A 114,879-nucleotide genomic window follows, 5' to 3' on the forward strand; every position below is an offset into this window, starting at 1 on the left:
TCAGGGATTAAAAGCAGAACAGCCGGGCTAAAAGAGAAACAGGCCCGGCTGTAAGTATTGCGGAATTACTTGGAGTCCAGCGTGCGAGGCTGGAGGTTTAAACCACTCAGCTTGTTTCTGTATTCGCGAGTTACCTCCCTTGCGTCCGCCGTGTCGGTTACCGCGGTAGGGGTAATCATCACCACCAGTTCAGTTCTATTTACACTGGTTCCACGACTGCCAAACGCCCAACCGACCACTGGCATATGACGCAGGTACGGCACGCCCTCGCTTCCCCTCGTCTTGTTCTCCTTAATCAGCCCTCCGAGCACCAGCGTCTCTCCACTTTGAACAGCCACGCTGGTGTCGATACGACGCTGAATAATTGTTGGCGAATCAATATCGGAACTGGTGGTCTCTTCGGCCACATCATTCACCTCCTGGGTAATATCGAGCACCACCATGCCTCCGGCGTTTACACGCGGCGTGACCTCAAGTAACACCCCGGTATCGCGGTACTGGATCGTACTGGTGGTGTTGAGGTCGTCGCTGGAAGTGTTGGTCGTTGATGAGGTTCGGATCGGTACCTGGTCGCCCACGCGAATCTCCGCCGTATGATTGTCGAGCACCATAAGAGAGGGGGAAGATACGACATTCAGGCGCGAGTCGGTGGCCAGAAGCCTTAGCAGTGCGCGGGTTTGGCCCGCCTTAAATACCTCAAATGTGGCACTGGAAACGGCATCGGCGGCGCTCTGAAGCGGGCTACTGCCTATTGTGCCTATCCCCTTGGTCGAATTGCCAAGGTGACTTTTGAAGAACCAGTTAAGCCCGTATTGCAGCTCGTCCTGTAACGAAACCTCGACAATGGTGGCTTCAACCAGGACCTGCAGCGGCAGCACATCCAGCTTCTGGATCGCCCTGTACACCTTGTCGTAGTCCGTCGGCGACGCCATGATCAGCAGAGCGTTGTTTTCGACATCCGCAATAATATCAACGTCCCCGACGTCCAGATTAGCCGGACCTGAGCGACTGGCTTCCGTCCGGGTCACTGGCCCCTGATCGGCTACATCACCCGTTTGATCCTGCGGTGCGGCAGCGGAAGGAGCGCTCGCTTCCGTTTCCTGGCGATTACGGCGCTGGTTCTCAAACAGTCCGGCCAGCATCTCGGCCAGGCTTTCAGCACGGCCGTTCTGCACATAGTAGACATACATTCCCAGTCCCTGCGCACCCTCGGTTCGATCAAGGCGCCGGATCCAGGCTCTGGCATCGGTCAGGTACTTTTTCTGCGGCGTAATCACCAGCAAGGCATTCAAGCGCTCAATTGGCAGAAATCGTACCACCCCCGCTAAAGGCCCCTCAGCCGCATCACCGAAGATCACTTCCAATTCGCTGATCAGCAGTTCCGGATCCACTGACTGTAAACGGAAAAGCCCGACGGACATGCCCTGAAGCTGATCGACATCGAAAACTTTGATGGTTTCTTTAAGGTTGATCAGCTCTGCCTGACTGCCCGCCAATGTGATCAGGTTACGCCGCTCGTCTGCCTCCATCAGCCCCTGTTGTGGCTTCATCGGTTCGAGAATTTTCGCCATTTCCTGAGCGCCTATGTAACGCAGAGGAACCACCAGCATCTGATAACCTCGATCAGCGCTTAGATTGGCCTTCAAACTGACAGTACCGCCATTGATACTGTCGATCGGTACGACTTCGTAAAAATCCCCCTGATCCACCAACGCGGCGCTGTTCACCTGTAACAATTTTTCCAGCGTCGGTATTAGTGCGTCCCTTGAGATCGGCCGGGTGGTTTGCATATTAGCGGTTCCACGCACCCGGTCATCAAGGATGTAATTGACCTGCAGGATATCGCCAAGAATTGTCTTCACAATCTCGCCGATCTCGGCACCCTGAAAGTTGAAGGTGATATCCCCCTCAACCAACGCCGGTAGCTCGGGCTTTTCCAGATCTAGAAAAACACCGTTACCGCTATAAACCTCGACCTCATCCGTCACTGGCTGGATAGTCGCTATCTCTTCACCGGCAAAGCTGTTTTCGTCACTGCCCTGGCGCAGACGTCGCTGGCGTGCCAGCGTTTCGCCGATAGGTTCAACCGCCTGGGAGGATTCCTCCATTGGCCGCAGGCTGTCCAAAGCATTCGGGTTGGGGGCAATCTGCGATGAGCAGGCCACCATTGCCCATATACACATCGCAAGCCAGGGGATTCTTATTTGCTTATTCATTTTGCTGATCCCTCGTTGTCTGAATTCGCAGTTGCAGTCGATCTATGGCCTCCCTGGCTCGCTCCTCCAACGGCTGTGCATCACCGTTATCGAACCCCTCACCTGCTGCACTGGCCGGATTATCCAGCGCACGGGTATCACGTGGTTCTCTCAGGTTTAATCTCACCTCTTCCTCACCGGATTTCATCACCACCGTATCCGGTGTGATCGCATCTAACTGCCAGGTGGAGTCCAGAGGCATTCCGGTACTCAGTATCCGATGTTTGTCACCCTTGCGTTCCTGCAGCATGGCGTGATCCTCACCGCCTACCATGATGATGCCTGTGAGTCGCCAGTTGTCCCTGAGCTCGCGGGCCGAGACAGCTTCCCCCTCATCAACCATCCGCTCGGGCCGGCGGGTTTCCGAGAAGAGGGGCCTTTCCAACGTCTCGTCAAAACTTGCCCTTGGTGGCAGTTCCGGCAATTGCAGGTTTTCGCTGGTCTCATCGGCGAGCGTCATCGAGTTCCACGCCAGAATGAAAGCAGCGAGAAAGAAAGGGCATTGCTGCATAGGTTTGCAGTTCATTGAGCACGCTCCTGACCGGTATAACCGATCAAGTCAAAACGGATATCCAGCGCGGGTAACTGCCTTTGTGCATTCGTTCTCTGAGTGGAAGGCTGCCGCCTTGGGTTAGCCAGAATGCGCAGATTATCGACAAACAGCACCGGCCGGCCGGACTCCAGCGTATAGAGCAGGCCCACTAGATCAACCAATTCGCCGCGCAGGTGTACCTGAATTGCAACCGGTTCCAGAGGCGATTCCTCATCCCGATCGATGATCTGTGTGCTGATAACCTGGCCACCGTTAGCGCTGACCTGGCGGTGCAAAAGCTGCTGCAAACCAGCTGCCGAGAGTGCGGGGGTCGTCTCGTTAAGATACCAATCGGTTGCAGGTCTTGCGGCCTTCAAATGAGCCAGCCGCTCGCGGCTGCTTTCCAGTCCGCTAACCGCCCTCTCATAGACGGCCAGCCGATTTTCCAGCGCATCAATCTGACTTCCGTAGTCCCTCCAGCTTGTCCACAAAGGGACGAGCAGGACCCGGATAAGGATCAGCAATACAAGGATCAGTAATCCAATCGCCAGAGCCCGACTTTGCCTGGCACTTAAACCGCTCATGATCCCCCCTCCCCAACCACTAGTGCAGTCAGGCTAAAGCGCTCCTTTTCCGAGCGCGGGTTGATCGTCACCGGTGAGGTAAAACTTACCTGGGTAAACACCGGAGCCTGTTCAAGCAAGCCAATTAACTGGGAGGTATTACCAGACTCACCTTGGATGCGTAGCTCATTACCCTGAAGTTCGAAGCGGCTGATCCAGGTATCGTCAGGGATCAAGCGTGTTAACTCGTCCAGAATTACCAAGCTGGCAGGCAGTACTGATTTACGCTCAAAGATATACTGACTGCCTGCTTCCAGGGCCTCCAGCTCCGTGCGCACGTTCATTGCCTGCTCAGCCGACGCCTGTCTTGGACCAATCTCCTGCTGCAAGCTGACCAATCGCTGCTCCCGCTGATAGAAAAGCAGTGCCAGCAGCACCGATACAACCAGAACAGTCAACACGGGCCGGCTTGTCAGTACCCTGCGCCCCGGAGATTCAACCGCAGCGGCTTCCGGTAACAGATTTAACGTGCGCCAGTTCTGATGATCGTTAGCCGCCGATACCGCCAGCATCGCCACCGGTTCCAGGCCGCATTCTGAAAGTACCGAGACAATCTGGGAACGAACGGCATCAGGCAGGACGAAAAGCTCCACCTCGATACGTTGCGTCTCGCGGTTTTTTGCCAACACTCTGTAACCGTAACTGGCCTGTCCCTGGCTGAAGGGAGTATGTCTGTCCAGCTCGAATCCCAGTACCGCCTGCAGCCTTTCAGACGCTGCGATTGGCAGAGAGATCCGCTTGATGAGAAGTAGCTGATCGTCCAGCGTCACCCAAATATTGCCCTTACCCGCATGCAGAGTTCGCCAGGTCGCCAGCATTGGGTCAGTAGTCGCTTTCACCCAAGGTATTTCGTGCCCGTCGGGCAACTTAAACGCGCCTGCTGAAACATGCAGTAATTTGGGCGCGCGCTCACTCCTCGCTCGCCAACGCGGGGGGACAAGTTCTAATAACTCGCCGCTCCACCACTCCCAGAAACGCGACAAACGAACAAACAACGCCTGTTTCCAATGGCCAACCTGTTTGATGGAGTCACTGTTCATAGCGATTCTCCCGGTTAAGCAATTGAGCAATTTCAAGTTCAAGCAGGGTATCAACAGGTTCCATTTTCGGACTCTGACCACCCCGCGTAATTAGCACCACACGTTTGAGATCCGTTGTCGGTGAAATGACTGCCCGGGTTATCGAGGTATAAAAACGTCCAGTCTGGGCAACACTGACATAAGGGTCCGCATTAAACGGTAGCTCTGGCAGATCGAGCTCGTTGTCCCAGGCCAGGCGCCGATTATCGATATACGCACGGACGACGCTTTCGCTGGCGTTGGGCAGTGTCATCAATACCTCAAAAGACGCCACCTGCGGGTTAATCGTCTGACTTCGCGTCATCACTGTCAGGTTAGGGCTCACCTGCTGGTAGATCGAAAGATCCATGCCCAGTACCTGAAGCAACTCAACCACGCGGTTAAAGGGCGCGTTGGCCGGACCGCGCTCCCGGCCGGCTGCGAGATAGTCGGCTTCCTCGGCACCGTTCAAGCGCACCAGATCATCGGCATCGCGCCAGTCTTCTATAGCGGCAACCAGAGCCGCCCGTTGACCGTTGTCAACAATCGCCGGTTCGAGCAACGCGTCAAGCAGCTCCGATGGAGCCGCATTAAGATCAAGCTTTCCGCTTTCGTCATACAGTGCAACGCTGAGAGCCGCCTTCCCCAGCAACAACTGGTGTTCCGACCCATCCGCCAGCCAACCCCGCCCCTGTTGCAGATTCCAAACAACCCAGTTCAACCCTCCATCGGCAGCCTGCGCCGCTTGTACCCCCTGCTCCGTATTCTGCGTTTGACGCGCAAACCCACGGCCCGACAGCGAAAGATTCGTCGCAATCAGGCTTAACAACAGCAACACCCAAAGCACGGTCACCAGCACAACGCCCTGATCTGCGACGAGCTGCTGAGGGCTGAGCTGACTAGTCTGTACGTAGGCCATGACTGAACTCCTGCAACAGGACACTCATACCATTCCAACCCGCCAACTCCGCACTACCGGTTCCTTGGCTGGGGTCAGCTCCGGATTGCTTCAGACTCACCTCGATCATCGTCGGTAGTTGCGCCTCCTCCAGCCAAATGCCACGCTCCTCTTCAAGTTGACGGCTATCGTAAGAAACGTACGAAAACTCCAATTCAGCCTCACCGGTAATGCCCAAGAGATACTCCCTGGGGGGGCTTAGCTCATTCCCCTCTGCATCAATGCGCAGCGACGCATCAAAGAGTTCAGCCCAATCAATCCCTTGTCGCTCCTGAAAACCTGAGGTTTCAAGCATCAGCGCACGTGGTCTATCCGCTGTAGCTTCACTGACCCGCAGCCGATACCAGAGCAGGCTGGAGTCGCCGCTGCCCAAGTTGGATGGCGCAACAAAAATCAGCTGATCCCGCTCGCCCCTGAATGCAACCTGGACCTGTCCATTTCGATCCCGTACACGTGCATCTCGCGCCTGTGAGATCAAACGACGCAAAAACTGCTGCAGCTGATATTGCTCCGCTATCTGTTGCTGCCGGGTATCCGCCACCTCCCAACTGCGTGCACCTATTCGCAGACTGGTAAAAAGCAGCAACATCACCAACGCGGTGAGCACCAGCGCCATAAGCAACTCGATCAGCGTAAACCCTCTTTCAGTGATACCACTCATAACGTCCTTACCAGTCGAAGCGTATTCAGGGTCAGACTTTGTTTCTGCCCCCAATAAACGCTTAACTCAATCTCATATGGCTGTATCGATATATCTCCTCGCACCTGACTTTGCTCCGGGAACTCGTAGCGGCTTACCCTCAGTTGCCACTCAAAACGCTCGTCATCAAAACGGCCGTTTTCCAACCCCAAACGCAGATGGGGGCTGGCAAGCACCCTATCCAGCTGCGACTGAGCCAGCATCAACGCCTGCTGGCGCGTGGCTGCACGCTGTGTCGTGTCCAGCGCCTGAGAGTTCAGCCTCAGCATCACACCCAGCAGGGCAGCCATAATCACAAAGGCGACAAGTACTTCCAGCAGCGTAAATCCCCCTTGCCTGTCCGTTTTAGCTGCTGTGAACACTAACCCTCCCCGTGAGAGCGTCGATCTCAATCCGGTAAGCGCCCCCACTTTCACCAATGATGTGTAACCAACCGCCGCTACTGCTCCCGTCGGGAAAAAACAGCAACAGGTTTCGGTCCCCAGCAACGCCTGTGTTAAACAGCGGTGAGTTCTTTCTATCAAGCGAAACGTTGACACCATCAGGCCACCTGATAGACGTTTTGTTCGAGGTCCGATAGGTCTGTAGCTCACCATCCACCGCCACTGCACCCACCCTGCTTTGACTGACAGCCTCGCTTCGAATCTCTCTAAGTAGAGCCGCGCTCTGCCGCGCAAAAGCCTTCAGTTCGCTGCCTGGCAGCACTTTGGCAATATTGGGCGTAACCAGAGTCAGCATCAGAGATGCGATAACCAGCACGACCAGCAGCTCCAACAGAGTCATACCGGTCGCGTAAGCTCTATTGCCAGTTCGATACATCGCTGTTCTCATCGTCGCCACCTTCCCGGCCATCTGCACCCAGGGTGTAGAGGTCATAGACGCCGTGCTCTCCCGGTGAGCGATAGAGATAGTCGTTACCCCAGGGATCCTGGCGCACTACCTTCTTGGTCAGGTAAGGGCCATTCCAGTTGCTCACACCAGAGGGCTCGCTGATAAGCGACTCCAACCCCTGCTGGGTAGTCGGGTAATTTCCAACCTCCAACCGATACAGATCCAGCGCTGCGCCCAATTCCTGAATCTGAAGCGCCGCGGTCTGGGTCTTGGAACTGCCCACGTGACGCAGCACCTGCGGGCCAACAAGACTGGCGAGCAGGCCGAGAATCACGAGCACCACCAATAGCTCAAGCAGGGTGAAGCCGGCGACGGTCCGTTTGGCACGCTGTGTTCTGTTCATTATTCCTTTCTCCTTATTCCGGCCTCAGAGCGGCAGTTCATTGATCGACATGATCGCCACCAGAATCGACATGATGATCCCGGCGATCAGCATGCCCAGGCCCACAATCAGCAGCGGCTCAAGGATGGTGAGCATGCGCTGGATATTCAGCCCCACTTCTCGGTCGTAAAGCTCAGCAACCTTCATCAGCATCTCGTCCAGTTGCCCGGTCTCCTCACCCACCTGGATCATCTGGATCGCCAAGGGCGGAAACTCACCGGTGGCGTGCAGCGGCTCGCCGAGTCGGCGACCTTCTCGGACACCATCACTCACCTGGGCCACAACGGAGGCGATATGCTGGTTCACCAGGGTGCCGCGGGCGATCTGCAAGGCATTCACCATCGGCACGCCACCGCGAAGCAGCGTGCCAAGGCTGCGGCTGAAACGCGCCGTTTCGATGCGCTGAATCAGCCCGCCCGCCAGCGGCAGACGCAGCAGCAGCCGATCCCAACGCACACGCACTTCGGCCTGCTTCAGGCGCTGACGGAAAATCAGGCCCGCCACTACTAATGCGATCAGCAGCCAGGGGCCAAAGATGCGCACAAAATCGGCCACCGCCATCACCACGCGGGTGGCCAACGGCAGGGCTTCGCCCATATCGGAGAAGAGCTGTTCAAACTGGGGAATAACGTAGGTGAGGATCACTACCAGCGAGAGGATGGCGACAAACAGAAGAATCATCGGATAGAGCAGCGCCGAGAGCACTTTTTCCCGCAGCGCCCGGTTACGTTCCAGGTAGAACGCCATATCCTGCAGCCCTTCGGCCAGATTACCGGCAGTTTCGGCGGCGTGAATCATGCTGACGTAGAACGGCGAAAACAGGCCGCCCTGTTCTTTTAATGCCCGTGAAAGAGGGCGGCCGCGCTGTACCTCATCCTCGACATGCTTGAGCAGTTGCTGCTGCTCCTTGTCTTCGCTGACGCGGGACATGATCTGCAGGGCGCGATCCAGCGAGAGACCTGCGCGCATCAGCTCCGCCAGGTCCTGGGTGAACTGCTGCACCCGCTGACGCTTGTTCTGGCCGCCCATTTCCAGCTTGAGGAAAGCCGCCAGATCGGAACTGGCGCCCGCGGGCTCCACCAGCAGCGGAATCAGGCCCTTTGCCTGAAGCTGGCGTACCACTCCCTGACTGTCTCGCGCTTCTAATTCCCCTTTTAGTTCCTCCCCTCCCTGGGTCACTGCACGGTAGAGAAACTGGGGCATGAGGCATCACTCCTGAGTCACCCGAATGACTTCTTCGAGGTTAGTGAGGCCCTGCAGCGCCTTGGCACAACCATCTTCATACATGGTGCGCATGCCACTGGCGCGGGCGGCGGCATGGATACGGCCGGAGTCGGCGTGATCCAGCGCCAGGCGGCGGATTTCGTCGTTCATCAGCAGGAGTTCATGGATTACCAGACGGCCAAAGAAACCGCTGCCCTGGCAGGCATCACAGCCGTGAGCCCGCCACAATTGCAGCGGCTTACCCTCTGCAAAGCGCTCCAGACCGGTTTCCCGTACCAGCTCCGGTAAAGGTGTATAGGGTTCGCGGCAATGAGGACAGAGCACACGCACCAGCCGCTGAGCCAGTACCGCATTCAGTGTTGAGGTCAGCAGATAATCCTCTACCCCCATCTCCAGCATACGGGTGATGCTGGATGCGGCATCGTTGGTATGCAGGGTAGAAAGCACCAGGTGCCCGGTCAGCGCCGACTGAATACTGATGCGTGCCGTTTCCAGGTCTCGCATCTCACCCACCATGATCACATCCGGGTCCTGCCGCACGATGGAACGCAGTGCATTGGCAAAGCTGAGGCCGATGGAGGATTTCACCTGGATCTGGTTGATCCCCGCCAGCTGATATTCCACCGGATCTTCCACGGTGATCAGTTTACGTTGCGGGGTGTTAAGTTGATGAAGCGCGGTGTACAGGGTCGTGGTTTTACCGCTACCGGTCGGCCCTGTAACCAGAATCATGCCGTTGGGGATCGCCAGCAGTTCATCGAGCTGGGCACGGCAGGCATCGGTAAAACCCAGCGACTGGAAATCGAACGAGATGCTTTCCCGGTTCAAAAGCCTGAGCACCACGCTCTCGCCATGCATGGTGGGGACGGTGGAAACACGGATGTCGAGGTCCTTGCCCTGAACCCTTAGCTCGATACGACCATCCTGCGGCAGGCGGCGCTCGGCGATATTCAGCCGCGCCATGATCTTCAAACGTGAAATCACCGCCGGCGAGAGCTGCACCGGGGGCGCTTCACCCTCCTGCAGTACGCCATCAACGCGATAACGCACCTTAAGCTGATTCTCGAACGGCTCGATATGGATATCGGAGGCGCGCGCCTCGACCGCGCGCTGGATAATCAGGTTAACGAGACGGATCACCGGGGCGCCGCTGGCCATATCCAGCAGCTCTTCGACGCTCTCTTCCTGCTCTTCGCCCGGGCTTACATCGGCGAGGATATCGCCCATCTGGCTTTGGCCTTCGCCGTAGTAGCGATCAAGCACGGAGAGAATATCTGAGGCTGCGGCCACTTTTACCGCTACCGGCATGCCCCAGGCCATCTGCACAGCCTGGCGGGCATAGCCGTCTGCCGGGTAGGCCATGGCCAGTTGCAGTTGGCCCTCATGCTCGGCCAGGGGGAGTAAACAGTATTCACGCAGAAAGCGAACAGAGACGCGGTCATCCAGATCCAGCGGGGATTGCAGCTCTTCAAGCGTCAGAAGCGAAGTTTCAAAAAGCTCTGCCAGGGCAGCGGCCAGGTTTTTTTCCGACACCAGTCCGAGCCGCACCAGTAATTGCGATAGCTGACCTGACGCGCCCGCGCCGGTTTGCATCTGGTGTACCCGTCCCAAGTCAGCTTCGCTAAGGAGGCCTCGATTAATTAATAGTCTGGCGAGTTCCTCCTCCTGCGGATCCGGCTGGGCGGGAAAAATATCATTCATCGCCACCCTTCTTGCCCGTGATTACGGGCTCCGTCTCCAATCGTCCTGCGGTTGTCAGGCTGACGTTACACCCTGTTGCACTAGTGTTTCTGTCGGCTGACATTCATAAGCAGGTAACCACAACTATAGCCACGAACCCTGCCCCTGAACGGCGCTCTGGTTGAAATTTTGTGCGTATAGATCCCTGTGACATGCGTGAAAATACAGACCGATTTCCGTGACAGAGTCGGCGTTATCTGCGTGGAGAATAGATCGATCAGGGCAGGAGGCACTCCAGCTAACCAACAAGTCGGTCCGCTGGAATGCCCGTGGAAGTGTCGCTCAGGACGCCTCTTTGATGCGCGAAACCGCCCGCTCGGCGGCATCATAAAACGGAGAGAGGATCATCGTCGCACCGGCCTGTTTAAGCGACTCGCGATCCTTGAGACGCTGAGTCGAGATCACGATCCCGCCGCTATACTGCTGATCCTTCAGGCCTTCGATCAGGCAAAGACGCGGATCCTGATGGGTGACGCCGATATCATGCTGCGGCATCGCCGACACCACCCATTTCACGCCGGTCAGCGGCAGGTGGCCTACAAAAGCGGGATCACAGGCGTCACCATAGATGGCATCGTTGCCCTCCTCCTTCCAGAGCCTCACCTCGTCCGGATTAAAGTCCACCGCCAGAATGGTGTAACCCTCCTGCTTCAGATAGTGGGCGATCGCCTTACCGTAGCGGCCAAGGCCAAACAGAATCACATCATGGCCATCGCTGGCTTTTGTCTCCAGTTCCAGCTCCTGCTCGCGAAACGGTTCCTTGCGCTCGAAGATACCCAGCAGTGGTTCAAGCTTTCCGTACAGTCCATGAGAGTACGTAATCATGTAAACCGACAGCGAGATGGTGATCAGACCCACCAGGGTTACAAGCCCCAGTGACTCCGGCGATACGTGCCCGATCGACAGCCCCATGGCCATGAAGATCAGCGAGAACTCGCTGATCTGCGCCACCGTCAGTCCCGCCATAAAGCTGGTGCGTTTGCGATAGCCCATAAATCCCATGATCACCATTACAATCAGCGGATTACCGATCAGTACGAACAGTGACATGATGATTGCCGGCGCAATCTGCGCCCCAAGCAGACCCAGGTCCAGCTCGGAACCGAGCGCGATAAAGAAGAACAGCAGCAGGAAATCACGCAGCGACGAAAGCCTGGCCACAATCGCCTCCCGGAACGGCGTCGAAGCCAGCGAGATACCCGCCAGCAGACCACCCAGTTCCTTGCTGAAGCCCAGTTGACTGCCGATCGCCGCGAGCAGCGCGGCCCAACCGATGGCAAAGGTGATCAGCAGTTCCTGCGAATGGGCAATGCGCCCCACCAGTGGATTCGCCAGGTAACGGATAAACAGCAGCACCGCACCCAGCATCAGCAGTCCGTAAACGACGACCGTGCCCACATGCACAAGCACCGAGCCATCATCGCCACCCTGAGAGCCTACTCCCAGCGCGGACAGCACCATCATGGCGAACACTACGACCAGGTCCTGAACGATCAGGAAGCCGATCGCGATGCGTCCGTGCAGGGAATCCACCTCGCGCTTATCCGAGAGCAGTTTGATAACGATGATGGTGCTTGAGAAGGTCAGCGCGACCGCAACGTAGAGCGAAGTAACGGCATCAAGTCCCAGCGCCAGCCCCAGCATAAAGCCGATCACCGAGGTAAAGGTCACCTGCCCCAACCCCGTGGCGAGCGCCACCGGGCCCAGGGTGCGGATCAGTTTCAGATCCAGCTTGAGGCCCACCAGGAACAGCAGCACCGCGATTCCCAGATCCGCCAGCAGCTGAATACTGTCGTGGGAGCGCACGATGCCGAGCGCAGAGGGCCCGGTGAGTACACCCACGGCAATAAAACTTACGATCATGGGCTGGCGCAACAGTAGCCCAACAAAACCCACGGCCGCCGCCAGCGCGATCAAAGCCGTGAGTTCATAAAACGGCGAACTATGTACCCAAGTGGTTATCAGCTCTAACATCCCTGCTCCATTTCCCTATCTCCCTATCTCCCGGCGACGAACAGCCCCGTTTGTGGCGTCTCGGTCACTCATACTTTACCGGTGAGGCGAAGCCCTGGGGCTTCAGTGCCATCAGTGAGCAGCTCAGTTTCTGGACGATATTTTCGGCGGTATTGCCGATGAGGAAGCCGGGAATACCGGTGCGGGCCACGGTGCCCATGACAAGCAGGTCGATCTGGTTGTGATTGACGAAATCGGGCAGAAGATCACCGGCTTTTCCACGCAGATGGTGAATTTTATGCGCGCCTTTGATACCGGATTGCTCGATCAGGTTGCTCAGTTTGTCACGGTGTTCATTCTTGGCATGAATCACCGTTTGCGTCAGCTCCGCATCCGGCACGTTGAACCAGACATTGTGGCGTAGATAGTCCTCAAGCATGTAATCCCAGCAGGAGACGATGTGCAGCTCTGCGCTGAAACTCTCCATCAATGAATGGGACAGCTGCAACATCCGTCGGGAAAGCTGCTCGGCGGCTACCTCTTCGCTCTGAGGGTCGATCGCCACCGCGACCCGGACCGGACCTTCCTGTTTCCGGATCGGTCGACATAACCAGACCGGCACCGGGCATTTGCCCAGCAAGTCCATATCGATCGCCTTGAAACCGCCCTGCGTATCCCGGGACTCCGCCTCCTTGATCACCAGATCGTGAGCATCCCGCATCACGTGCTGAATGATCTGTATCGACGGCAGGTTGTCACTGAGAATCTCGAAGGTGATCGAGAGTTGATTCGGGTCCAGGGAGAAATGGTCTTCGGTCTTGCGGATCGAGTCATTAACCTGCTCCAGCAGGGACTCTTCATATTTACGTTTATATTCGGGAAAGTCGTTGGGGAACTCGGGGCAGACAACAAGAATCTTCAGCGATGCGTGGTTTCTCTGGGAGAGGCTGAGCGCCTGTTTCAGCGCGTCGGACTCATCGGCGGTACCATGAGCGATATATAAAAGGCTTTGAAATTCACGCATCCCACACTCTCCCTGTTGTTATCTGAGCGAACTTTCATGAGTAATCGTTCATAAAACATCATCATGAGCGAAGCTGCGCCCAAAGGTAGATAAGTTACAAACCTGACTCCAGCATGCTTTTTTAACTTCGCGGGTGTACTGACCCAGGTCACTCGGACCGCCGAATTCAGCAACTGCCAGGCATTCGTTTGGACCCTGTGACCTGCGGATGATTCAACCCAAACTGTCAGAAGTGTTGGCTTTTCGGTGGGCGTTCCGGATGGTCGGGGCGCTGATACTCCTGTAGCTGCCAGCCCTTTTCGTCGCGACTGAAACGGCCCTGCTCTACCGGATGGAAGCCACCCTGTTTCTTATCCAGGTCCCAGCGCTGTACCTGTACCAGGTGATCCTCCGGCAGGTCGATCAGGTTAAAGGAGTTGGGCGCACCCAGGCGTGTACGTGAAGACATGCAGGTGCCTGCAAGCAGCATCAGCATACGGGGAAAGATGCGGGGATAACGATGTTCCGAGGTACGCATCAGTGTGTCGTGGATATGTCCGCCCAGCACCAGATCGATTCCATACTCGCTCAACACCTCGACCGCGCGGCGATGACCCCGAGTCAGGTTGTAGCGGTCCTGCATACGGCGGCAATCCAGCGGATGATGCAGCACGGCGATCCTCAGGCGCGCCGGAGTGCGGATATATTCCGCCAGCTGTTCACGCAGGAAGCGCGAGTCGATCTCGCCGTTGATATGGCGCCAGCGCGGCGCCGAGTTCAGCGCGATCACCTGGACGCCGTCCTTCTCGACGGTAAACGGTGGCAGGCGGCCAAAGGTCTTCTCAAACAGGCCATAGGGATCGAACAACCGGCGGGCAAGGTTAAACAAAGATATATCGTGGTTGCCCGGTACCGCCACCAGCGGCACATTTGGCATCCGCTCGACAAACTCGCCCGCCAGCTCGAACTCACGCTCCTTGGAGCGCTGGGTAATATCGCCCGACAGAATGATCAGATCAGGCGCCAGCTCGTGTACCTGCTGCTCCATCTGCTGGCGCACCGCGTCGGGAATGGTACCGAAGTGAGGGTCGGAAAGATGGAGAATACGCATCAATTACCTTCCTTTGTATGGCTAACGTCGGTCTCGGGAACCACGACGTTCAATACGCCGCGATCTATCTTGAAGTCCAGCGGGCCGCGCATGCGGATGCGCTCGCCATCCAGCACCACCGACACCTTGCGTCGATCCGGCCCGATCACCAGGCGGTCGGCACAGAAACGCTCCAGGCTCTGCTCGTCCCGCAGACGCTTGACCAGCCCCCTCAGGGTCAGCCGGTAGAGCGCCCAGTGGCTCACTTCGCGCATCACTACCACGCCCATCTGCCGTCGTGCGGCACACTTCTCCACATCCAGGTCGACACCGCGCAACTGCAGTGCGTTGATACCAACAAAGACCATGGGGCTTTTAACGCGCCAGCTCTGCTCCTCATCGGCGATATCCAGGTCCATGGTGCGAAAACCTCGCACCAGCGTAAACAGCGTAGACAGAATCGCAACAATGCGGTGACGTCCAAACCGGCGCGTATGTTGCTCCCGCGCACGAATCAGCCGGGCATAAAGACCAAAACTGGCGTTGATGATAAAGGTCTTGCCGTTCACCTGGCCCAGGCTTACCGCACGCAGGTCGCCCGCCACCGCCAGCTTGATCGCCTCCTCCTCGGTTTCGGGGATATCCAGGTTACGGGCAAAAAAATTGAAGGTGCCGGTGGGTATTACCGCGAGTGGAATATTGCTTTCCCGCAGCGCCTCGGCAACGGCGCGAATGGTGCCATCGCCCCCCATCGCCACAACCCGGCCGCCATCGGCTTTTGCATCGGCCACGGCGCTGCTGATCTTATCCGCCAGCTCCGCCGGGCGTTGCGCCAGGTAGCGACGGAAGCGGATATTTCTCTCAGCGCAGAGCCGCTCCAGCTCCCGCGCTGCCCTTTTTGCGCCGCCCTGTCCTGATCCTGCATTGGCAACCAGATGAATGCTGGTTACCTCCATGTCTTGCGGATGTTCCATCTGCATTCGAGAGCTTCCTCGCCACAACGTGCCAAAAGGCTGTTTTTTAAGGATTAGCCGATATGAGAGACTGATACAACTCTTGTACAACTGAAAGGCACTATACGGACATGAGCAAAGCGCACAACCTCACCGAAGATCTGTACCAGAAGCTGGTAAACCAGGAGGACGCCCGCGCCTGCAAGGCGATCGACGAGTCGGCCTGCCGCGAGGTGCCGGGGAATTTTATGCTGACGCTGCTGAGCCAGTTTCTTACCCAGCTTGGCGATGCCCTGTCCAACCCGAAGATCATTCTGCCCTGGGTGATGCAGAGCGTGGCGGCACCGCTGTATCTGTTTGGCCTGCTGGTGCCGATTCGCGAATCCGGCTCAATGATCCCGCAACTGGTGATCGCCAGCTACGTGCGCCGCATGCCGATGCGCAAGGGAGTCTGGGTGCTGGGCAGCGTGCTGCAGGCGCTGTCGATCTTTGGTATCGGGCTCTGCGCCTGGCTGCTTGAAGGTGCGCTGGCGGGCTGGTGTATCATCGCGCTGCTGACCCTGTTCAGCCTGTCACGGGGGCTCTGCTCGGTGGCTTCCAAGGATGTGATCGGCAAGACGATTCCCAAGCGCCAGCGCGGCCAGTTGTCGGGCTGGTCCTCCGCTGCAGCGGGGCTGATTACCCTGGGCTTTGGTGCGGCACTGCTGTTGAGCGACGGCGCCGAGCTGGAGCCGTTTCACTACGGCCTGCTGATGGCCGGCGCTGGCTGTCTCTGGCTGATCGCGGCGCTGGTTTATGCCCGGGTGAAGGAGTTTCCGGGCGAGACCAGCGGCGGTAAAAACGGCTTCGCCGAGGCGATGAAACGGCTCGATCTGCTGCGTACCGACAAGCCTTTCCGCCGTTTCGTGATCACCCGCGCATTGATGCTCTGCTCGGCTCTGACAGCGCCCTATTTCGTGGTTCTGGCTCAGGAAAACCTGGGTTCTCCAGCCTATCTTCTAGGCCTGTTCATCCTCGCCAGCGGCGCCGCCAGCCTGATCTCCGGCCCTTTTTGGGGTCAGTTTGCCGATGTATCCAGCCGCCGCGTATTGATCGTCTCGGCGCTGATGACCTCGGCGCTGGGAATAGTGACGTTTGCCATCGCAACCTTTCAGCCCGGCTGGCTGAGTCTATTCTGGCTGATGCCGCTGGCCTATTTTCTGCTGACCATCGCCCATCAGGGGGTGCGTATCGGCCGCAAGACCTACGTGGTGGACCTGGCCGAAGGCAATAAACGCACCGATTATGTCTCGGTCAGCAATACCGTCATCGGCTTCATTCTTCTGGCCATGGGCCTCACCGGCGCTCTGGGCGCTGTGATGGATGTGAGCGGTATTATCCTGATGCTCTCATGCCTCTGCCTGGCCGGCGCAGGGCTTGCGATCACGCTGCCGGAAACCGACGTCTAAAGGGTACGTTCAATGCCGAAGCGCGCCAGCTGCATTTCGTTCAGGCGGCTGAGTGTGCGGCGGAAGGCAAACTCCAGGTAGCCGATGGGATAAAGCTTCTCCATCGGCACCTCGGCTTCGATATAAAGCGGCACCCCCCGGTCGTAACACTCGTCGACCAGCGCGATAAAGCGGCGCACGCCGTTATCCATCTTCGAGCGATAGGGTAACTGGCGATCGCCGGTATCGACCTTTTCGACGGCATCTTCGGTGCCGCGGGCGATACTTGGCAGGTTATCGTCACTGACCAGGCACGGCACCTCGCTCACCAGGATCTGGCGGAAGCTGTCACAGAGCTCGATATAATCATTGGCCCAGAGATTGGCCTCACACAACTGATCGTAGGTTGCCCAGAGCACTCTTGAGCTGTGCCGCACAGCGTCCACGTTACGATTGCCCGCCCGCACACTGCCACTGCTGCCCTGACAACCGGCCAGTTCATGGAAGCAGGACTCCATGCGTGATCCCTGCTCCGCATCCAGCACCCAGTAACGCTCCGCCTTCGCACCGGGATGGAGGCGATGGTCCTGGCTGCCCAGCACATCGACCACCTCCATCTCTTTCTTGATCGCCTCGATGGCCGGGAACAGGCGGTCACGGTGATGGCCGCCTTCATAGAGCCTGTCCGGCGCGCTGTTCGAGGTCAGCACCAGCGTAACCCGGTTAGCGAACAGTAGCTGGAACAGGCGACCGAGAATCATCGCATCGCCGATATCGTTGATGAACAGCTCGTCCAGGCAGAGCACTCTCACCTGCTCGGCCAGCTCGTCAGCTACCTGTTTCAGTGCATCCTTATGGCCTGTGAGCTCAAACAGGCGGCGATGGATCGAGCGCATAAAATGGTGAAAATGCTGACGCCGCGCCGGCACATCCAGCCCCTGGTGAAAGCTGTCCATCAGCCAGGTTTTGCCCCGCCCTACCGGACCATAAAGGTAGACACCAGGAACCGGCTTGCGGCCGCGCTTATGCAGTGCCTCGAAACAGCGCTCCAGATACTCCACTGCCTGACGTTGGGCGGGATCATCGGTGAAGCCGTTTTCCAGGGCCTGAAGATAAAGTTCACGGGGCGAGTGGGACAAAAAAACTACTCCATCGGTTCGTCACTGGCCGCAGCCCTGAACGAAACACAGCCTGAAATAAGAAGAAAAACGGTGGGCGACGATCATCGCCACTTCAGCGGCTGAGTTCAAGTGCACTCAAATATCACAGCCTCATTGTGCGCGATGGCTCGAATCCCGCGGACAAATGTTCAGATCACACCATGATGCTGGCACAAGCACATTACAAAGTATCAATATTGATTTATGAAAACACATTGTTTGTTTTTAAAAAATCAGCCAAATCAAAAATCCTATCCCTGCCAGGGTAAATTGAATGGCTGCGGGAGTAGCGCTCCCAGCAAGATTTCTGATTGGAAGTCACCATCATTAAAGAGGTTTAGGCGCACCAAAAAAGTGCGGCAATTATCGGAAATATCACAACCAAATCACTCTAACTGCGGCCATTTACCTATTTCAAAAACCGCTCATATTTCGCTTACAACCGGTCATATCTCTCGCCTATAATCCGCCCCGTTCCCGGTCCCAACCAATCACTCTAACGACAGGTACTAAAGAACGATGAACAGCCCCGCCATTCGTTTTAACGGCCAGGTTGAATACGCCCTGGACGGTGACTTCGCTAAACTCGGTGCACACCTGGATATCGACGCCCCCGAGCAGATCGCTGAGGAAAGACTATCGCTGCAACTCTGGGCCTGTGACGAATACTTCGATACAACCGCCCCCCAGAACACACGCATCGCGTCACTGCCGCTGCAGCCGCTGCTCTTCTCCGGCTTTTACAGCGACCAGGCACAGGCACTGCCGCCGGCCGGTAACCGCGATTACCTGATCGCCATGGCACTGGTGGGCGAAAACGCTGAAGGTGGCGAAAGGGTTCATGACGTGGCGCTGTTCAATAACCGCCAGCTGTTCACTCAGCCCCGCATCTACGGACGTGTCGATTCCCAGGTACTGGAAGGCTGCATTGAGCTGCGCATCGAATCAATCGCGAACCCCCGCGATGAGCAGAATCTGTCCGGCTCCCTGAGCCTCGAAGTCTGGGCCCTTAACCAGCCCTACACGGGCGGTGCCTTTACCGGTTTCCAGCTTGGCGGCTGCGAATTGGGAGCGCTAAATGGCGGCGCGCAATGGCGCGATAACCTGTTCACCCTGAACATGGAACAGCCGCCGGCTGGCGAATGGTCGCTAGTGCTGATGCTGCGCGAATGGACCTCCGCCGGTTACCTGACCCGCGACTACCGCCAGCTTTGCGAACTGGTCCAGCAGCCAACAGCAGCTGCGCCCTTGGCTGTAGAACAGCAGCTCGCACCAATTGAGATGGACGCACCAAGCAAGGATGTTGAGCCGCAAACCCTGCAGGCAGAACCAGCAGCCCAACCCGCGCCGGCCAAGAAAGCCGGCAAGGCGGAAGCCGCTGGCAAAAAGGCCAGCGCGCCTGTCGCCAAAAAAGCGGTAAAGGCAGCGGTTGAGACCAAACGGGTTGAAGCTAAAGAGAAAGCTGCAACCAAGGCAAAAGCTGAAGTGCAAGCCAAGGCGGCGGTTAAACCAGCAGCTAAATCAGCAGTTAAAACAGCCCCCAAAGCCGAAGCGAAAGCTGAACTTAAAGCTGACGTTAAAGAGAGCAAGGCGCAGGTTTCCATCAACAAGGCTGGTGCAGAGGCTCTGGCAGCAGTGAGAGGACTGTCGCCGCGACTGGCAAAAGAGATTATCGCCGAGCGCCCCTATGCCAGCCTCGACCAGCTCACCAAGGTGCGCGGCCTGGGCGCAAAAACCGTCGCCAAGCTGAAGAAGTTTCTCTGTCTATAACACCCACGGAATTACAAACACTTACACGCGGGCCGGCGATCATACCGGTCCGCGTTTTTCATCCCCTCTCTAGCCTGCCTGATCCGCGCCAGCATGGGGATTCGGCTTTTCCAGCCAGTGCACCGTCTGCCTTGTCACCAGCATCGTCAGCAGCACACCGGCGGCAAACAGGTAGAGACCGTAGTGCACCTGGATACTGACGATCACGCCCAGTTTGACGGTGACAATCAGCATTGCCACCACCATCACATCGAGCATCGCCCAGCGGCCATATTCATGCATCAGCTTCAGATAGCGCTTCGCGGTGCTACTGCCCCGACTATGTAGCGTCAGCAACCGGATCAACACCAGCAGCTTGGTTAGCGGCAGCACAACGCTGAAACCAAGGATCAGCACGAACAGCAGGTACTGCCCCTGCAGCCAAAGCTGGGCGATACCGCCGAGTATCGACAGGCGATCATCGAACAGCCACAACCGTGTCAGCGTCAGCAGCGGCGTTGTCATCCCGGCCAGCAAAAGAACGCCTGCCAGCAGCGCCAGCCAACGCAGATAAACGGGAGATTTCAGCATCAGATCCAGCGCCTTGTACGTTCCATATAACGGCTGTATTCGGCCCCAAACAGGGACCTAAGCGCACGCTCTTCCGGGTGAATCTGAAATCGGTTCATATAAAGCACAAAGCCAACCAGCCAGAGCGGCGACAGCCAGCTTGGCTCATGCAGGCCATACGCGGCCAGTAACAGCAGGATCCCCAGATACATGGGATTACGTGAATAGCGGAACAGCCCGGAATCGACCAGCACCCGAGTCTTCTCCGGCGTATGTGGGTGGAAAGTCGTGCCACGCCGGTAAAACTGGTACAGCGCACCAAACCCCAGCAGCAGCGCTGTAAACACCAAACCGTACTTGAGCCAGGCCAGCTCAGTGTTCAGCGGCGACCCGATGCCAAGCCAACGGCTTAGCCAGATCAACAGCGCACAGACTGCAGCGACCAGCGGTGGCGGACATTTAAGTTCCAGGCGCGACATACTTGATTACCCTTAAAAGACTAGGGGCACCTTAGCGAAAATCGGTCCAAAGCTGAAGCAGGCGCCATAACGCCTGAAGGCTTATGCTTAAGTCACTGATTATAGGAACAAGCTTATGCCGTTGTTACGCCTGCTTTCTCTTGTGATCCTGACCGGCCTGTTTGGCTGCAGCTCAGAACCCGATCCTGCCAACCAGGATGGAAAAGAGCTCTACAGCTACTACTGCGCCGGCTGTCACAACGAGTCAGGCGACGGCTCTTTCCTCCAGGGAATTCCTGCCAATAATCGCACCGAGTTCGCCGAATCTGAGCTGGTGGATGTCATTAGAACCGGTCACCCGGATCTACCGGACATGCCCCACTTTTCACAGCTGAGCCGGATGCAGGCGAGCGCCATCGCCCAGTATCTGCACCGCCAGCTAAAGAAGTGACTCAGGCGGAGACAAACAGCGCAAACTGCCGGATGATGCCCACCAGACTCACCACAATCAGCACCGTTCCCAACACACGGAAAAACAGCGGCGTCTCGTTACTGACGATATAACGATGGAAGCGCTCGCCGATCAGGTGGCCGATATAGGCACAGGGCAGCAGCCAAAGCTGATGGATCAGCTGCAGATCCACCCCGGCAATCAGGAAGGAGACCATCTTGATCGCCACCAGGATAAACCAGAGCACAAACAGCGTATCGCGCAACTGATGCTTCGCCACATGAGAGGCGTAAACCGCCACAATCAGCGGCGCACCGATCAACGAGGTACCGCTGACATAGCCACCCAGGGCAAGAAAGATGTTGTCCATCCACGGGCGCTTACTGCGAAACGGTCGGTTAAGCACATAGCCAACCGCGTAAACGATCACGATCAGAAAGATAATGCTGCTCATGATCTCGGCAGGCAGCGTCAACAGCCCGAACACCCCCACCAGCTTGGGGATGATCATCACCTTCATCGACTTGCCAAGATAGCCCCAGTCGATATTGCTGCCGCTCGCACCCTTGGCTTGCTTGTCACGCCAGCCCTGAAAAGCGATCAGCGAAGAGAAGATCAGCAGATGAATGGAGATGATCGGCAGGAAAACCAGCGGCTTGTTCAGCACCAGCAGCAGAAACGGCAGCGCCAGCACGGCGCCGCCGAAACCGAGCCCGGAGCGAACAAAGCCGCTCCAGACAAAAACCAGTCCAATCAGTGCATACTGCCAGGGAAGAAGATCCGCCATCCTTGCTCTCACGCTAAGACAAAGGCATGGAGCATACTCCCTCCCCGGTGCCGGTTAAAACCGGCAAAGTGTCAGGAATTGGCGGACAGAACCCGTTTAGAGGAGTCCCGTTCACGCATCCGCTCAAGGTAGGCGTTCAGAGAGTCGGCACCCGCGAGAAGCTGATCCGCTACCGGCAGTGCAGCGACATAATCCAGAATCGGCAACAGCATGGCGTCAGCCAGAGTGTAATGCGCCCCTGCAATAAACGACTGCTCGCCCAGCATCGTCGTCAACCGCGCTATGGAGGCCTTGGCCGCCGGCAATGCCGCATCCACCGCCGTCATGTCGACCTGGCCGTTCTCGCCTTTCGGGAAGTAAAACTCCAGCACCAGGTCGCGAATCAGCGCATCGTAGTGATAGAGCGCAATCTCTGAGCTCGCCTGATCCACCAGCGCGCGTTCCCAGGCGTCACCCGGCAGCAGCTCCAAACCGTCGTAGACACTATCCAGGTAGCGGCAGATGGCGCCGGTCTCAAACAGCGGACTGCCGTTGACCAGCAGCACCGGCACCTTGCCGTAGGGATGCCACGCGAAGTGCTGCTCGCTTTTGAAGGCGATCTCCTGGCCGCTCTCCTCCATGCCCTGGGTATAGGCGATCCCCTTCTCCTCGCAGCAGAGCATCACCGTGCGCACAAAGGTGCTGAACTGGGGGCCGAAAATATGCAGCTTATCCATTTGAATCCTCTCCCATCGCTATTAATTAACAGTTGGACTCTATCTTTGCAGGCGGCACAATATGTTCAAGAACATATTTTAGTTGAGAAGCGAGGACCTGATCATGGCCTGGGGCGAAGATCACAAGCAGCGCAGCCGGGAAAAGATACTCACCACCGCCGCAGGCCTCTTTGCGCGTGAAGGATTCGATAAGGTCAGTATCGATCAGGTGATGCAGGCTGCTGGGATGACAAGGGGCGCGTTTTACGCTCATTTCAGTTCCAAGGCCGACCTCTACGCCGAGGCTATCCTCTACGCCGCCAACACGGCCGCAGAGAACTACCTGCCGGCGCAGAGGAATACCGCAGAGCAGCGCGAAGCCTTCATTGCCGCCTACCTCAGCGAGGAGCATTGCAAGGGTGCCGACATGCCCTGCCCGCTGGCGTTCCTGGTCAGCGATATGGCCAACCAGGACCAGGGCGTGCGCTCCACCTGGTCCAAGGTATTTGAAGGACTGGTGCAACGTCTGGCGAGCAGCGAGACACAAACACCACAGGAGCAGCAGGCGGCTCTGCAGCGTGTCGTGATGATGATTGGCGGGGTAGCTGTAGCCAGAGCGCTGAACGACAGCGACCTGGCGTCAGAGGTGCTGCAAGCCTGCCGCGCGGGCGCTTTAGCTGCACCCGCCGGCGAGGCCAGGGATTAGATTTTGAAGCGACCGAGCTGCTCGTCGATCTGACCGGCGCAGCTGGAGACTTCATGCCCCAGCATCTTCACTTTTTCAGCGGTCTCGGCCAGCTCAGAGGCAGCATCGCCGATCAACGTGATATTGCGATTGATCTCTTCGTTCACCATGCTCTGCTCTTCGGCGGCGGTAGCCACCTGGGTCGCGTCATCGGAGATAGACTCAATACGCCCGGAGGCGCCTTCGAGCCGGGTGTAGCTCTCCTGGCTCTCCGCCACGGTCAGGGTGACCCGTTCGAGGCAGGTCTGCATCTGCGTCACACTGGTGTCCACCCCCGCCTTCAACTTGCGGATCAGCTCATCGATCTCAGCGGTGGCGTTCTGCGTACGGGCTGCGAGATCACGAACCTCATCGGCCACCACCGCAAAACCACGTCCCTGCTCACCGGCACGGGCCGCTTCAATCGCCGCATTCAGCGCCAATAGATTGGTCTGCTCGGCAACACCACGAATGGTTTCGACAATGCCGAAAATCGTATTGCTTTGATCGGCCACACGCCCTACGGATGCGGAGGCTTCCTGAATAGCATCTGAGACTTCGCCGATCTCCTTCACGGTGGCAGCAAGCTTCTCACGCACACTGGTCACTTCACTGTTGGCGGCATTGGAGTCTTCGGCGGTGCGCGCGGCACGCTGCGCTACATCGGTTGCGGTTGCCGACATCTCATTGGCCGCCGTGGCGACACTTTCCAGTTCGCGACGCTGCTCGCTGGTGGAAACCTCTGTATGGCCGGCAGTGGTACTAAGCGCGGCGGCGCTGGATTTTAGCTGCTCGGAATGAGTTACCAGATCGGCGATCAACAGCCGAATCTTCTGGGTGAAATCGTTGAAGCCTTCCACCACGTCATTGAGTTCGGCGTGGCTGGTGCGCTCCAGCTGATGCGTCAGGTCACCCTCTGCACCGGCCAGCGCCTTCATTCGCAGGCCCAGGTCCTTCAACGGTCGGGTGATACCAATCGCAAACAGCTGCAATCCGAGCATCACCAGCACCAGAACACCTGCGGAGATGCTGATCAGCGTGACCAGGGTGTCACTGCGGGACTTGTCGATGGTACCTATCAGGTTCTGCAGATCAGCGAAGATCACCTCACGCGGCACCGAGATCAGCAGCTCCCAGTCCGCATCGGCGACCTGAATGGGAAAGCTGACCTGCATGGAATCGGCGCCCAGTTGGTTCGAGGCTGCATACTGAGGGGATACGTCGCTGAGCTTTTTGCCCAGCGAGCCACTGTACTCGTTTGCCGCGATCAACCGACCTAGCTCGCTGAGCAGCACGACATTGGCCTGACCACCATAGAGGGTGGCGGCCAGCGCTTCGATATCCTTCTGCAGCACCGGCAGGTTGATATCGGCACCGACGATACCGACAAAACGGCCATGGGCCACCACCGGTGAGGTCAGCGAGGTCATCATGATGGAATTGCCGGGGCTGATCTCATAAAGATAGGGTTCGATCAGGCAATCGCGCTTGTTCTCCATACCGCAGAGATACCATTCCGACTCGCGGGTGCCGTTTTCATCGCGCTCTTCGCTGTATTTGCTGGACGTATCCTCGGTGGGATAAAAGGTCAGTCCTTTGTCTTCACGCACCCAGTAAACATCCAGGGTACCGGTGTTGGAGCTATGGGTAAGATCGCCCATATACTCGGCGTCCCGGCCATCGTAGGCATTGGGTTCAAACTGGGCGTAGGAGGAGCTGATTGCGGGATTCGCCGCCAGTGCTCCCTCGACCAAGCGCTTGACGCTGTCCCGGCTCAGAGGCTCGGCTTCCGCCGTTAACGACATTTCACGCGCCAGCGTACGTGGCGTCAGGTAGGCGCTTTGCAACAGTGCCGTAATCTGGTCACTGGCCTTGGAGCCGGCCAACTGTAACGATTGCTGCGCCGCCTTTTCCTCTTTCGCAGAGGCGGTATCGATGGTGATATCACTGAGAACCTGCAACTGGTTAAGCGCCACCGCCACCAGCACACCCAGCGCAACCACCAGGGCCAGCATCGAGAAAAGGCTGAGTTTGAATCGCAAGGACAGGTTTTTCATCGAATCGAGATCTCCGGAACAAACGGGCCTGCAGTATCACCTGGGCAAGTAAGAATCGCCTGGGCAAGTGAAAGCCGCATACGCAAATAGCGGAATTATAGACCTTTCTAATGTAGATAATTTTGATTTTGTTTAAATCTGAAGACAGATTGGCATCAACCTATCATCAACGGCAGAGTCACCGCCAAACCACTCGGGTACTGAGCCCCGCCGATCTAGCCTGGCCGCTACAGCGATTACTGTTTATAAAAACCTTAGCTATCGGCTAGGATTCCTCAATACAGACTTTCATAAACCCAGCCAATCAGTACAGGCCAACCTATAAGCCAGAGTTTATGCCCCTGCAACGAGCACGCTTTGAGTGGATCACCCTTCTGGCCAGCCTGACCCTGCTTGGGGTCTATATCGTCTGGAGCATCATCGAAAGACACACCTCGACGATCAGGCAGGAAGAACAGCGCCTCACCGCCCAGGCCGAAATCGTTAACAGTTATCTGTCGGAGCATCTCGATTCTATCTATCGCGTGCTCGAACTGGTGCGGCGCAACCTGCCCGAATGGCAGGGAAGCGATGCCGCCATGGACCAGGCGAACACCGAATTTCAGCACCATATAGAAACATTGAACGGGATCCGCACCCTGGCGGTGCTCGACAAACAGGGTGATGTGATCGCCTCAAGCAGAGCCTCCCTGCTACAGAAAAACTTCAGCCAGCGTGAGTATTATCAGACGGCCCTGACCAACCCGGCAGCCGAAACTCTCCATATCAGCAGGCCATTTCTGGCGGTAACCGATCACTGGGTGATGACATTCAGTCTCCGTATCGAAAACCAGAACGGCGACTTTGACGGCGTAGTACTCGCCTCCATCGACCCCGAGCGCTTCCGTACCACGCTTAACGCGGTCAACTATGCACCGGACATGTGGTCGGCGCTGGCACATGGCAGCGGTATTCAGTTGCTGATGGAGCCGTTCAGGGAGGGCCAGCAAGGCATGAATCTGGCGCAGCCCGGGTCGTTCTTTTCCCGCCACCTCGAAAGCGGACTTGAAACGAACCTGTTAAGGGGTACCGTCTATGCCACCGGCGAAGAGCGGGTGATGGCACTGAGGACGATACGGCCGCCAAACCTGCACCTGGATGAACCGATCATCCTCGCGGTGGGTCGCGACCTTGACGAGGTATTTGCTGACTGGCGTGACTTTGGGTTTTCCCGGGCTCTGATCTTTACTCTGCTCTGCTTTTCATCCTGCTTCCTGATGTTCAGGCTACAAAGCGCACAACGGGCCCGGTTCAAAAGCGAGATCGCCGCTTCCGCCCTGATCAAGGAGAAAAACGCCCAGTTGGAGCAGTTGAACGCCGAACTCACGCAACAGGCGCTGAGCGATGCGCTCACCGGAATCGCCAACCGACGCAGCTTTGACGAAGTGTTCCTCAACGAGTGGCAGCGCTGCCAGCGCGAGGGCAACGAGCTTACGCTCATGCTGATCGATATCGACTACTTCAAGCCGTTCAACGACCACTACGGCCATCTTCAAGGTGACGAATGTATCCGCCGGGTCGCAACCCAACTGAAGCAGTCTTTAGCCCGGGGATCGGACTTCGTCGCCCGCTACGGCGGTGAAGAGTTTGCCTGCCTGGTGCCGAAATGCGGCTTTGAAACCGCAGGCAAGCTTGCGGAGAAACTACGCCAGGGGGTAGAACAGCTGGCGATCGAACACGGTCACTCTCAGGTATCGACCTGTGTCACCATCAGCGTCGGTTATGCGGTTTGTATCCCTGACAACAGCGCGCCTACCGCACTGATCGCCAAAGCCGATGAGTGCCTCTATTACGCCAAAGCGGGCGGGCGCAACCAGGTTATGGGCTTCGACAGGGCAAGCGTCACCGAAACCGCACTTGCCCCTGAGCAGGAGCAACCGGCACAGTAACGGCGGCGCCGATATCAGGCAAGAATGACGCAGAGCGCTCCGAGCACAATCAACCCGAGACCGAGCAGGTCCCGGCGCCCCAGTTTGTCTTTGAACCAGGCCGCCGATATGGCCAGGGTAAACAGCACCTCGACCTGCCCCAGGGTTTTCACCAGCGCCACGCTCTCCAGGCTCATGGCGGTAAACCAACCAAGAGAGCCCAGGCAGCTGATCAGGCTGGTCAGCATCACGATCTTCGGTCTGCGCCAGAGTTCAAGCAGTGTCGCCGGTTCGCGAATCGCCAGCCATACCAGCAGCATCAACGTCTGCAGACTGATTACCCAAAGCAGCACCCAGGCGGCGCTGTGCGGGAAGCTCAGATCAAGCATCAATGAGGCTTCGCGTACCCAGAGGGTAGTCATCGCAAAACCCAGACCGCTACCAAGCCCCGTCATCACCGTTTTCAGCGGCAGTTCGCGAATAGCACCGGCATTGCCCATTAACCAGATCGCAACACCACCGATCACCACGCCCGCCCAACCCAGGGGCGAAAGCGGAGCCGCAAAGAATAATGCGCCCAGGGTTGCAGCGATCACCGCCTCACTTTTCGCAAGGCCAACACCGATGGCGTAATTGCGCAGACGAAACAGCACCACCATCAGCGCGGTAGCAATAATCTGAGACACCGCTGCGGCAGCCACGGTCAGCACGAAGCCTGTATCGAAGCTGGGCACCGCCACAGGATCAAATTGGTAGAGCATCAGCAGGTATGCCGCAGCTACCGGGCTCGCCCAGAGAAACCGCGCCAGCGTAACGCCAGCAGTGCTGATCTCTTTACTGAGGCGGCTTTGGATGGCGTTGCGCATCGACTGCATGAATGCCGCGAACAGCGTAAAGGGAATCCAGAGGCCCATCGGATTAATGTCCTTGATCAGGTATGAAAGACGGAGAGGCCGAACGAATGACTATTCTTGTACTTGGGTGATCCGGCTGGAGGGGCTAAACAGACGACCGGAGGACCTGGGTAACGCTGGCTCTATCAATGTGGAACCACTCTAGGCCAGCGTTATAAACAACACAAATTCATATTTTTCTTTTAATTAATTCTTAAGGGGAATACCACCGCTAACGCTGACAAAGTTTCTGAGCCTGCCGTCCCCAGGACACATTCCCCTTCCGGCCCGATCATCCCCTATATCGGTTCAATTGAAGCCTGACGCCGAGATAACCGGCACCAAGATTTGCCAACGTTCCGGTCTAGCCACTGAGAACCAAGAGACCAGCGCTGCGGCCTCGAGCGTGTAGCTCAGAGGGTTGAATTTCTCCGCCTTCCGCTAGCTAGCTGTGAATTTTTATCCCTCAAACAAAGCGGCCGGACCTGCTGTTACCAGGTTCCGGCCGCCATGGAATATCTATCTGTTTTTAGCGATTAACGTGAGTAATTGTCCAAATGTAGTCTCGCTCGCCACTGGTGAGCTTTCTCTCGGACTTATGTTCACTTGCAATGACAGCACTTCCCGCGCCATGCATTGATTCCTGCGTTGCCTTCAAGCCGCTATCGATGCAGTCGTCACTGGCAGCCTGAGCCTGTGCAAAAGCGAAGAACCCGATCAATGCACTCGCGAAAGCGATAGATTTGATACGGTTCATGATCAATACCTCTGGTTATTTTCGCCGCCGACTATAACAAGCCAGTACCAAATAGGCGGTCGAAAAAACGAGGCGAGCAGCATCTATCCAATGAAAGTCTAGCCCACTCGCTGATGACTGCAGTATGACGCGGGAGTAATAAGCGTTTTTATACAGTTCTCATTTAACAGCCTCAGCCAAACGACCGAGGCGTTGGTTGATTCTCTGCGCTGGCTAGCGGCTTAATGGGCCGCATTTAACTCCTCTTTCAGCCATCCAGTGAGCTGTTGAACGCCCGCTGAGGGCTCACCCTGCGGTAACCAGAGCCCCAACCGCGCCGGGGTTTCGATAAATCCCCAGGGGGCCACAAGACGCCCGGTACGCAGATCCTCCTCCACCAGGTAGGCAGGCGCGATAGCCACGCCCAAGCCGACCAACGCAGCCTCCAGCATGTAGTTCAGGTGATCGAAGGATTTATCGTCGCTGCGCTCAGCGCGATCCAGCCCCTTATCCTGCAGCCAGAGCGGCCAGGCCTGCTGACGTGAACGGGTATGCAGCAGTGGCAGTTCGCTCAGAAGAGTGCCGGGCAGATTGGGGGCTTCGGGGTCAAATCCCGCGGGCAGAAGATCGGGCCTCAACACAGGCCCCATACGTTCGGGCGCCAGATCGATCACCTGCGCGCCCTTAGGCCAGGGCGGCTCAGCAAAACGCAGCGCCAGATTAACCTGCGCCGGCAGTGGCCAGCCGAGATCATCGCTGGCGGTGAGATGGAGCTTAAGGTCCGGACACTGACGCTGCATGCGATCCAGACGCGGAATAAACCAGCGTGCCAGGAAACTGCCCGAGCAGCCCAGCACCAGCGGCGCATCGACAGCAGCCTTTTTCAGCTGGTCGCAGGTCTGCAACAGTTGTTCAAACACCTGTGAGGTTGTTGCACGCAGCTGCTCACCTTCGGTGGTCAACGCCAGTCCCCGCCCCTCGCGCCGGAACAGGCTGATGCCGAGTTGCTCCTCAAGCTGACGGATCTGGCGGCTTACGGCACCGTGAGTCACGCTTAGCTGCTCCGCAGCACGGGATACACTGAGAGTACGAGCAGTTTCATCAAAAGCGCGCAGGGCGTTGAGCGATGGCAGTGATTGGGACACGACAGATCAACCTGTTACTTTTTCTCACAGGTTAGCGCAAAATAATCGATTTTCACAGACGGGGAATTTTCCTATTCTTGCCCCATCAAAAGACGCAGCCCCTGCGAAAACGATGCAGCCCTCTGCGAAAAGGCGCCTGCGAAAAGGAGTTAGCACCATGACTACCCAGACAACAAATTCCAGCATGCCGGAGATCGGCCCGGACGCACGCGGCTTCTTCGGACGCTTTGGCGGCCGCTTCGTTGCCGAAACCCTGATGCCGCTGATTCTCGACCTGCAGAAAGAGTACGAGAAAGCGAAAAACGACCCCGAGTTCTATGCCGAGCTTGAAGCACTGCAGAAAGACTACGTGGGCCGCGCCAGTCCGCTCTACTTCGCCGAACGCCTGACCGAAGAGCTGGGCGGCGCCAAGATCTTCCTCAAGCGCGAAGACCTGATGCACACCGGCGCACACAAGATCAATAACTGCCTGGGCCAGATCCTGCTGGCCAAGCGTATGGGCAAGAAGCGCATCATCGCTGAAACCGGCGCCGGCATGCACGGCGTGGCCACCGCCACTGTGGCCGCCCGCTTCGGCCTGGAGTGCGTGGTCTACATGGGCAGCACCGATATCGACCGTCAGCAGCCGAACGTACATCGCATGAAGTTGCTCGGCGCCAAGGTGATTCCGGTCACCAGCGGTACCGGCACCCTGAAAGATGCAATGAACGACGCGCTGCGTGACTGGGTCACCAACGTGGACTCCACCTTCTACATCATCGGCACCGTGGCCGGCCCGCACCCCTACCCGGAGATGGTGCGTGACTTCCAGTCCATTATCGGCCGTGAAGTACGCGAGCAGATCATGGAGAAGGAAGGCCGTCTGCCGGACTCCCTGGTTGCCTGTATCGGTGGCGGTTCCAACGCCATGGGCCTGTTCCACCCGTTCATCAAGGATGAGTCCGTGCGTCTGATCGGCGTTGAAGCTGCCGGTTACGGTATCGATACCGGCAAGCACGCGGCCAGCCTCAAGGGCGGCACACCAGGCGTACTGCACGGTAACCGCACCTTCCTGCTGCAGTCGGAAGATGGCCAGATTCAGGATGCGCACTCTATCTCCGCTGGCCTCGACTACCCGGGCATCGGCCCCGAACACGCCTGGTTGCACGAAGTCGGGCGCGGCGAATATGTCTCCGCCACCGATGATGAAGCACTCGAAGCGTTCCAGATGACCTGCCGCCTGGAAGGTATTATCCCGGCACTGGAGTCCTCCCATGCGATCGCTTACGCCATCAAACTGGCGCCGACCCTGCCCAAGGATCATCTGATGGTGATCAACCTGAGCGGCCGTGGCGACAAGGACATGGCCACCGTTACCGCACACCTGGCCGATCAGCTCGAAGACTGAAGGAGAGAGATAATGACTAGTACAACCCCGATCCAGGGTAACAACCAGGGCCGTATCTCCCGCCGTTTTGCCGAGCTCAAGCAGCAGAACCGAGCAGGTCTCGTCACCTTCATCAGTGCCGGCGACCCAGATTACGATACCGGCCTTAACAACCTGATCGCCCTGTCCGAATCCGGTGCCGACGTGATCGAGCTGGGCATGCCGTTCACCGACCCGATGGCCGATGGCGCGTCGATCCAGAAGTCTTCACTGCGCGCACTCACCGCTGGCCAGAATATGCAGAAAACCCTGCAGATGGTCCGTGAGCTGCGTAAGAAAGATCAGGATACCCCGCTGGTGCTGATGGGCTATTACAACCCGATCTACTGCATGGGTGTAGACACCTTCCTTGCCCAGGCTGCCGAAGCGGGCGTTGACGGCCTGATTGTGGTGGATCTGCCGCCGGAGCATGACGACGAGCTGTGCGTGCCTGCCCAGAAACACGGCATCAACTTTATCCGCCTGGCGACCCCGACCACCGACGCCAAGCGTCTGCCGATGGTGCTGGAAAACACCTCCGGCTTTCTCTACTACGTTTCCAGCACCGGCGTTACCGGCGCTGCGGCTCCGACCCCTGAAAAGGTGGAAGGTGAAGTCAGCGCCATTCGCGCCCATACCGATATTCCGATCGCGGTCGGCTTCGGTATCCGCACCCCGGAACAGGCAGAACGGATCGCCAAGTTCGCCGACGCCGTGGTCGTAGGCTCGGCCCTCACCGACTGTGTCGAAAACGCCGCAACACCGGCAGCGGGCACCGACGCTATCGCTGAGCTGACCCGCTCACTGGCCAAAGCGGTACGCGAGGCGCGCTAGAATTAGCCCACCCCGCAGCCAATAAAAAGCAGCCTTTCACGGCTGCTTTTTTCTTTTGACCTGCGTTTTTCTTTGCCTGATTAATCTCTCGCACTGGCTAACGCTTATTAAAACAACTGTCTGAATCCATGGAAATTGTTTCCCAAACTGTGTATTTTCGCCGCGCCAAAGGAAGACAACAGGAAATAAAACATGGAACAGTCAGATAAAAAACCGCTCCCTCCCCTCTTAAGCTCTCTGCTCGGCAATCTGAAGCAATATTCCCTGGGCATCGCTGGCGCTGCAGTCGCGCTGCTACTCGGGATATCATCCTTCTTCACCACTGAACTGGGCTACACCTACGTGGTGCAGGATACCCTGTTCGGCTCTATCCGCGTCTATACCGAGCCTGGCGTGCACTTCAAAGTGCCGATGTTTTCCAACGTCTACACCTATAACCAGGCGATGACGCTGAACTTCGGTAACCAGGAAAACGGCGAAGTTATCCGCGCTACCCGTCAGCTGACCGATGTCGAAGTGCAGTTTGCCGATACCTACACCGCCAGCATCCCGGCCACCTTCCGCTTCAAACTCTCAGCCGATCCCGACAAGATCATCGCGATGCACCGCGAGTTTCGCAGCTACGATAACCTGATCGATTCACTGCTGATAAAGAACGCCAAGAACGTCACCGTGGTCACGGCTACCCAGTACACCGGCGAAGAGTTCTTCCAGGGTGGGCTTAACAAGTTCAAGGTCCAGCTGGAAGATCAGCTCCAGTTCGGCCTTTACCAGACCGAGCGCCGTCAGGTAGAAGTAGAACAGACCGATCTCGCTGCCGTCTCATCCGAGAACGACGATGCCGACCGTCTTGAGCGCAAGGTGCAGCTGGTCTGGAAAAATATCATCCTGCAGGACAAGTCCGGCCAGGCGATGCGTCTGGCCAACCCGTTGGACTCCTACGGTATCCAGGTACGCCAGGTTACTATCGGCCGGCCGTTCCCGGAGAAGCGCCTGGATGAGCTACTCGTGAAGAAGAAGGATCTGGTGGCCAAACGTATCACCGCGATTCAGGCCCAGGAAACCGCCCGTGCCGAAGCGAAGACCGCTCAGCTCGAAAAAGAGATCGAGAAAGCCCGCGCGATCCAGGACGCCCAGCGCGCCAAGGAGCTGGCGATCATCTCCAAGCAGAAAGAGGTTGAGATGGAGCGCCAGCAGGCGGAACTGGAACAGGTGCGTAAGGAGAAGGAGCAGGCCGTAGCCGTGCTGGAGAAAGAGACCCAGCTGGAGGTCGCCACCGCCGAGCGTGATATCCAGAAAGCCAATGCGGAAGCCGCTACTTACGCAGCCAAGGCGATTCGCGAAAAAGGTCTGGCGGAAGCGGAAGTCGCCAAGGCGCATCTGCTGGCAAAACAGGCCGCCAAGGATATCTACATGGCGGAGATCCAGCGTGATATCGCCGATGTCATGTACCCGGCACTGAAAGAAACCCAGATCAAAATGCCTGAATACTACGTGGGTGATGGCAGCGCCACCCCGGTGAACAGCCTCGATGTCTTTACCAGCCTGGGCGCCATGGACCAGCTGAAAAAGAATATGACTGGCGCGCCGGCTAACTAAGCCCTCTGCCAGTAATCAACCCGGCAATAAAAAGGCTCCTCAATCGAGGAGCCTTTTTGTTAAGCGATGACAGCAGACTAACGCGTCAAAACAGGGTCAGTCACCGGCCTGTTGATCGGATTTAACGACCCAGCCGCTCTCAAGGTCGTACTCAAGCCGGTAGTGCCTCAGATCGATATCTTCCGCGGTCGCCGCGCGCACGTGGGGTGCGTCCTGGGGATCACTGACGCCATGGCGCTGAAAATTGATTCGCCCATCCTCAAGGGTTACGCGGTTGGGACCACCCCGATATTCAATTGTAGTGTCGTCATCCTCTCCATCGTCCTCCCAGAAGCAGATCGAGCAGATATCATAGCGAGATGCCCGCCCGAGGGTTGCGTAACCGCAACAGGGGCAGGCGTAAAGCCCGTTCTCAGCACGCTCTCTATTGATCTTGTCCATCGATTAAGTCTCACCGACCAGGTTTTGTTTAGCCCTCAGCACTATTTTAGCCCTCAGCACTATGGCGCTGTGACATCGCTTTGGCTGCGACCCTGGCGCTTTAGCATTCGGCTGAAGATAGCTTTTTCTGCATATTACCGAGGCGGCCGTTCTCTGCACAGGCAATACTTACCTGACTGCGCACTCCAAAGAACGAGAGGAATCTAAGGTGATTATCCTTCAGCGTCTGCAACTTAACATTCAACAAAGAAGAGATGCCGCAGACAGACTCCAGGGAAGATCGATGAATTAACAGGCGGGGTTTGGATAGCCAGTCGGGCAGAAAGGATCAGCGGTAGTGCTGCTTCGCCTCGTCTTCAAGGAAATAGAGCTCCATCGGGCCAAAGCCTTTAATCTCAGACTCGCCCCTTGGGGTGCAGATAAAATCATCCTTGATCAACTCGTAAGTCGCCTGGTTCAGCGTGATCCGCATCGGCTCGGAGTGGCTCTCCATCCGCGCAGCGAGATTCACACCCGGACCAAAGAGGTCATAGACGTATTTCTGGATACCGACCAGCGAACCGATCACTGGCCCCGTATTTATCCCTATGCGCCCACGCCACTCGTTGCTGTGCGCAGCATTGCGCTTCTCCAGATAGCGGCGCATTCGCAACGCCACACGCGCGATATTGGCGGTATCTTCTCCGCTCTCTTCGGGCACGCCGGATACAGCCATGTAGGAATCGCCGATGGTGCGGATGCGTTCACAACCGAACATCTCTACGATGCGATCAAAGGCGGAGAAAATATCGTTCAACTCCGACACCAGCGCGCTGGCGTCATGGGAGATCTGCATATCGGTAAAACGGACGAAATCGAGCATCAGAATAGCCGCATTATCAAAGTGCTGAGGCGTAGTAGTGCCGTAATTCTTCAGCTCTTCGTACACCTGTTTCGGCATTACGTTCAGCAGAAGGCGCTCCACCCTGTCCTTTTCCCGCTCCAGCGCCTTGGCGTTTTTCTCCGCCATGCGTGAGTAGGAATCCAGCATGTACTGGCTCTCTTTCTCTTTGGAGATATCGCGCCCCTCTATCAACGTAAGAGTGGCTCCCTGGTGCTCCATGCGGTGCATCTCCAGGCGCACGGGCGTGGCACGCCCTTTTACCTGGACCTCCAGCTCCAGACGATAGCTTCCCCTGTCGCTCAAGCGCTGCACGGCCTTATCCATAGGCAGTGACGGGATACGATCGCTGATACCCCCCTGTTCCTCCGCAGGGGGCGGAAACCAGTCGAAGAAGCAGGCATTTTCGAAGCAGATGCTGTTTTGTTCCAGGTCCACCAGCGCAACCGCCAGGTGCAGCTGCTGTAACAGGGCGCGGGGATCGATCGGATTATCCATCGGCCAGCCCTCAGGATTGGGTCACGATGCAGTGCCGGCGACTTAGCACTTCGCCGATAACACGGGAGATATCACCCTCTTCCAGCTCAAAGTCTTCGAGGGTGAACTTGAGAATTTTTACCGCTTCATCGAAGGCCGCACCGTCAATGCCAAGACTGTGATGAGCACGGGCAAGGGCTTCATTGGAAAAGCTTGCTGGCCCGCCCATCAGCGATGCGATGAACTTGGTCTGGTGATCGATAAGGCGCCGCATATCTAGCCCGTCAAAATAGGGGCTGAGGCGGGGTGACTCGAGAACTTCATCGTAAAATGCAGAGACTATGCGGCTGACTGTCGCAAAGCCTCCGTATTTATCGAACAGGGGTTGCTCCATCGACGGCTCCCTTTCACCCTGACTGCCAGCGGCTTCTGGCCCCTACAATTCTTGGCTACTCAACGGGCGATGGGTGAAGTACAACTCACTATAGTTGTCGCCCCCGGTATGCACAAACGGGGGCCTCTCAGTGCGGTGGTGTAAACAACCTGGATAAGGCCGAGTTATCTCGAATCTGGCTCAGCTGGCCGAGAGCTTGGTCTCGACACTACGGATCTTGTCCTCGATCGTCTGTTCACGGTCGGTACGGGTGCCCAGGCGCATGGATGAACTTACTCGGGGCGCCCCCATCTCATGAACGACCTCGTGACAACGCTTAACCGCCGCCATCACCTCATCCCAGTCACCCTCGATGTTAGTACCGTAGGCATGCAACTGATGCTCAAGCCCCGCCTCTTCCAGTACCCGCTGACAGGCGGTGACATACTCGGAGACAGAAACGCCAACACCGAGGGGGATTACGCAGAGGTCAATCATCACTTTCATGGTTAGATTCCTGTTGCAACTTCAAAGGACTGATGGCGCAGGATAAACCGACGGCTCATCCGAATGATTAAGCCACTATAGCTGCCAGCATTCAGGGGATGGAAACGTAAAAAGGCACTCCTGGAGGGCGCCTTTTTAAAAGTCGTATCGAAACATAAGTATGTACAGATCAGTGCGGCATCGGCGGCAGCGGGATAGGTTTCTGCGGCCAGTCAGCGGCAACCTGATCGTCGTACTCTGCAGCATTCAGTGTCAACATGGCAAAACCTCCTCTATTTAGGTCTGGTGTCCAAACCAGCTGGAAGTAGTTTGCGTTGACCCAGCGATAAATAAAAATCAATATTCGCTATAATATATATAATTTATATCTTATAGCTGATAAACCTGCCGCACCTCACGCCGCCCTGCCGGTTTACATCCGCTTCTTTTTCAACCTGTAAACGCTTTATTGCGCGGGTTCATACTATTCATTAGCCGCCAATTAGTTGGGCCCATCAGTGCCGCCGATCAGTGAAAGCAAGGGTCCGCTAGTTACTCCCGGTTCAGCGCTTGCAGCAGCTCGATTTCAAACACCAGATCCGAGTTTGGCGGAATCTTGTCACCAAAACCGCGCTCGCCATAGCCCATCTCGGCTGGCACCGACAACTTTCGCTTACCGCCCACCTTCATGCCCTTGAGGCCCTCAACCCAGGCAGCAATCACCTTCTTGCGACTCAGCACCGTCTGAAAAGGCTCGCCTCGGTCATAAGACGAATCGAACTCGGTGCCATCTGCCAGGTATCCCCGATAGTGAGCGGTGACGAGCGCACCGCCCTTTTTCACCTCTGTACCCGTGCCTTCAATCAGGTCTTCAACCAGCAGTTGTTCAAATGCAGCCATCTATTTTCCTGTCGCTATTGATCGTGTCGTCTAAGGGTATTCCATAACGCCAAGTCAGAGATATCAATATCCGCGTTGATCGATCGAAACCATTAGCGGTTTCTGATATCTAACAGGATACCCAATCTACCCCGATCTCTAATGCAAGGATCGAATGATGAAAAAACGACTCATTGCGCTAGCTACCCTGCTGCCCGCCCTGATGCTAAGCCTGACGACAATGGCGGGTCCAAGGGAGGATGAAGGCTGGAAAAAGATCGCCGATGGCGCCCTGTTGGTCGATGTACGCTCCGAACAGGAATTTGCCAGCGGCCATCTCGACGGCGCGCTACTGATCCCCTACGAAGAGGTGGTTACACAATTTGCTGCCCGTAACATCCCCAAGGATCAGCCGGTTGTGCTTTACTGCCGCAGCGGCAACCGGGCCGGTGTAGCAGAACGCGCCTTGCGTGAGGCCGGGTATACGGAGCTGTTCAATGCCGGCGGGTTTACAGCTATGGCGGCCAGTAAGCCGGCAGAGCTGCCTGCCACTGACGCAACGGCCTGCACCCCCACATCAGGCGATGCCAACTGCTGACCGGAAGCACCACTCCCTGTCGATCAAAAGGGCTGCAAGCCTTGCCGGTTTTGCGGATTGATCCAACCCGGATGGCGCCAGAAAAACACCATCCGGGGTCGATCCATGAAAGCGGGATATGGCCAGCAACCGTGGATATTACCGCATCAATCCTGCCCTGCTGATACCCCACCAAGACCCTCGAAAAAATCGATAAACACCCGCATTTTCGCCGGCATAAAGCGCATCGGCTGGAACTGCATATGAATACCACCCTGAAAGTCGCTATGGATATGCCAGCCAGAGAGCACCTGGTCCACGGCACCGGTTTTCAGCGCATCGCAAACGACAAAGTCCGGAAAGATACCTATACCCAGCCCCTCTTTTACCGCCCGCAATCGCATCTCGGAGTGGTTATTGATGTAGCGACCATCCACTGCGACGTTTTCGCGTCTATCCCCCTGGCTCAACAACCAGTGGTTGTCACGCTCGAACAATCCCAACGGAATGCAATCGTGTGCCAGCAGGTCACACGGTTCCTCTGGCCGGCCACGCTCCCTTAGATAATCCGGGCTCGCGCACAGCACCGAACTGACCCGACCGATCACCCTGTTTACCAGGTGCTCGTAGGGTTCGGCGGCCACATGAAAAACGATATCCAGATCCTGCCGCGCCGGGTCCATGCGCTGGTCGCTGACCATCAGCTGCAGGGATACGGCGGGATAACACTTGGCAAAAGCGATAAAGTGGGGCTCCAGCACCTGCCTCGCCAGCGCCTTGGGCACCGCCACTCGCAAGCGCCCTCGCGGCTCAACAGCATCGCTCTCCGATACCTGAACCGCCTCCCTGGCGTTATCCAGCATATTGCGGCACTGCTCATACACTGCCAAACCCACCGAGGTAGTTGTCTGGCGGCGCGTCGTGCGCTCGATCAGCATCACTCCCAGCGCCTTTTCCAGCCTGGATATCTGCCTACTGACACCGGAAGGGGTCATCCCCATTTTTGCGGCTGCGCCGGTAAAACTACCGGTTTCTACCACCGCGACAAAAGCGGCCATGTCCGGCAACAGAGGCATCAGTGCGTTGATATCCATCTATTTATGCCTGCAAATCATTAGTTTTGTTCCTGATAACCATATTTTTGATTTTATAAACCGAAGTTAGCATGCCTTCTCGATCTACTGCCAACGCGTTAACGAGGTAGCCATGCGCGCACTTCCCCTGAGCTTGCCAACCAATCCAGGCTTTCGCCTGCCACTACCGGAGCTTTCACTGCTGCTGGTAGCGGCCTTCTGGGGCACCAGTTATGGCGTCACCAAGGAGGCTCTGGCGTACACCGGCGCACTGGCGTTTATCGCTATCCGCTTTGGCATGACTGCATTGATACTGGCACCACTGCACCTGAGGGAGATTTTTGCCGGGAAGGCAGCCGACTGCCTGCGGGCACTGCCGACCGGCATTCTGCTGCTGTGTATCTTTGTTGCGGAGACCTGGGGTGTATTTCACACATCAGCGACCCGTGCCGCCTTTCTGATCAGTCTCTGTGTACTGATCACTCCGTTGCTCCAGGGGCTGATCGAGCGGCGCTGGCCCAGAGCACAGTTGCTTGGGCTGGTGCTGCTATCACTGCTGGGCGTTGGCCTTCTCACCCAGGCGGGAGTGCAAGGCGAGGATACTGGCTGGAGGATGAACCTGAGGGATTACCTGATGCTTCTGGCGGCACTGCTGCGCGCCGTGCTGGTGGTGACTACCAATCGACTGTTTAACGGCCGCGCCCTATCCGCCCTGGCGATCACCAGCACCCAGTCCTGGGTTGTAACCCTGGGCGCACTGGCGTTTTTTGCCCTCGGCGATGCGCCCGCATCCGAGCTGTTTCCTTTGCATGGAGAGTTCTGGTGGGCGGCGGTTTATCTGACACTGTGCTGCACCCTCTATGCGCTGTTCGCACAGAACTACGGCCTCAAGCACACTTCCCCATCGCGGGTCGCCCTGTTGACCGGTTCTGAACCCGCCTTTGGCGCACTGTTTGCGTTTTTATGGCTGGGGGAAACCCTGACACCGGTTCAGCTACTGGGTGCCGGTTGCATTCTCCTGTCTACCCTGATCGCCACCTTGCAGCGACGACACTGAAGCGGCGACGCTTAATGTATAACCCGAGGGTCTCGACAGCAAAGCAACCGCTGTCAGCCAATGCAGACCCGATTGCGGCCTTCTCGCTTAGCCATATAGACGGAACCGTCGGCACGGTCAAACAGGGTTTCGGTGCTGTCATCTGGCTGAATTTCGGCGATACCAAATGACATGGTCACCTGAACCGGAGTCCCCTGAAAGTTGAAAGGGCTCTGCTCTATCGCCTGGCGGGCGTTGTCCGCCGCCTGCCGGGCACTCTCGCCATCGGTGGACGGCAGAATAATCACAAACTCTTCACCGCCGATGCGGGCGACAAAATCGACACCGCGCAGATTACTGCGCAGCACCCGGGAGATAAGCCGCAGCACTTTATCGCCGGCCAGATGACCATATTCGTCATTAATTTTCTTGAAGTTGTCGAGGTCGGCGACACAGAGCGAGAACGGGGTATCATAACGATTGAAACGCTCGATCTCGTTGGCCAGCTCCCGCTCGTATGCGAAGCGGTTCGGTAGCCCGGTGAGCGGATCGGTCATCGATTTCAGGTGCGCAGCTTCAGCACTTTTGCGGAAATACTCGGTTTTAACCTCCATCTCCTGGATCTGCGTAAGCAGACCCTCACGCTCCGCCTTCTGCGCTTTCAGGTGCTGCTCTTCTATGCTTTTGTGCTTGTTCATCGCCCGTATAATCCCGGCGAGCTGGGAACTGACCGCCTGCTTCAGACCGGTGATATCCTGTGCGCTCTGAACGGTGGTGTGAATCTGCTTAACATTGTGACGCACACTCTGATCGAGCAGGTTGTTACGCTGGCGCTGCTGCGAATCCGAATCATCGACACTATCCATAAAGCTGCGCACGTAGGTCAGCTGGTCGTTGAGGCTTTCCAGATATTCCTGAATATCGGCTTCCAGATTGCCGCCACCCAGTTTAACCAGCTCGTAAACTTCGTTCAGACACTCTTCCAGAGCGGCAGGATCCGGCGCGGATTCAAGGCGTCGAATCAGGGCATGCACGCGCGTCGCGTGGGAGGTGGGGACATTAAGCTGCTGAATCAGCTCCAACAGCCGTGCCGCCATCCGGGCACTGACCACCTCTCCGATGGCCGCGAGGTCATTATTGCCATCGAACTGACCGGTCACAGATATCAGCTGCTTCTGCACATCAAGCAGCGTATTGAGCAGTTTGGGTACTGTATTGATTCTTTCTTCGGACAGGCGCTGCTTGGCTTCGCCAAGAACCCCGGCATAGGCACCGCAGGTATCCTGCTGCTGCAGAGAAACGACCCAGTCATCACAAGGCTGGATCAGACCTGCAGCCAGTTCGCCCCGGGACTGTTCCACCCTGCGTACCTGGGTCTCGGTTTTGCGCAGAAGATCCTGCATCGACTCCAGGCCACCGGACTGGAGTTCAGCGACAACCTTTTTTAACAGTCCATCCAGTATTGGCGACTCACCGTGGGTCACCAGATCCAACTGCATCGCCAGGCTGCGCATCTGCTCCAGAGAGGCCGCCAGTTTCTGTTCGTGCTGTTCTGCTTCCTGTGCCAGCGCGCGATAACGAGCGCGCCAATCAACTTGTTCAGACATTCAGCAGTTTACTCCCTGGGCTGTGCTGACTTGAATTTTCAATAACTGCAGTGGCTTTTACAGGGGTTTTGGGCATCGGAGATGCTGCTGCGGGCACGACGGCCGGCCAAAAACATCCTAAGTATATAAAAATAATTGAATCTTACCGAGGACTGTTGAAATGACTAAAAGTGATAACGAACAACAAAATGCATTTCGGCGGGATATTTAGAGCAAAAAGCCTGCACCCTTGGGATGCAGGCAGGATCGGTCAGGGGCTTACCACTCCAGACAGATTTTGCCCAGATGAGCACCGCTGCTCTGGTATTCGAACGCCTCGGCGAGAGCGTCCAGCGGGAATACCTTGTCGATCACCGGTTTCGCGCCACTGGCCTCAAGAGCTGCAACGTACTCCTGCTGCTGCAGTTTGCTGCCCACGATCAGGCCCTGCAGGCGCACCTGTTTGGCCATCATCAACGCCGTGGGCACATCGCCCTGAATGCCGGTGAGCACGCCGATCAACGAGATCTGACCGCCGACACGTACCGCCTGAATCGACTGCGCCAGCGTGCCCGGTCCACCGAGCTCAATCACCTGATCGACGCCCTTGCCGTCGGTCAGCGCCAGAACCTCTTCGGCCCAGTTCGGGTTTGTCCGGTAGTTAACGCCAGCGGTGGCACCCAGCTCTTTGGCACGGGCAATTTTCTCATCGGAGGATGAGGTGACAATCACCTTGGCACCGTGCATACGGGCGATCTGTATAGCCGCGATGGAAACGCCGCCGGTACCCAGGGTCAGCACGGTATCGCCGGCCTTGATCTGTCCATCACCAACAAGGGCACGCCAGGCGGTCAGGCCTGCAGTAGTGATCGTCGCGGCCTCAGTGTGACTCCACCCCTTGGGCGCGTGAGTGAAAGCGGATACCGGACGCACCACGTATTCGGTGGCCATGCCATCGATGCCGTCACCCGGGGTACCGCCGAAATTACCAACTTCTGAAAATGCAGGGCCCGCGGGCCACTGTGGGAAGAAACAGGAAACCACCGCATCACCCACTTTGAACTCGGTCACGCCCTCGCCCAGGGCCTCTACGACACCGGCGCCATCGGACATCAGCACACGGCCATCTTCAGTGGGGCTTGTGCCACTGGCGACGAGGAGATCATGGAAGTTTAGAGACGAGGCCCGCAGGGCAACGCGAATCTCGCCACGAGCCGGTTGTCCCGGATCTGCGACCTCATCAATGACGATATTCTTCAAACCACCGGGGGCGGTAAGCCTAGCTGCTTTCATGGTTCACCTTTAGGTTTTGCCTTTTGCGCGCTTTACAGGTCGCGCCTTTGGCGATGAGTTTGGCCACTATCTGTTACAGCTGTGGCTATTAATCCAGTCCAGCTGTGACGCCGCTCTGCTGGCCAGACCAGGAAACAACGACATAACACAGCGGAAGAACAACTTCAGGTAACGGCAATCAGCGCCCGCATCAGCCCTTCTTGTTTCAACAGAGCCGCCTGCTCGAGATCCCTGACGAGAATCGCACCGCAAAATGCCAGCGCATTAAAAGAGATCCCCTGCCACCTCTCATTCGAGCGCGGCACAAGCATCACCCATTCATCAGTGACCAGCAGGTTGTACGGATCATCGTCGCCAAGATCGAAAAAGTCCCTGAGCGACAGATAAGCCCTCTGCAGTACCTGAGCTTTTTCCTTGGTTTCTTTAGATGGGGTCGGTGGAAGATGGATCAACCCGTGCCGGAACAACAAGGCGCTGCAACACTGAGGTGTTCCGACCGGCCCCGCCTCGATCGAGGCCGAGAACGGCAGCGCATCGAAAGGCGCCATCGGCAATGGAATCAATTGCAGATGCTTGTGCGGCTGGCTAGCGCCGGCAGTCTCACCGCCATTAAAAAACGCCAGCGAGCGCATCGCTAACATGCACTGGGCCAGGGCCTGAAAATCACCGCTGTTAAGCAGATCGGTCTGCGGCTCGAACTCACGCGTGACCAGCAGCAGATGATTCTCCACCACATTGAATTTATTCAGCAGGCAGCGGTGCCGCGGCGAAACTTCGCCAACATAAAGTGCCTCTTCATAGGGCAGGAAGGGATCCACCCTGCGCCTGCCCGCCGACTCCAGACGCTGCTGTGCCTGCTTGCGCTCAAGGTTATCAAGTACCCTGAGCAGAAAAGAAACGCCCTGCTCATCGATAATTTCTGTCCTTGTCGCGATCGATTGCAACGCTCCGCTGGCCAGCGCACTGGCGCTGACCTCCTGCACCCTTGCGAGTAGATCAACCATCGCCCTTGCCTTCTGCCTCAAGCTCCGCGAGCCGAATATCACTCTCTTCCCGACGGGCCTGTGACAGGGCGCTGGATACCAGCCCTGTGGGCACCGCCACGATACCCAGCCCCACCATCAGCACGAAGAAGGTAAAGAAACGCCCACCAGCGGTAATCGGATAAACATCACCATAGCCCACGGTGGTCAGGGTGACGATTGCCCACCAAAGGCTGTGCGGAATCGACGCAAAGGCTTCTGGCTGGGCCGGGTTCTCGAAGTAGTAGATACCGGTGGCCGAGACAAACAGCAGGATCAACGTCATCAACAGGTAGACAAGTAACTCTTCGCGCGCCAGTTCGAATGCCCGGCGAAACCTGGCCAGAGTGCGGCTGTATCGTGCCAGCTTCAGTAGCCAGAGGATTCTGAGCAGGCGGAAAGCACGCACGCCACGCAGATCCACCCCGGCGATTCCGAAACCGAGCATGATGTAGAACGGCGCCACCGCCACCAGATCGATAATGCCCCAGAAACTGAATATATAGCGCCAGCGATTGGGCGCCAGATAGATCCGCACCGCATATTCCAGGGTGAAGATCAGCGTGATCACGACTTCTGAGATGTGCAGAAAACGCGTCAGTCCGGGCGAGTTGCCCGGCAGCGTATCAATGGTGAGAGTGACAACCGAGTAGGCAATCAGCCCAACCAATATCCAGTCGAAAAACTTACCCGGTTTCGACTGAGTGCCATCGAGATAGGTCCGGTACTTCGCCTTCCTGTTTGCGCTGATCACATTCCATTTCCTGTCGCTGGCCATCTTCTGTCACTGGTTCTAAGCAGACACAGAGTGCCAGACTCCCCGACGCTCGGCAAAGCTCGGGCACCCGAGATAAGTCCAACGGACACTAACGTTGTGACACGAGCAGCCCACCGCCAGCGCCCGCCAACAGCACCGAGCAGATTCGGTTAAACAACCGCTGCCCTGCCGGGCGCGCAAACCACTGGCGCAGGTAAACGCCGGCCGCGCCATAGAGGCCAATAGCCACCCACTCCATCAGCAGGAACAGGCCACCGACGATGGCAAACTGCAGCGGCACGTTACCGGCTGGGTCGACAAACTGAGGCAAAAAGGCGGTAAAGATCAGGATCGCCTTGGGATTACCGGCGGCCAGCAAGAACTCCTGTTTCATCAGGGATTTCAGACCCGGCGTGGAGTCAGACCTCACCTCCTCCTGCTTGCCGGTACCGACAAACCAGAGCTTCCAGGCGGTGTGAAAAAGATAAAGCGCACCAAGCACCTTGATGGCGGTAAACACGAGTTCGGAGGTGTAAAGCACCATGGCCAGGCCACCCGCAGCCAGGGCGATCATCACCGCGAATGCCACGAGGCGGCCGATACCGGCCAGCAGCGCGCAGGTCAAACCGAAACGCTGCGCATTGTTCATGGCCAGCAGATTATTGGGGCCCGGTGTCAGGTTCAGCGCAAAACAGGCCGGGATAAACAGCAGCAGGACTTCCAGGTTCATGGCATTCTGATCCAGCAAAGCGATCCAGCCGGTCATCCGACACAATCGCGGTGTTTGGAGAATCAGACAGTGTATTTATTCTCGTCAACGCTCGCCAGGGAGCGGAAAGAAGGCCGCGCAAAATAGTAGCCCTGCATCAGTTCGACTCCCTCTCCTGCCAATGCCTTGACCTCCTCCGCTGTTTCGACGCCTTCGGCGATAACCTCGATACCCAGCTCATTACAGATGCCGAGGATACCGCGAACAATCACCTGACGGGTTTTATCCCGGTCAATATTGCGGATCAACTCCATATCCAGCTTGATCAGGTCGGTGGGCGTATTGGCCAGCATGTTCAGGCCGGAGTATCCGGCGCCGAAATCGTCGATTGCGGTCTTGAAGCCAAGGTGGCGATAGTGCTCAACAATATCGAGCAGGTGCTCAGGGCTATCCACCTGGTCCACTTCGGTGAACTCAAAGATGATCTTCTCGGCAGGAAAACCGTAAAGCTCAGCCGCCGCCAGCGTGGTGCGAATACAAAGCTCCGGCCGGTAAACGGCCGTCGGCAGAAAGTTGATATTGAGGAAGGAATCGATACCCAGCTCGGCCGCCAACTGGATCGCCTTCACCCGGCACGCCTGATCAAAAGCGTAGCGGTTGCTCTCATTCACACTCTCAAACACCATCCCGGCCGGCTGATTATCCAGACCGCGGACCAACGCTTCCTGAGAATAAACAGAGCGGGTCCGAATATTGACGATCGGCTGAAACGCCATGGTGAAATCAAAACTGAGGCATGTGGCGTTCGCGCATTCTGCGCATCCCAGTTTTCGGAAGTTGGCCTGTTCCAGCATTATCTCTCCACTACACATCTCAGTCGGGTGATCTTTTAGCGCCGGTTTAACGATTAGAAGAAAGAGCAATAACGGTCAACCCAAAGCGCAACCCGAGCGGAAAGCACTGTATCTTTTTTGAGGCATAATTAAAAACAAGAAAGCCAGGGCGAGCCCTGGCTTTGAAGCAGATTTTCGAGTGCGGGCAGGCGCTGTTACTTACGCACGCCTTCAAGCTCGATATCGAGGTAGACGGTTTCTGAGGCTGGGCCCAGGTTGTACTCGATACCGAAGTCAGCCGGCTGGAACTCCAGAGTGCCGGAGAAGCCTGCGCGATAACCACCCCAGGGGTCTTCGCCTTCACCGATCTTGGTCACGTCCACGGTGACTTCGTTGGTCACGCCGTGCAGTGTCAGGTCACCGGTCAGCACCGCAGTGCCGTCAGCATTGGGAGCGAACGAAGTACTCTGGAAGGTTGCAGTCGGGTACTCATCGACATTGAGGAAATCATCGCTGCGGATGTGCTTGTCACGCTCAGCATGGTTGGTGGTCAGGCTGGCAGTATCGATCTCCATGCTGACACTGGACGCTTCCGGATTTTCAGCGTCATAGCTGAAGCTACCGTCGAAATCATTAAAACGGCCTTTCAACCAGCTATAGCCCAGATGGCTGATGCGGAAGTTGACAGAGGCGTGCATACCCTGGGTATCAACGGCGTAGTCGGCCGCGAAAGCTGTGGGCGCAACAGCCATAAAACCTGCCAGCGCGATACCTTTAAGAGTGTTCATCTTCATTGGGTTACTTCTCCTGCTTAGCGTTAAAAATACGGGAAAGGGTTTCATCTTTATCGATAAAGTGATGCTTCAACGCGGCCAACGCGTGCAGGCCAGCCAGCACGATCAGTACCGTGGCCACCCAGTAATGCACGGCACCGGCCACATCTTCCTGGCGCTCAACCAACTCGGGGAGCGCTGCTACGGAAAACCAGTTGAACACCTCTATCGGTGCGCCATCGGCGGTAGAGATCATGTAGCCAGAGGCCAGCGCCACGAACATCAGCAGATACAGACCGAAGTGCCCAAGCTTTGTCGCCAGGCGTACCAGCGCACCGTGGCTCGGCAGCGCCTGCGGCTTGGGGTTCAGCGACTTCCAGACAACCCGGATAAACAGTGCACCCAATACCAGCATGCCGATGCTCTTGTGCCAGTGCGGCACGGTGCGGTACGCCGGGTCGTAGTAGCTAAGCGAGTCGATATAGAGACCCAGCGGATACATACCGATGATAGCCAGCGCCATGACCCAGTGGATCAGGATGCTGACAAGACCATAGCGAGCGGAGCTGTTGCGAAGAGAAACCTGGGTTGTCATGAAAAAGGGAACACTCAGTTTGAATAACTTGAAGCCCGAAGGGTAATTACCGAGAATAAATGCATCAAATGAATATTTGTGATTACAACTATGCGTGAAATGAATATGCGCTCCATCGACCTTAATCTGCTGGTCGTTCTGGATGCGTTACTGGAAGAGAGGCAGGTTACCGGTGCAGCCCAGCGCCTGGAGATGAGCCAGCCAGCGGTCAGCCGGGCCCTGCAGCGACTACGCGAACTGTTCTCTGATCCGCTGCTGGTCAGAGGCGATGACGGTTACGATCTGAGCACCCGCGCCCGGCACCTGCAGCCGCTGCTCAAGGATATGCTGTACGGCGTAAAACAGATGGTCACACCACTCTCGTTCGATCCCGCACGGGCTTCCGGCAATCTGGCCTTCGCCTGCCTTGATCTGGAGGCCACGCTTTACCTCTCCGGCATCATGGAAACCTTACGCCAACAAGCGCCGGGCATGTCACTGGAGATCCAGTCCAAGCCTGGCGACTACTTCACCAGCCTGGCGCGGGGCGAGATCCACCTGGCGCTGAGCGGCCAGGAGCCGGACTTCTCCCAGGACCAGTTTCATCGCATAGAGATCGATAACACCTACTCGCAATGCGTGATGGGAGCAGACAATCCGCTCGCTCAGGGGGAAATGACACTGCAGCGTTACCTGGCGGCAACCCACGGTTTTGTTTCCATCAGCGGCCGCGGGCCAGCGATCATCGATATGCATCTGAAGCAGATGGGTTACCAGCGTAAGGTGGCTGCCCGGCTGGCCAGTTTTTTCAACGTACCCGACTTCTGTGAAAACACTGACCTGGTGTTTGCGCTGCCGAAACGCCAGGTAGACTGGCTGTGTCGCAACCGCCGACTGGTATCAAGGCCACTCCCCAAGGAGATACCCCAGCCGTTGATACACTTTTTCCTGTACTGGCACGCGCGCTACCATCAGGATCCGATGCACCGCTGGTTCCGCAACCTGGTGATCGAACAGAACCGACGCAGTTTTCCTGAAACTGTCGGTCCGGATCTCCCGTTTTCAGAAGGGCTGCCGCAGCCTCAGTGAGCCGGGCCAACCAGCGTCGCAAGCACCGTGGTGGCACCGAAGATCCCCCAGCCCACCACTTTTTCCAGCGCCAGGGACTTTTTCAGCTGATGCCGGCTGCCACCATCCATCAGCACCGGCACCAGCTGATAGCGGTGGTAGGCCGCAATCACAAGGATCAGCGCGACCAACGCGCCCTTGCAGACAACCCAGAAGCCGTAAGGCGTAGTCAGCAGCCCCTCGCCGCCCGTCAAACGCCAGAGCAGAATGCCACCGGCAATCACCAACAGCACAACGGCATTGATCGCCAGCTCACCAAAGCGCTCCAGCACGTGCCGTGCACGCTCCCGGGAGAGTCGATGGGTCACCAACCATAGTGGATAGATAGAGCCTATCCACCAGGTCGCGAGCACCACATGCAGCGCAAGCAGCGCCGAGGCGAAAAAGTCGAGCTGGGTGGTGTGTCCAGTACGGGCAAAAGAGGCGCCCAGCAGCAGGCAGCCCAGCAACAGCGACAGAACCTCCACCGCACCCATGCGGCCGGAACGGTTAGTCGGCAATGTCAGAATCAACGCGGCGAACAGCACGCATAAACCGAGCAGGCGCGAAAGCAGTTCTCCCCCTACCGGAGAGTTCCAGAGCACCTCACGCATCACCGGGTCGAACATGCCAGCAAGGCCTGCTTCGGCGAACGCCCCCACTCTGACAAAGTAGTAGAGCGTGGACGTAAAAAACCCCAGCATCAGCGATACCAGGGTATAAAGTCTCAGCCTCGGCAGGATCGTTTCCTGCCGACGCAGCAGGCGCAGGCTGATGGCACCACCTATGGAGGTGGAAAGGGAGATATACACTAACCAGCGGGCCAGCAGTGTCAGGCCGTCCCATTCAGTCACTGTTTATCTCCAAGGCTTCACCTCCAAGCTGACACCTCCGCCTGCGACCTTTGTGAGCGCCTGTCAGCGCTGGCTGAAGCTGAAGCTGCCGGTGACCTTATGGCCATCGGCGCCCATCAGCATCCAGTGAACCCGGTAATCGCCGGGCGCCAGCTCTGGAACCGCCACATCGTAAGTGGTGCCCGGACCGATCGAGGGAACGAAGTCGATATTGATCGGCGCTCCCTCGGCCTTGGTCAGATCCACCCGCATCAGGCGGACCGGCTCGGCGAACTCCAGCATCAACTCCTGCACCGGCTCTTGCACAATCGCACCGTCGGCGGGTTGTGACTTGGCCAGGTGAGTGTGCGCCGATGCCGGCATCGCCAGCAACGCGGCCAGCATCAGGCAACTGGCTGACAACAGCGATTTAAACGTGGAACTCAATACTGCATCTCCTGCTTGTCTATCTCTTCGTAAAGTTCAAAGCGGCCGTCCTTGTAGAGCAGAACAACCGGATAGGGGTCGAAGCGATCACCCATCTCCATACCAGGACTACCCGCCGGCATCCCCGGCACCGCCAAGCCCAGTGCGCCCTCCGGTGGGTTATCGAGGAAACGCTGCACCAGCTTGGCCGGCACATGGCCCTCAAAGGCGTAGCCATCTTGGGTTACCGCCGTATGGCAAGAGCGGAACCGCGGCGCTATGCCCAGATCGTCCTTCACACCGTTCAGATCCTGCGGATGATGAATCGCCGACTCAAAGCCGTGCTTGTCGGCGTGTTCGATCCAGCTTTCACAGCAACCGCAGGTGGGGCTTTTATAAACATCCAGCGCCACCGGAGCCGAAGCCTCGGCCGAAGTGCTGCTGCTCTGTGCTTCGCTATCACTGCAGGCTGTCAGCACCAGAGCGCTACCGGCGACGAGACCTGCGAATACCCAATTTTTACCCAGTTTCATGTTACTTCTCCAAACCATTTAAATAAGCAGCGGGGACGCGAAAGCGCCCGGGTCGGGGTTTGTTCAGGCAAACCGCGGAGGCTGCTCTGGAGGAGTAACAAAGGGAGACGCCGGTGAACCGCGAGCCTGGAGTGGCTGCAGCGCCGGCGCATCGATGCGGGCGTGGGTTGCAGACAGCATCGCAAAACCGGATGCCGAGCAGTGGTCCGAACAGTCGCCAGCACTGGCCTGATCACAACAGTCTGACATCTGCTGATCCATGGCCTGCATATGGCAGCCGTGATCACCCGCTGAACAGCTGATCTGCATCGAGCTGTCCTTGCCGGCCAGACCAAGATGGTCAAATTGAGCAAAGGCATTCAGCGCTGGCTGCAACATAAGCGACAGCGCCAATAACAGCGAGAGCAGCAGCCAGACAGCCGACCGGCGCATACGCTGATTCGCCCTCAATTGCCCTAGCTCTGCTGGTCTCAAATTCTGCCTACTCTTAGCAACTATAAGCCTTCAATAACGACAAGCGCTCAGAAACTTGATGCTTTCAAAATCTGGATGCCCCTGAAGCGGGCGCCTAACCGCGAGTCTAAACCCGCAGCCAGGCCGCCGCCAGACGTTTATTCCCGCACCAGGAACACACGCAGGGCATCGAGTTTCAGCTCTGCCTTGGACAGCGCCGCCTGCATAGCATCCTGCCGCGCCTGCAGTGCATCGACCTCCTCTGGGTGAATACCGGAGTTCACTGCCGCCAACGCCTTGAGACGTTCGACCTCAGCGCCCTGCTCGGCGTTCATTTTTTCCAGTGCAGCGTCGATCAGCGGTTTCAGCTCTTTACCAGCATGCCCATCCGCCTGCTTGATCTGCTCGACAATCTGATCCCGCGCCAGTCGGACCATGTTCTGCGACGCATTACGGGATACGGTTTCCGCCAGCTTGTTCAGCGGATCATGCCCCAGAGCGGCGGCCAGGTTCTGACCGTTCGGGCCCACCAGTACGCGCACCAGACCTTTTGGCAGGTAACGCTCCAGCTGGTAGCTGCGTGGCGCAGTGGTGCGCGGCTGGTAGATCGCCTCCAACAGCAGCGTACCCGCCGGCAGCGGCGGCAGTTTCAGGGTACAGAGAGAGTTGTTGCCGTATTCGCCGCGCAGAACCAGTTCCATGGTGCCGGCGAGCAGCGGATGCTCCCAGCTCATGTACTCGATATCCTCGCGGGAAAGCGCACGCTCGCGGTTAAAGGTCAGCGTCAGACCTTCATCGCCGAGGCCAGGCAACTGGGTGAGCATATGCTCGCCCATATGCAGCACCAGGCCATCTTCACCATGGGGCTGGGTATCCACGCCAAAGCGGTCGAACAGTTTCTCCGCGTAGGATTGCAGCTCATCGCTGACCTCGGCGTCGCTGACCGCCTGGGTCAGTTCTGCGGCGCGTTCGCTGTTGCAGCTGCCCAGCTCCAGCAGACGGTCGCGCCCCGCCGCTACCTTGCTCTCAAGCTCGATACGGGCATCACGGGTTTCATCGATCAACTGACTCAGGCCATCGGCATTGAGCGGATCGGTGAGGCAGGTGTGAAGATCTTCAGCGAACTTGTGATAGATCGCTTCGCCACTGGCGCAAACGCGGGTAAACGCTTCCAGGCCGCTGTCGTACCAGTCAAGCAACACACCCACGGCGCTGTCCTGGTAATAGGGCACATGGATCTGCACATCGTTGCGCTGACCGATACGGTCGAGACGACCGATACGCTGCTCGAGCAGGTCCGGGCTCAACGGCAGATCGAACAGCACCAGGTGGCTGGCGAACTGGAAGTTACGCCCTTCCGAACCGATCTCGGAACAGATCAGCACCTGGGCGCCCAACTCCAGATCAGCGAAGTATGCCGCGGCGCGGTCACGGTTGATCAGTGACATGCCCTCGTGGAAGGCCGCAGTGCGAATACCTTCACGCAGGTTCAGATATTCCTCCAGCGCCACAGCGGTGCTGGACTCGGCACAGATCACCAGTGCCTTTTCGCGCTTGTTGGTGCGCAGCCAGTTCACCAGCCACTCAACGCGCGGGTCCACATCAACCCAGTCACTGCCAAGCAGTTTCTCCGGGCGCAACGCTTTTTCCAGCGCTGCGGTGGGCGCTTCCGCTTCATACACCGCCGGCGCTTCCAGCGGCACCGCATCGAGCAGACGCTTCGGGAAGCCCTTAACGCTCTCACGGGTGTTACGGAACAGCACACGACCGGTACCGTGTCGATCCACCAGCTGTGCGATCAGTACCGACAGGCCCTGTTCACGTTTCTCGGTAGGTAGCGCCAGCCAGTTACCCAGCGCTTCTTCACCGAGCCAGCCGATGATCTCTTTCTGGATACGGCTGTCTGCAGCCAGCAGGTCTACGCCGCCCTCTTCCAGCAAAGGTGCAATGGTGTGGCTGAGATGATGGAAGCGGTCGCTCTCCTGCTTGAACGCTTCAAGATCGTGATAGCGCTCAGGGTCGAGCAGACGCAGCCGCGCAAAGTGGCCTTCAGGCCCCAGCTGCTCCGGCGTAGCGGTCAACAACAGGACTCCCGGAATCTGCTTGGCAAGCGCCTCAATGCACTGGTAACCGTGGCTTGAAGCCTCGGGCGACCAGCCCAGATGATGGGCTTCGTCAACCACCATCAGGTCCCAGTCCGCCCGCAGCGCCTGGTTCAGGCGTGCATCGCGATGAGTCAGCAGTGACAGCGGGCAGAGGATCAGCTGCGCCGATTCAAACGGGTTGCCGGCGTAGAGATCTTCCAGCAACGCCTCGCAGCGCGCCTCATCCAGCAGCGTAAACATCAGGTTGAAGCGACGCATCAGCTCCACCAGCCACTGATGCACCAGGTTATCCGGCACCACCACGAGCACACGGCTGGCGCGGCTGCTGATCAGGCGCTGGTGCAGCACCAGGCCCGCCTCGATGGTCTTACCCAGACCTACTTCGTCGGCCAGCAAGGCGCGCGGATGTTCACGGGAAGAAAGCTCAACCGCGATATGGAACTGGTGCGGCAGCAGCTGCACACGGGCGCCAAGCAGACCGTGTACCGGGGAGCTCATCAAACGGTGGTGATGTTCCAGCGTGCGCACGCGCAGCTTGAACAGACCGTGACGGTCGATCTGACCAGCCAGCATGCGCTGCTCCGGTCGTGAAAAATGCACCGCGCTATCCAGATCCGGCTCGGGCAGGATCACTTCGGTACCGCTCTGATCGATGCACCGGTATATGAAGCAACCGCGGTTTTCCAGGCGTTCCTGGATCTCAAGGGCTTCACCGTGATGATTATTGACGGTCTCGCCCGGCTCATAGATCACCCTGCTCAGGGGCGCGTTGTCCATGGCGTAGGTACGTTGCTCAAGCACTGCCGGAAAACCGATCTCCACCCGACGGTTAAGACACTCTATGACAATGCCAAGCCCCAGATCCGCTTCAGTATTACTGATCCAGCGCTGACCGGGAACAAACTGCTCGTTGGACAAAACCTCAACTCCGTCTTGGATGGGGGAAAACAGGGGCGCGTATGATAGACCTTCTCACAGCAAAATTCCTCCCTGTCGATGACCTGAAAAGATTAGCAAAGCTGTGCCGGAATAATCGGTTAGACTGACATTATTTAGCTAAATCGTTACGTCAACTCTTTACTCACGGAGCGACGCAGTTGTTCGAAAAAATTTTTGCACTCCTCGCCGGCGATGAGGAACCGCCAGAACTGATCGACGACGAACTCTGGCTCGCCACGCTGCAGTCAGTACCGCTACTGACGGCACTGCCGCCGGAGAAACAGAACCGGCTGCGAGTACTGGCCGAGCGCTTTATTCAGGAAAAACAGTTTTGCGGCGGCGACGGGCTGGAACCCGACGCAGCCATGGCGACCAGAATCGCCACCCTCGCCTGCCTGCCGGTGCTTGAGCTTGGCATGGACTGGCTGGCGCCGATCCGTGAAATAGTGATCTACCCTGCCCCCTTCCTGGTACGTCATGATGCCCCCGACGAATTCGGCGTCGTGCATGAGGGTTACGAAGCACTGAGCGGTGAAGCCTGGGGACACGGCACCCTGGTGCTGGCCTGGCCCGACGTACTTGAATCTGGCTGGATGGATGAGGGACATAACGTGGTGATCCACGAAATCGCCCATGTACTGGATAACGGTAACGGTGCCTTCAACGGTTTCCCGCCGCTGCACAGGTCGATGGATATTGGCGAGTGGACGCGCGAATTTACCGCGGCCTACGAATCCCTTAACCGGCAATTGGACCAGGGCGCGGTCACACTGATCGATCCCTATGCCGCCACCGCGCCCACAGAATTCTTTGCTGTCACCAGCGAATACCATTTTGAGCGCCCCGATATCCTGGCGCGGGCGTTTCCGCAGGTGGCGAAATTGATGGAAGAGTTCTATTCCGGCGGCAGGTAATTAGATGGCAGGAGGCACGCCCCCGTGCCGATTGAGCCGCGCTCCGTAGCGATTTCAAACCACGACGGCTGATCGCGACGGGGGCGTCGCTCCTACTGGAAACGAACGCCCTGCCATTTTGTAGGAGGCGCGCCTTCGCGCCGATTGAACCAGGCACGGTAGTAATTCAACGCCCCGCTGAGATCGCCCTGCCTGGATTGATGGTTTAACGCTTGTCGGAGGGTACTTCGATCAGGCCATCCTTGCGGAACATCGACTTGATGCCACGCACCGCCTGACGAGTACGATCATTGTTCTCAATCAGCGCGAAACGCACGTAATCGTCACCGTAGTCGCCAAAGCCGATCCCCGGCGATACGCACACTTTGGCCTCGGCCAGCAGTTTCTTGGAAAACTCCAGCGACCCCATCGCACGGTAGGGCTCGGGGATTTTTGCCCAGATATACATTGACGCCTTGGGAATATCGACCATCCAGCCCGCTTCATGCAGGCCCTTGGCCAGGGTATTACGACGACGACGGTACTGCTCGGCGATATCACGCACGCACTGCTGATCACCTTCCAGCGCAGCAATAGCGGCCACCTGCAGCGGCGTGAAGGTGCCGTAGTCGTGGTAGCTCTTGATCCGCGCCAGGGCGTGTACCAGTTCCTTGTTACCGACCATAAAACCGATACGCCAGCCCGCCATGTTGTAGCTCTTGGACAGGGTGAAAAACTCTACCGCCACATCCTTGGCCCCCGGCACCTGCATGATCGACGGGGCTTTCCAACCATCGTAGACGATATCGGCGTAGGCCAGATCGTGTACCACGATGATGCCGTACTGCTTCGCCAGAGCCACTACGCGCTCAAAGAACTCCAGTTCGACGCACTGGGCCGTGGGGTTGGACGGAAATCCGAGAATCACCATCTTCGGCTTGGGAATGGTTTCGCGGATCGCCCGCTCCAGCTCAACAAAGAAGTCCACACCGGGGACCAGCGGCACCGAGCGCACTTGGGCGCCGGCGATCACCGCACCGTAGATATGGATCGGGTAGCTCGGATTAGGTACCAGCACAGTATCGCCGTGATCGACGGTGGCCAGCATCAGGTGCGCGAGCCCCTCTTTAGAGCCGATGGTGACGATCGCTTCATCTTCGGGGTCGATCTCGACCTCGTAACGGTCGCGATACCAGTTGGAGATTGCACGTCTCAGACGCGGGATACCGCGAGACGTGGAGTAACCGTGGGTGTTCTCACGCTGGGCCACGGCGCAGAGCTTTTCGACAATATGCGGCGGTGTGGCGCCATCAGGGTTGCCCATGCTGAAGTCGATAATATCTTCGCCACGGCGACGCGCGGCCATCTTCAGTTCGGCAGTGATGTTAAAAACGTAGGGAGGAAGACGATCAATACGGGAAAAATGGCGTACCGGTTGCACACCGTTGTTATCGGACATGGATATTCTCACTTGTAAACGTAGGCGCCCGGAACCGTCCGAGCGACGCCGTCCGTGTGATCACGAACGCGACAGGAAGAATATCGATTAAGCGATAGTTAAACCAGAGATTTTTCTGTTGCAGTTAAGAAAACACTGTATCGAAAAAAGATATTACTGGGCCGGGAATAAACCCGGCCCAGTATCAGCGACGTTAATCAGCGCCTCACAAGCCTCAGGCGGCAGCGGCTTTGGTCACCGGCGTGTGGTAACGACGGCTGAAAATCAGCAGCGCTACAAACGCCACGGCGGCGATCAGGTCATAGGTGAGATGACCGTGCGGCCAGAGCAGCCCCAGCGCACAGACGCCACTGGCCAGGCGCAGCGCAATGTTGAGTTTGCCTTCCAGGTAGCCTTCCATGAAGCCGACAAAGGCGTACATGCCGAGAATGCCGAAGATGAAGATGGTGATCACCTCCTCCCAGCTACCGCCTATAAACGGCGTGTAGGCAAACAGCAGCGGCACCACGTACAGACCCTTGGAGATCTTCCAGGCGGTAAAGCCGGTCGCCATAGGCGGTGTGCGGGCGATCGCCGCCGCCGCAAACGCGGTCAGACATACCGGTGGTGTCACGTTGGAGTCCTGTGACAGCCAGAAGATGATCATATGCGCAGACAGCAGCAGCATGGAGATCAGCGTCGGATCCAGAGCCTGCTCCAGCAGCTGACTCTTGAAGTCCGCCGGTACCTGGGCCACCAGTGCCGCCGCATCGGCGGTAGGCATCGGCTGCGCCAGAGCGGTCAACGCATTGGGATCGATCAGCATGAAGATGGTGCGCGCCGCTTCTGGCAGCTGACCGGAAGCGATCATATCTATCAGCTCACGCTCGGCCATCAGGTTGTACAGCGCCGGTGCCGACAAAGTTGCCAGTACGATGTAAGCCGCGGTTACCGGCAGGCCCATACCCAGCACCAGCGATGCCAGCGCCACCAGTGCAATGGTGATCAGCAGGCTGCCACCGGCCCAGTCGGTTACCATCAGCGAGAAGGTGTTACCGATACCGGTCATCGCGACCACGTTGACAACGATACCCACGGCGATCAGCAGCATGGCGGTGGTCGCCATGTTTTTCGAGCCCTGTGCCAGCGCATCCAGCACATCACGCACGCCCATCTTGCGCGGCGACAACCAGGAAGCCACTACCACGGAGATGATCGAGATACCTGCGGCATAGGTCGGCGTATAACCGTAGATCAGCAGGGTTACCAGAACCACCAGCGGCAGCAGGCAGTGCCAGCCCTCTTTGAACACCTCTTTCAGCGGACGGGATTCAATCTCTACCGCCTCGGTGTGGCTGCGCTTGGCCTCGACGCGCACGTAAAAGGCGACGGAAAGGAAGTACAGCAGCGCCGGCAGTGCGGCGATACCGATAATAGTGACATAAGGGATCTGGGTGTAAGACGCCATGATGAACGCGCCCGCCCCCATCACCGGCGGCATCAACTGCCCGCCCGTGGATGCTGCTGCTTCAACACCGGCTGCGAAACGCGCCGGGAAACCCGCCTTACGCATCATCGGGATGGTGATCACACCGGTGGATACGGTGTTCGCCACTGAGGAGCCGGATACGGAGCCCATCAGGCCGGAACCGAATACCGCCACAAGGCCCGGACCGCCGATAAAGCGGCCAGCCACACAGCGGGACAGCTCGATGATGAAATCGCCGGCGCCGGACTTAACCAGGAAGGCGCCAAAAAGAATGAACATGAACACATAGGTCCATGAAATCTGGGCAATCGCACCGAACATACCCTCGGACGAGAAGTAGCTGCGGAACATCACCGTCTCAAGCGACAGCCCCGGGAACTGGAACATGCCGGGCACATACTGCCCCCACCAGAACACGTAGGTCAGCGCCACGACGATCATCGACGGTATAAACCAGCCGGTGGTACGGCGGGTCATCTCCAGTGCGATTGCGATGGCGATAAAGGCCACGATCCAGTCAGAGGTCACGAACTGCACGCCACGGGCATACAGCGCATCCTCAAACAACATCAGGTAGATGGTGGTTCCGACAGCGAGAAAACCTATGGCAAGGTCGATCGCCAGCACCAACTTGCCGGACGATGCGCTTTTCGGCGTGCACATCGGCACCATCAGCGCCGTAATCAGGGCAAAGCCGGCGAAGTGGATCGCCGATACCCAGAGCTCGGACATGGTTCCGATTGTGTTGAAGTAGATATGCGCCAGCGCAAAAACTACGCCCGCCCAATAAATGAATCGGCCGACCGGCGAGTTTTCATCGCGCTGGGCCAATTCCAGGCTTTTCAACCGCTCCTCGGTCTGCTGATCATCGGTGGCTGTCATGGACACGACCTCAATATTCTTTCTAAAAACAACCGAACACACCCGCCCCACGAAATCGCAGGACGGGCGCTTATTTCAGAATGGAACCCCTGAGGGCTTATTCAGCGATCAGACGATCAGGGATTTCCAGGCCGACTTCGCGGTAGTAACGCAGCGCACCCGGGTGCAGCGGTGCCGGCAGGCCAGCGATCGCTTTTTCCAGTGCCATCGCCTTGGTGGCGGCGTGGATACCGTTCAGGAAGGTGAGGTTTTCGTAGATGGTTTTGGTCAGCTGGTAAACATCTTCTTCGGAGACGTCAGCACGCACCGCCAGGAAGTTCGGCTGGGCGATGGTGTTGATCGCCTGAGTCTGACCCGGGTAGGTATTTTCAGGAATGTTAAAGCGAGTCCACAGTTCGTAAGGACCGTTGGCCTTGGCCATCTGCTCGTCGGTGAAGTTCAGCACCTGGATGTCGGAACCCATGGCCGCGTACGCACGGGTGATGGCCGAGGTCGGAACGCCGGACGGGATGTTCATGCCGTCGATGGTACCGTTCTGCATAGCGTCTGCGGACGGACCATAACCCATGTAAGCCAGGTTGAAGCTATCCGGATCGATCCCCAGGTTGCCGAGGATTTCACGGCCGGAACCTTCGGTACCGGAGTTTTTGCTACCGATGGAGAACTTGCGGTCGGTGAAGCCAGCCAGATCACTGATGGTGCCGGTTTCGGCGTATTCGGAACGGATGACGAACTGCTCAACGTTCTGCCACAGCATGGAAACGGAGCGCAGGTATTCCTGTTTACCGGCATCGGCCAGCTGACCTTTGCCCTGCCATGCCCAGGCGCCGTAAAGACCCTGAAGGATGGAAAACTGAGCTTCTCCCTCACGCATCATCTTGATGTTTTCGCCGGATCCTGCGGAGTTGATCGCAGACAGCGCAAGGCCGGTGGTCGGCTCGAGCTTAACCTTGGCCAGAGTCGCCAGGGCAACACCTACGGGGTAGAAGGTACCGCCGGTGGAAGCGGTGGCGAGAATGTAAGAGCGGTTCTCTTCGGCAGCCTGAACCAGTCCGCTGGTGCCGGTGGTAACGCCCATGGCCAGAGCGATTCCCATGCCTTTGACGAAATTACGCTTAGTTATTTTCATTCCTGCATCCTTTTGTTTTGGTTATTGGCAAACGACGGACCTAAGCTGCGCTTGGGGTAAGCTGGGGTGAGCCCGCCGCCTGATCTCAATCCTCATTCACAAAGCAAGGAACAGGCCACACTTCCTAATTAAGCTTATCTATATGTTTCGTATAGATATTTATCAAAGACACTTTCACCAAAAGGCGGGGATGAGCAAAATTCCGCCTATAATTTTCGCCGCACTAGGCAATATTTCGCTTATTCATCATCACTGACAAACTCACCGCGGCTGATACCGTAGCGCTGCATCTTCTGGTTCAGGGTACGGCGCGGAAGATCGAGTTCCTCCATCACGGCCTTGATATTGCCTCCATGGACTCCCAAGCTCTTGCGGATCGCCTGGGCTTCAAATTCCGCCACCTGAACAGCCAGCGGCAAACCACGCTGGTTGATACGCACCGTTGCCAGTGGCGGCTGTCCCCGTGACAACAGCTCCGCCACCGTAGCGCGACGGTCCAGGGCAAAGCGGATCGCCACGTTTTTAAGCTCACGCACGTTGCCGGGCCAGGCGTAGGACTGGAGCGCATCGATATCGTGATCGCTGAGCGGACGAGGTTCGCGCTGATGATCGGTCGCCGCCAGCGCTACGTAGTGAGCGAACAGCAGAGGTACGTCGTCGAGCCGGTCGCGCAAGGGCGTCAGGTGCAGTTCGGACACGCAAAGGCGGTAGAACAGATCCTCACGGAAGCTGCTTTCATCCCGCAGATCCACCTTGGAAGCCGCCACCACCCGCAGATCGACCGGAATCGGCTGATTGGAGCCGAGGCGCTCCACCACTCCTTCCTGCAGCGCTCGCAACAGTTTCACCTGCAGGCTGTGCGGCATGCTCTCGATCTCATCAAGGAACAGCGTACCGCCGCTGGCGTACTCAAACTTGCCGATGCGCCGCTTGTTGGCGCCGGTAAAGGCACCGGCCTCATGGCCAAACAACTCGCTTTCGATCAGGTTCTCAGGGATAGCGCCGCAGTTCAGCGGTACAAAGGGTTTATTGGCGCGATTGCTGAAACTGTGCAGACACTGGGCCACCAGCTCTTTGCCGGTACCTGTCTCGCCATAGATGATCACGTTGGTTTCAAGCTGGCCCAGGGTCAGAATCTCATCACGCACCCGGGTAATCGCCGGAGAGATACCGATCAGCTTGGCATCGAGACCGGAGCGAGTCGCCAGGTCCTGCTGCAGGCGCAAATTTTCTACCATCAGGCGACGCTTTTCGCAGGCGCGCTGAATCGTTTCCGCAAGACGGTCCGGCACATAGGGCTTTTCGATAAAATCGTAGGCGCCCTCGTGCATCGCGCTGATCGCCATATCCACGTCACCGTGGGCGGTGAGCAGGATCACCGGCAGTCCTTCTACCTTGGCCCGTGCCTCCTGCATCAGGGTCATGCCGTCCATCTCCGGCATCCGCACATCGGTCAACAACACACCGGGCCAGACCGGTGTCAGCGCCTTCAGTGCTTCTTTGGCCGAGGCAAAGGAGACCACATGAAAGCCACACATCGTCAGCCACTGCGCGGTGGATTCGCGCACCATCGCCTCATCATCCACCAGCATGACACAACGACACTGGATGACCGCATCGGCCGGCAATTCCGCTTTCATATCGTCCCTTAATTTCATCGTCTTATTAATTGAACCGTTTGAATGTTACTTCGAAGCAGGCTCCACCCTCGGCGCCCTGCCCGACATGGATATCGCCGCCCAGATCGCGCACGATGGAATGCACGATCGCAAGCCCCAGACCCAGGCCGGTACCTACCTCTTTGGTGGTGAAAAACGGCTCGAACAGCTGCTCGCGATGCTCCGCATCGATACCCGGGCCGTTATCCTCAACGCGCAGCGAAATATCCTCTCCCACTTCGCTGACCAGCAACGTCAGGCGATGCGGAGGCTCCTGGCCCTGCATGGCGTCACAGGCGTTTTTCACCAGGTTGATCAGCACCTGTTCGAAACGGGCCTGATCGCCACTGAGCTGCACATCCGGCCCTGGTGGGTCGTAGCAGAGCTGCAGATTCATCTCGGCGAAGCGGCCCCGGAAAAGCCCCAGCACCTGGTCGATCGATTGACCCACCGGCACCGGCGCGAGGGCCTCCGGCTTTTTATAGGCGAAGGTCTTCAACTGCCCGGTGATCAGCGCCATGCGGTCGATCAGGCTTTCCAACTGGCGGTAATTGTCCGCCTGCATCTGCGGATTTTCCAGCTGGCGCCGGCCAATGGCCAGGTAAGTACGGATCGCCGTCAGCGGCTGGTTGAGCTCATGCACCACCTGCGCCGACATCCGGCCGAGCGCAGCCAGCTTGCCCGCCTGCACCAATTCTGCCTGGGTCTCTTCCAGCGCCCGGGTGCGTTCAGCCACCTTGTGCTCGAGCGATTCGTTGGCCTCGCGCAGCGCCTGTTCCAGGCGTTTGCGGCGGCTGATATCGATCACCGTCACCAGGTACCCGAGCTCCGGGTGGTGCGCCATGCCGCGCACCGACACCATCATCGGGAACAGACTGCCATCGCCCCGTTGGCCAATGGTTTCAACGTTGGTCAGCGGCTCATGCTGGGTACGGTGCAGACGGCTCAGCGTCTCGCGCAGCAGATCTCCCGCGGCATCGTCAACAATCAACGTGCTGAACTCACGATCCCGCATCGACTCAGCAGTCACCCCAAACAGCTGTGTCGCCATCGGGTTGATGAAATGAATAATTCCCTGGGCGTCGATATTGATCAGACCCACCTGGGCGGTGCTGATCATATCCTGCTGGCGCTCCTGGTTGAGCACCCTCTCCCGCGCCTGTTCGCGCTGCAGCGCGCGCTTCTGGCGTTTTTCACGCAGATAGAGGATCAAAAGCCCCAGCGCGAAACCGGCGCCGGCGATGCTGCCGGCTACTATGCGCTGCTGTTGACCGACGCTGCGGGCATCCACCAGCACGCTGACCCGCCACTGCAGATCATCAAGCACCACGCTGTGCATCAGATAAGGGTTATCGTCGAGACTCAACAGATGAACCTGGGTGCCATCGCCAAGCACCTCGGTACTGGAGGACGGCAGGGTCGCCGGCATATTCATGCTGAATAGCTGCTTGCCATTCATGTCGGCTATCAAAAACGGATAATCGATCGGTAACTGTTCGTGCAGTTTATCCAGTTCCAGACGCATGGCCGCCACGCCGATCAGGTCCTGCTGGTCGTAGATCGGCGCCGACAGGTACAGCGCCGCCCTTGCCGGCCTCCCCTCCTGCACGAATTCACGTCCTTCATGACCGGATATCGCCTGCTGGAAGTACTGCTTTTCCGACTGGGAACTGGCCAGCAACTCCTGCTGGTCGCGCCAGTTGCTGGACGCCTGGGGCCAGCCACTGAGATCAAGCACCAGCAGCGCGCTCGATCCCGCCACCAGGTTGATCTGCTCCAGGTAACGGTCAACCGGGCCACCGACATCGGCATCGGGAAGACGCAATAGCGTGCGCACCTCTCGGCTCTGCGTCAGCACAAAGGGCAGATAGCGGTACTGATCCAGCGCCGTGCGCAGCTGGGTGACGTTGCTCAGCAGCCGGTCGGAGGCTTCGTCATGCAGGCTGTCCAGGGCCCAGTTACGGCTGAACATCCCCGCAACCAGAGTCAGCACCAATACGCAGACCAGGTACAGCGTCATCAGAACCAGTGGACGAAACGACAACAAGTGACAGCCTCCGAGCGCTTGGCAAAGTTTTCCTGATCAGGCTCTGCGAGCCAGCAACGCCTTACAGGCCTCGGGATCGAGCAGCTCGCCCATCTCGTCGTACTCCGGGTACGGCAGGCCGGCCGTCAGGCAGTGCGTGGCGATCTTTTGGTAGCGGGACTCGAACATATGCCGGGCGATCACCTCCGCCGGCATGCGGTCCAGTTCATAGAGGCCAGCCAGCTTGCGCTGCCGCTGGGCCTCTATCAGGATAATCCCGGCAGCGGTGGAGACGTTCAGCGACTCCACCATACCCATCATCGGTACGGTGATATGCAGATCCGCCGCCTGCGCTGCCTCTTCGCTGATACCGGCCTTTTCCGCCCCCATCAGGATGGCGCAGGGGACGGTGTAATCCACATCATGGAAATCCACCGCGGTGTCGGAAAGGTGTGCGGCGTAGATTTTCATCCCCTGGGCACGCACCGCATCGACCGCTTCAGTAAGGGTGGAGTGAACCACGGATTCAACCCAACGGTCGCTGCCACGGGAGGTTCCCCGATAGCGGCGATATTCGTGGTCCGGTTTAACCACATGCATTTTCGGGATCCCGACGGCATCGCAATTACGTACCAGGGCAGCCATGTTGCGAGGCTTGTGTACTTTGTCGGCGATCAGGGTCAGGTCCGGCTGGCGCCGTCTCAGCACCTGAAGTAATCGTTGTTCTCTTTCCGGTGTCATCTGCGTTCCTCAATTCCAGCGCAGATGGTACCGCCATTGGTATAGGCTAGGCCACTTCGTGTTTTGCCACCCGCCGGGACGTGCGATAATCGCCGACCACCCGTTATGTTTACAGGAATAAACACAGACCATGAGCGACTCGAACGACATCATCGCCTACCAGGGATACCCCGGCGCCTACTCTCACCTTTCCTGCACCCGCGTCTTTCCGCAGATGCAGGCGCACGCCTGTGAGAGCTTTGTCGACGCGATGTTTATGGTCGATAACGGGGAAGCGAAGTTCGCCATGATCCCGCTGGAAAACTCCACCGCGGGCCGTGTAGAAGAGATTTACCGGCTGATGCCGAAAACCCAGCTGCATATCATCGGTGAGCATTTCGAGCCGGTGAACCACTGCCTGCTGGGTCTGCCGGGCACCCGGATCGAGGATCTGAAGACCATATCCTCCCACCCCCAGGCGCTGGCGCAGTGCGATGGCAACCTCAAAGCGCTGGGGCTGACGCCTATCGCTGCACTGGATACCGCGGGCTCCGCAGCCGATCTGGCCGAATCCCGCCAGGCGGGCCACGCCGTGATCGCCTCCAGCCTGGCCGCCGAGCTCTATGGGCTCGAGATTCTGCGCGAGAACTTTCAGGACAAGAACGGTAACACCACCCGCTTTATCATCCTCACCAAGGATGGCCATGTGCCGGAACCGGGCAGCAGCGAGCACTTCCTGACCACCATCATGTTTACCGTACGCAACCTGCCAGCCGCGCTGTACAAGGCGCTAGGCGGCTTCGCCACCAACGGAATCAACATGGTCAAGCTGGAGAGCTATATGGCGTCGGATACCATGCAGGTATCCAGCTTCCATCTGGATGTGGAGGGGCACCCCCACGATCAGTCGATGCAGTACGCGCTGCAGGAGCTGCACTTCTTTGCCAAATCGGTCAGGATCATCGGCACCTACCCGGCGCACCCTTTCCGCTACAGCCAGCAGGTCAGCATCGAAGACTGATTTCAACTTATCTGAAAAAAAGCCCGCTTGTTGCAATGCAGCAAGACGGGCTTTTTTTATAACTAAATTGTTTTAAAAAAAGCACTAACACCATTGTGCATTGCAGCATAAGCGCTATATTTAAGTTGTCCTGAGGGATCAGGACGCGACAGGTGTCTCTCTTCACCTATCGCATCCCATCTTGCAGCTCCGGCCGTTGGAGTTGTTTGCACTTTGCCTACCCCTCTCCTCCCGGAGAGGGGATTTTTTATCTCTGGCCGGTTCAACAAGTCTAAGCACCCTGAGTGGGCACTGACGACCGTTGCATAAATCTTAACCAGTTTTGCAAAAATTGCCCACTGGCAATTCGCCGACGCCTGAACGTGCAGAGTCGCTAGCAAGGCTAACGGACCACCCCGGATTTGTTTAGGGTTCCTAAGCGAACCACCATCGAAAGAAAATCCACAACCTGCACTAACTGGTTGTTATTTATACAGCACCTGATTAATTACACTGACACATGCAGCCAGTATTTTAAATAAACTATCGCACCCCTAATCGGTAAATAGATAGGAACCCTATTTGAATATAAAACCTAAAATAGTCATCCCGCTAAGGTGAATTAATTTATTTATATTTTTTACATTTTCTCTATTGATCAGAGAAAACTCCATCCCTAGAATCGCCGCCAACAAAACAACACATCAGGCAGCGCCGTTCAGGACTGCCGGGCCCGGCTTCTCGCCTTAAAGCCCACTTTTACACCCAAGCCCTTGGCTATAAACGATTTTTCCCAGTAACGCCGTCGCGGCGCTACCGGGCATTCTGTTTTTTAATTTAAACGCTTAAGCCGTCCGAGGTTGGCCGATGGAACCGATCACCGTCGTAGGCATGATTGCCGCTTTCTGCACTACCAGTGCTTTTATTCCGCAGGTTGTACAGATCCTGCGTACAGGTAATGTTGATGGCATCTCTCTGCAGATGTATTCGATTTTTACCCTGGGTGTTGCCCTTTGGCTTGGATATGGTGTTTTTCTGCAGAAAGCGCCGATCATCATTTCCAACAGCATTACCCTGGCACTGGCCGTTTCGGTACTGGGTCTGACCCTGACCAAACGCCGTCAGAACCGCAAACATGCGCTACAATTGGTGGCTGATAACACGGATGTCGCGGTAGTGAGTGCTGCTAACGAAGAGTTGGCAGCCGCTGCCTGAGGAGGCTATCACTACCCCGGCGATCTGCCACTGCAATGCTGGCGATCCGCCGATAGTCTCCTCATCTTCTGCCCGGGCCCTTCCTCCCCTTCAGGCCCGGGCAGAATCCCATTGATTTACCCTTTCTGACTTTGTCCCTGCAGAACCGCTTCAGGCTGCACCCTTGATTCCGAACCAGGCTCGAATCGCCGGCCAGCGGTTTACCAGCATCGCCAGAAAAATCAGTCCGCAGCCCGCTATCTGCATGGCACTCATGCTATCGCCCAACCAGAACGCCGCCATCAACGCCGCCCAAACGGGTTCCAGCGTCATGATAATCGCTGCATGACTGATAGGGGCCATGCTTTGCCCCCGGGTCTGGATCGAGAAACGCAGGATCGTTCCGATCAATACGCTGGCGACAAACCACCCCCAGACGGCGCCGGTTTGCGGTAGGTACCAGGTTTCGAAAATCGCCGATACCAGCAGTGTGATGGCGCCTGTCACCAGCAACTGAACCGTGGTCAGCGGCCCTACCGGAGTTTTGCTGGAGGCCTTGCTGTTCATGATGAACATCAGCGCAAGAAAGAACGCGGCGCCGAGAAAGCAGAGCTCGCCCAGACCAATGCTGAACGTGCTGTCCAGCGACAGGCAGGCTAGCCCCGCCACCACACAGGGTAGCGAGTAATAGACGTAGCGACCGGGTCGGTCACCAAACAGAACACCCAGCAGCGGCACCAAGACCACGCCAAGACTGGCCAGGAATGCGCCCACACCGATATGGGTGGCGATCTTCAGGCCCAGCACCCAGAACACCATGCCACAACCGAAGAACAGCCCCACCAGCAAGCACCCCTTCCATTGCTGCGAGCTCAGCCGCGCCAGCGCCCTGGCGTTGATCGGCAAAAGGATCAGCCCCGCCAGGGCAAAGCGCATGGAGATGAATAGCAGTGGCGCAAATCCGGCCAGCGCCTCCTTGGACATGATCCAGCCAGCACCCGCCAGAAAAGTAGTGATCAGCAGAAGAATATCCGCCTTCACATGGTTGGAGAGGGTCACGCATTGTCTCCTTACAGGGCAGCAGGCTGATACTGCATGCCTGAAAAAATCCGTTAGTTGTGAATCGCCAGCCTTGCAGAGCACAGATGCCACGCGTTGCGGAACGCAACAGAGATCAAACATCCCATGACAGAGACTGGCGTTCGCCCAAACAACAGCTTTACTGAATATAAGGCGTTGCTAAAAAGGGGCTGACTAAAGTGCAGCGCTCAAACGAACGCATCGACGCCCGCTCATGGCGCGAGGGATCCAGGTCCGGCTCAGCAGCCTGAGGGCAAAAGAACAGCGAAAAGAGCACCCATGATACTGCAAATCGTGCGAATAGACAGTGAAACAAGGAGTTAGGGGAATCACCGTGAACAGCGCCAGCGACAGCCAGAGTGCGCCGGTCGCCATCGGCAGCATCACAGAGGTTCATGGCCCGGTAGTGGTCATTCGCTGTAAACAGCTGCCGCCGATGCGCCAGGCACTCTGCGCGTATTACGACCACGACAGCTGCCTGTTCGAGGTACATCAGCATATCGACCGCCATCATGTTCGCGCCATTACTCTGCACCGCACCAGCGGTCTCTACCGCGGTATGCCGGTCTACGATACCGGTGCACCGCTGCATGTACCGGTGACGCCCCACTGCCTCGGTCGGCTGCTCAATATCTTCGGCGAACCGCTCGATGGCGGCCCGCCCCTGCAGGCCGAGAGTTTCAGCAATATCCACCGTCCACCGGCTGCACTGTCCGAGGCGGTGGGCACCGGCGCCATCCTCGAAACCGGCATCAAGGTGATCGACCTGCTTTGCCCCTTTGTGCGTGGCGGCAAGACCGGCCTGTTCGGCGGCGCCGGTGTTGGCAAAACGGTGTTGGTGATGGAGTTCATGCATGCGGTGGTGGCGCTTCACTCCGGCGTTTCCGTCTTTGCCGGCGTCGGCGAGCGTATACGTGAGGCACACGAGCTCTGGCATGAAATGGATGAAGCCGGGGTGATGCAGGAAAGCCTGATGATGTTCGGCCAGATGGATGAGTCACCGGGTGTGCGCTTCCGCATCGGCCTGTCGGCGCTGACCTACGCCGAATACCTGCGCGATACGCTGCGCAAAGAGGTGCTGTTCGTCATGGATAACATCTTCCGCTTCGTCCAGGCCGGCAGTGAGATCTCCAGCCTGCTCGGCCGTATGCCCGCCACCGTAGGCTACCAGCCGACGCTGATCACCGAGGTGGCCGAGCTGCAGGACCGGATTCTTTCCACCCGCGATGGCGCCATCACCTCGGTTCAGGCGGTTTACGTGCCAGCCGACGATATGACCGACCCCGCCGTGAGCGCCATTCTCAGCCATCTCGACTCCTCGGTGGTGCTCTCCCGCGCCCAGGCCGGCAAGGGGATCTACCCCGCCGTGGAACCGCTGCAGTCGAACAGCCGGCTCATGGACCGGCACACCCTTGGCGAGCGCCACTACAGCATCGCCAGAGCAGTGCGCGAGCATCTCGCCCGCTACCATGAGCTGGAAGATATTATCGCCATGCTCGGTATCGAGGAGCTTTCCGCCGAGGACCGCCGCATCATCATGCGCGCGCGCAAACTGCAGCGCTATCTGACCCAGCCTTTCCGCGTCACCGCCTCACACACCGGCGTTACGGGCGTTGCGGTGCCACTCAACGCCACACTGGATGACTGCGAGGGCTTCCTTCGCGGTGATTTTGACACCACGCCCGAGCAACAGTGTTACATGCGCGGCAGTATGCAGGAGGCCCGCTCATGAACGGCCCGGTCAATAGCTACCGACTGGAACTGCTGTCCGCCACGGAAAAACGAGAGATCCCGGGCCTCATATCCTTCGTCGGCGAGGATGCATCCGGCAGCTTCGGTATTCAGGCCGGGCACACACGGCTGATGACACCGCTGGTGTTCGGGCTGGCACGGTTTCGCTGCACCGATGATGACTGGCAGTACCTGGCGATGCCAGGCGCGATGCTCTACTTCGCCGACAATCGGCTGCGCATCTGCACCCGCCATTTTCTGCTTGATCGCGACTACCAGCGTATTTCCACGCTGCTGCGTGAGCAATTGCTCGCAGAGGAGGAGCAGCTGATCACGGTGAAGCGCAGCCTGCACCGGATGGAGCAGCAGTTGCTGCGCAGGCTCTGGGAGCTGGGCCAGGATGCGCCCGGTTCCAGGCAATAGAGCCGTAATAGAGCTCAGGAGCAGCCCATGACCGACCCGCAAAAAAACAGACTGCGCAAACGGGTGGAGCAGCAGGCAAAACGGATGCAGCAGGCGGAGAAGGATCGCCCGAACCTGCTGGCGCAGACGGTTTACATGGGACGCCTGGGGCTGCTGTTTGTCCTGCCGGTCATTGGCGGCGCCTACCTGGGGCGCTGGATCGACAGCATACAGAGCGGCTACGAGATGCGGTGGACGCTAAGCCTGATCTTTATCGGCGTGTTTATCGGCGCGGTGAATCTATATCTGGCGATACGGGAGTAACGGATGCAGGAAAACGCCATGTTCAGCGGCGTAGTGTTCAGGCTGGGGCCCGTTGAGGTCACCGGCACCGTAATCACCACCTGGGCGATTATCGCCCTGCTGAGTCTGGTCGCCTGGCTGATCTCCCGCGACCTGCACGTCGACAAACCCAGTCGTCTGCAAACCCTGGCAGAGGGTGTGCTCAATGCCGCCGAAGAGGCTATCCGAGCCGTGGCGCCGGATCATGTGCGTCTACTGCTGCCCTTTATCACTACCTTATGGATCTTCATCGTGATCGCCAACCTGGTTGGGTTGATACCGGGGCTGCACTCACCGACGCGGGACCTGTCCGCCACCTCGGCGCTGGCGTTAATCGTGTTTTTCTCGGTGCACTGGTACGGCATCCGGGATCAGGGCCTGAGCCGCTATCTAAAACACTACCTGAGCCCCACGCCGCTGATGCTGCCGTTTCATATCGTCAGCGAGATATCGCGCACCATCGCACTGGCGGTGCGCCTGTTCGGCAACATGCTGAGTCTTGAAACCGCAGCCCTGCTGATCCTGGTGGTGGCCGGATTTCTCGCCCCGATTCCGATTCTTATGCTGCATATCATCGAGGCGCTGGTTCAGGCCTATATCTTCGGCATGCTGGCGCTGATCTACGTGGCCGGCGGCCTGCAATCCCAGCAACTGCGCGCAGAACAACAAACAGAACCGATAGAAACCGATTCAGATAAGGAGCACAGCCGTGAATGATATGTCCTGGTTCACGATTCTATCCACCGTCGGCGCCGTGCTTGCCATCGCCATCGGTGTGCTTGGACCCGCCTTCGCCATGGGGCGAGCGATCAGCAGCGCCCTGGATGCGTTGGCACGCCAACCCGAAGCGGAAAAGTCGATTATGCGCACCCTGTTCATCGGCCTCGCGATGATCGAGTCGCTGGCGATCTACGTGCTGGTGATTGTGCTCATCGTGCTGTTCCGTAATCCGCTGCTGGAATACCTGCTTCCCACTTCCTGAGACAGAGGTTCACGACGGTGGAACTGAGTTGGTCAACGCTGCTGCTCGAGATCATCAACTTCGCCCTGTTGATGTGGCTCTTGCTGCACTTTTTTTACAAGCCGCTATTGGCGGTAATTGCAAGACGCCAAGCCCGTATCGAGCAGCAACTGCAGCAGGCCGAAACCCTTCAAGCTGAGGCACAGGCGCTCAAGAGCCGATATGAAAACCGCCTCAGCCACTGGGAACAGGAACGCCAGAGCGCCCGCGAGGCCCTTACCACGGAGCTTGCCGGTCAGCGCTGCCGGCTTGAAGCCGAGCTCAAGCACTCACTTGAGCAGCAGCGTGAAAAGGCCCAGGTCATCGCCCAAAGACATGAAACCGAACTGCAAGCGCGCATCGAACGCCAGGCGATGCTACAGGCGGCCCAGTTTGCCACCCGTCTGTTAACTGAAAGCGCAGGCCCCGAACTTCAGGACCGGCTGATTCAGCTGCTGCTGGATTCACTTCCCGCACTTGAAGCTGAACAGCTCAACGAGCTGCGCACTGAGGTTCAGGACAACGGAGCCTGCATCGAAATCAATAGCGCCTTCCCACTGAGTGAGGATCAGCAGACGGCACTGCATCAGGCACTGGAAACCCTGCTGGAAAAACCGGCTCCTCTTAAACTCAATCTGGATCCTGCGCTGATCGCAGGTGTTCGTATCGGTATCGGCCCCTGGGTACTGCAAACCAACGTGCTGGATGAACTGCGTGGCTTTGTGGAGCTTTACCATGACGGCGGATAAAACAGACTCTGCTGACAGCCTTCTGCAGCAGCAAAAAGCCTGGCTTACGCACTACCGACCGGCCCTTCGCGTCAGCGAGCAGGGCTATGTAGTCTCCGTAGGCGACGGTATCAGCTGGATCAGCGGCCTACCCACCGCCGCCATCGATGATGTGCTGCTGTTTGAGGATGGCAGCCGCGGGCTGGTCTTTGATCTGACCGACTCTTCTGTTGGCGCGGTGCTGCTTCACGCCACCGATCAGCTCACCGCCGGCACTGGCGTAACACTCAGTGGGCGCCAGCTTAGCCTGCCGGTGGGCGACGCCCTGCTCGGCCGGGTGATCGATCCGCTGGGGACACCGCTGGATGGCGAGGCAGCGCCCAAGTGCGACGCCTACCAGCGTCTGCTGCAGGATTCACCGGGTATCGTTGAGCGCGACTTTGTCCACCAACCGCTCTACTCAGGTTGCAAGGTGGTTGATACGCTGATTCCGATCGGTCGCGGCCAGCGCCAGCTGATTGTTGGCGATGAGGGCCTGGGACGTAGCTCCCTGGCACTGGATACGCTGATCAATCAACGAGGCCAGCAGGTGCCCTGCGTATACGTGCTGATCGGGCAGAAGCGCTCCACGGTGATAGACACCATCGAGCTGCTGCGACGCTACGATGCCATGGACTACACCACGCTGGTGGTCGCCGAGGCCAGCGCCCTGCCCGGCCTGCAGCATCTCGCCCCCTTTGCCGGCTGCGCCATCGCCGAATACTGGATGCATCGCGGCCTGCATACTCTGGTGGTCTACGATGACCTCTCTACTCACGCCAAAACCTACCGCGAGCTGTCACTGCTGCTGCGCCGCCCTCCCGGTCGCGAGGCCTACCCCGGGGATATCTTCTCCATTCACGCGGGCCTTTTGGAGCGCGCCACCTGCCTGAATGCCACCCAGGGTGGCGGCAGCATGACCGCGCTGCCAATCGTCGAAACACAACAGGGCGAAATCGCCGCGTATATTCCCACCAACCTGATCTCCATTACCGATGGCCAGACCTACCTCGACGCCGAACTGTTCAGCGGCGGCTTCCGCCCCGCCATCGATATCGGTAAGTCGGTCTCCCGTATCGGCGGCAAGGCCCAGCACCCGGTGATCAAGCAGGAGGCAGGACGCCTGAAGCTGGATTACCTGCAGTTTCTCGAGCTGGAGGTATTTACCCGCTTCGGCGCGCGCCTCGAGGCCGCTATGGAACGCTCGATCAAGCGCGGACGGCTGTTGCGCGAGCTGTTCAAGCAGGACCGCCTGTCCCCCTGCTCGATCGAGTTTCAGCTTGCCTGGATGGTCGCCTATAACGATGGCTTGATCGACAACCGTACACCGGCACAGATACCCCGTTTGCTATCGGAGCTGCAAACAGCGGTAGCAAGCTCTGGCCTTACGCTGGAGGAGGGCCGCGAGCGCTGGGCCGAAAAGCTGACCGACTGGCTTGCCGATACGCTTACAACCCAGCCCGAGGAAAGCCGGTGAGCCAGCGCCATGAGCTCGCCCGGCATCGGCAGAAACTGGCCGAAGCACGCGAAGTGATGAACTCCATGAAATCCCTGGCGTTTATGGAGACCCGCAAGCTCGCGCAGTTTCTGGTCAGCCAGCGTGAGGTGGTCGCTACGCTGAAAGAGGTGGCTGCGGATTTTCTCCGCTTTCATCAGCCGCCGGAGGCATACACCGCCACGGGCCCCGCGGTATATCTGCTAATCGGCTCCGAACGCGGCTTTTGCGGCGCGTTCAATGAAGCGCTGGTGGATCAGCTTGAGACAGAGCGGGACGCTCAGGAGGCCGAACTGATTCTCTGCGGTCACAAGCTCTGTGCGCTGCTTGAGGATGACAGGCGCATACTGCACCGGGTTGAGGGTGTCTCGGTAGTCGACGAGGCCGGCACCCTGCTGGTCCGTGTCAGCACACTACTGGCCGACCTAAACCTGCAACGCGGCCCAATCCTTCTGCGGGTCATCTACCAGGATGACGAACAACAGAGCGTGCGCGTCGATCAGCTGCTGCCCCCTTTTTTGCCAGCGCCTGCCGAGGGCTCCGACAACAATACGCTGCAAAGCCAGGTGCCCCCGGAGCTTCATCTTGAACCACGCGAGTTTTTTTCCGAGCTGGTGGAGCACTACCTGTTCGCGCTCCTTCACGAGGTGATCTTTGTATCGCTGATGTCCGAGTACCGCCGCCGCACCCAGCATCTCGATGGCGCCGTTCGCTATCTGGACGAGAGATTGGAAGCGATGCAACGCCGCGACAACCAGCTGCGCCAGGAGGAGATCACCGAAGAGATAGAGGTGCTGCTGCTTAACGCCGCCGGTGCCGAGCCGCCAGCGGATACATAAGAGGGTCTATTCCTGCGGGATCACTTTGCGAAAGGTCAGGTTAATGCGCCCCTCGCGGATATCCGGGTCACGCGGAATGCAGTGAAACCAGTGATGCTGGAAGCCCGGCCGCATCAACAGCACCGTGCCGCTATGCAGCTTCATGCGTCCCTCTTCGTGGCTGTCGCGATGCTGCCAGGCAAAGGTACGACTGGCGCCCAGAGTAAGCGAAGCGATCAACGGCGCCTGGCCAAGCTCCGGTTCGTCATCAGCATGCCAGCCCACGTAGTCATCGCCTGTACGATAAAGATTGACCAGCACGGAGTTAAAGCGGGCACCCGCCGCACGCTCGACCCGCTGACGGATCGACTGCAGCAGCGGCGTCCAGGGGCGGGTCTGCAGCAGGTTGTTGCTGTAGCTGTAACGGATTCCGGGATCGGCGTGCCAGGTCTGCTGGCGGGGCAACTCGAATCTTCGGCCATCTACCTCATAATGGTTATCCGGCCAGGCGTTTTCTTCGAGCAGTTGTTTGTAGAGTGCGCGACTCTCTTGCACGCCGTAGAAGCCAGTGACCAGGTCCAGTTCGTTCAACGGCGAAAACGGCGGGTAAACGGGGCGCTTGATCGACATCGGCAGAAAGTCCACTGAGTTTGAAAGGACATACATTCTGCCACGTCTGATCTTTTTTTAAACAGGGGCGCGTTTCGCAACGACCTCTGCGGCCGGCTCGGACTGCTCCTGATTCGCGCCCTCCTGACCCGTTCCCTCATGACCCGTTTCCTCATGACCAGAGTCATCGAGCCAGAGCCCATGTACACCGGTCGCCAGCGCCTGCAGCGCCACTTCGTTACTGCGCTGTTTCAACATCACCAGGTTCAGCGCGATCTCCGGCACCTCACCCGGCCAGCATATTCCGTAGCCCTGTTTTTCGGCCGCTGCTGCATCGTCCTCCCTGACCACCGACATGCCGACCCCTGAGCGGATCAGGGCGCGAATAGCATCCTCGGTATCGCACCAGACGATCTCCGAGGGCGGTTGCTCACCATGACGGAACAGCGCTTCGAACAGCTTGTAGAAGGGGCAGTTAGGCGTTGTGTAAACCCAGGGTAACTGGGTCAGCTCGGCCAGAGAGCGGCCCCGGATGCGCTCTTCCCAGCTACTCGGCGCCAGTATCCGCATCGGCACCTGCGCAAGCTCGGTGACCTGCATATCGGCGGCGGCACAGGGGCCGAAAGTAAAACCGGCATCCACCTGATTCTGCCTCAGCTCCTGGAACACCTTGGCGGTACTGGTCTGCAGAAAGTGCGCGACCAATTGCGGATGGCGCGACGATAACAGCCGGAACAGATCACCCACGCGCATGAACTCGAAATCGGTGTGAATACCGATACGCAGCTCGCCCACCAGCTCGTCACTGAGTTGCATCGCCTGCTGCACGAACTGCTCAGCCTCGCGAAGAGTACGCTGGGCTTGCTCAAACAGACGCTGTCCCGCGGGGGTCAACAGCATACCTTTGGGGGTGCGCGAAAACAGCTGTACGCCGGTTTCCTCCTCCAGCGCCTTGATCTGTGCACTGATCGCCGGCTGGCTGGTAAACAGCGCCGCGGATGCACGGGTCAGGTTGCCCTCCTGGGCCACCTTGACGAAGGTTTTCAGATGGTAGAGTTCCAAGGCAAGCGCTCCATGACGAGAGTTTTCTGATAAGGCCGCCTGCTCTCAAATTTCCGGGCAAGACGCTTCAATCAGATTAGAACACAACGCCCCTGCCCGCGCTCATCGGAATTCCTGAACGCCCCCTTCCGATTAAACGATTGGATTGAAAAGTATGTCGTTTCTAATCTGGCCACCTAGCTTACGGAGGCCCGACATGACTGCTCAAGCGACTCAATTTCGACCGATCAACCTTACACCCGGCGAGCGTTCACGCCGGATTAACCTCAACGCTCTGATGCTCATAATCAAGCACTGGCATGCCCGCGCACGACAGCGGCGCCAGCTTGCACAACTGCCGGCAGAGATGCTCAAGGATATTGGCGTCAGCCGAGCGGATGCATTGAATGAAGCCAGCAAGCCGTTCTGGAGATCCTGACCGCCGCTTTGAACCCGAACCTGCCCTGTGCCATTGTTGAAGCAGACGCTTATCTCAGAAGTCTGTGACACGGGGCGGTGCGGTATGGAAAGGATAGATCCCAAGATACGTAACGCGGTACGCGCGCTGGTCATCCGTGATGACCAGGTGCTGCTGCTTAAAAAAGAGGGTTACGAAAGCGGCGGCGTACGTTACGCACTGCCGGGCGGCGGACAGGATCCGGGCGAATCGCTCACCGCAGCCCTGCAACGGGAATGCCTCGAAGAGATCGACTGCGAGGTGCAGCCCGGCGAACTGCTCTCGGTGCACGACTTTATCAAACAGCGCGCTACCGAACCCGTCACCTGGCGCCACGTGGTGGAGTTTCTGTTTGCCTGTGAACTGCCGGCTGGCTATGAGCCCCACAACGGCCCTGCCCCGGACAAGCATCAGGTAGATGTGGTCTGGATGCCAATAAAGCAGGTCAGCCAGCTACAGCTGTTTCCGCAATACCTGAGCTCGTTTATTCCTACTCTTATCCCAGGCAACCTACCAGACAACAGACCAGGCAACCCGCTTAACTCTGGGCCGGACCTCCAGCAGCCCGACCGTTATCAGGGGCGTTTCGTTGACCCCGGCTTTGGCGCTGATTCCTGAGCAGGCCCGATTCCTCTGCCAGAGCCTCGGCGGCCAGCTGCAGCGGCTCACGCAGCTCACCCGTTAGCGAATCTATGCGCCCAAGCGCCCGCTGCAACGCTTTTTGCAACCGCTGCGGGGACTCCTCCAGCTGCGCGAAGCAATCCAGCGCATGTACCACGGCGCGACGCTGGGAATCACTCAACCTCAGCTCATCGCGTATCCGGTGCAGCGCCAGCGTAGCCATCTCCAGCCGCAGCAGCAGTGTTCCCCACTCGGCGGCGCGAAAACGCTGGTTGCCCAGCATGTCGGACCAGCGCACCAGGTGAAACAGACGGTGAAAGGTACGCGCCCGCCAGAGCTTTCGTGTCGCCAATGACTCCTGCGAAGCCGCGAGAGAACGCAGCTCGGAGACCATCTGCAGCTTAAGGTTCTCGATACGCCGCCCCGCGTTAACCGGGTAGATCAGAAGATACCCGGCCCAGGCGATCAGCGGTGCGATGACTACGGCAAGGCTCAGGATAATCGAATGACTCAGACTTCCCTGCAATGGCAGCCCTGGCGCAGACAGCAACAGAAACACCATGTTGTAATCGAAGCCGCCACCCGCCAGACGACGGTGTGACATCACCAGCACGCCGATGCCGATAAACGGCCACATCATCAACACCTGTTGTAACTCAGAGGTCGCATAGGGCCAGACCGCCCAATGACAGACCACTGCCGCAGTGGCCCCCATAACCTGACCGGTAAACACCCAGCGCATCACCCGTGCGGGGCTGTCAAAGGTGGAAAACACCGTCGACATCACCGATACACCCAGCAGCATATAAGCGCCGTAGATCTCACCGGTCCAGGCCCAGATCAGACCCACCGACATCATCAGCGTGAAAGCACGGATACTGGCCTGACGCGCGCCGCTCCAGTCACGATGGAGAACCAGCTGCGGCGACAGCGTTTCGTCGCGATCCTCGCGCATCAACGGTGCCAGTTCCGCATTCAGGGCAGTGATAAAGGTATGCAGACGCGCAAGCTCCGGCACCGGCTTCATGGCCGCCAGCAGCTCATCAAACTGACGAGGAATATCGGCATCCGGCTGATGCCTCTCAAGTGTGGTGATCAGACTATCCAGCGCCTGTTGCACCGGCTCGTCGAGCACCTTTTCCATCCCCTGGCGACGCCATAGCAGCACCGATAACAGCTCCGGCAGCACTCGCCGGCACTGGCGCAGTTTTTCTCGCGACAGTCCCGTATCGACGCCACGCATCTCCAGCGCCGCATCGCGGGCCGCCAGACGGGAAATCAGCGAGTGGCGTTTTTCCAGCAGCGCCTCGGACTCACCGCGCAGCACGGCACGTACATGGCGCATCACGCCGGCACTGAAGTCGACGATCTCTGTGAGATCATCCTGCGCTGGTGAGCGTGCGGCGAAATACCAGCTCACCGCAATCGCCAGCACCACCCCGGTGAGTGCCGTGGCCATGCGATCCAGGCCCAGTGCAAAGATCTGATCATGGTGCGGAATATCCACCAGCGCCACCAGCGAAGCGGAGTAACCCGCCAGAATCGCGCCATAGGTCAGGAAAGAGCGCACCAGGTGTCCCACCAGCACACAGGCAGCGACCCAGAGCGACAGAGCCAACGCCAGCAGCACGATACTGTCCTTACAGAACCAGACGATGCCGACACCGACAAAGGCACCGAGGATCGTGCCACCAAGCCGAGCGAGACTCTTCGCCACCAGCTGCCCGCGTACCGGCAACGAGGCCGCCCAGACGGCCATGCCCGCCCAGTGCGGATGATCCAGCCCTAGACTCCAGGCGACCAATACCGCGAGCGCTGCGGCAATTGCCGTTCGCAGCACGAACAGAAGCCGCCCGGTATCAAAGCCAAGGCGGGACAGGGAATCACTCAGATTCATCACTTGCCGGGGGTCTCCAGCGCCAACTCCAGGCGCAATGCTATGGATTGTACTTGGCCCCAGGTTCGGGCCCGCCGGTGCTCATAAGAGGATCGGGCATTGGCCGGTTTACCAAACCGGCCTTAATCACCACCTGCCTGTTCCTGGATGGAGCAGCGCCCGGCTATTGATCGCTAATATAATACTTTGAATACAATTGGTTTGAAGAAAAACCAATCAGAAAAAGTGGGTATTTTGAGACAGGGGGCTCGGGAAAAAGGAAGCTGAGTAGCGGGGAAATATGGCTGGCGCGATACTCGCCAGCCGGATGGTTCAGCTGCTGGCGTTGCGCGCTGCACCGCTGATCGCCTCACCCGCTTTCTGCAGGTCTTTACCGGCGCCTTCAACGGTTGAGCAACCCGAAAGCCAGACTCCGCTGGCCAACACCAGCAGACAGCTCAGAAGCGAGCTTTTAACTATTGAACTTTTCAGGAAAGAACGCTTTGGAAACGAGCCAGGAAACCGCTTACGCATGGACACTCCTCATGCAACTTCAAAAACTTATATTAGCTTTTACGCGAATCGCAGAGGAGATAATACCGCCACCGGTGCAAACTGGCTATGCAGCGGTGGCGGCCATTTACTGTGAAGAATCAACCGTCCCGGTCGGCCGCGTCCTCAATCTTCTGACCCGCCTTTTCGATATCCTTGCCTGCACCTTCAATGGTGTTACAGCCACTCAGCGCAAATCCACCAGCAAACACCAGCATCAATGCAAGTAATGGGCTGATCATCCGTTTCTTCATGCTTGTTCCTCCAGTAACGACGAGTGTCCGGGCATTCCTACCCAGGCCTAAAAACTATGAACAACAGGATGCGCTTCAGGTTCCATACTGAATTAGCACCGTTTTATTTATAGCTTCCCTCGGCCGTTACGCAATTGAGGAGGAAACGGATTGCGGCCAGCTGCAGGCGATACGGTTGCGCCCATTACGCTTCGCCTGGTAAAGCATGCGGTCGGCAATTTCGAATATCTGGCTCGGTTCCATCCCCTCAGCCGGCATCACGCTGGCAACACCGAGGCTGATGGTAACCACATTACCCGCGGAAGAGGCCGGATGGGGAATCGCCTCGTCAACGACTGCCCGGCGGCAGCGTTCGGCGATATCACGGGCCGCATCGCGACCGGTTTCCGGCAGCAGCAGCACAAACTCCTCACCACCGTAACGTGCGAAGAAATCACTGGAGCGGCAGGCGATATCGCGCAGCACATTAGCCACCTGGATCAGACACTGGTCGCCCTGAAGATGACCACACTGGTCGTTATAATCCTTGAAATGGTCGATATCGATCACCACCAGCGACAGCGATGTGCCGTTGCGATGCGCCCGGTTCCACTCCTTTTCCAGGGTCTGGTCGTAAAGCCTGCGGTTCGCAACGCCGGTCAGACCGTCCTGGTAGGACAGCGCCTCCAGCTTGCGGTTAGCCGCGCGCAGTTCGTCTTCGAGCTTTTTACGCTCGGAGATATCAAACATGAAACCTACGAGGTAAGTGGTTTCGCCCCCTTCCCTGATCGCATGCACCACATCGCGTACCCAGACGTAGTCGCCATCGGCGGTCAACGCGCGGTAATCCGCTTCGTGGTCCACCCCTTTCTGGCACAGGTCGATACAGTAGTTGGCAGTCTGCTCACGCTCGTCGATATGGATGCGGTCGATCCAGTCCTGCGCGGTTTTCCAGCTGTCCTGTTTCCAGCCCAGCAGCTCTTCGATCTGTGGCCCTATGTATTCAAACGCCTTGGTGGCCCAGTTGATTTTCCAGGGAATGGCTTTGGTGGACTCCAGTAGAGTCTTGTAATTAATGGCGTCGTCCTGATCAATCATGGTCGCTACTCAATCCTAATCGATAAAGTCCCGGCCGGAGGGCGATCTGACACCCTGGCCGGTCAGGTTCTGAGCGCCGTGTTCGCGGGCGAAAGGAACGCCGGAGAGGAGATAAAACAGCGCATCAGAACAGAAGTGCAAAGATATCACTGTCTGAATAAGATAACACTAATTTAAATGTTAAGAATTGGCGGCTGACCGGGTGTCGACCCGTATCGGGTTTCAGCGCAGTTGGCTATCCTTACTACCGCGTCGATTGTAGCCGGCGTTCTGCTTCTGATTCGCTTCCAGCTCACTCTGACACTTGATACAGATACGCACCCCGGGCACGGCAAGACGCCTTGCTTCTGGAATCGGCGCATCACACTCTTCACAATGAGTCGCACTTTCGCCCTGGGGCAAACGGCTACGCGCCAGATTCACCGCGTCATCGACACTGGCGTCAATCTGATCCTGAACACCGCCATCGCGGGACCAACCACCGGCCATATCGCCTCCTGTCATGGTTTTTTCTCATCATACTGCCGGTTCCGACGAAATAGCATCCTGAAACCGACCATCGACAAAGCGCAGACCGAAATTTGATCGCCAGACCACTTACTGCACAGCTGCACCCAAAAATCTGTGACTCGCAACCTCTGCAAGAAGAAAAGGGTTGCAAAACTGATGGTTAGGGAACGGAACCTATGGAACGGAGAGTTGCGCGGAGTTAGAGATCATTATGGCGACATACCGATTAGACTAAACTGTACGGTTTAGTTTTGTCTGCAAAACACCTTTATCTCAAAGGGCTGAACAGTCCCGCCGGTCTGGACAGAGTAGCCACGGATGGGAACCGAAACTCCCATAGATAAAGGCTCACAAACGTTGCGATCCAGCCCAACTCTGCGCCGGTGAAAGCCTCATGCTTTCGAACCATGGCGGGATGCGAAGGATCCGCAGCTGCAGCAGGCTTCCGCGAATCTTTCCTAACAACAACCAATATTCCAATAAACGCTGTTCCAGTTTTATGCGTACGTGAACCTAGAAGGACTGTTTATGTCTGAGCACATCGACAACGAAGAAAGACGGAAATTTATTCGCTCGTCACTCTCTATCATTCCCGCCGTCAGTCTGACCTCAACACTTGGGATGCCATCCTGGGCTAACGCCGCTACCGAAGCGGTGGATCTTGACGCCTATCAACCGGTGTTTTTCAACACTGAGGAGTGGAAGTTCCTTCTCGCCGCCTGCGACCGTCTGATCCCCGCAGAGGGAGACGGACCCGGCGCGCTGGAAGCCAACGTGCCTGTCTTCATCGACAACGAGCTGAACGGTAGCTTTGGCAGGGCCGCTGACTGGTATATGCAGGCGCCGTTCGACGAAAGCGTCTCTCCCCTGTTCGGCTACCAATCCCCGCTGACACCGGCAGAAACCTATCGCAAGGGGATTGCCGCCGTGAACGCCTACACCGCTGACACTGCCGGTAAACCCTTTGCCGAACTGAGCGAATCTCAGAGAGATGAGGTTCTGGCTGCACTGCAGAACGGCGACATCGAACTCGATGGCGTATCCGCCCGGAACTTCTTTGGCTTTCTGCTGCAGAACACCAAAGAAGGCTACTTCGCAGACCCGATCCACGGCGGCAACAAAGATATGGCCGCCTGGAAAATGATCGGCTTCCCGGGGGCACGCGCTTCCTATCTCGAGTGGGTAGACCAGAAGGATCGCTCGTATCCGCTGGGGCCCGTCAATATCAACGGCGACAGGGGATAAACAGATGGCACGTACAGAGAAACCCGTTGATGTAGTGCTGGTTGGCTTTGGCTGGACCAGCTCCCTGATGGGCATGGAACTGACCGAGGAAGGTCTGGAAGTACTCGCGCTGGAGCGCGGTAAGGATCGCGATACGGTACCCGACTTCGCCTACCCGAAAATGGCCGACGAGCTTACCTACGGTGTGCGATACAAGCTGATGCAGCGCCCCTCCGAAAGCACCGTCACCGTGCGCCACAACTCCAACCAGAAGGCAGTGCCTTACCGCTCGCTGGGTACCTTCCTGCCGGGGGACGGCGTCGGTGGAGCCGGTTCTCACTGGAACGGCCACTCCTGGCGGCCCCAGGCCCAGGAACTGCGGCTGCGCAGCTACGTGGAGGAGAACTTTGGCAAGGAGATCATCCCCGATGATATGACGATTCAGGATTTCGGCGTCAGCTACGAAGATCTCGAACCACACTTCGACTTTTTTGAGAAGGTAATGGGTGTTTCCGGTCAGGCCGGCAACATCAACGGCAAGATCATTGAGGGTGGCAACCCGTTTGAAGCGCCACGTAAAAACCCTTATCCCATGCCGGCCCTCAAACGCACGCTGAACGACGACATGTTCACCGATGCTGCCAAACGCGCCGGTCTGCATCCGTTCCCCCTGCCCGCCGCGAACGCATCCGAAGCGTACACCAACCCCTACGGCATGCAGCTTGGCCCATGCAACTTCTGCGGCTTCTGCGAACGCTACGGCTGCATCAACTACTCAAAGGCCTCGCCACACGTCTGCGTCAACGGCGCCCTCAAACAGCGGAAGAATTTTCACTATCGCACCGAGTGCAACGTGCTGAAGGTGGAGCTGGCCGAAGATGGCAAAACCGCTACCGGCGTCACCTATATCGACAAGAAAACCGGCGAGAAGGTCTTCCAGCCTGCCAAACTGGTTATTCTTGGCGCCTATGCGTTCCACAATGCCCATCTGATGCTGCTCTCCGGTATCGGCAAGCCGTATGACCCCGTCACCAACACCGGCGTTGTCGGCAAGAACTACGCCTACCAGATGACCGGTGGCACCACCCTGTTCTTCCGCGATCACAACTTCAACCCGTTTATCGGCGCCGGCGCCAACGCCACCAGTGTGATGGACTACGGGGTTGAACAGATCGATTTCGCCAAAGAGGGCTTTATCGGTGGCTCCATCCTCAACGCGGGGATGACCAACGGTCAGCCGATCCGCAATATGCCGCTGCCGGCAGGCAGCCCATCCTGGGGCGCTGGCTGGAAACAGGCGGTGCGCGAAAACTACGGACACGCCATGTCGATCGGTTCCCACGGTAGCAACATGTCCTACCGCGACTGTTACCTGAGCCTCGACCCCAACTACAAGGACGAGTACGGCCAGCCCCTGCTGCGCATGACGTTCGACTGGAAAGACAACGACATCCGCATGACCCAGTTCATGAAAGGCAAGATCGAGCCGATCGCGCAGTCCATGAACCCCGATGAGTTCCGCTCCGGTTACAAAACCCAGGATTCTCACTGGGATGTGCGCCCGTACCAGACAACCCACAACGTCGGTGGTGCCATCATGGGGACCGATCCCACTACTTCGGCACTGAACCCCTATCTGCAAAGCTGGGATGTTCATAACGTGTTTGTGCTGGGTGCCAGCGCTTTCCCTCAGAACCTGCAGTTCAACCCGACCGTACTGGTTGGAGGACTTACTTTCTGGGCAGCCAAGGCGATTCGGGAACAGTACCTGAAAAACCCAGGCCCGCTGGTTAAAGCTTAAGGAGAGGAGCGATGACTATTTCTACCTACTGGAAGGCAGCTCGCCGCCCTCTTTACACTGCGCTAACCCTGGCTACTCTGGGTGCCTCTATACAGGCGCAGGCGGCTGACGCTGAACTGGTCAAGCGCGGCGAATATGTCGCAGCGGCGGCGGACTGCTCCGTCTGTCATACCGAGCCTGGCCAGAAGGCCTATGCTGGCGGACACGGTATCGACAGCCCATTCGGCGCGATCTACTCCACCAACATCACGCCAGACGAGAAAACCGGCATCGGCAGCTATTCACGGGACGAATTCGCCGCCGCCGTTCGTGAAGGGATTCGCAAGGATGGGGCGCACCTATACCCCGCGATGCCCTACACCGCATACGCCGGCATCTCCGATGCGGATATAGATGCTCTCTACGCCTACTTCATGCAAGGCGTAGAACCGGCAGAACAAGCCAACAAGGAGACAGATCTCGGCTTTCCATACAACCAGCGCTGGGGGATCACCTTCTGGAACTGGCTGTTTGGCGGGGACGATCCCTACAGCAACGAGGCGGCTGCCGGTGATCAGCGTGCCGCCTACCTGGTCGATGTACTCGGTCACTGCGGCAGCTGCCACACGCCCCGCGGAACCTTCTTCCAGGAAGAGGCGATGACCGGTGACGACAAGGTCTACCTGTCCGGAGCCGACATCGGCGGCTGGCATGCGCCAGATATCCGTGCAGGCAAAGGCGGTGGCCTTGAACAGTGGAGCCAGGCGGATCTAGAGAAGTATCTGCAAACCGGGCGCAACGCCCATGCGGCGGTGGTTGGCGAAATGAAGCCAGTCATCGAACACAGCATGGCGAAGCTCAGGGACGAGGATATTGGCCTGATCGCTGGCTACCTCAAAGGGCTGAAAGGCGACGGTGAAAACCAGATCACCGAGGGCAACGGCGAGGCTACCACCGCCAAGCTCGACTCGGCCCTGCTTGATGTCGACTCCGGTGAACGTCTCTACGTTGATAACTGTGGCGCCTGCCACTTCAGCAACGCTCAGGGTGCCGACAGCGTGTTCCCGAAACTGGATCGCAACCCGCTGGTTAACGCCGAAAACCCGACCGGGCTTATCCGCGTGATTCTGGCTGGGGCGCGTTTGCCCTCGACTGCGAAGGCACCTGAGGATCTGGCGATGCCCGGCTTCGGCTGGCGTCTCGATGACGCCGAGGTCGCCACCCTTGCCAGCTTTGTTCGCAGCGGCTGGAACAACAAGGCCGCAGCCGTAACCAGCGACCAGGTGGCCGAGGTGCGCAAGGAGTTATCCGAAGAGCAGTTAAGCGCATCCGCGCCCAAGTTCAACTAGTTAGCCTTGCAACAGGTAACGCTAAAAGCGTGACGCTTAAAGGCGCAGCACCCGAGTCCTAAGGGTCTTGCTCTCGTCGCTCTGAACGCAAAAATCCCCGCCAGCCCGCGGGGATTTTTATTGGCTCGCCCAGGATTCACCATCTAACACCGGCTCAGATCCTCCCTGGCATACCAGTCCACCAGGTAATCGATAAACACCCGCGCCTTGGTCGGCAGATAGCGGTTGGGTAGATAGAGCGCGTAGATCCCGGCCGATGGCGAGCTATAACTCTCGAGCACCGGTTCCAGCAGCCCGGCTGCTATCGCGGGCCCGACCAGCACCGACGAGAGCATCACCACACCGAGGCCGCCCTGAGCCGCCTCAACCATCGCTGTCGCATTGTTCGCCTTGAAGCTTCCCTGCACCGGTACACTCTGCACCTCGGCGCCGTCATCGAAATACCAGAGGTTAAAATCGTTATTGGGAAAATAGACGATACAACTGTGGTTTTTCAAATCACCGGGCTCTTGCGGATGGCCATGCTTAAGCCAATACTCGGGCGCCGCACAGACAACTCGCTGAGTATTGGTCAACAAGCGCGCTGACAGTTGCTCCGGCGGCTCTCGCGTCAAACGGATCGAAAGGTCAAACCCCTCGTCCGCCAGATCAACGCGACGGTCCGACAGATCCAGTTCCACCTCGACTTCGGGGTAACTGCGCATAAAACCGACCAGTGCCCTCGTCAGCTCCGTAGATCCGACACTGACCGGAGCAGTGACGCGCAGCAGACCGCGAGGTTCATCCTGCAGATGCGCCACGGATGCCTCTGCCGCCCTCGCCTCGTTCACGACCCGTCGGCAGTGCTGATAGAACACCCGCCCGGCTTCGGTAAGGCTAAGGCGCCGGGTGGTTCGATTCAGCAGACGTGCACCCAGTTGAGCCTCAAGTGAACTGACCCGCTTGCTGACCACCGGCGTAGAGATCTCCAGCACCCTTGCTGCCGCGGTAAACCCGGCGTGATCGACCACCGCTGCGAACACCGCCATATCATCAAGAGAGATCATCAACCACCATTAGCAAATATTTAGAAACAATAATTTTTTATTTAGCCAGATTATAAATCACATAGAAATTGTTAGCCTATACGCCTGTAAACTTAGGAGAAAACCGATGACCTCCAGCAGGCTCTGGCCCGCCGTGGTACTGCTACTGATCACTACCTGGTCCTGGGGCGGCATGTTCCCCGTCGCCAAACCGATGCTCGACATCCTCGACCCCTTCTTCATGACACTGATCCGCTTTTCGCTGACGGCGCTCGGGCTGCTGCTGATCCTGTTCTGTGTCGAGGGCCGCAAAGCGTTTAATTTTGAAGGCCGCCTGCTGAGGCTGCTGTTCCTCGGCACCCTGGGCTTTGCCTGCTTCAACCTGCTGGCCTTTAATGGACTGGTGCACAGCAAGCCGGAGCACGGCGCCGTGATCATGGCGACCCAGCCGATGATCGCAGTGCTGTTGACCTGGGTGATGCGCGGATTGAAACCGGGAGCCTTTACCCTGGGGACTATCCTCGTCGCGTTCGCCGGCGTCTTCCTGGTTATCACCGGTGGTGATATCGAGCGCGCCTTCGGTGGCGGCAAGATTATCTGGGACCTGCTCTTCTTTACCGGCGCTACCTTCTGGGTTGCCTACACACTGGGCGCGCAGTCTTTTCACAGCTGGTCACCGTTGCGCTACACCGCGATAACCGCAGGGCTTGGCTGCCTGAGTATTGCGCTGGTCAGCTTCGGCCTCACCGCTGTAGACATGCTGTCGATACCGGAGTGGAACACCCTGGTTGAGCTGCGCTGGTCACTCGCCTATCTCGTGATCCCCGCCGGCATCATGGGCGTGCTGTTCTGGAATATGGGCATCAAGAAGCTGGGACCGATTAACGGTGTTCTGTTTATCAATTTTGTGCCGGTCAGCGCGTTTACCATTGGCGCGATCCAGGGCCATAAAATCACCCCGACCGAAGTGATCGGCGCTGCCATGGTGATGACTGCTCTGATCGCCAATAACCTCTACGTGAGATCCCGTATGAAGCGCTCACAGGGCAGTAATCGTGATAGCGAACAGAACGACGAGCTGCCGTTGAGACCCGTTACGGCAAAACCGGACAATGCCTGATTCAGTAGCACTGATCTTCACACTGCGAGATACCGAAGAGTATTTACAGGCCCGGTGAATCGCGGGAAAAGAAAAAGCCAAGCGCAAGCAGAGATAGAAGCGAGGATTACCGGGGCATAGTCACTGCCCCGGTAATAGAAAAACCGATCAGGCTTTTTTGACAAACTCGGACTTCAGCATCATCGGGCCAATGCCATCGACCTTGCAGTCGATATTGTGATCACCATCCACCAGGCGGTTGATCTTCACCTTGGTGCCCACCTTGATCGTTGATGAAGAGCCCTTCACCTTAAGATCCTTGATCAGCGTAACGTTATCGCCATCGGCCAGCTCATTGCCGTTGGCATCACGTACCACCAGTTTATCCTCGTCTTCCGCCGGCTCAGTGGCGGACCACTCATGGCCGCAGGACGGGCAGACAAACAGCCCCTGATCTTCGTAGGTGTAGTCGGCTGCACAACTGGGGCAAGCGGGATAATCGGCCATTGAGGACTCCAAATTCAGGCGGTTAGACAGTCAAAATGGGCAATAACCCCATCTAGGGCGCGTATACTACACCAAATATCAAGCAAAGTGCCGCCGCCTCTGTTTCAGGCCGTTAATCGACCCTCATCTGCATTCAGACAGGTTTGAGATTGTTTTCATAAAGCAGACGCAGATAGTCCCGATACAGCAATATCTGGTCGCGGATACGATCGTTGCTTTGAAAAATGCGGGACAGAATAATACCGCCCTCAACAATAGCCGTGAACATGTCCGCCAGTGTCTCACGCTGGGTTTCCTGGCGTGGCAGGTAAACCTCATCGATCGCCGCCAGCTGAGCGGTGATCATCTCACGCCAGCTCAACACGCCCTGTTTGATCAGAGCCCTCACCTCATCATCAAACTGCTGGGTTTCGTAGGTAAAACCCGCCACCAGGCAGCCCGGGTGGGTTTCCTCCAGGTCGTTCATCATCTCGGCAAAGAGGTTCAGGAAGATTAGCAACTGGTGCAGCGGATCTTCACTGAGCGACCTGGCCCTGACAAACAGGCCGTCGAAAATCTGCGAGTCACCCTCCAGGTAACGCTGCACCAGCGCCTTGGCGAGCTCAGCCTTGCCCTTGAAATGGTAAAAGAAGCCACCCTTGGTGAGCGCCGCCTTTTCGAGAATATGGTCGATCGATGTGCCGGCGAAACCCTGCTGAAGAATCAGTGACTCAGCCGTTTGCAAGAGTCGATCGCGACTACTGTTGCTCCGGACTGACATTTTTTCCCTCCTTAACTTTACCTTTGGTATAGCAACCTTGCCGGAATCGGCTTCAGACAAGGATGACAGCTCGCGAACTCCGATAACCCTTTGTTTTTATTGAATGTAAAAAGCGGCCATTTCAACACTGAGGGTCCACTGCTTTTCACAACCCTGAGCCCTAAGCTATTCAACACCCAATAACAACAATCTGAGTATAGGGGTTTCTCCATGAGCAACATCGATCAATTGTCCGCGAAGCTGTTTCTCACCGACGGTGGCGCGGAGACCACGCTGGTCTTTCACGAAGGGTTCGACCTGCCCTACTTCGCCGCCTTCCCGCTGCTGGATACCGACCGCGGCCGGGCAGCACTGGATGCGTACTACAGAAAGTATCTGGCCATCGCTATCAAGGCGAAAACCGGTTTTATTCTTGAAAGTGCGACCTGGAGAGCTCACCAGGATTACACGGAAAAACTGGGATATGACAGGAGAGAAGCCGACCGGGTTAACCACGACGGCATAAAGATGCTGAAAGCGCTACGCGAGCAGTATGAAACCGCCGACAGCCCGATCCTGATCAGCGGCTGCGTCGGTCCTCGCGGAGATGCCTACCAGACCGGCAGTTGCATGACGCCGGAAGACGCCGAACGCTATCACCGCCCACAGATTGAAAGCCTTGCTGCAGCGGGTGCCGATCTGGTCAGCGCCTTCACCATGAACTACGCAGAAGAAACCATCGGCTTTGCCCGCGCTGCACGCGCCGTTGGCATACCCTCGGTCATATCCTTCACCACGGAAACCGATGGTCGCCTGCCCAGTGGAGAGGCTCTGAGCGATGCGATCAAGCGTGTAGATGCGGCAACAGATTCGGCCCCCCTCTACTACATGATCAACTGTGCTCACCCGGATCATTTCGCATCGGCGCTGGAGACCGGCGAGGCCTGGGTGAAACGCATCAAAGGCATACGAGCCAACGCCTCCCGCCTCAGCCACGCAGAGCTGGATAATAGTGAGGAGCTAGACTCAGGTAACCCGGAAGAGCTAGGACAGCTGTATCGGGGTTTACGGGAGCAGTTTCCGCAGTTCACCATTCTGGGCGGCTGCTGCGGTACCGATGAGCGCCATATCGAGCAGATCTGCCACTGCTGTGTAAGCGCCCCCTTGTCTGAGCGCCACTGAAAAAGCGTCAGCACCGAGCGAGAACTCCAACGCGGGAGGCCTCACCCGGTGTTGCGTTATTTGGAACCACCCATGATGCTGCCCAGCAACCCACGCAGGATCTTGCGGCCCAGCTGACTGCCGACGGTGCGCGCCGTCTGCTTGGCCATCGTCTCCACCATTCCCTGCCGGCGCTTGGTGCCCCAGAGGAAGTCGCTCAGGGCGCTGCGCTCTTCGGCTGCGGGTGCCGCCTTGGCTTTCTCTTTAACGTCATTCTCTTGAGCCGCTTTCTCATTAGCGGCGGTCTGCACGGCCTCACGCTGCAAGGTGCGTTGATTCAGAATCTCGTAGGCAGATTCACGGTTAACCGGCGAGTCGTATTTACTGCCCACGGGGCTACGCGAGCGTACCGCCGCACGCTCCTCAGCGGATAAGGCCCCCATAAAGCAGCGTGGTGGAGAGACCAGCGTTCTCTCTACCGGCATCGGCACACCGCCTTCCTGCAGCGTAGAAACCAGCGCTTCGCCCACAGCCAGTTGCGATATCACCTGGGCTACATCAAGCCCCGGGTTGGGAACAAAGGTTTCGGCGGCGGTCTTGACCGCCTTCTGGTCCCGCGGCGTATAGGCGCGCAGGGCGTGCTGCACCCGGTTACCGAGCTGACCCAGTACCTCATCGGGCAGATCATCCGGGGACTGGGAGCAAAAATAGATACCCACCCCTTTGGAGCGAATCATCCGCACCACCTGCTCGACCTTCTGCTGGAGTACCGGCGGCGCGTCATCAAACAGCAGGTGCGACTCGTCGAAGAAAAACACCAGTTTGGGTTTTTCCAGATCGCCCACTTCCGGCAGATTTTCAAACAGCTCCGATAGCAGCCAGAGCAGGAATGTCGAGTACAAGCGCGGTTTAAGGATGAGCTGATTGGCGGCAAGCACACTGATCACGCCCCGGCCGTTCAGGTCGGTGCGCATCAGATCGGTGATCTCCAGGGCTGGCTCACCGAGAAAAGAGGTCCCCCCCTCTCGCTCAAATGCCAGCAGTGCCCGCTGGATCGCCGCCACCGACTGAGCACTGACCAGGCCATACTCGGCAGAGATCTGTTTGCGGTTTTCAGCGATAAAGCCCAGCAGCGCGCGCAGGTCATCAAGGTCGAGCAGTAACAGCCCCTGATCATCCGCCATGCGGAACAGGATTTCGATGATGCCCGCCTGGGTATCGCTGAGATCAAGGATACGGCTCAGCAGCGTGGGCCCTATCTCACTGACCGTCGTTCGGACCGGGTGACCCTCCTGGCCGTACAGATCCCAGAACAGAACCGGGCTGGCCTCATTGGCATAGCCCTCGACGCCGATCCGTTCGGCCCGCTGCTGAACCTTGGAGTTATTGTCGCCAGCCTTGGCAAGCCCCGATACATCGCCTTTCACATCGGCCATGAATACCGGCACACCCATGCGCGAAAAACCCTCGGCCAACACCATCAACGAAACTGTTTTACCGGTGCCGGTAGCGCCGGCAACAAGCCCATGGCGGTTGGCATATCGGGCCAGTAATGTCACCGGCTGTTCGCCCTTGCCAATCAGAATATCGGTCATGCAAATCTCCCTATTCAGGCCCAGATTGGTATATCGCCGCCAGCCAGCCGCCAGATACTGCGTCGGTTAGGGCCAGGGTTCAGCGTTACTCAGTGCATCATGCCTTATCCAGCGCCTGGCGTACGGCCTGCTCGGCATGAATCACCGTGGTGTCATACAGCTTCACATCCGTATCTGCGCCCTGAATCAACAGTCCGATCTCGGTACACCCCAGGATAACCCCCTCGGCTCCACGATCAGCCAGCGCCGCTACGATGTCGAGATAGGCCGACTTCGATTCCGGTTTGATGATGCCCTGGCAAAGTTCATCATAGATGACTGAATGCACAAGATCGCGCTGCGCCTCGTCAGGCACGAGCACTTCGATCCCCCTGGCCTCAAGACGCTCAAGGTAAAACGCCTGCTCCATGGTGAACCGGGTGCCCAGCAGCCCGACCCGCTTCACACCATCGTCCAACAGCGTGTTTGCCGTGGCATCAGCAAGATGCAGCAGGGGAATAGAAACCGCCTGTGCAACTTCTGCAGCCACCTTGTGCATGGTGTTGGTACAGATAAGGATGAAATCGGCGCCGGCCGCTTCAAGCGAACGTGCCGCAGCGCACAGAATATCAGCCGTTGCCGGCCAGTTACCCTGATGCTGAAGCGTTTCGATCTCGGCAAAGTCCACGCTGTAAAGCACAAGCTTGGCCGAGTGGAGGCCGCCAAGCTGCTGGCGAACCTGTTCATTGATGAGCCGGTAGTATGTCTGTGTGGACTCCCAGCTCATTCCACCGATCAAACCTATCGTTTGCATCTGTTACCTCCCTGTCCATTGGGATAGCCATAGACTGATGCCTGACCTCCCGTGATTCATTTAACCTGGGTCAATATAGCGGCGAATCCAGCAGTGATGACATGCAAACATTGTCACCAAAACACTTTTGGGCTGACGCCGGGTGATAAGCTCGAGCTGTCAGACAAACATTCAGCGGGGCATCTCCGATGGCAGTTCGCACCAGCCAGACCCACCCGATCCGAATCGCAGCGGTCAAAGCCGCCCCGGATCATGGCCAGATCGGCATCACCTTCTGCCCGGGCAAACAGGACCTGTTCGCCGCTACCGGCTCCTGGGCGCGGGATCTTGAGATAGACCTGGACGCGATCTGCGCCTGGGATGCAAAAATGATCCTGACCCTGGTCGAGCCTGAGGAGCTGAAGGCGCTAAAGGTCCCCCATCTGGGTGAAGCAATAAAGCTGCGCGGGATTCACTGGCGTCATCTGCCCATCGCGGACTACTCCGTTCCTAACGAGACGTTCGAGCAACAGTGGTCAGTCGCTGGGCCGGAGATCCGTGAACTGCTGCGCAACGGAAGTAATGTGCTGGTGCACTGCAAAGGCGGGCTTGGTCGCGCCGGTATGATCGCTGCACGGCTGCTGGTTGAGCTGGGACAGGAGCCAGAAGATGCGATCCACCATGTGCGCAGTGTCCGCAAGGGTGCCATCGAAACACCTTCACAACTGGCCCTGGTTCGACGCACCCAGGCGATCCGCTGAGATACGCTGATGATGGCGCGGCCGGATCAACCACTGGATACCGATCAGCTAAAACGGGTCGGCAGCCAGATCGGCAGCAACCCGGCCGGTATTTACGAAGACGCTAATGGACGACGCTATTACATCAAAACCCTCGAATCGGCCGCCCTGGCCCGCAATGAATATCTTGCAGCTCAGCTATACCAACTGGCGGGAGCGCCAACCCTGACCTATCTGCTCACCTGGGACAGCCATCAGATCGCCACGCGCTGGCTGCAGCTCGATAAGCGATATCTGGCCCACTTCAGCAAAAACGAACGGGAACAGGCGCAAAGCTGGCTCGGCGTGCACGCCTGGACCGCCAACTGGGATGCCCTCGGCTTGCAGGGCGACAACCAGGGAGTATTCCAGGGCCAGGTGCTGACACTGGATCTGGGCGGTGCCCTGGCCTTTCGCGCCCAGGGTGATCCCAAGGGCAAGGCGTTCGGTGATCAGGTCGAGGAGATCGACCGGCTGAGAAACAACCCTCATAACCTGCTGGCTACCGAGCTGTTCGGGGCCATGAGCCTGGACGCCGTCAAGCGCTCGATCGAGAGAGTGACGCAGATTCCGGAGCGGCAGATCCTGGACAGGGTCCGCCGCCATGCCGGCAGCGAAGCCCTTGCATTAAAGATGATCGCCCGCAGGGACTGGCTGGCGGATCATCTCACAACGCTCTAAGCGCTCAAGCCAATGGATCGAGACGTTAATCCTGGGTTGCGCCCGACCAGCGCTGGATCGTTTCCCTGAACAGCACGAAATCCAGCGGTTTACTCAGGTAGTCATCCATCCCCGCGGCGAAACACTTCTCCGCATCGCCCTTCATTGAGTTCGCGGTCATGGCGATGATCGGCACGGTACGGTAATCATCGCCAGCCTGCCCTATACGGATATTTCTCGTCGTCTCATAGCCATCCATCACTGGCATCTGACAATCCATCAGCACCAGATGAAAAAGCTGTTCAGAGGGCTGGGAGCGGAGGATTTCCAGCGCTTCCAGCCCATTTTCCGCGGTCGTAACCAGGCAACCCAGGCGCTTCAGCAACGCCACCGCAAGCACCCGGTTCACCTTGTTATCTTCCACCAGCAACACCTTACACACACCGATTTCCGGGTGATCCTGCTGGGGTTCGACCTCAGACTGCGGCTGCTCTCCCGGCTTCAATGTAACGGTGAAATCGACTCGTGTTCCCTGCCCTGCCTGGCTATGGAGTTCAATCCGCCCGCCCATCAGCTCGCAAAGCTGCTTACAGATAGCCAGCCCAAGGCCGGTACCGCCGTATTCTCGGGTGGTGGAGGCATCAGCCTGAGAAAAGCTGTCGAAGATCTCTGCCTGACGTTCCGGCGCTATACCGATGCCAGTGTCTTCGATACTGCCTTTGAGCTCTATATCACCGGCTTCGGTAAGCCTGGTCGCAAAGGTCCCGAAGATGGTCCCCTGGTGGGTAAACTTCAGCGAGTTGCCGAAAATGTTGTAGATCACCTGGCGAATCCGATAGGGATCGCCATTTAAAAAGCGGTGCTCGATGCCATCCAGATCTATACCGCAATTGAGGCCCTTACCCTCCACCGCCGGTTTCTGCTGCAGACACATCTCCTGTATCAGTGCGACCAGGTCGAAATCCACCGCCTCGATCTGAAGCTTGCCCGCTTCCACCTTGGAGAAATCCAGAATGTCGTTAATCACCGTGATCAGAGAGTTAGCGGAGGACAGCGCCAGCTTGACCCGCTCCTTCTGTTGATCCGGCAAGGGGTTCTCATTCATCAGCTGCAGCATACCCACCACACCGTTCATCGGCGTGCGGATCTCATGGCTCATATTGGCCAGAAACTCCCCTTTGGCGCGGCTGGCCTGGTGCGCTAAAGCGAGCGCCTCTTCGAGATTCTTCTTCTCCTCCTTGAGCTGGCTGCGCATATAACCGAATCGCTCAGAAAGATGACCGATCTCATCGTTGCCGCGGGAGACGATTGGATATTCAAAGTCCCCGCCGGAGAGCGCATCTACGGCCACGGTCAGACGCTGCAGACGTTTATGCACCAGCAGGTAGAACGCCAGTGCCGTCATCAATGCCACCAGCACGATCACCGTGACCAGCGTGTAGTAGATCGAGTCGGTTTTGGCCTGAACACTGGCCTCGATGGAGCGTGTATCGTAATAAAGCTCCAGATACCCGATAGGAAACTCATCAACGTGAATCTCCTGGGAATAAACGCTAACGCCACTACCATCCTTCGGTGGTTGCGGCACCAGCAACGGATAAAGAGAGACCCCTTTCCCGTTGTACAGGCCGATCTCAAGCCAGCGGGGATTGTCCTCAAGGATCTTGTCCAGGGTGTCATAGATGTTGGACAGATCCCGCTGAATCAACATCGGCACCAGCCCCTCGCTGACGATATGCAGAGAGCTTTGCACCTCAGACTCGGCATTATCCAAAGTCTGCTGCGTCAGACCCGGTGCCCAGACGAATCGCGCATACAACAGGGCACACACCAGCACCCCAAGCACCGGAATAAGAAAGCGAAGAAACAGGCTGCTGAAGCGAAAGTTCATATCAGTTTGCAAAGCGCTCAAGATGAAGTTCAGCCACCGGGTCATAATCCTGCAGCGACGTCCGTACCGGTTTTTTCATCGGTATCGCCTCAAACAGATCTGGCGCTTCAGCCGCTATCGCCAGCAGCTGCTCCACCACCCGTTCGGCCAGATCAGGATCTACCCGGGGATGGATCACCAGCGGATGCGAAGACACCTCCTGGGTGGTATAGATCACTTTCAGCGCTGATTTCAGCTCCTCCGGCTGCTCATCCAGCGTACGCTGAATACCACCACCGGCGCTGGCTAAACCCTTGGCAACATAGAGATAGACCGAAGGATGGGTTTTGACATACTCAGGATTAACCCTAACCTGGTGTAGCTGTTGCAGCTCGGCCCGCATCAGCAGCGAGGCTCCCAATGCGTTCGGCGAAGGGAATGCCAGTGTCTTGCCATTCAGCTCCGAGACGCTCTGGATATCGGAGTCTTTCCTCACTACGAGTACACCCTGCAACCCTCTGGAACCGGACCTGAGTACCGGCAGATAGCCCTGCTTCTGGTTCGCGACAACCGCATGATAGGGGTTCATATAAGCCAGGTCGTAGAGGCCTTCCGCGAACTTGGACTCAAAATCGGGGATATTTTCCGCGCCGACAAACTCCAGGTTACAGCTGACCGAAGCTTCCAGCCTGTCGATGATCGGCTGCCAGATCTGCAACAGTTTGCGCTGTTCAAACTGGGGCACCACTCCCAGCTTCAGATTGCACTCCTCGGCCCAACCCGGGACCGATATCAATAGCGCGGCGGAAGCCAGTAAATAACGGAGAAGCTTGCTCATCTGCACTCTCAAATAGATAGGTAAACGTCGATAGGCGAATATCGTCAAAGCTAAAGGCTACGCCTGATTCAAGCAAGACTACTTTAGAAAGCGTTAAAGCAAAGCTAAAACCAAGCTAAACCGCGTCTTGGCTAGCGCCGGTCGCTGCCGCTCTGTCTACACAGACGTGCACCTCGACACTCACATGCACCAGCCCGAGAGATGTCGGTATACGCGCCTTGTAATCGGCCGGAGAAACCGGCCCATGAGCCACCAGGGCGATCTGCGCGGAGTAGATCCCAGGACCGATCGACCAGAGATGCAGATCGGTCACCCGGCTGTCGCCATCCTGCTCTATGGAATCCCGCACGCGACTTTGCAGCGCCTGCGGCGCCTGGCTGTCCAGCAACACCGCTGCGGTTGAGCCCAGCAGGCCATAGGACCAGCGTGCAACCAGCACCGCTCCGACGATGCCCATCACCGGATCCATCCAGACCCAGCCGAAGTACTTGGCGCACAGCAACGCCAGGATCGCCAACAGCGAGGTCAGTGCATCGGCCATTACATGCAGATATGCAGACTTCAGATTATGGTCGTGGTCGTGGTCGTGGTCGTGGTCGTGGTCGTGGTCGTGGTCGTGGTCGTGGTCGGCCCGATGATGCTTATCGCCATGATGAGGATTCAAGTCATGGCTGTGTGCTTGAGAATCCTTGGAGTGGTGCATGCCCTGGTGATCATGATCGTGACCATGGTGATGTCCTCCCAGGATCAGCACACTGGCTCCATTCACCGCCAGGCCCAGCACGGCAACGCCAATCGCCTGGTTAAATGCAATATCGACCGGATTGACCAGGCGAAACACACTCTCGGCACCCATGTAGAGAGCAAACACCGCCAGCAGTACCGCGCCGCTGAATCCACCCAGCGCATTCACCTTGCCGGTACCAAAACTGAAACGCCGGTCCCTTGCGTGGCGCCGGGCATAGACATAAGCGAAGGCGGTAATCCCCAATGCTACCGCATGCGACGCCATGTGCAGCCCGTCGGCGAGCAGCGCCATGGAGCCAAATTTGATGCCAGCGAAAATCTCCACCACCATCATCAGCGCAGTCACGGCGATGACAATCAGGGTCCGTGATTCCCCGGGCCGACGCAGATCCTGATCGAAAGTATGGTCATGCTGCCAGGGCTGAAGATTATCTTTATGCATCGCTGTGAGAGTCCTGATTCAGTTTTTGCTGGCCCGCAGTTTATAGCAACAATTTACAACAACGGCAGGCGCTCGAAACAATTAAGCCCGAGTTGTTTGCTCTCCTGCACTAAAGGCCAAGCTCAATCAGCTTTACCGGTATCCCCCGGGTGCATCAGATCACCGCTCCCCTGCTCTAACGCTATTATAAAAGTTCTCTCTGAGTCTGGAGTCCAGCGAGCATTAAATGGCCGAAGGCAGATCTTTGTCTGGAGCCCGACTTGCTGCAGAATGGTGACCGAGTGAGCCATCGTTCCATCTTTTGATTCGCAGGGCCTGCATGAAGAATTACAAATTAACAATTATCGGAGCCGTTTGTGCGCTGCTCGTTTACCTGGGCTCTATGGTTTTTAAGGTCGAACTCTTTGAGCTGCTGCTCGAGCTTCTCGATGAACTGGAACACCTGGAAATAGATGAGCTGATCATACCGCTGCTGGTCTTTATCACCTTTTTCGTGGCCGATTCGGTACGCAGGAGTAGAGCCGACCGCATCGCTAAGGAGAAAGTGAAGATCTACCAGGCCATGGTTCAATCGACACACCATGTGCTGAACAACCTGCTCAACCAGATGCTATTCGTGAAGATGAAAGCTGAAGACACCCCAGGTTTTGACCCCGAAGTGATCGATATCTACGACAAGATTGTCGAAGATGCGGAAACCCAGATCCATGCGCTAAGCAATGTCACTACGGTTTCCGAAGAGAGCATCCATGACTCGGTGCGGCCGAAATAATGTAACTCCTCCGCAAAACGCATTAACTGAACGGGATTAGCCGTTTCAACGAAGTAGCAGTTCTTCATTGATCGAGATAAAAGCGCTGGCCGCGTTGATTAAAGAAGACGCTGTCAGCTGCGGCACGCCGTAGACCTCGACCCGCTTACCTTTTTCACGCAGCTTGTTGGCCAGCAGATCGAAATCGCCATCGCCGGACACCAGCACGACAATATCCGCCTGTTCGGCATACTCCAGCGCGTCGATGGTGATCCCCACATCCCAGTCGCCCTTGGCGGAGCCATCGGCACGCTGGATAAACGGCTTGAGCTTCACCTCGAAGCCGATCGCGCGCAGGATATTCTGGAACTCGCGCTGTTTTTGATCGCCGCGGTCCGTGGCATAGGCGAACGCTTTCACCACTTCCCTGTCGGCAGTGGCACGCCGCCAGAAGCGGTTGTAGTCGAAATTGCGCTGATAGATTTTACGGCTGGTGTAGTAGACGTTTTGCACATCCACCAAAAGGACAACTCGTTGCACGGGCTCGTTCTCACGCGGGTGAGCGTCAAGGCTCACCTGTTTTTACAGCGAGGGCAAGTTTTGCATCTACATAGATGAGCCTTGCGCCGCGCACTCCAGAAGCGCTCCAGTACCGGACACACGAAAAAAAGGGCGCCACTCAGACGCCCTTGTAACACTAACCCTTAATCCCTGGTTTCCTACTGCGTTGCAGGCTCCGGCTTAACAGCAGCTTCAGACCAGCCGCCGCCGAGCGCTTTATAGAGCTCGATTTTCGAGGTCATCTGTGCAAGCTGGTCGGTCAGCAGCGTTTGGCGCGCGGACAGCAGTTGGCGCTGGGCATCCAGCAAGGTGAGGTAGTTATCGACACCTTCGTCATAGCGTTTTTGCGCCATTTCGCTGTACTCGGTGGCCGAGTCCACCAACGCCTGCTGGCTATGGATCTGCTTATCCCAGGTGCCCTTGGCTGCCAGCCCATCCGTCACTTCCCGGAATGCGCGCTGAATCGACTGCTCATAAGTGGCTACGCCGATATCCTTCTGGATCTCAGCGTAATCCAGGCTTGCCTTGAGCCTACCGCCATTAAAAATGGGGAGATGGATCTGCGGCGTAAAGCTCCAGGCTGCAGAACCCGAATCAAACAGTCCACTCAAATGCGTACTGGCACTCCCCGCACTACCGGTTAGTCTGATGCTGGGAAAAAACGCCGCTCTGGCCGCGCCGATATTCGCATTGGCCGCCATCAGTTGATGCTCAGCAGCACTAATATCCGGGCGCTGCTCGAGCACGCCGGCAGGCAGACCTGCCGGAATCTCAGCAAGCAGTGGCGCGGCCAGATCCGTAGCGGGCAGATCCTGCGGAACCGGGCTGCCCAGTAGCAGCGCCAGGGCATTCTTGTCCTGTGCGACCTGACGGGTAAAGGCATGAACCTGCCCCTCGGCGCTGTATACCAGCGTTCTCGCCTGACGCACATCAAGGCCTGAGGCTGTACCAGCGCCACTGCTGGCCTGCACCAGTTCCAGATTATGGCGGTAGTTTTCCAATGTGGAGCGGGTGACACTCAGTAGCTGCTGATCGGTACGCCATGTCAGATAGGCGATGGCGACATTGGCGACCAACCCCAACTGCACGCTGCGTCGTGTGTCATCACTGGCCAGGTAAGTTTCCAAGGCCGCCTTATCCAGGCTGCGCACCCTGCCCCATAGATCGACTTCATAACTCGTCAGCCCCACCTCCAGACTGCTGTTGCCAGCGGTGGTTTGCTGCCCGCCCGGTGCAAGATCACCAGGCACTCTTGAGCGCCCGCCACGGCCATCAATGCCGACTTCAGGCATCAGCGCTGCACCCTGAATACGGTACTGGGCGCGATAGGCATCGACATTCAACAGCGCCTTGCGCAGATCCCGGTTATTTTCCAGCGCCAGCGCCACCAACTGATGCAGTGCAGGATCCTGAAAGAAGGTATTCCAACTGATTTGCGAGGCATCGCCGTCGGCCGCAGCTGAATACGCAGCGCCTTCGGGGTAGGCGTTCGGTACGGGGGCCTCAGGACGTTGGTAGTCTGGGACCAGACTGCACCCACCCAACGCCATCGCGGTCACTAAAAGCAGGGGCCTACGCATTATTCTGCCCTCCTGCATCTGTCTCGATGATCTCAGCACCAGACTTTTTGCGGCTGAACAGTTTTGTCACCGACACATAGAACAGGGGTACGAAGAAAATGGCCAGGAAGGTAGCGGCCAACGTGCCACCCACCACTGAAGTGCCAATTGAATGCTGGCTGCCGCTGCCCGGACCGTAGGCGCGTGCCAAGGGTAAGGTGCCCATGACAAAGGCGATGGAGGTCATAATGATTGGTCGCAGTCGCATACGTGCCGCCTCGGCTGCCGCCTGCATCAGCGAGCGCCCCTGCTGCTCATACAGCTCTTTGGCGAACTCGACGATCAGGATGGCGTTTTTTGCCGCAAGTCCCATGGTCGTCAGCATCCCCACCTGGAAGAACACATCGTTGGAGAGGCCTCTGCCCAGAGTAGCCACCACCGCGCCCAGGATCCCCAACGGCACCACGAGCATGATCGATACCGGCACCGACCAACTTTCGTATAGAGCCGCCAGGCACAGGAACACCATGATCAGGGACAGGACATAGAGCGTGGTTGACTGGGAACCTGCCGCCCGCTCCTCGTAGGAAAGCCCGGTCCAGGCCACGCCAAAGCCGGTCGGCAGTTTGGCGGAGATGCGCTCGATAGCGGCCATGGCATCGCCAGTGCTGTAGCCTTCGGCTGGCTGTCCCAACAGCTCTACAGACGGGATACCGCCATAGCGCTCCAGCTTCGGAGAGCCGTAGACCCAATCGCCCGAGGCAAAGGCGGAGAAAGGCACCATCTGGCCGGCGGCGTTGCGCACGTACCATTTATCGAAGTCTTCCGGCGAGATGCGTGCATCCATTTCACCCTGGACATACACCTTCTTGACCCTGCCCTTGTCGATGAAGTCATTGACATAGGTCGAGCCCCAGGCCACCGACATGGTGTTATCTATCGACTCAATTGAGACCTGCAGCGCGCGGGCTTTCTCGTCATCAATGGTGACCTGGTACTGGGCCTCGTCATCCAGACCATTGGGCCGGACGATAGCCAGTGCAGGCTCGGTTTCTACCAATTGCAACAACTGGTTACGCGCGTCCATCAGCGCAGCATGACCGCGGGCACCGTTGTCCTGCAGGAAGAGGTCGAAGCCGGTTGCGTTACCCATTTCCATGATGGCCGGCGGTACGATCGAAATCACGTTGGCATCACGAAGGGTATCCGCAAACTGCGTGATGCGCTGAGAGATAGCGAAGGCCGAGTTTTTGCTTGAGATACGCTCTTCAAAAGGCTTCAGCCGCACCCAGACCACCGCCGAGTTCTGCCCCCGACCGGCGAAGTTGAAGCCGCTGAGGCTGAACGCAGAGACCACCCCTTCCTTCTCATCCTCAAGCAGATAGTCCCGCACCTGATTGAGCACCGCCGCTGTGCGTTCCGCGCTGCTGTTCGGCGGCGTCTGGATCTGTACGATGAGCAACCCCTGGTCTTCATCCGGAAGAAACGCCGTTGGCAGGTGATGGAACAGCACGGCCACCCCGGCCAGAAGCAAGGCATAAACCGCGAAGGTGCGTTTGGGTTTACGCAGAATTTTCGACACTGAGGCTTCATACCGATCGGTATTACGCTCGAACACGCGGTTGAACCAGGCAAAGAAGCCGGTTTGCTTTTTGCTGCCAGCGTGCGCCTTGAGCATGGTGGCGCACAAGGCAGGCGTGAAGATCAGCGCAACCAGAACCGACAGCCCCATCGCGGTGATGATGGTAATGGAAAACTGGCGGTAGATAATGCCGACCGAACCACCGAAGAATGCCATCGGCATAAACACGGCACTGATAACCAGACCAATTCCCACCAGGGCCCCGGAGATCTGCTGCATCGACTTGTAGGTCGCTTCACGAGGGGAGAGGTGCTCCTCCGCCATCAGCCGCTCCACGTTCTCCACTACCACAATGGCGTCATCCACCAGCAGGCCGATCGCCAGCACCATGGCAAACATGGTCATCACGTTGATGGTAAAGCCACAGGCGTAAAGCACGCCAAAGGTACCCAGCAACACCACCGGCACCGCCAGTGTCGGCACCAGTGTGGCACGCAGGTTCTGCAGGAACAGCAGCATCACCAGGAACACAAGGCCAATCGCCTCGAACAGGGTATGTATAACCGAATCGATGGACGCCTTCACAGAGGGGCTGGTGTCGTAGGGGTAAACGACCTCTATGCCAGGTGGCAGATACGGCTTGAGCTGATCGACGGTGTCCTTGACACGCTCGACGGTCTCCAGCAGGTTTGCGCCGCTGGCCAGACGCAAAGCGATGCCTGCCGCAGGCTGGCCGTTGTAGTTCACATCAAAGTCATAGGTTTCATTCCCCAGCACCACTTCGCCCAAATCCTTCAAGCGAATCTGCGAACCGTCTGGCTGTACCTTGACCAGAATTTCCTTGAACTCGTCTGCGCTTTTGAGCCGGGTCTTACCAATAACCGTGGCGCTCAGCTCAACGCCTTTACGCGTTGGCAAACCGCCCAGGGAGCCAGACGAGACCTGCACGTTCTGGGCTGAAATGGCAGCGGTGACGTCGCTCGGCATCAGCTGGTAACTGTTGAGTTTGGCGGGATCCAACCAGATGCGCATGGCATTCTGAAAGCCGAACACGAAGAAGTCGCCCACCCCTTGGGTACGGGACAGCGGATCCTGAAAGTTCGAAACGATCAGGTTACCCAGGTCCCCGTAGTTCAACTTGCCATCCTTGGAGTAGATGCTCACCAGCAGCATGAAATTCAACTGGAATTTCACCACGCGAACGCCCTGACGCTGCACCTCTTCCGGCAAGTTGGTTGTCGCCAGTTGCAGCTTGTTCTGCACCTGAACCTGCGCTATGTCAGGATCAACGCCCTGGTCGAACGTGACGGTGATTTCCACGCTACCGTCGCTATTCGCGGCAGAGCTGATATAACGCAACCCATCAAGACCGTTCAACTGCTGCTCAATCACCTGGACCACCGTGTCCTGAGCGGTCTGCGCAGACGCCCCCGGGTAGGTGACGGAGATCTGAATCGCCGGCGCGGCGATATTCGGATACTGGTTCACCGGCAGGCTATGGATCGCCAGGGCTCCATCCAACATGATTGCGAGAGCAATCACCCAGGCGAAAATCGGGCGGTCAATAAAAAATCGAGACATCCTCCCCCCCTCAGTTTGCTGTCAAAGCAAGGTTAAGGTGGACGTTGGAAGCAGGCTGCGCGTCAACCAGCGAGTCGCCCCGAACAAACTGCAGCCCCTCGGTGATCACCCGTTCACCGGGTTTAACGCCAGTGGTGACCAACCAGGTGTTACCGACGGTGCGAACCGTCTCAAGGTCTCGCTGCTCAACATGGTTGTCCGGCGTAATGACCCATGCGGTGGCAACGCCGCGGCTATCACGGACAATGGCCTGCTGCGGCACCAGGATGGCGTTCTCGCGGACCCCCTCTTTGACCTGGGCGTGCACAAACATACCGGGCAGCAGGGCCCGTTCAGGATTCGGGAACACTGCGCGTAGCGTCACCGACCCGGTGCCCTGATCGACGCTGACCTCAGAGAATTTCAACGTGCCGGACAGCGGATAAGCGCTGCCGTCATCCAGCGTCAGGCTCACCTCGGCCTGATCAACGCCGCTAGCCTTGAGTTCACCAGCCTTCAGCGCACGTTTCAGTGCCAAAATGCGGGTAATCGGCTGGGTTACATCGACATAGATGGGATCAAGCTGGTTCACGGTCGCCATGGGTTCGCTCTGACCATCGGTCAACAGTGCCCCCTCGGTCACGTTGGAGCGACCGATCCGACCGGTGATCGGCGACAGCACCTTGGTGTACTGCACATTGATATCCGCCATGCGTTTATCGGCTTCAGCCTGCTTCCACGCCGCCACCGCATCATCATGCTCCTGCTGGCTCACGGCGCTGGCATTGAGCAAACGCTCGTAGCGCTCAGCCAGATTATGCGCACTGCGAAGATTGGCCTCTGCCCGCGCTTGTTGAGCCAGATAAGTACGAGGATCGATCTGGTAAAGCTGCTGCCCCTGCTTGACCTCTGAGCCTTCGGTGAACAGGCGCTTCTCCAAAATACCCGCCACCTGCGGGCGTACCTGTGCAACACGGTAAGCCGAGGTTCGACCGGGTAGATCTGTGGTTAACGTAAGCGGTGTTTCGGTGATTTCGTAATAGCCGACCGTCAAGGCCTGAGCCTGGGTCTCTTCCTGGTCGGCGGCATTGCACCCAGCGAGTAGCAGTGCTGAAAGGGGCAAAACGCGTAAAGCTGATCTTGAAAATGAAATGTCCATGGGTCTCCGCTACAGCAGCGCTGTCGCACGCAGATATCTGCGTGAGCAGGGTTGAGCCTGCTCGCAACGCTGGCGTGTATGTTTAAGGCAAAAGAGGTCGATGTCAGAGCTGGCTCAACATCGGCGGACGATTCTACAGTTCATCCCGGCAGGAATTAATTGGCGATAATTCCACTCATTTAGTCCCAAAATTCCAGTATTAAAGCTGACCCTCTAAGCAGTTCTGCTTCAAAACCTAGACTTCAAAGAACAGATATATCTTTGTTTTAAAAACAAAAATTAGAAATAAGGACGCCGCAGAAGTGAACGAATGGCGCAACCGACAGCGTTGCACGCTTGAATACGCCCTGGAAGCAGAAGGAAGAATCTGTACTGGCTTCTCGGCTTTATCTGGATACCGCTTTTTCGCCGAGTACGCAGCGAGCCATTACAGACTTAAAGAAGAGAGAAGAGATTCCCTGGTCGTTGCGCGGCCAGCTATCCTGGCCGCACTTATCAGGGCTTTACGACGCCTAACACGCTGCGAAGATCATCGCTTTCTTGCGGCAAACGTCACCGCCCTTAAACCAGGGGGGTTTTAGGCCTGATAACCCTCAACCCCTTTAAACGAAGCATAACCATCATCCACCATGACGGTGGAGCCGTTGATGGCACTGGCCTCCGGCAGGGACAGCAGGTAAATCGCATCGGCTATTTCGCGGGGCTCGATGATGCGCCCTTTCATATGCAGTTTGCCGCCGATCTCGGCGATCGGCGCATCGATCATAGCGGTGTTGACCCAGCCCGGCGCCACAGAGAGCACGCGCACGCCAAAGGGGGAAAGTTCTCGCGCCATCGCCTGAGTCACCATTTTCACCCCGCCTTTGCTGGCGTGGTAGCCGATGCTCTCAGTGTTGGCCATGGAACCGCAGATAGAACCCACATTGATGATGACGCCGGACTTCTGCTCTACCATCACCTTGCTGACAAAGTGACCGATGTTGATCGTACCCATCAGGTTGATATTGATGGTGTTATAGATATCGTCCAGGTAACCCGCCACAAGCGGCTCACGCTTGCCGACCACTCCTGCCACGTTTACCAGCAGATCGATGCGGCCATATTGATCGACAGCGGTCTGCACCGCTTTTTCGCAATCAGCCTGGCTGGTGAGGTTGCACTCGACAAAATGCACCTCGCCCAATTTGCTCAAACTGTCCATCGACTGACGGATAACCTCTTCACTATCCACACTGGCAACAACCACCTTGTCGCCTTTCTCAAGAAACTTCCTGGCCGTTTCCAGACCAATTCCCCGAGTACCGCCAGTCACAATTACCACATTATCCATTGCTGATTCCTTGTCCTATCCGAAGCAGGTAAAACCTATACCTATATAGTCGGGTTAAGTTTACGCCCTGCTTAACGCAAATTGCATGACGCAAATCCCGTGACAAAGGATGCCGGCGCTTCACCTATAAAAAACACCTCGACCGGCGAGGTGTTTTTCCTTTCAGCAAGCAGTGGGCTTGTGCAGGTCAGATGCGCCCGCCCCTGATATCCGCGAGCACCTCTACCTGGCCAGCTCAGGCGGTGGCATTACCCACGTCAAAGGCCGGGATCTGATGTTCGCTGAACCAGCCTGGGCGGTAGTCGGTCCAGCAGAACTTCCATTGGCCGTCCGGCTGGCGTCGTGCCCGCAGCTGATAATGGGCGCCGTAAATCCGGTTGCCCTGCTCATCCATCGGTCTCTCAGGAATGATCCGCGCGACGATCAGTTTAACGTGCTGACCATCGCCCTCATCTTCTATCCGCACCACTTCGGCGAAGTGCTGCCAAAGGGTGGCCAGATGGCGGAAGCTCTTCAGTACACCGATTACGGTATCGCGCCCCGAGAGATTACCCACCGGGGCAAAGCCGCCGGAGATATCGTCGTCATAGGCACTGATCAGCAGCCCCATATCGTTCTGGTCCACGCCGAAGGAGTAGCGGGCATAGAGCTCGTGCAGCGCTTCATCAAGAGATTCCGGTACGGCCGCCTTGGGCATGATCGCCCAGGGGGAGTGCAGTTCGCTGACCAGTACCGGCGCCTCATCACCCATCTGCCAACCGTTGGTGCCCGGCGGCTTGCTCCAGTGCGGCACCAGTCGGTTGTCACCGTTGGTCCAGTTGATCTGCAGGCGTACTTCACTGAACAGCCAGCGGCCCTCAACCCGTTCAAAACGCATCACCAGGGCAGCACCAAAGATAAAAGCCGCCCGTCCCATGCGCTGCGTCAGGCCAAACAGATAGACGCTGGCAGCCGCTTGGTCGCTGCCCGGCTCTACGGCCAGATAGCGGTTGGTCATTGCGCCCTGAAACGGGGCTTCCGCGGTGTCCTCGGCCAGCGCCGCGATAATCGCTTGCGCGCCCTGGTACTCACCGTGCTGGCTGCTGATCAGGCGGGCATCGCTGGTGAACAGCTCGCCGAGCCGGTCGGTGGTGCCATCCAGCCAGGCCTGTCCCAGCTGGTCGACTCGCTCACCAAGGGCCTGGCGATCTGCGCTGATACTCATCATAAATTCTCCTGTTGCAGTGCGGGTAAGACGTACTCGCCCATCTCTTCGATGACGGCCTGGGCGGGGCGGGACGAGGGTTTCAGATTCAGTGCCACATGAGAGACACCCAGCGCCTGGTGCTGTAGTAACCGTTCAGTCAGTGCCTTACGCCCTATTCGCACTACGTTGTAGAAGCGCTGGTACGGCGCATCCGGATCCGGGTCCAGATCAAAGAAGGTGGAATAGCCATACGCCGGTGCAAGCGCCTCTCCCGCCGCCCGCTTCAGATCGGCGAGAATGCTGGCGATGGCGTTGTCATCGTCCACCGACCAGATCCAGGCATCCACGTTTCTCGCCAGCCAGTCGATGGGCTGACGCGAACGCCCTACCGCGATGATCGGCAGGCGCTGGTTGACCGGCTTGGGGTGAAGGTCGAGATTGCCAAGCAACTTGCCGTAGTGCGTGGTTTGAACCCGCGGGAAACGGGTTTCGTGCATGTAGCGGATATACTCGATCCCCTCGCGGTAAAGCTCTGCACGCGAGTCGAAGTCCACGTTAAACGCGGGATACTCCACCGGGCGATCGCCGGTTGAAAGTCCGAGCAGAAAACGTCCCTGCGTCAGCTGATCCACCGAGACCGCCTGCTTGGCCACCGAGATCGGCTCACGCAGCGGCAGCACGATACCGGCGGTGCCCAGCGTGATCTCGCTTGTAACGGCCGCCAGGTACCCGGCATAAACGAGGGGATCCAGCATCTGCGCGGCATCGCCGAAGTTCGGGTCGTAAAACGGCACATCACGCAGCCAGATGCTGGCAAAGCCCGCCTGCTCGGTGAGCTGTGCCATCCGCTGATGTTCCACCAGGGTCGGAAACGGCGATTCCGGATAGGCCTCCAGCGGAGTCAGCAAGCCAACGCTCAACCGGCCCGGCGTAAACACGCGGCTAAAGCTCGCCGGCGCTTGGGTATAAGAGTCATACATCAGGGCCGACCTCAGACGCCTTCGCTCGGCCAGAGAACATCCAGCTCAGTGCGTTGAATACGCCATTCGCCGTTCACCCGCACGTACTCATCCATGTAACGGCCCACCAGCAGAAACGGATGCTGCGCCTGTTCGCGGTCGGTCACGAAGTCGAGCAGGTAGCAGCTGCCCTCGGCGGTATCGGGCCCGGTCAGTGTGATGCTGTGGTTGGTCACCGCATGCACGAAGGGAAAGTGCTTGCGCTCCTGGGTATCGAAGGCGGTATAGGCATCGGCCAGGCTCTGCTTGATCGCATCCAGTCCGATCATCGAGCCGACGGTTACTTTAACTTCGGCGTCCTCGGTGAACACCTCACCCATGCGCTGGGCATTGTTGGTATCCAGCAGAAAGCTGTAGTGCTGGCGCAGTTCACGGATCGCTTCTTTATCCAGCAAAGCGTTAATGCGTTGAAAATCTACTTGGTCTGTCATGGGATGCTCTCCTTAATACGATTGAAGGCACCACGCTGCTCATGCGGGATGCTGCTTAACATAGAGAACATTGTATTCCTTTCCCCTAAACTGATAATCCGGTTAGTATTCCTAACTTTTATTCCCATGATTCCACAATCACGGCAATTAAACGGCCGATTTCACAGGAGAAGGCCTGAATGAAAAGCGAAGACGTCCGTTTTGCCGGTGTACTTGAGTTTGTAGAGACCCTGCGCACCGGGTCTTTTACCGCCGCAGGCGCAAAACTCGGTCTGACCGGCTCAGCCGTGGGGAAAAGCGTTACCCGGCTGGAGAAGCGCCTGGGCACCAAGATGCTCCATCGCACCACACGCAGCCTGACTCCAACCCAAGAGGGACAACGGATGTTCGATGGCTGGGTCGCGATCCTCGATGAGATCGAGGCACTCGAACAAGGCGTGGTGGCCGGCAGCGGGACCGTATCGGGGCGCATGAATATCCACCTGCCCGCCGCCTTCGGCCGTCGTCATGTGGTGCCGCTGCTGTCACGGCTTGCAAAGCAGTACCCGCAGCTGGAGCTGTCGGTCAACTTTACCGAGCGTCGCATCAACCTGATTGATGAGGGGGTGGATCTGGTGGTGCGTATCGGCACGCTGGAGGATGACGCAGATTTGGTTGCACGCCGGCTGGGCCAGCAACGGCTGGTAATCTGCGCCAGCCCAGAGTACCTGGGGCGTTATGGAACGCCGCAAACTCCGGCAGAACTGACCGAACATGATTGCATTATCGGTAGCCGGCGTAGTAACCAACCCGCCTGGCTGTTAAAGGATGCCAGGGGACAACTGTGTTCTCAGGTGATTCGTGCCCGCTTCGACTACAGCGATGGTGATGCGATGGTTCAGGGCACACTGGATGGGCTGGGACTCTCGCAATTACCGACCTGGCTGGTCCACGATCATATCCAGCGCGGTGAACTGATAACGGTGCTGGATAACCATGCCGGCGCCGAGATGCCGATCCATGCGGTCTGGCCCCGCTCTCGCTATCTGCAGCCGCGCCAGCGCGTCGTCATCGATTGCCTGATCGAAGAATCCAGGCAACCGGGCTCCATTTACCAGCTGTAATCGCTCGCCTTAAAAGGCGTTACGCTCGACGACTTCCGGCAGCCAGATCAGATCGGTCAGGCCTACATCGAGCCCCGCCTGACTCAGTAGCGTAGTGATCTGTCCGCGGTGATGGCTCTGGTGGTTAAAAAAATGGGCCACGGCGAGCCACATCTCGTAACGCCTGGGTGCCGGGTTGACGATACTCATGTATTCAAGATCGCCTCTCAGCGCTGTATCTGTCAGCGACTCTGCCCACTGGACGATCTGCTCATCGGTCGCGACCCTGTCATGGCGAAGCGCATCAAAGTCAGCGTGTAGCTCCTGGTCGAGGCTCTCCAGCGGGAAGGGTTCGTCGATAAAGCGCCCGAGCCATAACTTATCGCCCACCAGCAGATGATTCAGCGTGCCGTGTATGGAGCTGAAAAAGGCGCCTCGGTCCTGCTTACGCGCTTCATCAGAGAGTGTTGCGCAGACCTCATACACCCGCTCATTCATCCAACGGTTGTAGGACGCCATATCCTTTGCCTGTGCTGCGATCATGACCATCACTCTTCAGTTCATTCAGGAGGAATGAATCTTCCTACATAAATCGAACAGATTTAAACCCTCTATTAATTCCCCTGGCGCCAAATGACACTAAAACTCTATCAGTCGATAGTTGCCGCGCCTGGAGATTCGCTAAGGAAGCAGACATGTGAGCAGCCGACAGGTTGGCCGTTTAAGATGCACGCCTTACAGTTACGCCGCCTATGAACGTGACGCTAATTCACGTAGCTATGGACACAATTAGACTAGTGTTAATCGAGTACATAACGCTTTAAAGGAGAGGACATCATGAGACTCACACTAAGCGTATGGATCTTCATTGCACTGATACTTACCAGTTTATCGGCGCTGGCAAAGCCCCCCAACCAGGCTCAAAGCGTGGCACCTCTTGAGGTGTATTCCATCAAAGTAGATTACGGCAACGGCCAGATTCTGGTTGAAGGCGCAGGTCTCGATCCTGCCTCAGCGACTGCTACTCTGGCCGGGGTCGCTTTGACTCTGAACCCAATTTCTACCGACACCCACCTGCTCTTCGATTACTCCACGAGCGTGGCGGAGGTTGTGAACAGCCCGGGTAACTATATCCTGGTGATCACGACCGCTGGCGGCAGCTTTACCACGTCAACCTTCATCCCCTTCGGGCTGGCCTATAACCCACCCAGCGGCGATCCATGCCCCTGCCAGGGTGAGTGGGATTATTTCAGTAGCACGGCTTCGCCCAATGGATACTATGGGTTAACGCCCTATTGCAGCGAAGATAATGCCGACTTTGTCACCGTTCAGTTTTATGACACGCCTGTCGGCAACTACTGGGTTTCGTGGACATCCTGGGATTCAGCGAGCGCCACTGGAAGCTGCGCGCAATACATCGATGGGCCGACACGTACTCTGACCACTGAGGATCAATTCAACGCCTGTGCAGGCTACCTCAGGAATATCATTCAGGTTTGGGGCTCGGGAGGTAATACCTGCCTCTATTGATGATTGAGCCATTCATACATACGGCTGCTGATGATGTCAGTAGCCGTATGTATAGCTCGGGCACCCAGACGCCGTCATAGCGATCTCTGAACCAGGAGCGGTTATTAGCGCTCGAATTTAGGGCGAAGGGTTGAGGGTGAACACTGCTGCCCAGGGATATACCGGCAGATAGGTTCGGACTTAACTTCGCTTAACTTCCTCAAGTTGATTACTTCTTTGCGGTTGCCTGGCGTAACTGACCGTCAGAATCTCCCATAAAACCCCTTCCGGTGCTTCCCAGTAGATATTTTTCCCGCCACTCCAGGTATTGACCGTCATATCCACCGATCCCATGGGAGTGCTTCGGTAAGCTATGCCTCTGCCCAGGAGCCTGCTGAAGATCGCATCGAACTCTTCTTCGCTCACTCGAAAACAGTAATGCTGCAGCGTTGGAACCGCATCCGTTTCATCGAATTCCAGCGTCAGTCCATCGTTGACGTAAACCGGCGTAAAGTGCCCTTCCGCCGAATCTCTCCAGGGTACGCCCAGCAGGGAAGCCAGCAACTCGGCAGACGCTCGTTTATCACGTACGGAAACGATCAAATGATCAAGTTCAACGCTCATTAGCGGACCCTCCTACTTTGCTGGCTCCATGTCGCCGCGTCCGGAGTTGGCTAGGTGCCTCATCTGACTGATACGCAACTAAGCTAAAGCCGTGGACTATCGGGGTAATTCAACAGCCCGTGTATTAACAATAGGAGGCGAGAAACCGGGAGGCAAAGGCGGACTGCCGGGGCAGAACGCCGCGGCAGCCCAAACGCGGAGTATCAGGGAAGGTTCAGATCGATACGCAGACCGGAGTCATCGAGCTCCAGTATGGCGGCATTCATCTCCCAGCTACCCATCTCCTTGACCGCCTCAAAATAGACGGTGCCGGACTCTTTCGAACCCTCAGCACTGAACGACATGCTCGCATAGCCCGAAGGGCCTGAGACCTCGATGCTGCCCATGGGCGAACCGGTTGCGATCGGCTCGCCCAGGACGGAGACGGCTTCCTGACTGGTTTCCAGCTTCTGCACCGCCAGCGTATAAGCCTCTGAACTCTTCATGCCGGCTATGATCGAGAAGAACAGGATAACGAATAGCGCGATGATGACGCCGAAAGCGATCAGCGCCGCCAGCGTCCATTTCCGCTGCACACGCTTAAAGTGCTCAACGCTCTCCCAGCGATTGTTGCGCCAGGCCCAGGCACTGCCTTTCGCACCCAGTACGAACGGCATCACCATATTCACAAAGGGCACGAACATCAGCAGCGCGATAAAGGTGTTGTTGCCTATACCCCAGATCCAGTTCAGCAGGAACGCGCCCCAGTTCCAGCGATCGATCTCAGCGGGAACGGTAGCTGACGGGCCCTGCCCTGACGTGTTTTCCATAACCTTGGTTTCCTCCATTTGTACGGTTATTCAATTACCTTGAGATTAAGGTGTCTGTTTTAGAGAGTACCGATCGAAAGCGGCCACTCCGTAACTGATGGCTATCGAGACACTCAAACGCCCCCAAGAGCCATCACAGCAGCGAAGGACACCAGCCGGCTAACGATCACCATCAGAATGATGTCAGGCCAGATACTGGCACCGCTGAACTTTTTAAGCAGCGTGAACAGAGCAACCAGAGATAGTACCCAGCCCAGTGTCGGGATCAGGGCCACCAAAGCAGCCACAGCTGCGGCGATAACGGTTTCGCCCAATGACAGGTCCACCGCCGTTATTTTGGCTGCCAACCAAAGAATGATGCCGCTGATCAGGGCATCCAATAGCAGAAACAACACCTCTTCCATGAGGGCTATCCTTGTTTTTACATCTTCAAATAGAGCTAAGGAATTGATTGTAATGGATTATATCTGGTTTGAAAGAGATGCCGCCCAAATCCGGGGAGAATTTTCCCGTCAGCACAGGTGCTATGAGATGGGGCACTGAGGTGCAACAGGCGGCTCTGCAGACCGGGAACGTCTCAGGCTATCCACTGCACGCAGCGGCAAAACGCTGATGCTACGCGACCTCGCGCAGCACCAGCTTTTGGGCTGCTCAGTAAGGTCGCTTCTTAAGAATGACGAACTTATTGATGGTCGTGTACAGACACACGGGGTAGATCGCTACAAATGCCAGGCTCTCAATCACCTTGTAGCCAAGTCGCTTCAACCCGCGCGAGTGAATATAGCGCTTGGAAAACTTCTTATAGGTCGGCGTTTTGTCCAGCCCCATCCCCTGAAAAGAGAACCCCAGGTAAAACACACCAGACAGGGTGCCAAGCAACTGATCTATGCGCTTAGGATAAAACGCGAATGTCGCACTCACGTTGTGTTCAATATACTCGATGTAATGCCAGCACTTTTTCGGCATATAGATCATATCGCCGGGGCTGAGGACCACATCGTAACAAGTCGCCTTAGCCAGATCCGGATAGCGCTTCATTGATTTATCAAAAGGCAGCTTGAAGTCGACTTCGCTGTCGCTTTTCAGCGGCGTTTTATAAATATTCCTGCTCTGTGACACATCAAACAGCAGCACTCTTTTCTTGCCGTGCAGGCAGACGTGGAGGTTGCTGTTCCTCTCCCGGTCAAAGTGCATCTTGGTCACACTGCCCTTACCACCGAAGAAATAGAGCGCCTTGCCCAAGGAGGATTTAAAGTACCTCGGCCTGAAGGGGATTTTTTTCCAGAGCGGTATTTTGTCGACCAGCTTATCGTTGATGTGGTCAGGATACATCTGACCAAATATCCTGACCGGCTGATCTTCCTTGATCCAGGATAAAACGTCTTGCAGCCTGGCCGTCGAGGACTCAATGATATTTTTACCCGAGTCATAACGGGTATAGCTTGTCTTTCCGTTATGCGAATCGATATAAAAATCCAGGTCAAAGGTGTCAGGAAAATCTGAGATTTTAAAGAGTATCGGCTTTTTGCTCTGGTAGATCAGGCGCTCAATCTCCGCCTCTTGTCCAGAACGATACTCAACGACCTCTATGTCAGCGCAATTCATCCAAAATCCCAAATCAACAACATTTTATTTAGTTATCATATATTTAATGCGGACCGCTGCGTCACAACGGAGAAATCGGTGCCACCAGCCTACTGCTGAACGCGTTCGACCTCTGCCCGAAAAAGCCCGCAGGCTCGCGAGAGAACGACCGCTTCTCACGCCATCAGCCAGATCATCGCGATGTTAGCAAAGTTGTGCCAAAACAGGGATAGAGTTATCCGAGGAAGCTTCAAAGCGATGGCCAGCACGGATCGATCCCAAGCGACTGCTGGACTCATCTGGGATAGCGCGCAGACGCGACATCAACAACAGATGGCAGGCCGAACGTAATTGGCCGCTT

112 protein-coding genes are annotated in these 114,879 nt (G+C 57.5%); 34 read left to right on the forward strand and 78 right to left on the reverse strand.

The features are described from left to right. Positions 1–65: 65 nt before the first annotated feature. From gspD to C4S72_RS06130, 15 genes are all read right to left on the reverse strand, one after another. A complete protein-coding gene (gene gspD, locus C4S72_RS06065; RefSeq protein WP_104002131.1) occupies positions 66–2,216 on the reverse strand; it encodes a type II secretion system secretin GspD in 2,151 nt (716 codons plus the stop codon). Beyond that, entirely contained in the window at positions 2,209–2,781 is a 573-nt protein-coding gene (locus C4S72_RS06070; protein WP_104002132.1) for a hypothetical protein, read from the reverse strand. The genes gspD and C4S72_RS06070 overlap by 8 nt, the downstream gene beginning before the upstream one ends. Then, positions 2,778–3,371 carry a type II secretion system protein GspM gene (gene gspM / locus C4S72_RS06075; protein WP_104002133.1) on the reverse strand — a complete coding sequence of 198 codons (594 nt, stop codon included), beginning with the start codon at positions 3,369–3,371 and terminating at the stop codon, positions 2,778–2,780. The genes C4S72_RS06070 and gspM overlap by 4 nt, the downstream gene beginning before the upstream one ends. Beyond that, positions 3,368–4,450 carry a PilN domain-containing protein gene (locus C4S72_RS06080; protein ID WP_104002134.1) on the reverse strand — a complete coding sequence of 361 codons (1,083 nt, stop codon included), beginning with the start codon at positions 4,448–4,450 and terminating at the stop codon, positions 3,368–3,370. The genes gspM and C4S72_RS06080 overlap by 4 nt, the downstream gene beginning before the upstream one ends. Then, on the reverse strand, positions 4,440–5,387 hold the full coding sequence (locus C4S72_RS06085; RefSeq protein ID WP_104002135.1) for a type II secretion system minor pseudopilin: 948 nt from the start codon (positions 5,385–5,387) through the stop codon (positions 4,440–4,442). Before C4S72_RS06085 ends, C4S72_RS06080 begins: the two co-directional genes overlap by 11 nt. Then, positions 5,368–6,087, reverse strand: a complete 720-nt coding sequence (locus tag C4S72_RS06090) for a PulJ/GspJ family protein (protein ID WP_104002136.1) — start codon at positions 6,085–6,087, stop codon at positions 5,368–5,370. Before C4S72_RS06090 ends, C4S72_RS06085 begins: the two co-directional genes overlap by 20 nt. Next, complete coding sequence (locus C4S72_RS25735; RefSeq protein ID WP_160115453.1) at positions 6,084–6,488, reverse strand: type IV pilus modification PilV family protein; 405 nt, start codon at positions 6,486–6,488, stop codon at positions 6,084–6,086. Before C4S72_RS25735 ends, C4S72_RS06090 begins: the two co-directional genes overlap by 4 nt. After that, positions 6,472–6,957: a pilus assembly FimT family protein gene (locus C4S72_RS25605; RefSeq protein WP_160115454.1), complete on the reverse strand. Its 486-nt coding sequence runs from the start codon at positions 6,955–6,957 to the stop codon at positions 6,472–6,474. Before C4S72_RS25605 ends, C4S72_RS25735 begins: the two co-directional genes overlap by 17 nt. Then, on the reverse strand, positions 6,926–7,360 hold the full coding sequence (gene gspG / locus C4S72_RS06100; protein WP_104002138.1) for a type II secretion system major pseudopilin GspG: 435 nt from the start codon (positions 7,358–7,360) through the stop codon (positions 6,926–6,928). Before gspG ends, C4S72_RS25605 begins: the two co-directional genes overlap by 32 nt. A gap of 24 nt (positions 7,361–7,384) precedes the next feature. Next, positions 7,385–8,602: a type II secretion system F family protein gene (locus C4S72_RS06105; protein ID WP_104002139.1), complete on the reverse strand. Its 1,218-nt coding sequence runs from the start codon at positions 8,600–8,602 to the stop codon at positions 7,385–7,387. A gap of 6 nt (positions 8,603–8,608) precedes the next feature. Beyond that, on the reverse strand, positions 8,609–10,324 hold the full coding sequence (gene gspE / locus C4S72_RS06110; protein WP_104002140.1) for a type II secretion system ATPase GspE: 1,716 nt from the start codon (positions 10,322–10,324) through the stop codon (positions 8,609–8,611). A gap of 321 nt (positions 10,325–10,645) precedes the next feature. After that, positions 10,646–12,337, reverse strand: a complete 1,692-nt coding sequence (locus C4S72_RS06115) for a cation:proton antiporter (protein WP_104002141.1) — start codon at positions 12,335–12,337, stop codon at positions 10,646–10,648. Positions 12,338–12,401: 64 nt separating this feature from the next. Beyond that, positions 12,402–13,340 carry a universal stress protein gene (locus tag C4S72_RS06120; RefSeq protein ID WP_104002142.1) on the reverse strand — a complete coding sequence of 313 codons (939 nt, stop codon included), beginning with the start codon at positions 13,338–13,340 and terminating at the stop codon, positions 12,402–12,404. A 226-nt stretch (positions 13,341–13,566) separates the two neighbouring features. Beyond that, entirely contained in the window at positions 13,567–14,430 is an 864-nt protein-coding gene (locus C4S72_RS06125; protein ID WP_104002143.1) for a metallophosphoesterase family protein, read from the reverse strand. Then, complete coding sequence (locus C4S72_RS06130; RefSeq protein ID WP_104002144.1) at positions 14,430–15,389, reverse strand: diacylglycerol/lipid kinase family protein; 960 nt, start codon at positions 15,387–15,389, stop codon at positions 14,430–14,432. Before C4S72_RS06130 ends, C4S72_RS06125 begins: the two co-directional genes overlap by 1 nt. A 104-nt stretch (positions 15,390–15,493) precedes the next feature. Here C4S72_RS06130 and C4S72_RS06135 point away from each other — a divergent pair, with 104 nt between their 5' ends. After that, a complete protein-coding gene (locus tag C4S72_RS06135; RefSeq protein ID WP_104002145.1) occupies positions 15,494–16,810 on the forward strand; it encodes an MFS transporter in 1,317 nt (438 codons plus the stop codon). Here C4S72_RS06135 and zapE read toward each other — a convergent pair. After that, a complete protein-coding gene (zapE, locus tag C4S72_RS06140) occupies positions 16,807–17,928 on the reverse strand; it encodes a cell division protein ZapE (RefSeq protein WP_104002146.1) in 1,122 nt (373 codons plus the stop codon). The genes C4S72_RS06135 and zapE overlap by 4 nt on opposite strands. A gap of 540 nt (positions 17,929–18,468) precedes the next feature. Here zapE and C4S72_RS06145 point away from each other — a divergent pair. Further along, positions 18,469–19,719, forward strand: coding sequence for a ComEA family DNA-binding protein (locus C4S72_RS06145; protein WP_104002147.1), 1,251 nt, complete (start codon positions 18,469–18,471; stop codon positions 19,717–19,719). Between the two features lie 69 nt (positions 19,720–19,788). Here C4S72_RS06145 and C4S72_RS06150 read toward each other — a convergent pair whose 3' ends face one another. Further along, the gene (locus C4S72_RS06150) at positions 19,789–20,289 is read right to left on the reverse strand and encodes a paraquat-inducible protein A (protein ID WP_104002148.1); all 501 of its coding nucleotides are present in this window, start codon (positions 20,287–20,289) and stop codon (positions 19,789–19,791) included. Beyond that, the gene (locus C4S72_RS06155) at positions 20,289–20,747 is read right to left on the reverse strand and encodes a methyltransferase family protein (protein ID WP_104002149.1); all 459 of its coding nucleotides are present in this window, start codon (positions 20,745–20,747) and stop codon (positions 20,289–20,291) included. The genes C4S72_RS06150 and C4S72_RS06155 overlap by 1 nt, the downstream gene beginning before the upstream one ends. Before the next feature lie 115 nt (positions 20,748–20,862). Between C4S72_RS06155 and C4S72_RS06160 the strand changes: the two genes are divergently transcribed. Next, a complete protein-coding gene (locus tag C4S72_RS06160; protein WP_104002150.1) occupies positions 20,863–21,177 on the forward strand; it encodes a c-type cytochrome in 315 nt (104 codons plus the stop codon). 1 nt (position 21,178) lies between these two features. Here the strand turns inward: C4S72_RS06160 and C4S72_RS06165 are convergent, their stop codons facing one another. Together C4S72_RS06165 and C4S72_RS06170 are read right to left on the reverse strand one after the other, a co-directional pair. Beyond that, positions 21,179–21,964 (reverse strand): TSUP family transporter, encoded by a 786-nt coding sequence (locus C4S72_RS06165; protein WP_104002151.1) that lies wholly within the window; start codon positions 21,962–21,964, stop codon positions 21,179–21,181. 71 nt (positions 21,965–22,035) lie between these two features. Continuing rightward, the gene (locus C4S72_RS06170; RefSeq protein ID WP_104002152.1) at positions 22,036–22,680 is read right to left on the reverse strand and encodes a glutathione S-transferase family protein; all 645 of its coding nucleotides are present in this window, start codon (positions 22,678–22,680) and stop codon (positions 22,036–22,038) included. A gap of 103 nt (positions 22,681–22,783) precedes the next feature. On the opposite strand from C4S72_RS06170, the gene C4S72_RS06175 reads away from it, so the two are divergent. Beyond that, on the forward strand, positions 22,784–23,365 hold the full coding sequence (locus tag C4S72_RS06175; RefSeq protein ID WP_104003069.1) for a TetR/AcrR family transcriptional regulator: 582 nt from the start codon (positions 22,784–22,786) through the stop codon (positions 23,363–23,365). On the opposite strand, the gene C4S72_RS06180 is transcribed toward C4S72_RS06175, so the two are convergent. Further along, positions 23,362–25,440 carry a methyl-accepting chemotaxis protein gene (locus C4S72_RS06180; protein WP_104002153.1) on the reverse strand — a complete coding sequence of 693 codons (2,079 nt, stop codon included), beginning with the start codon at positions 25,438–25,440 and terminating at the stop codon, positions 23,362–23,364. The two genes, C4S72_RS06175 and C4S72_RS06180, sit on opposite strands and share 4 nt — an antisense overlap. A 335-nt stretch (positions 25,441–25,775) precedes the next feature. Between C4S72_RS06180 and C4S72_RS06185 the strand changes: the two genes are divergently transcribed. Continuing rightward, positions 25,776–27,368: a sensor domain-containing diguanylate cyclase gene (locus C4S72_RS06185; protein WP_104002154.1), complete on the forward strand. Its 1,593-nt coding sequence runs from the start codon at positions 25,776–25,778 to the stop codon at positions 27,366–27,368. A gap of 14 nt (positions 27,369–27,382) precedes the next feature. On the opposite strand, the gene C4S72_RS06190 is transcribed toward C4S72_RS06185, so the two are convergent. From C4S72_RS06190 to C4S72_RS06200, 3 genes are all read right to left on the reverse strand, one after another. Beyond that, positions 27,383–28,261: an EamA family transporter gene (locus C4S72_RS06190; protein ID WP_104002155.1), complete on the reverse strand. Its 879-nt coding sequence runs from the start codon at positions 28,259–28,261 to the stop codon at positions 27,383–27,385. 508 nt (positions 28,262–28,769) lie between these two features. Beyond that, positions 28,770–28,997, reverse strand: a complete 228-nt coding sequence (locus C4S72_RS06195; protein WP_104002156.1) for a hypothetical protein — start codon at positions 28,995–28,997, stop codon at positions 28,770–28,772. Positions 28,998–29,218: 221 nt separating this feature from the next. Next, positions 29,219–30,121, reverse strand: coding sequence for a LysR family transcriptional regulator (locus C4S72_RS06200; protein ID WP_104002157.1), 903 nt, complete (start codon positions 30,119–30,121; stop codon positions 29,219–29,221). 157 nt (positions 30,122–30,278) lie between these two features. On the opposite strand from C4S72_RS06200, the gene trpB reads away from it, so the two are divergent. From trpB to C4S72_RS06215, 3 genes are all read left to right on the forward strand, one after another. Beyond that, complete coding sequence (gene trpB, locus C4S72_RS06205) at positions 30,279–31,508, forward strand: tryptophan synthase subunit beta (protein WP_235009061.1); 1,230 nt, start codon at positions 30,279–30,281, stop codon at positions 31,506–31,508. A 12-nt stretch (positions 31,509–31,520) separates the two neighbouring features. Then, complete coding sequence (trpA, locus tag C4S72_RS06210) at positions 31,521–32,360, forward strand: tryptophan synthase subunit alpha (RefSeq protein WP_104002158.1); 840 nt, start codon at positions 31,521–31,523, stop codon at positions 32,358–32,360. Positions 32,361–32,552: 192 nt separating this feature from the next. Further along, positions 32,553–33,959: an SPFH domain-containing protein gene (locus C4S72_RS06215; RefSeq protein ID WP_104002159.1), complete on the forward strand. Its 1,407-nt coding sequence runs from the start codon at positions 32,553–32,555 to the stop codon at positions 33,957–33,959. Between the two features lie 96 nt (positions 33,960–34,055). Here the strand turns inward: C4S72_RS06215 and C4S72_RS06220 are convergent, their stop codons facing one another. The 5 genes from C4S72_RS06220 to C4S72_RS06240 all read right to left on the reverse strand — a co-directional run bounded on the left by C4S72_RS06220 (position 34,056) and on the right by C4S72_RS06240 (position 37,516). Then, positions 34,056–34,400, reverse strand: a complete 345-nt coding sequence (locus C4S72_RS06220; RefSeq protein WP_104002160.1) for a CPCC family cysteine-rich protein — start codon at positions 34,398–34,400, stop codon at positions 34,056–34,058. A gap of 328 nt (positions 34,401–34,728) precedes the next feature. Continuing rightward, on the reverse strand, positions 34,729–35,778 hold the full coding sequence (locus C4S72_RS06225) for an adenylate/guanylate cyclase domain-containing protein (protein ID WP_104002161.1): 1,050 nt from the start codon (positions 35,776–35,778) through the stop codon (positions 34,729–34,731). A gap of 10 nt (positions 35,779–35,788) precedes the next feature. Beyond that, complete coding sequence (locus C4S72_RS06230) at positions 35,789–36,151, reverse strand: group I truncated hemoglobin (protein ID WP_104002162.1); 363 nt, start codon at positions 36,149–36,151, stop codon at positions 35,789–35,791. Positions 36,152–36,331: 180 nt separating this feature from the next. Beyond that, a complete protein-coding gene (locus C4S72_RS06235) occupies positions 36,332–36,637 on the reverse strand; it encodes an MTH1187 family thiamine-binding protein (protein ID WP_104002163.1) in 306 nt (101 codons plus the stop codon). A gap of 531 nt (positions 36,638–37,168) precedes the next feature. Continuing rightward, positions 37,169–37,516 (reverse strand): FKBP-type peptidyl-prolyl cis-trans isomerase, encoded by a 348-nt coding sequence (locus tag C4S72_RS06240; RefSeq protein WP_104002164.1) that lies wholly within the window; start codon positions 37,514–37,516, stop codon positions 37,169–37,171. A 157-nt stretch (positions 37,517–37,673) separates the two neighbouring features. Between C4S72_RS06240 and C4S72_RS06245 the strand changes: the two genes are divergently transcribed. Then, a complete protein-coding gene (locus C4S72_RS06245) occupies positions 37,674–38,093 on the forward strand; it encodes a rhodanese-like domain-containing protein (protein WP_104002165.1) in 420 nt (139 codons plus the stop codon). A 146-nt stretch (positions 38,094–38,239) separates the two neighbouring features. Here C4S72_RS06245 and C4S72_RS06250 read toward each other — a convergent pair whose 3' ends face one another. Beyond that, positions 38,240–39,166: a LysR family transcriptional regulator gene (locus C4S72_RS06250; RefSeq protein ID WP_104002166.1), complete on the reverse strand. Its 927-nt coding sequence runs from the start codon at positions 39,164–39,166 to the stop codon at positions 38,240–38,242. Positions 39,167–39,278: 112 nt separating this feature from the next. Here C4S72_RS06250 and C4S72_RS06255 point away from each other — a divergent pair, with 112 nt between their 5' ends. Next, positions 39,279–40,202: a DMT family transporter gene (locus C4S72_RS06255; protein ID WP_104002167.1), complete on the forward strand. Its 924-nt coding sequence runs from the start codon at positions 39,279–39,281 to the stop codon at positions 40,200–40,202. A gap of 53 nt (positions 40,203–40,255) precedes the next feature. Here C4S72_RS06255 and C4S72_RS06260 read toward each other — a convergent pair whose 3' ends face one another. The 8 genes from C4S72_RS06260 to C4S72_RS06295 form a co-directional block, all read right to left on the reverse strand. Continuing rightward, on the reverse strand, positions 40,256–41,788 hold the full coding sequence (locus C4S72_RS06260) for a GGDEF domain-containing protein (RefSeq protein WP_104002168.1): 1,533 nt from the start codon (positions 41,786–41,788) through the stop codon (positions 40,256–40,258). A gap of 258 nt (positions 41,789–42,046) precedes the next feature. After that, positions 42,047–43,060: a zinc-dependent alcohol dehydrogenase family protein gene (locus C4S72_RS06265; protein WP_104002169.1), complete on the reverse strand. Its 1,014-nt coding sequence runs from the start codon at positions 43,058–43,060 to the stop codon at positions 42,047–42,049. A 164-nt stretch (positions 43,061–43,224) separates the two neighbouring features. Next, a complete protein-coding gene (locus tag C4S72_RS06270; protein ID WP_104002170.1) occupies positions 43,225–44,064 on the reverse strand; it encodes an ATP adenylyltransferase family protein in 840 nt (279 codons plus the stop codon). Beyond that, entirely contained in the window at positions 44,057–44,836 is a 780-nt protein-coding gene (locus C4S72_RS06275) for an ion transporter (protein ID WP_235009062.1), read from the reverse strand. The genes C4S72_RS06270 and C4S72_RS06275 overlap by 8 nt, the downstream gene beginning before the upstream one ends. Positions 44,837–44,948: 112 nt before the next feature. Then, positions 44,949–45,569, reverse strand: coding sequence for a LysE family translocator (locus C4S72_RS06280; protein ID WP_104003071.1), 621 nt, complete (start codon positions 45,567–45,569; stop codon positions 44,949–44,951). Positions 45,570–45,631: 62 nt separating this feature from the next. Further along, on the reverse strand, positions 45,632–46,402 hold the full coding sequence (locus C4S72_RS06285; RefSeq protein WP_104002172.1) for an EAL domain-containing protein: 771 nt from the start codon (positions 46,400–46,402) through the stop codon (positions 45,632–45,634). A 194-nt stretch (positions 46,403–46,596) separates the two neighbouring features. Next, positions 46,597–47,175 (reverse strand): YceI family protein, encoded by a 579-nt coding sequence (locus C4S72_RS06290; protein ID WP_104002173.1) that lies wholly within the window; start codon positions 47,173–47,175, stop codon positions 46,597–46,599. 4 nt (positions 47,176–47,179) lie between these two features. Continuing rightward, positions 47,180–47,749 carry a cytochrome b gene (locus C4S72_RS06295; RefSeq protein ID WP_104002174.1) on the reverse strand — a complete coding sequence of 190 codons (570 nt, stop codon included), beginning with the start codon at positions 47,747–47,749 and terminating at the stop codon, positions 47,180–47,182. 90 nt (positions 47,750–47,839) lie between these two features. Between C4S72_RS06295 and C4S72_RS06300 the strand changes: the two genes are divergently transcribed. Beyond that, positions 47,840–48,817: a LysR family transcriptional regulator gene (locus C4S72_RS06300; protein WP_104002175.1), complete on the forward strand. Its 978-nt coding sequence runs from the start codon at positions 47,840–47,842 to the stop codon at positions 48,815–48,817. On the opposite strand, the gene C4S72_RS06305 is transcribed toward C4S72_RS06300, so the two are convergent. The 5 genes from C4S72_RS06305 to rapA all read right to left on the reverse strand — a co-directional run bounded on the left by C4S72_RS06305 (position 48,811) and on the right by rapA (position 54,103). Next, positions 48,811–49,689, reverse strand: a complete 879-nt coding sequence (locus C4S72_RS06305; RefSeq protein ID WP_104002176.1) for a copper resistance D family protein — start codon at positions 49,687–49,689, stop codon at positions 48,811–48,813. The two genes, C4S72_RS06300 and C4S72_RS06305, sit on opposite strands and share 7 nt — an antisense overlap. 63 nt (positions 49,690–49,752) lie before the next feature. Then, positions 49,753–50,115, reverse strand: coding sequence for a copper resistance CopC family protein (locus C4S72_RS06310; protein WP_104002177.1), 363 nt, complete (start codon positions 50,113–50,115; stop codon positions 49,753–49,755). Beyond that, entirely contained in the window at positions 50,112–50,627 is a 516-nt protein-coding gene (locus C4S72_RS06315; RefSeq protein WP_104002178.1) for a DUF411 domain-containing protein, read from the reverse strand. Before C4S72_RS06315 ends, C4S72_RS06310 begins: the two co-directional genes overlap by 4 nt. A 63-nt stretch (positions 50,628–50,690) precedes the next feature. Further along, positions 50,691–51,059 carry a hypothetical protein gene (locus C4S72_RS06320; protein WP_104002179.1) on the reverse strand — a complete coding sequence of 123 codons (369 nt, stop codon included), beginning with the start codon at positions 51,057–51,059 and terminating at the stop codon, positions 50,691–50,693. A 179-nt stretch (positions 51,060–51,238) separates the two neighbouring features. Further along, positions 51,239–54,103 carry an RNA polymerase-associated protein RapA gene (gene rapA / locus C4S72_RS06325; protein WP_104002180.1) on the reverse strand — a complete coding sequence of 955 codons (2,865 nt, stop codon included), beginning with the start codon at positions 54,101–54,103 and terminating at the stop codon, positions 51,239–51,241. A gap of 179 nt (positions 54,104–54,282) precedes the next feature. Between rapA and C4S72_RS06330 the strand changes: the two genes are divergently transcribed. Next, on the forward strand, positions 54,283–55,038 hold the full coding sequence (locus C4S72_RS06330; RefSeq protein WP_104002181.1) for a M90 family metallopeptidase: 756 nt from the start codon (positions 54,283–54,285) through the stop codon (positions 55,036–55,038). Positions 55,039–55,243: 205 nt separating this feature from the next. Here C4S72_RS06330 and alaC read toward each other — a convergent pair whose 3' ends face one another. From alaC to trmH, 6 genes are all read right to left on the reverse strand, one after another. Continuing rightward, positions 55,244–56,476 (reverse strand): alanine transaminase, encoded by a 1,233-nt coding sequence (gene alaC / locus C4S72_RS06335; protein ID WP_104002182.1) that lies wholly within the window; start codon positions 56,474–56,476, stop codon positions 55,244–55,246. Positions 56,477–56,690: 214 nt separating this feature from the next. Further along, positions 56,691–58,826, reverse strand: coding sequence for a TRAP transporter permease (locus tag C4S72_RS06340; RefSeq protein WP_104002183.1), 2,136 nt, complete (start codon positions 58,824–58,826; stop codon positions 56,691–56,693). A gap of 97 nt (positions 58,827–58,923) precedes the next feature. After that, positions 58,924–59,955 (reverse strand): TAXI family TRAP transporter solute-binding subunit, encoded by a 1,032-nt coding sequence (locus tag C4S72_RS06345; protein WP_104002184.1) that lies wholly within the window; start codon positions 59,953–59,955, stop codon positions 58,924–58,926. A 239-nt stretch (positions 59,956–60,194) separates the two neighbouring features. After that, positions 60,195–61,595 (reverse strand): sigma-54-dependent transcriptional regulator, encoded by a 1,401-nt coding sequence (locus tag C4S72_RS06350; protein WP_104002185.1) that lies wholly within the window; start codon positions 61,593–61,595, stop codon positions 60,195–60,197. A gap of 25 nt (positions 61,596–61,620) precedes the next feature. After that, the gene (locus C4S72_RS06355; RefSeq protein WP_104002186.1) at positions 61,621–63,657 is read right to left on the reverse strand and encodes a sensor histidine kinase; all 2,037 of its coding nucleotides are present in this window, start codon (positions 63,655–63,657) and stop codon (positions 61,621–61,623) included. Positions 63,658–63,696: 39 nt separating this feature from the next. Then, positions 63,697–64,380: a tRNA (guanosine(18)-2'-O)-methyltransferase TrmH gene (gene trmH, locus C4S72_RS06360; RefSeq protein ID WP_104002187.1), complete on the reverse strand. Its 684-nt coding sequence runs from the start codon at positions 64,378–64,380 to the stop codon at positions 63,697–63,699. 130 nt (positions 64,381–64,510) lie between these two features. Here trmH and C4S72_RS06365 point away from each other — a divergent pair, with 130 nt between their 5' ends. Further along, positions 64,511–65,380: a prephenate dehydratase gene (locus tag C4S72_RS06365; RefSeq protein WP_104002188.1), complete on the forward strand. Its 870-nt coding sequence runs from the start codon at positions 64,511–64,513 to the stop codon at positions 65,378–65,380. Positions 65,381–66,226: 846 nt separating this feature from the next. Beyond that, positions 66,227–66,574 (forward strand): SemiSWEET transporter, encoded by a 348-nt coding sequence (locus C4S72_RS06370; RefSeq protein WP_104002189.1) that lies wholly within the window; start codon positions 66,227–66,229, stop codon positions 66,572–66,574. Between the two features lie 150 nt (positions 66,575–66,724). Here the strand turns inward: C4S72_RS06370 and C4S72_RS06375 are convergent, their stop codons facing one another. Next, positions 66,725–67,612, reverse strand: coding sequence for a DMT family transporter (locus C4S72_RS06375; RefSeq protein WP_235009063.1), 888 nt, complete (start codon positions 67,610–67,612; stop codon positions 66,725–66,727). Positions 67,613–67,967: 355 nt separating this feature from the next. Here C4S72_RS06375 and atpD point away from each other — a divergent pair, with 355 nt between their 5' ends. From atpD to C4S72_RS06415, 8 genes are read left to right on the forward strand one after another with little or no spacing between them, the layout of a single operon-like run. Beyond that, a complete protein-coding gene (gene atpD / locus C4S72_RS06380; RefSeq protein ID WP_104002191.1) occupies positions 67,968–69,365 on the forward strand; it encodes a F0F1 ATP synthase subunit beta in 1,398 nt (465 codons plus the stop codon). After that, positions 69,362–69,787, forward strand: coding sequence for a F0F1 ATP synthase subunit epsilon (locus C4S72_RS06385; protein WP_104002192.1), 426 nt, complete (start codon positions 69,362–69,364; stop codon positions 69,785–69,787). Before atpD ends, C4S72_RS06385 begins: the two co-directional genes overlap by 4 nt. A 27-nt stretch (positions 69,788–69,814) precedes the next feature. Further along, complete coding sequence (locus tag C4S72_RS06390) at positions 69,815–70,090, forward strand: AtpZ/AtpI family protein (protein ID WP_104002193.1); 276 nt, start codon at positions 69,815–69,817, stop codon at positions 70,088–70,090. 3 nt (positions 70,091–70,093) lie between these two features. Beyond that, entirely contained in the window at positions 70,094–70,825 is a 732-nt protein-coding gene (locus tag C4S72_RS06395; protein WP_104002194.1) for a F0F1 ATP synthase subunit A, read from the forward strand. Between the two features lies 1 nt (position 70,826). Next, positions 70,827–71,090, forward strand: a complete 264-nt coding sequence (gene atpE, locus C4S72_RS06400) for an ATP synthase F0 subunit C (RefSeq protein WP_200826735.1) — start codon at positions 70,827–70,829, stop codon at positions 71,088–71,090. Between the two features lie 17 nt (positions 71,091–71,107). Beyond that, positions 71,108–71,857, forward strand: a complete 750-nt coding sequence (locus tag C4S72_RS06405; RefSeq protein ID WP_104002196.1) for a F0F1 ATP synthase subunit delta — start codon at positions 71,108–71,110, stop codon at positions 71,855–71,857. Then, a complete protein-coding gene (locus tag C4S72_RS06410) occupies positions 71,844–73,352 on the forward strand; it encodes a F0F1 ATP synthase subunit alpha (protein WP_104002197.1) in 1,509 nt (502 codons plus the stop codon). The genes C4S72_RS06405 and C4S72_RS06410 overlap by 14 nt, the downstream gene beginning before the upstream one ends. Further along, positions 73,349–74,209 carry a F0F1 ATP synthase subunit gamma gene (locus tag C4S72_RS06415; protein ID WP_104002198.1) on the forward strand — a complete coding sequence of 287 codons (861 nt, stop codon included), beginning with the start codon at positions 73,349–73,351 and terminating at the stop codon, positions 74,207–74,209. The genes C4S72_RS06410 and C4S72_RS06415 overlap by 4 nt, the downstream gene beginning before the upstream one ends. A gap of 6 nt (positions 74,210–74,215) precedes the next feature. Here C4S72_RS06415 and C4S72_RS06420 read toward each other — a convergent pair whose 3' ends face one another. Next, the gene (locus C4S72_RS06420) at positions 74,216–74,818 is read right to left on the reverse strand and encodes an alpha-ketoglutarate-dependent dioxygenase AlkB family protein (RefSeq protein WP_104003072.1); all 603 of its coding nucleotides are present in this window, start codon (positions 74,816–74,818) and stop codon (positions 74,216–74,218) included. Between the two features lie 57 nt (positions 74,819–74,875). Next, on the reverse strand, positions 74,876–75,859 hold the full coding sequence (locus C4S72_RS06425) for a LysR family transcriptional regulator (RefSeq protein ID WP_104002199.1): 984 nt from the start codon (positions 75,857–75,859) through the stop codon (positions 74,876–74,878). Between the two features lie 196 nt (positions 75,860–76,055). Between C4S72_RS06425 and C4S72_RS06430 the strand changes: the two genes are divergently transcribed. Then, entirely contained in the window at positions 76,056–76,277 is a 222-nt protein-coding gene (locus C4S72_RS06430) for a DUF1127 domain-containing protein (protein WP_104002200.1), read from the forward strand. A gap of 84 nt (positions 76,278–76,361) precedes the next feature. Continuing rightward, on the forward strand, positions 76,362–76,913 hold the full coding sequence (locus C4S72_RS06435; RefSeq protein ID WP_104002201.1) for an NUDIX domain-containing protein: 552 nt from the start codon (positions 76,362–76,364) through the stop codon (positions 76,911–76,913). Here C4S72_RS06435 and C4S72_RS06440 read toward each other — a convergent pair. From C4S72_RS06440 to C4S72_RS06460, 5 genes are all read right to left on the reverse strand, one after another. Next, the gene (locus tag C4S72_RS06440; RefSeq protein WP_104002202.1) at positions 76,834–78,813 is read right to left on the reverse strand and encodes an FUSC family protein; all 1,980 of its coding nucleotides are present in this window, start codon (positions 78,811–78,813) and stop codon (positions 76,834–76,836) included. The genes C4S72_RS06435 and C4S72_RS06440 overlap by 80 nt on opposite strands. A gap of 312 nt (positions 78,814–79,125) precedes the next feature. Then, entirely contained in the window at positions 79,126–79,326 is a 201-nt protein-coding gene (locus C4S72_RS06445) for an entericidin A/B family lipoprotein (protein WP_104002203.1), read from the reverse strand. Between the two features lie 119 nt (positions 79,327–79,445). After that, positions 79,446–79,598 (reverse strand): entericidin A/B family lipoprotein, encoded by a 153-nt coding sequence (locus tag C4S72_RS06450; RefSeq protein WP_104002204.1) that lies wholly within the window; start codon positions 79,596–79,598, stop codon positions 79,446–79,448. Positions 79,599–79,724: 126 nt separating this feature from the next. Then, positions 79,725–80,675, reverse strand: a complete 951-nt coding sequence (locus C4S72_RS06455) for a sensor domain-containing diguanylate cyclase (protein WP_104002205.1) — start codon at positions 80,673–80,675, stop codon at positions 79,725–79,727. A 222-nt stretch (positions 80,676–80,897) separates the two neighbouring features. Continuing rightward, on the reverse strand, positions 80,898–81,164 hold the full coding sequence (locus C4S72_RS06460) for a DksA/TraR family C4-type zinc finger protein (RefSeq protein ID WP_104002206.1): 267 nt from the start codon (positions 81,162–81,164) through the stop codon (positions 80,898–80,900). A gap of 549 nt (positions 81,165–81,713) precedes the next feature. On the opposite strand from C4S72_RS06460, the gene C4S72_RS06465 reads away from it, so the two are divergent. Genes C4S72_RS06465 through C4S72_RS06475 form a run of 3 tightly spaced genes read left to right on the forward strand, consistent with a single transcriptional unit; the run spans position 81,714 to position 85,538 of the window. Further along, entirely contained in the window at positions 81,714–82,430 is a 717-nt protein-coding gene (locus C4S72_RS06465; RefSeq protein WP_104002207.1) for a gluconate 2-dehydrogenase subunit 3 family protein, read from the forward strand. A 4-nt stretch (positions 82,431–82,434) separates the two neighbouring features. After that, the gene (locus C4S72_RS06470) at positions 82,435–84,210 is read left to right on the forward strand and encodes a GMC family oxidoreductase (RefSeq protein ID WP_104002208.1); all 1,776 of its coding nucleotides are present in this window, start codon (positions 82,435–82,437) and stop codon (positions 84,208–84,210) included. Positions 84,211–84,221: 11 nt separating this feature from the next. Further along, entirely contained in the window at positions 84,222–85,538 is a 1,317-nt protein-coding gene (locus tag C4S72_RS06475; RefSeq protein WP_104002209.1) for a cytochrome c, read from the forward strand. 143 nt (positions 85,539–85,681) lie between these two features. Here the strand turns inward: C4S72_RS06475 and C4S72_RS06480 are convergent, their stop codons facing one another. Continuing rightward, positions 85,682–86,584 (reverse strand): LysR family transcriptional regulator, encoded by a 903-nt coding sequence (locus C4S72_RS06480; RefSeq protein WP_104002210.1) that lies wholly within the window; start codon positions 86,582–86,584, stop codon positions 85,682–85,684. 106 nt (positions 86,585–86,690) lie between these two features. Here C4S72_RS06480 and C4S72_RS06485 point away from each other — a divergent pair, with 106 nt between their 5' ends. Beyond that, positions 86,691–87,683 carry a DMT family transporter gene (locus C4S72_RS06485; RefSeq protein ID WP_104002211.1) on the forward strand — a complete coding sequence of 331 codons (993 nt, stop codon included), beginning with the start codon at positions 86,691–86,693 and terminating at the stop codon, positions 87,681–87,683. A 147-nt stretch (positions 87,684–87,830) separates the two neighbouring features. Here the strand turns inward: C4S72_RS06485 and C4S72_RS06490 are convergent, their stop codons facing one another. Together C4S72_RS06490 and C4S72_RS06495 are read right to left on the reverse strand one after the other, a co-directional pair. Continuing rightward, positions 87,831–88,169 carry a zinc ribbon domain-containing protein YjdM gene (locus C4S72_RS06490; protein WP_104002212.1) on the reverse strand — a complete coding sequence of 113 codons (339 nt, stop codon included), beginning with the start codon at positions 88,167–88,169 and terminating at the stop codon, positions 87,831–87,833. Between the two features lie 133 nt (positions 88,170–88,302). Then, complete coding sequence (locus C4S72_RS06495; protein ID WP_104002213.1) at positions 88,303–88,929, reverse strand: TetR/AcrR family transcriptional regulator; 627 nt, start codon at positions 88,927–88,929, stop codon at positions 88,303–88,305. A gap of 210 nt (positions 88,930–89,139) precedes the next feature. Between C4S72_RS06495 and C4S72_RS06500 the strand changes: the two genes are divergently transcribed. Further along, the gene (locus C4S72_RS06500) at positions 89,140–90,090 is read left to right on the forward strand and encodes a homocysteine S-methyltransferase family protein (RefSeq protein WP_104002214.1); all 951 of its coding nucleotides are present in this window, start codon (positions 89,140–89,142) and stop codon (positions 90,088–90,090) included. A 56-nt stretch (positions 90,091–90,146) separates the two neighbouring features. Here the strand turns inward: C4S72_RS06500 and C4S72_RS06505 are convergent, their stop codons facing one another. Beyond that, entirely contained in the window at positions 90,147–91,664 is a 1,518-nt protein-coding gene (locus tag C4S72_RS06505; RefSeq protein WP_104002215.1) for a helicase HerA-like domain-containing protein, read from the reverse strand. A 97-nt stretch (positions 91,665–91,761) separates the two neighbouring features. Beyond that, positions 91,762–92,457, reverse strand: a complete 696-nt coding sequence (locus tag C4S72_RS06510) for an aspartate/glutamate racemase family protein (RefSeq protein WP_104002216.1) — start codon at positions 92,455–92,457, stop codon at positions 91,762–91,764. 188 nt (positions 92,458–92,645) lie between these two features. Here C4S72_RS06510 and C4S72_RS06515 point away from each other — a divergent pair, with 188 nt between their 5' ends. Both C4S72_RS06515 and C4S72_RS06520 read left to right on the forward strand, forming a co-directional pair. Further along, a complete protein-coding gene (locus tag C4S72_RS06515; RefSeq protein WP_104002217.1) occupies positions 92,646–93,197 on the forward strand; it encodes a cyclin-dependent kinase inhibitor 3 family protein in 552 nt (183 codons plus the stop codon). Between the two features lie 9 nt (positions 93,198–93,206). After that, positions 93,207–93,896 (forward strand): hypothetical protein, encoded by a 690-nt coding sequence (locus tag C4S72_RS06520; protein WP_104002218.1) that lies wholly within the window; start codon positions 93,207–93,209, stop codon positions 93,894–93,896. Between the two features lie 25 nt (positions 93,897–93,921). On the opposite strand, the gene C4S72_RS06525 is transcribed toward C4S72_RS06520, so the two are convergent. The 3 genes from C4S72_RS06525 to C4S72_RS06535 form a co-directional block, all read right to left on the reverse strand. Continuing rightward, positions 93,922–95,766, reverse strand: a complete 1,845-nt coding sequence (locus C4S72_RS06525; RefSeq protein ID WP_160115455.1) for an ATP-binding protein — start codon at positions 95,764–95,766, stop codon at positions 93,922–93,924. A gap of 1 nt (position 95,767) precedes the next feature. Then, positions 95,768–96,583, reverse strand: a complete 816-nt coding sequence (locus tag C4S72_RS06530) for a phosphate/phosphite/phosphonate ABC transporter substrate-binding protein (RefSeq protein WP_104002220.1) — start codon at positions 96,581–96,583, stop codon at positions 95,768–95,770. Positions 96,584–96,698: 115 nt separating this feature from the next. Beyond that, entirely contained in the window at positions 96,699–97,772 is a 1,074-nt protein-coding gene (locus C4S72_RS06535) for a cation diffusion facilitator family transporter (RefSeq protein WP_104002221.1), read from the reverse strand. Positions 97,773–98,091: 319 nt separating this feature from the next. Here C4S72_RS06535 and C4S72_RS06540 point away from each other — a divergent pair, with 319 nt between their 5' ends. After that, positions 98,092–98,544 (forward strand): hypothetical protein, encoded by a 453-nt coding sequence (locus C4S72_RS06540; RefSeq protein ID WP_104002222.1) that lies wholly within the window; start codon positions 98,092–98,094, stop codon positions 98,542–98,544. A 45-nt stretch (positions 98,545–98,589) separates the two neighbouring features. Here C4S72_RS06540 and C4S72_RS06545 read toward each other — a convergent pair whose 3' ends face one another. From C4S72_RS06545 to C4S72_RS06580, 8 genes are all read right to left on the reverse strand, one after another. Further along, entirely contained in the window at positions 98,590–99,063 is a 474-nt protein-coding gene (locus C4S72_RS06545) for a LabA-like NYN domain-containing protein (RefSeq protein WP_104003073.1), read from the reverse strand. A 179-nt stretch (positions 99,064–99,242) separates the two neighbouring features. After that, positions 99,243–100,664: an efflux transporter outer membrane subunit gene (locus tag C4S72_RS06550; protein WP_104002223.1), complete on the reverse strand. Its 1,422-nt coding sequence runs from the start codon at positions 100,662–100,664 to the stop codon at positions 99,243–99,245. Then, positions 100,657–103,806 carry an efflux RND transporter permease subunit gene (locus tag C4S72_RS06555; RefSeq protein ID WP_104002224.1) on the reverse strand — a complete coding sequence of 1,050 codons (3,150 nt, stop codon included), beginning with the start codon at positions 103,804–103,806 and terminating at the stop codon, positions 100,657–100,659. The genes C4S72_RS06550 and C4S72_RS06555 overlap by 8 nt, the downstream gene beginning before the upstream one ends. Before the next feature lie 10 nt (positions 103,807–103,816). Next, complete coding sequence (locus C4S72_RS06560; protein WP_104002225.1) at positions 103,817–104,944, reverse strand: efflux RND transporter periplasmic adaptor subunit; 1,128 nt, start codon at positions 104,942–104,944, stop codon at positions 103,817–103,819. A gap of 577 nt (positions 104,945–105,521) precedes the next feature. Next, positions 105,522–106,274 (reverse strand): SDR family NAD(P)-dependent oxidoreductase, encoded by a 753-nt coding sequence (locus C4S72_RS06565; RefSeq protein ID WP_104002226.1) that lies wholly within the window; start codon positions 106,272–106,274, stop codon positions 105,522–105,524. Between the two features lie 235 nt (positions 106,275–106,509). Then, positions 106,510–107,481 carry a nuclear transport factor 2 family protein gene (locus C4S72_RS06570; RefSeq protein ID WP_104002227.1) on the reverse strand — a complete coding sequence of 324 codons (972 nt, stop codon included), beginning with the start codon at positions 107,479–107,481 and terminating at the stop codon, positions 106,510–106,512. Beyond that, positions 107,478–108,440 carry a TIGR03571 family LLM class oxidoreductase gene (locus tag C4S72_RS06575; RefSeq protein ID WP_104002228.1) on the reverse strand — a complete coding sequence of 321 codons (963 nt, stop codon included), beginning with the start codon at positions 108,438–108,440 and terminating at the stop codon, positions 107,478–107,480. Before C4S72_RS06575 ends, C4S72_RS06570 begins: the two co-directional genes overlap by 4 nt. An 11-nt stretch (positions 108,441–108,451) precedes the next feature. Next, positions 108,452–108,910, reverse strand: a complete 459-nt coding sequence (locus C4S72_RS06580) for a nuclear transport factor 2 family protein (RefSeq protein WP_104002229.1) — start codon at positions 108,908–108,910, stop codon at positions 108,452–108,454. Between the two features lie 179 nt (positions 108,911–109,089). Between C4S72_RS06580 and C4S72_RS06585 the strand changes: the two genes are divergently transcribed. Continuing rightward, the gene (locus tag C4S72_RS06585) at positions 109,090–110,013 is read left to right on the forward strand and encodes a LysR family transcriptional regulator (protein ID WP_104002230.1); all 924 of its coding nucleotides are present in this window, start codon (positions 109,090–109,092) and stop codon (positions 110,011–110,013) included. A gap of 9 nt (positions 110,014–110,022) precedes the next feature. Here the strand turns inward: C4S72_RS06585 and C4S72_RS06590 are convergent, their stop codons facing one another. Next, on the reverse strand, positions 110,023–110,535 hold the full coding sequence (locus C4S72_RS06590; protein WP_104002231.1) for a DinB family protein: 513 nt from the start codon (positions 110,533–110,535) through the stop codon (positions 110,023–110,025). A gap of 294 nt (positions 110,536–110,829) precedes the next feature. On the opposite strand from C4S72_RS06590, the gene C4S72_RS06595 reads away from it, so the two are divergent. Next, positions 110,830–111,522, forward strand: coding sequence for a hypothetical protein (locus C4S72_RS06595; RefSeq protein ID WP_104002232.1), 693 nt, complete (start codon positions 110,830–110,832; stop codon positions 111,520–111,522). Positions 111,523–111,702: 180 nt separating this feature from the next. Here the strand turns inward: C4S72_RS06595 and C4S72_RS06600 are convergent, their stop codons facing one another. From C4S72_RS06600 to C4S72_RS06615, 4 genes are all read right to left on the reverse strand, one after another. Beyond that, positions 111,703–112,125 carry a VOC family protein gene (locus C4S72_RS06600; RefSeq protein ID WP_104002233.1) on the reverse strand — a complete coding sequence of 141 codons (423 nt, stop codon included), beginning with the start codon at positions 112,123–112,125 and terminating at the stop codon, positions 111,703–111,705. A gap of 203 nt (positions 112,126–112,328) precedes the next feature. Next, entirely contained in the window at positions 112,329–112,934 is a 606-nt protein-coding gene (locus C4S72_RS06605) for a cytochrome c oxidase assembly factor Coa1 family protein (RefSeq protein WP_104003074.1), read from the reverse strand. Positions 112,935–113,047: 113 nt separating this feature from the next. After that, positions 113,048–113,338 (reverse strand): hypothetical protein, encoded by a 291-nt coding sequence (locus tag C4S72_RS06610; RefSeq protein ID WP_104002234.1) that lies wholly within the window; start codon positions 113,336–113,338, stop codon positions 113,048–113,050. 247 nt (positions 113,339–113,585) lie between these two features. Next, positions 113,586–114,539, reverse strand: a complete 954-nt coding sequence (locus C4S72_RS06615; RefSeq protein ID WP_104002235.1) for a cupin-like domain-containing protein — start codon at positions 114,537–114,539, stop codon at positions 113,586–113,588. Positions 114,540–114,879 lie beyond the last annotated feature (340 nt).

This window comes from Marinobacterium lutimaris (genome assembly GCF_900108065.1).
GTDB classification, from domain to species: Bacteria; Pseudomonadota; Gammaproteobacteria; order Pseudomonadales; family Balneatricaceae; genus Marinobacterium_D; species Marinobacterium_D lutimaris.

Coding starts and splice junctions, on each gene's coding strand:
- C4S72_RS06495 (WP_104002213.1), bottom strand. CDS start 88,929: ATGTCAGTCCGGAGCAACAGTAGTCGCGATCGACTCTTGCAAACGGCT.
- C4S72_RS06070 (WP_104002132.1), bottom strand. CDS start 2,781: ATGAACTGCAAACCTATGCAGCAATGCCCTTTCTTTCTCGCTGCTTTC.
- C4S72_RS06565 (WP_104002226.1), bottom strand. CDS start 106,274: ATGGATAATGTGGTAATTGTGACTGGCGGTACTCGGGGAATTGGTCTG.
- C4S72_RS06595 (WP_104002232.1), top strand. CDS start 110,830: ATGAGACTCACACTAAGCGTATGGATCTTCATTGCACTGATACTTACC.
- C4S72_RS06600 (WP_104002233.1), bottom strand. CDS start 112,125: ATGAGCGTTGAACTTGATCATTTGATCGTTTCCGTACGTGATAAACGA.
- C4S72_RS06590 (WP_104002231.1), bottom strand. CDS start 110,535: ATGATCGCAGCACAGGCAAAGGATATGGCGTCCTACAACCGTTGGATG.
- C4S72_RS06300 (WP_104002175.1), top strand. CDS start 47,840: ATGCGTGAAATGAATATGCGCTCCATCGACCTTAATCTGCTGGTCGTT.
- C4S72_RS06290 (WP_104002173.1), bottom strand. CDS start 47,175: ATGAAGATGAACACTCTTAAAGGTATCGCGCTGGCAGGTTTTATGGCT.
- C4S72_RS06270 (WP_104002170.1), bottom strand. CDS start 44,064: ATGGTTGATCTACTCGCAAGGGTGCAGGAGGTCAGCGCCAGTGCGCTG.
- C4S72_RS06510 (WP_104002216.1), bottom strand. CDS start 92,457: ATGCAAACGATAGGTTTGATCGGTGGAATGAGCTGGGAGTCCACACAG.
- C4S72_RS06575 (WP_104002228.1), bottom strand. CDS start 108,440: ATGTATGACTCTTATACCCAAGCGCCGGCGAGCTTTAGCCGCGTGTTT.
- C4S72_RS06610 (WP_104002234.1), bottom strand. CDS start 113,338: ATGGAAGAGGTGTTGTTTCTGCTATTGGATGCCCTGATCAGCGGCATC.
- C4S72_RS06365 (WP_104002188.1), top strand. CDS start 64,511: ATGAGCGACTCGAACGACATCATCGCCTACCAGGGATACCCCGGCGCC.
- C4S72_RS06530 (WP_104002220.1), bottom strand. CDS start 96,583: ATGAGCAAGCTTCTCCGTTATTTACTGGCTTCCGCCGCGCTATTGATA.
- C4S72_RS06135 (WP_104002145.1), top strand. CDS start 15,494: ATGAGCAAAGCGCACAACCTCACCGAAGATCTGTACCAGAAGCTGGTA.
- C4S72_RS06605 (WP_104003074.1), bottom strand. CDS start 112,934: ATGGAAAACACGTCAGGGCAGGGCCCGTCAGCTACCGTTCCCGCTGAG.
- C4S72_RS06450 (WP_104002204.1), bottom strand. CDS start 79,598: ATGAAGAAACGGATGATCAGCCCATTACTTGCATTGATGCTGGTGTTT.
- gspD (WP_104002131.1), bottom strand. CDS start 2,216: ATGAATAAGCAAATAAGAATCCCCTGGCTTGCGATGTGTATATGGGCA.
- C4S72_RS06500 (WP_104002214.1), top strand. CDS start 89,140: ATGAGCAACATCGATCAATTGTCCGCGAAGCTGTTTCTCACCGACGGT.
- C4S72_RS06465 (WP_104002207.1), top strand. CDS start 81,714: ATGTCTGAGCACATCGACAACGAAGAAAGACGGAAATTTATTCGCTCG.
- atpE (WP_200826735.1), top strand. CDS start 70,827: ATGTCCTGGTTCACGATTCTATCCACCGTCGGCGCCGTGCTTGCCATC.
- C4S72_RS06195 (WP_104002156.1), bottom strand. CDS start 28,997: ATGAACCGTATCAAATCTATCGCTTTCGCGAGTGCATTGATCGGGTTC.
- C4S72_RS06410 (WP_104002197.1), top strand. CDS start 71,844: ATGACGGCGGATAAAACAGACTCTGCTGACAGCCTTCTGCAGCAGCAA.
- C4S72_RS06120 (WP_104002142.1), bottom strand. CDS start 13,340: ATGCGTGAATTTCAAAGCCTTTTATATATCGCTCATGGTACCGCCGAT.
- C4S72_RS06315 (WP_104002178.1), bottom strand. CDS start 50,627: ATGAAACTGGGTAAAAATTGGGTATTCGCAGGTCTCGTCGCCGGTAGC.
- C4S72_RS06570 (WP_104002227.1), bottom strand. CDS start 107,481: ATGATGAGTATCAGCGCAGATCGCCAGGCCCTTGGTGAGCGAGTCGAC.
- C4S72_RS06160 (WP_104002150.1), top strand. CDS start 20,863: ATGCCGTTGTTACGCCTGCTTTCTCTTGTGATCCTGACCGGCCTGTTT.
- C4S72_RS06130 (WP_104002144.1), bottom strand. CDS start 15,389: ATGCAGATGGAACATCCGCAAGACATGGAGGTAACCAGCATTCATCTG.
- C4S72_RS06250 (WP_104002166.1), bottom strand. CDS start 39,166: ATGGATATCAACGCACTGATGCCTCTGTTGCCGGACATGGCCGCTTTT.
- C4S72_RS06430 (WP_104002200.1), top strand. CDS start 76,056: ATGACTGCTCAAGCGACTCAATTTCGACCGATCAACCTTACACCCGGC.
- C4S72_RS06170 (WP_104002152.1), bottom strand. CDS start 22,680: ATGGATAAGCTGCATATTTTCGGCCCCCAGTTCAGCACCTTTGTGCGC.
- C4S72_RS06485 (WP_104002211.1), top strand. CDS start 86,691: ATGACCTCCAGCAGGCTCTGGCCCGCCGTGGTACTGCTACTGATCACT.
- C4S72_RS06550 (WP_104002223.1), bottom strand. CDS start 100,664: ATGCGTAGGCCCCTGCTTTTAGTGACCGCGATGGCGTTGGGTGGGTGC.
- C4S72_RS06215 (WP_104002159.1), top strand. CDS start 32,553: ATGGAACAGTCAGATAAAAAACCGCTCCCTCCCCTCTTAAGCTCTCTG.
- C4S72_RS06175 (WP_104003069.1), top strand. CDS start 22,784: ATGGCCTGGGGCGAAGATCACAAGCAGCGCAGCCGGGAAAAGATACTC.
- C4S72_RS06470 (WP_104002208.1), top strand. CDS start 82,435: ATGGCACGTACAGAGAAACCCGTTGATGTAGTGCTGGTTGGCTTTGGC.
- C4S72_RS06235 (WP_104002163.1), bottom strand. CDS start 36,637: ATGAAAGTGATGATTGACCTCTGCGTAATCCCCCTCGGTGTTGGCGTT.
- trpA (WP_104002158.1), top strand. CDS start 31,521: ATGACTAGTACAACCCCGATCCAGGGTAACAACCAGGGCCGTATCTCC.
- C4S72_RS06105 (WP_104002139.1), bottom strand. CDS start 8,602: ATGCCCCAGTTTCTCTACCGTGCAGTGACCCAGGGAGGGGAGGAACTA.
- C4S72_RS06525 (WP_160115455.1), bottom strand. CDS start 95,766: ATGAACTTTCGCTTCAGCAGCCTGTTTCTTCGCTTTCTTATTCCGGTG.
- C4S72_RS06265 (WP_104002169.1), bottom strand. CDS start 43,060: ATGAAAGCAGCTAGGCTTACCGCCCCCGGTGGTTTGAAGAATATCGTC.
- C4S72_RS06440 (WP_104002202.1), bottom strand. CDS start 78,813: ATGAATCTGAGTGATTCCCTGTCCCGCCTTGGCTTTGATACCGGGCGG.
- C4S72_RS06085 (WP_104002135.1), bottom strand. CDS start 5,387: ATGGCCTACGTACAGACTAGTCAGCTCAGCCCTCAGCAGCTCGTCGCA.
- C4S72_RS06345 (WP_104002184.1), bottom strand. CDS start 59,955: ATGAAAATAACTAAGCGTAATTTCGTCAAAGGCATGGGAATCGCTCTG.
- C4S72_RS06180 (WP_104002153.1), bottom strand. CDS start 25,440: ATGAAAAACCTGTCCTTGCGATTCAAACTCAGCCTTTTCTCGATGCTG.
- C4S72_RS06320 (WP_104002179.1), bottom strand. CDS start 51,059: ATGCGCCGGTCGGCTGTCTGGCTGCTGCTCTCGCTGTTATTGGCGCTG.
- trpB (WP_235009061.1), top strand. CDS start 30,279: ATGACTACCCAGACAACAAATTCCAGCATGCCGGAGATCGGCCCGGAC.
- alaC (WP_104002182.1), bottom strand. CDS start 56,476: ATGTCCGATAACAACGGTGTGCAACCGGTACGCCATTTTTCCCGTATT.
- C4S72_RS06560 (WP_104002225.1), bottom strand. CDS start 104,944: ATGGACATTTCATTTTCAAGATCAGCTTTACGCGTTTTGCCCCTTTCA.
- C4S72_RS06260 (WP_104002168.1), bottom strand. CDS start 41,788: ATGTCTGAACAAGTTGATTGGCGCGCTCGTTATCGCGCGCTGGCACAG.
- C4S72_RS06555 (WP_104002224.1), bottom strand. CDS start 103,806: ATGTCTCGATTTTTTATTGACCGCCCGATTTTCGCCTGGGTGATTGCT.
- C4S72_RS06395 (WP_104002194.1), top strand. CDS start 70,094: ATGCAGGAAAACGCCATGTTCAGCGGCGTAGTGTTCAGGCTGGGGCCC.
- C4S72_RS06080 (WP_104002134.1), bottom strand. CDS start 4,450: ATGAACAGTGACTCCATCAAACAGGTTGGCCATTGGAAACAGGCGTTG.
- C4S72_RS06185 (WP_104002154.1), top strand. CDS start 25,776: ATGCCCCTGCAACGAGCACGCTTTGAGTGGATCACCCTTCTGGCCAGC.
- C4S72_RS25605 (WP_160115454.1), bottom strand. CDS start 6,957: ATGAGAACAGCGATGTATCGAACTGGCAATAGAGCTTACGCGACCGGT.
- C4S72_RS06460 (WP_104002206.1), bottom strand. CDS start 81,164: ATGGCCGGTGGTTGGTCCCGCGATGGCGGTGTTCAGGATCAGATTGAC.
- C4S72_RS06220 (WP_104002160.1), bottom strand. CDS start 34,400: ATGGACAAGATCAATAGAGAGCGTGCTGAGAACGGGCTTTACGCCTGC.
- C4S72_RS06505 (WP_104002215.1), bottom strand. CDS start 91,664: ATGACCGATATTCTGATTGGCAAGGGCGAACAGCCGGTGACATTACTG.
- C4S72_RS06285 (WP_104002172.1), bottom strand. CDS start 46,402: ATGCTGGAACAGGCCAACTTCCGAAAACTGGGATGCGCAGAATGCGCG.
- C4S72_RS06155 (WP_104002149.1), bottom strand. CDS start 20,747: ATGTCGCGCCTGGAACTTAAATGTCCGCCACCGCTGGTCGCTGCAGTC.
- trmH (WP_104002187.1), bottom strand. CDS start 64,380: ATGACACCGGAAAGAGAACAACGATTACTTCAGGTGCTGAGACGGCGC.
- C4S72_RS06435 (WP_104002201.1), top strand. CDS start 76,362: ATGGAAAGGATAGATCCCAAGATACGTAACGCGGTACGCGCGCTGGTC.
- C4S72_RS06540 (WP_104002222.1), top strand. CDS start 98,092: ATGAAGAATTACAAATTAACAATTATCGGAGCCGTTTGTGCGCTGCTC.
- C4S72_RS06445 (WP_104002203.1), bottom strand. CDS start 79,326: ATGCGTAAGCGGTTTCCTGGCTCGTTTCCAAAGCGTTCTTTCCTGAAA.
- C4S72_RS06615 (WP_104002235.1), bottom strand. CDS start 114,539: ATGAATTGCGCTGACATAGAGGTCGTTGAGTATCGTTCTGGACAAGAG.
- C4S72_RS06145 (WP_104002147.1), top strand. CDS start 18,469: ATGAACAGCCCCGCCATTCGTTTTAACGGCCAGGTTGAATACGCCCTG.
- C4S72_RS06350 (WP_104002185.1), bottom strand. CDS start 61,595: ATGAAAGCGGAATTGCCGGCCGATGCGGTCATCCAGTGTCGTTGTGTC.
- C4S72_RS06515 (WP_104002217.1), top strand. CDS start 92,646: ATGGCAGTTCGCACCAGCCAGACCCACCCGATCCGAATCGCAGCGGTC.
- C4S72_RS06150 (WP_104002148.1), bottom strand. CDS start 20,289: ATGCTGAAATCTCCCGTTTATCTGCGTTGGCTGGCGCTGCTGGCAGGC.
- C4S72_RS06230 (WP_104002162.1), bottom strand. CDS start 36,151: ATGGAGCAACCCCTGTTCGATAAATACGGAGGCTTTGCGACAGTCAGC.
- C4S72_RS06585 (WP_104002230.1), top strand. CDS start 109,090: ATGAAAAGCGAAGACGTCCGTTTTGCCGGTGTACTTGAGTTTGTAGAG.
- C4S72_RS06420 (WP_104003072.1), bottom strand. CDS start 74,818: ATGTCGATCAAGCGCCCCGTTTACCCGCCGTTTTCGCCGTTGAACGAA.
- C4S72_RS06455 (WP_104002205.1), bottom strand. CDS start 80,675: ATGATTGATCAGGACGACGCCATTAATTACAAGACTCTACTGGAGTCC.
- C4S72_RS06245 (WP_104002165.1), top strand. CDS start 37,674: ATGAAAAAACGACTCATTGCGCTAGCTACCCTGCTGCCCGCCCTGATG.
- C4S72_RS06580 (WP_104002229.1), bottom strand. CDS start 108,910: ATGACAGACCAAGTAGATTTTCAACGCATTAACGCTTTGCTGGATAAA.
- C4S72_RS06115 (WP_104002141.1), bottom strand. CDS start 12,337: ATGTTAGAGCTGATAACCACTTGGGTACATAGTTCGCCGTTTTATGAA.
- C4S72_RS06090 (WP_104002136.1), bottom strand. CDS start 6,087: ATGAGTGGTATCACTGAAAGAGGGTTTACGCTGATCGAGTTGCTTATG.
- gspE (WP_104002140.1), bottom strand. CDS start 10,324: ATGAATGATATTTTTCCCGCCCAGCCGGATCCGCAGGAGGAGGAACTC.
- C4S72_RS06475 (WP_104002209.1), top strand. CDS start 84,222: ATGACTATTTCTACCTACTGGAAGGCAGCTCGCCGCCCTCTTTACACT.
- C4S72_RS06520 (WP_104002218.1), top strand. CDS start 93,207: ATGATGGCGCGGCCGGATCAACCACTGGATACCGATCAGCTAAAACGG.
- C4S72_RS06225 (WP_104002161.1), bottom strand. CDS start 35,778: ATGGATAATCCGATCGATCCCCGCGCCCTGTTACAGCAGCTGCACCTG.
- C4S72_RS06535 (WP_104002221.1), bottom strand. CDS start 97,772: ATGCATAAAGATAATCTTCAGCCCTGGCAGCATGACCATACTTTCGAT.
- C4S72_RS06165 (WP_104002151.1), bottom strand. CDS start 21,964: ATGGCGGATCTTCTTCCCTGGCAGTATGCACTGATTGGACTGGTTTTT.
- C4S72_RS06240 (WP_104002164.1), bottom strand. CDS start 37,516: ATGGCTGCATTTGAACAACTGCTGGTTGAAGACCTGATTGAAGGCACG.
- C4S72_RS06340 (WP_104002183.1), bottom strand. CDS start 58,826: ATGACAGCCACCGATGATCAGCAGACCGAGGAGCGGTTGAAAAGCCTG.
- C4S72_RS06390 (WP_104002193.1), top strand. CDS start 69,815: ATGACCGACCCGCAAAAAAACAGACTGCGCAAACGGGTGGAGCAGCAG.
- gspG (WP_104002138.1), bottom strand. CDS start 7,360: ATGAACAGAACACAGCGTGCCAAACGGACCGTCGCCGGCTTCACCCTG.
- C4S72_RS06480 (WP_104002210.1), bottom strand. CDS start 86,584: ATGATCTCTCTTGATGATATGGCGGTGTTCGCAGCGGTGGTCGATCAC.
- C4S72_RS06385 (WP_104002192.1), top strand. CDS start 69,362: ATGAACGGCCCGGTCAATAGCTACCGACTGGAACTGCTGTCCGCCACG.
- C4S72_RS06280 (WP_104003071.1), bottom strand. CDS start 45,569: ATGAACCTGGAAGTCCTGCTGCTGTTTATCCCGGCCTGTTTTGCGCTG.
- C4S72_RS06255 (WP_104002167.1), top strand. CDS start 39,279: ATGCGCGCACTTCCCCTGAGCTTGCCAACCAATCCAGGCTTTCGCCTG.
- C4S72_RS06490 (WP_104002212.1), bottom strand. CDS start 88,169: ATGGCCGATTATCCCGCTTGCCCCAGTTGTGCAGCCGACTACACCTAC.
- gspM (WP_104002133.1), bottom strand. CDS start 3,371: ATGAGCGGTTTAAGTGCCAGGCAAAGTCGGGCTCTGGCGATTGGATTA.
- C4S72_RS06295 (WP_104002174.1), bottom strand. CDS start 47,749: ATGACAACCCAGGTTTCTCTTCGCAACAGCTCCGCTCGCTATGGTCTT.
- C4S72_RS06370 (WP_104002189.1), top strand. CDS start 66,227: ATGGAACCGATCACCGTCGTAGGCATGATTGCCGCTTTCTGCACTACC.
- C4S72_RS06190 (WP_104002155.1), bottom strand. CDS start 28,261: ATGGGCCTCTGGATTCCCTTTACGCTGTTCGCGGCATTCATGCAGTCG.
- C4S72_RS06125 (WP_104002143.1), bottom strand. CDS start 14,430: ATGCGTATTCTCCATCTTTCCGACCCTCACTTCGGTACCATTCCCGAC.